Origin of the sequence: Parahoeflea halophila (assembly GCF_900220985.1) — a bacterium.
Classification (GTDB): Bacteria; Pseudomonadota; Alphaproteobacteria; order Rhizobiales; family Rhizobiaceae; genus Hoeflea; species Hoeflea halophila.
On record NZ_OCPC01000005.1, the window covers coordinates 285,223 to 400,275 of the forward strand.

Genomic DNA, 115,053 nt, shown 5'->3' on the forward strand with positions numbered 1-115,053 from the left:
CAAGGACAAACCCGCAAAACTGCGTTCGCAATTGTGGTTCGACAATCCGGAGAACCGGGAAATGACCGCGCTCTATGTAGAGCGCTACGTCAATTACGGCCTCACCCGCGACGAGTTGCAATCGGGAAAGCCCATCATTGCCATCGCCCAGACGGGCTCGGACCTGTCCCCGTGCAACCGCCATCACATCGAGCTTGCGAAGCGCATCCGCGACGGCATCATCGCCAATGGCGGCGTTCCACTCGAAGTGCCAGTGCATCCCATCCAGGAAACGGGCAAGCGCCCCACGGCGATGCTCGACAGGAACCTTGCCTATCTGAGCCTGGTGGAATCGCTTTACGGCTATCCGCTCGACGGTGTGGTGCTGACCATCGGCTGCGACAAGACCACCCCTGCCCTGCTGATGGCCGCGGCAACCGTCAACATTCCGGCAATCGCGTTTTCGGTCGGCCCGATGCTGAACGGCTATTTCCGCGGCGAGAGGACCGGTTCAGGCACGATCGTCTGGAAGGCCCGCGAGCTTCACGCCGAAGGCAAGATCGACGACGAGCAGTTTGCCGAGCTGGTGACCTCGTCGGCGCCTTCGGTCGGCTATTGCAACACCATGGGTACGGCCACGACGATGAACTCGCTGGCCGAAGCGCTGGGCATGCAGCTGCCGGGATCGGCCGCCATTCCGGCGCCCTATCGCGAACGCGGCCAGATGGCCTATGCCACGGGAAAACGCATCGTCGACATGGTGCGCGAAGATCTCAAGCCCTCCGACATCATGACCCGCGAAGCCTTCGAGAATGTCATCGTCACCAACTCGGCTCTCGGCGGCTCGACCAACGCACCCATCCACATGGTTGCCGTTGCCCGGCACATCGGCGTCGAGCTCACCAATGACGACTGGCAAAACCTTGGACACCACGTGCCGCTGCTGACCAATCTGCAGCCGGCAGGCACCTATCTGGGTGAGGATTTTCACCGCGCCGGCGGCGTCCCCGCTGTCATCGCCGAATTGCTCAAGGCCAATCTGCTGCCGCATCCCGGCGCCCTGACCGCGAACGGCCGCAGCATCGGCGAGAACTGCGCCGATCGCGAGACCGAGAATCCGGACGTGATCCGCCCGATCTCTGGGGCGCTGATGCAGGATGCAGGTTTCCTCAATCTCAAGGGCAACCTGTTCGACAGCGCCATCATGAAGACCTCGGTGATCTCGGACGCCTTCCGCAAGCGCTACCTGTCCAACCCCGATGACTTGGAGGCATTCGAAGGCACTGCCGTGGTGTTTGACGGGCCCGAGCACTACAACCGGGTGATCGATGACCCGAGCCTTGGCGTCGATGAAAACTCGATCCTGGTCATGCGTGGGGCCGGACCGCTGGGGTACCCGGGCGGCGCTGAAGTGGTCAACATGCGCCCGCCAAGCTATCTCTTAAACAAGGGCGTGTCCGCCCTGCCCTGTATCGGTGACGGCCGCCAGTCGGGAACATCGGCCTCGCCTTCCATCCTCAATGCCTCGCCGGAAGCTGCTGCCGGCGGCGGGCTCGCGCTGTTGCGCAATGGCGACCGGATCCGGATCGATCTGAGCAAAAGCCGCGTCGATGCCCTGGTGCCCAGTGAAGAATGGGCCAAGCGCGCAGAGGACCTGGCGGCTTCGGGCGGCTACCAGCTTCCGGCGAGCCAGACACCCTGGCAGAAATATTTCCGCGAACTGGCTGAACCCTTCGCGGAGGGCATGGTGTTGCGTGGCGCCGACGAATTCCAGCGCGTCGCTCAGAAATCGGTTCCGCGCGACAACCACTGATCCGGCGGCCCGCCGGCTCCTTGCAGCACCCCTGGCGCAAACGCTGCGTCCGGGGTGCGTCTGAATGAAGCCTGAGGATCTCCACCGCACCCTTGCTGTGCACGCGATTTGTTACCCTGCCGGGCTTTACCGGACCGGGGAGTTCATATACGTGCACGCACTAACATGTTAGCAACAACCAACTGGCGAATTCTCCATGACCAACCCGATCTTCGGCCTTTCTGCAGCTTTGGTGACACCCTATTCGGCGTCTGGCGAAGTTGACCTTGCAAAGCTTGCCAAACATGCGGGCAGCTTGCTGGCGCGCGGCTGCGACGGCGTCACCCTGTGTGGCACAACCGGCGAAGGCTTCGGGCTGACGCTCGACGAGCGCAAGGCGATGTTCGACGCGGTAGCCAAGACGATGCCGGCAGGTACCCCCATACACGTTGGCATCATGGCGCCTGCCATTGACGACGCCGTTGCCCAATCCATTGCGGCACTTGACGCAGGTGCCGCGGGGCTCTTGATGGCACCGCCCTTCTTCATGAAGGGCACGGATGAGGACGGTCTCTTCAACTGGTTCAACCAGGTGTTCATGCGCATTGGCGACAGGCTCCGTGGCGTCATCATGTATCATATTCCCGGCCAGACCGCGGTTGCGCTGTCGCCCGACCTGATCGCCCGGCTGCGCAAGGCCTGGCCCGGTATCATCACCGGCATCAAGGATTCATCCGGCGACTGGGCGACGGCGGAACGTTTCCTCGCCGGCCATGGCGACATCTCGGTGCTGGTGGGTGACGAACGATTGCTGCCGCGCGCCATGGCAAAGGGGGCGGAAGGTTCGATCTGCGGGCTCGCCAACATCGCACCGGAGCTGCTTGCCCCGGTGATCCATTCGAAAGACGAGGGCCGTGTGCTCATCGAACTGACAAATCTGGTTGTCTCCAATCCGATCATCCCCGCGGTCAAACTGCTTGCCGGACATCTTGCCGATGACAACGGATTTGATGCCGTGCGCCCGCCACTGACGCAACTGAGCCCGGAGCAGAAATCGGATCTGCTTCAAGCCTTCGACGCCATCATGGCAAACGCCTGAGGAACAGAAATGAGCTCGCTGCCTATATCGCACAAGGACGGTGAACCGCTCAAACTGCGCGAGCAGGCCTATGAGGGCTATACCAGAAGCCTGCTCGCGCAGGAGATCAAGCCGGGCCAGTTCATCACCCAGCGGCAGCTGGTGGAGATCACCGGCTATCCGCTCGGCGCCATTCGCGAGCTGGTGCCGCGGCTGGAAGCCGAAGGTCTGATCCGCACCGCGCCGCAGCGCGGCATGCAGGTGCCGCAGGTGGATCTCAATCTGGTACGCAACGCCTATCAGTTTCGCGAGTTCATCGAGGTCGCCGCCGTGCGGCTTTTTGCGATTAGCGCCGATCCCGATCTGGTTGCAAGCCTGCGGGCCAGTCACGAAGGTATCCTCGAGCGGTTCGAACGCGGCGACGAAGAGGGGCTGATGCAGGATGCGGAAGCAGTCGATCTGCAGCTGCACGAAGCCATCATCGATGGGCTCGGCAACGACATCATAGCCCAGGCCTACCGGGTCAACTGGATCAAGATCCGGCTGATCCGGCTTGCCGAGACCCGGCTTTACGTGCCGATGATCCCCTCGGTGATCGGCGACCACATGGCCATCATCAAGGCGCTTGAAGCCCGCGATCCCGAGGCTGCGGCGAAAGCCATGCAGACCCATATCGAGGTTGCGCGGCGGCGTGCCATCAACATGGAATAACTGGTCGGCGAACCACCGGCCGGCTTCCTCTTGGTCTTACTGATAATCCTGCTTGGGAGACGCCTGCTGCAGCCGCGTCACTTCGGCCTCGGCCCGATCGAGATCGGCTGCGGTGGTGATCTTGAAATTGGCCTCCGCGCCCTCGACGATAGTGACTTCCATACCCGCGGTACGGGCCACTGCCACATCGTCATGAGCCTCGCCTGCATGGTCGCGGTGGGCTGCGAGGATGCGGTCGAAATGAAACCCCTGCGGCGTCTGGGCCCGCCAGAGGCCTTCGCGGGAGACCGGTGCGATGGCATGATTTCCCTGAGCGCTCCAGAGAGCATCCACCACCGGCAGCGCGGCGAAGGCGCCCTCGGCCTCGTTCAGAGCTTCGAGTACGGCCTCGATAACCGATGCGGGCACGAAGGGCCGCGCCGCGTCGTGAACAAGAACCTTGCGGGTATTGGTTCCAGCAAAGGATTCCAGACCCAGGCGAACCGACTCCGCCCGCGTGCTGCCGCCATGCACTGGCGCGAGCAGCCGCCGGTCATCGAGCCCCGCAAGGGCCTGCTCACAAAGATGCTGATCATCGGGATGGATGACAACGCGCAGCAGATCAATTGCATCCAACGCCAGAAACGCCTCAACGGAGCGGCGCAGCGAGCTGACGCCGCCGATGGGAAGAAACTGCTTCGGGATCTCGCCACCCAGGCGGTGGCCGCGGCCGGCAGCGACGATCAGCACGGAATTCGACATGGCGCCTGCACTAAACCAGCAGCAACGGAACTGCAATCATAGTTGCCGGTGGGGCCGCGACAGAGGGACATGAGAGCTCTCAGTCAAGCCGATGGCCCCTGTTGCACAGAACTGCGGCAGATTTCGATCTGCCGTGTCCACCCGCACACATGAAACCGGCCCCGATCTGTTGCTTGGACAGGTGGGGCCGGCCTGATGATGAACGTGCTGCCAGGGGGTTCAGCCTAAGTCGTCCGGCAGCAGCTCGGCAGGCATGTTCTGGTAACAAACCGGGCGCAGAAAGCGGCGGATCGACAGCGTTCCGACCGAGGTGGCGCCGAAATTTGTCGAGGCGGGATAGGGGCCGCCGTGGACCATCGAGTCGGCCACTTCCACACCGGTGGGGAAGCCGTTGGCGAGAACCCGGCCGGCCTTGCGCTCGAGCACCGGCATCAGCGCACGACCCAGCTCGCTGTCACCCTTGTCGAGATGCAGGGTGCAGGTAAGCTGACCGGCGAGGCTTTTTGCAATCTTCTGCATCTCGTCAAAATCGGCAGCCCGGACGACCAGACCAAGCGGGCCGAAGACTTCCTCGCCCAGCACTTCATTGTCGAGCCATTCCTTGCCGGTGGTGGCGAACAGATACGGCGTGGCATTGCGCATGTCGCAGGTCGAGGTCAGCAGTTCCCGAACACCGGTAACACCTGCAACCCGGTCACGGCCGGCGCGGTAGGCTTCAGCGATGCCATCGGTCAGCATGGTCTGGGCGCCGATGGGAGCGAGAGCTTCGGTGGCCGCTTCGACGAAGGCATCGGCTTCCGCGCTGTCGATGATGACGGCAATGCCCGGATTGGTGCAGAACTGGCCCGCTCCCATGGTCAGCGATCCGGCCCAGCCCTTTGCAATCTCCCCGCCGCGCGCCTTGACGGCCTCGGGCAGCAGGAACATCGGGTTGACCGAGCCGAGCTCACCGAAGAACGGGATCGGCTCTGGACGCTGAGCACAGAGGTCAAACAGCGCGCGGCCACCGGCGAGCGAGCCGGTGAAACCGACAGCCTTGATCAGCGGGTGCTGGACCAGGCTCTGGCCGACATCGCGCTTGCCGCCCTGGATCAGCGAGAAGATGCCGGGGTGCATGCCGAGCTTCTTGATCGCCGCATCGACGGCCTGAGCGACGATCTCGCCGGTGCCGGGATGGGCGGAATGGCCCTTGACTACGACCGGGCAGCCTGCCGCCAATGCAGCCGCGGTGTCGCCGCCGGCGGTGGAAAAGGCGAGCGGGAAATTCGACGCGCCGAAGACGGCAACCGGGCCGATCGGGCGCTGGATCATGCGCAGATCCGGGCGCGGCAGCGGCGCGCGATCAGGCAGCGCCTCGTCATGGCGGCGATCGAGATAATCACCCTTCTCGATATGGCTGGCAAACAGCCTGAGCTGGCCGGTGGTGCGGCCACGCTCGCCCTGCAGACGGGCTTCGGGAAGACCCGATTCCGATGTGCCGATGGCGGTGATTTCTTCGCCGCGCGCCTCAATCTCGTCGGCAATGGCGTTGAGCAGGGCAGCGCGCTCGGCGCGGCTGGAATAGCCGAAGCTCCAGAAAGCCTCTTCCGCAGCCTTGGCTGCCGCATCCACGTGAGCGGGCGTGCCGACCGAGAAATCGTGCGCCTCGCCATGGGCCGGTTCGCTCTTGAAGGTGGTGTCGCCGGCAACCCAGTTTCCGGCAATCAGATGTTTTCCAGTCAGCATGTCATGTTCCAGTCAGATAAGGTTTCGCGCGGCGAGGTTCCGCATAAAAGAGGCAAGACCGAATGTCCATTCCGGGCATTGTGTCGACAGTCGCACCGTGTTGGTCAGGCTGCCAAGCCGAGGTGATGCAATTGTGACGACATCGCCGATCTTGTGGGTGAAGCCTTCACCCGGCGTGTTCCTGTCCTGCGTCGGAGCGAACAGCGTGCCCAGGAACAGCACCAACCCGTCGGGGTATTGGTGATGGCGGCCGAGCGTCTGGGCCACCAGATCGGCGGGATCACGGCTGATTTCCTTCATCGAGGAATGCCCCTCGAGGACATAACCGTCTTCGCCGGTCACGGTCAAATCGAGCTCGGCCTGGCGCACGTCGTCGAGCGTGAAAGTCTTGTCGAACAGGCGGATCATCGGGCCGATGGAACAGCTTGCATTGTTGTCCTTGGCCTTGCCCAGAAGCAACGCCGAGCGGCCTTCGACATCGCGCAGATTGACATCGTTGCCCAATGATGCGCCGACAATTGTGCCTTTCGAGGACACCGCGAGCACGATCTCCGGCTCGGGATTGTTCCATTTCGACACCGGGTGCAGGCCGACCTCGGCGCCGGGGCCGACCGACGACAGAACCTGCGCCTTGGTGAACACTTCCGCGTCCGGACCGATGCCGACTTCGAGATACTGGCTCCACAGCCCTTCAATGAGCAGTGCCGCCTTGACCTGTGCGGCCTGAGGCGAGCCGGCCTTGATGTTGCGCAGCGAGCCGCCGATGATATCGCCGACCCGGGTGCGGATCTCGAGCGCCTTTTTCGGGTCGCCTGCGGCCTTCTCCTCGATCACCCGCTCGACCATAGATGAGGCGAAGGTCACGCCGCAAGCCTTGACCGCCTGCAGGTCGCAGGGCGCCAGGAAGTGCGGCCTGCCCCTATCGCCTGCATTGCCGGCAATCTCCGCAAGCTCGCCGACCACGGTGCCTTCCGCATTGCGGACATAGCCCGCCGGATCCGCCATCTCGCAGATATCACGCACCGTCGGCGCCTGTTTCGAGGTGATGTCGAAAACCGATCCGTCACGGATGGTGACGACGGACGGTCCCCGGGCTTCCGGCGACCAGATGCGGCCCAGGAAAACACCATCCGCAGGCAGATTGAAATCGGTCATGGAACAGCTCCTCCCAGAAGCATTACGTCGCGGCTCCTGTTTCGATTACAGCGCCACGCATCTAATCGGATGCGCAAATGTCGCTGTAACACTTTGAAATGATGCATGTACGTTATCGTTCAAATGAATCCATTTGAACGCGACATGCATTAGATTGGCCTCACCCGCAACCCCGGGAACGCGACAATGACGCCGGAACCCGGCGCCACTGACACTGCCGGATCTGCCGCCGCGGCGGCGCCATGCCGCCGATCCCGGCTTAGGTCAGGCCCTGCCGACTTTCTGACGCTGCTGACCCAGGCCCTCGATTCCGAGTTCCATGGTCTCGCCGCCCTTCAAGTAGGTCGGCGGCTTCTGGCCCATGCCGACGCCGGGAGGGGTGCCGGTGGAGATCACGTCGCCTGGCTGCAGGCTCATGAACTGGCTGACATAATGGACCAGATGCTGGACGCCGAAGACCATGGTGCTGGTGGACCCATCCTGATAGCGGTGGCCATCGACTTCAAGCCACATCCTGAGGTCCTGCGGATCGGCAACCTCGTCGCGCGTTACCAGCCAGGGGCCAATCGGTCCGAAGGTGTCGCAGCCCTTGCCCTTGTCCCAGGTGCCGCAGCGTTCAATCTGGAACTCGCGCTCGGACACGTCATTGATGACGCAGTAGCCGGCGACATGATCGAGCGCGTCCGCCTCGTCGATATAGACGCCGCCCTTGCCGATGACGATGCCAAGCTCGACTTCCCAATCGGTCTTGACCGAGTTGCGCGGGATCAAGACCGTGTCGTTGGGGCCGCAGACGGCACTGGTGGCCTTCATGAAGATCACCGGCTCCTTGGGCACATCGAGGCCACTTTCGGCCGCGTGGTCGGAGTAATTGAGCCCGATACAGATGAACTTTCCGATCTGGCCGACGCAAGGGCCGATACGGCCGGCTTCGAGCTCCGGCAATGTCGCCGGATCGATTGCGGCGATCTTGCCGAGCGTTTCGGGCAGCAGGGTGTCTCCGGCAATGTCGCCGACCACGGACGAGAGATCGCGGGCCTTGCCATCGGCATCAAGAATGGCTGGTTTTTCCTGTCCGGGGGCGCCGACGCGAAGCAGTTTCATGATTGTATTCCTTGTCTCTGGTTTGGCCGGTCAGGCGACCGCAGTCTGTGACGGCGTGAAAGCATTCCGGTCTATGGAAGAGGGTTTCATCTCGATCGAGAAACCGGGGGATGCAGGCGGCATATGGGCCGCATTGCGAATTATGCAGGGTTCGACAAAGTGCTCATGCAGATGATCGACATACTCGATCACCCGCCCCTCCATTGTGCCGGATATGGCGACAAAATCAATCATCGAGAGGTGCTGCACATATTCGCACAGACCGACACCGCCGGTACGCGGCCAGACCGGCAATTGATACTTCGCCGCCATCAGAAGAACGGCCGGCACCTCGTTGAGCCCACCCAGGCGGCAGGTGTCGATCTGCACCACGTCGATGGCACCGCCCATGATCATCTGCTCGAAGATGATGCGGTACTGGCACATTTCGCCGGTCGCCACCTTGACCGGCGCGATCGCCTCGCAGATCGCCTTGGGGCCGGCGATATCATCGGGGCTGGTCGGTTCCTCGATGAAGAAGGGCTTGGCGAAGGCGAGCTGTTTCATCCAGTCGATGGCCTTGCCCACCTCCCAGACCTGGTTGGCGTCGATCATCAGGAAACGGTCGGGCCCCAGCTCCTCGGGCGCGATCCGCAGACGGCGGATGTCGTCCTGTCTGGCGTGTCAGATGGTCCAGCCGCCATCAATGGCGTAGGCCTGACCCGAGGTGTAGGTGGCGTTGGCCAGGTAGACGGCGAGATCGGCGATCTCTTCAGGCGTTCCGAGCCGGCCCATCGGCTGGCGCGCTATGAAGGCAGCACGGGCCGCCTCATAGTCGCCCTGGGCGCGCATGCGCTCCTGCAGCGACGGGCTTTCGACCGTGCCCGGACAGATGGCGTTGCAGCGGATGCCCTGGCCGACATAATCGGCGGCGACCGACTTGGTCAGGCCGATGACGGCCGCCTTGGTGGTGGAATAGGCGAAGCGGTTGGGCACCCCCTTCATCGAACTTGCCACCGAGGACATGTTGATGATCGCCCCACCACCGCGCTCGATCATCGCCGGCAGTACCGCGCGTATGGTGCGGATCATCGAGCGGACATTGAGATCCATGGCGAAGTCGAAATCCGCGTCGGACATCTCGAGAATGGAACCCGAATGAACGAAGCCTGCGCCGTTGAACAGCACGTCGACAGGGCCGGTGGCGGCAACCGCGTCGTTGATATCGGCATTGTCGAGCACGTCGAGCCGGCGGGTTTCAATGTCTAGCTTGCCATCCAGTTCCGAGAGCGTGGTTTCATTGATGTCGGTGGCGGTGACCCGGGCGCCCGCTGCTGCAAAAGCCAGTGCCGTTGCGCGGCCGATGCCCTGGCCGGCAGCAGTTACGAGTACACTCTTGTCCTTGACCCAGTCTGCCATGTTGTCTCCGTTGGTTGCCGCTCAGGCGGTTTTGCGTTCAACGATGTAAATGTGATCGGCGACCAGCACCACTTCGCCCTTCTGGTTGATGACCTCTGTGCGCTCGAACACCCTGCCCGTGTCGGCGCGTTTGGGGTCATCCTGCTTCTCCGCGATGGTGGTGCGGGTGTGGATGGTGTCGCCGATGAACACCGGCCGGACAAAGCGCAAACGGCCGGGTTGATGGTGCTTGCCGTCAGGCCGACGCCAATCGAGCACACCATTATGCCGTGAGCGATGCGCTGGCCGAAAGCTTGCGTTTTCATGAACGCGGCGTCCATGTGATGGGGGAAGAAATCACCCGTGTAGCCGGCATGGACGACAAAATCGGTCTCGGTGATGGTGCGGCCGTAGGTCACCCGCTGGCTGCCGATCTCATAGTCTTCGAAGTAGGTGGTCTGTTCCATGCTCAGGGTCTTTCCTGCGGCGGGGTCGCGGGAGAAGCAGACGACTGGTAGGCCGCCTCGACCAGAGCCATCGTGTTCCAGGCGTCCTCGACGGAACTGACGAGTTCCTCATCCTCACCGGCGGCAAAGCGCTGCAGGTTGGCCATTCGCCCGACGAAGGCATCCGGGAACCAGGCGCCCTGCAGCGGAACGCCGACCCATTCGTCACCGCCCTTGGGCCGGATTTCGAGAATGTCGGGTTCGCCGCGCGGATAATCGAGATTGACGCCCAGTTGCAGATAGGCGGCGCCCTCGGTACCGCAGATGCGAAATTCGCAGGCCTGATGCTTGCGGCCGAAATCATGGTCGTGATTGACCGACAGCGCACAACGCACGGTCTCGCCGTAGTCGAGGATGGCGCTGGTTCGGGTCTGGGCAACCTCGTGATTGGGATGTCCGACCGACTTGGCGTGCACGCCCTGCGGGTCTCCGAGCAACTCACGGATCAGGTCGAGATAATGGATCGAATGCATGGCAATCTCGATGCGCGGCAGGCCCTCGAGAAAAGGCCGCAATTGCCACGGAGTGGCCAGCGCGAGCCAGGCGTCGAAATCAACCACCTCACCGAGCCAGCCCCTGGCTATCGCGTCCTTCAGCGCCAGCATCATCGGGGCGAAGCGGAGCTGAAAGTTGACCGCGGCCTTGAAATTCTTTTCGCGGCAGATCTCCAGGATTTCGGTCGCGGCCTCGAGATCGCTGCCCATCGGTTTCTGGATCAGCACCGCCGCGCCCTCGGGCAAGAGCCGGAGCACTGCGGCATGGGTGTTGGGCGGTGTTGCCAGATCGAAAACCGCGTTCTCTACCGCTGCTGCTTCTTCCGCCGAGGCATAGGCCGTCACGCCCCATTCCGCAGCCAGTTTTTCCGCCTTCTCGCGGTCCGGGTCGAACAGGCCGGCAATCGGGAAATCCGCCTTCCGGTAGGCCGGGTAATGCGCATCCCCGACAATCGAACCGGCTCCGAAAGTAACGATCGGGCGCGGTTCGGAGGGCACGGGCCAGGATTGCTCCAGGCTGGCGGGGTCGAAACTCATGGCGCCGGATCCTCTGTTGGTCTGCAGTTCAACCGCCCCCTCACCAACTTCGGCCATGGGCTCGCACTGCTTGCCCGGCCTTCGTATCCTCTCCCACGAGGGGAGAGGTAGTCGGAAGGACGATCCCGCTGCCCCATCCCTCCCCTCGCGGGAGAGAACAGCAAGCCCGCATGAGACGCAGACGTATACCTGGGCGCGCTTGGCGAGGGCGCAAGCGTTGTGGTCGGCACCCCCTCACTCAAGATGAAACACCTCCTCCATCATCGCCCACCATTCGCCGTTCTTGCGGGTCTCGAGTGCTGTCTGGCAGGGCATGCAGATGTTCCACCATTACTGCGTCCTCGGGTCGGCTGCCATCTTCGCTGCATCGGCCTCAAAGTCGCTGCCATGATATTCCCAATAGCCGAGCAGCAGTTTCTCGGGCTCCTTCAGGAAGATCGACTGGTTGCGGATGTTGCTTCGGGAACTCATGTCGAGGATCTCCGGTGGACCATCAATAGGACAACACCGCCCGATGCACCGGTCAATAGCTTGTCCATGAGCCTCCTCCCGAAACATTTCAACTTCTGGGACTCCCCCTTCGAACCCTTACCGATGAGTGGATCATTCACACACGAACACCATCTTCACCGATGGTCAAGGCACTGCCTCTTTGTTGTTTGCAGTATCTGCGTATATGAATTTTCAAGTTCATGGAGAAACAGATGGACCCTGACGAAGACCGGTACCGCGCGCCCGCGCTGGACAAGGGGCTCGACATCCTCGAGCTTCTTGCGGAGATCGATGGCGGGCTGACACAGGCGGAGATTGCCAAGCGGCTGGGACGGAGTCCGAACGAATTCTACCGCATGCTCGACCGGCTGGTGCGGCGCGGATATGTGACGCGGCTGGAAGGTGACCGGTACTCCCTCACCCTCAAGCTGTTCGGCCTGGCGCAGTTGCATCTCCCGGTTCGGCGCCTGGTCTCCTATGCCACACCTTTCATGCGTGAACTGGCGGAACAAACCCGGCAGGCCAACCAGCTTGCCGTCTTCGACCGCGGCTCGGTTGTCGTGGTAGCGCAGCACGAGGCCCCTGGATACTGGGGCATTTCAATCCGTGTGGGATCACATATCGGCCTGTATGACACCGGTTCTGGTCATGTGCTGCTTGCCTTCCGTTCGCAAGAAGAGCGCCTGATGATGATCGACGAGTATTCTGCCAGCGGCGAGGAGACAAAGATTGAGGCCGAGTTCTTCGAACGTCTCGACCAGATCCGCGAGCGGGGCTACGAAGCCATGCCGAGCGCCCAGACCGCCGGCGTGTTCAATCTCTCGGCCCCGGTGCTGGGGCCGGATGGCCGGGCAATCGCGGCGCTCACGATACCCTACATTATCCTCGTCAACGCATCGCATGCGCCTGACATGGCGCAAACCGAGAGAATGCTGACGAGAACCTCGCGGCAATTGTCGAAGCTTGCGGGCGCCGATTTCGAGCTGCCGAAGTAATTTCTTATTTGAGTAGTCTATTTCCCTGTAGGAGTATCGGGTCGGGCGTGGTTTGGGAAGGTCAGCCCGTGAGGAGGACGTATGATCATCGATACCCATTTGCACGTCATCGATCCAGTGGCGCTGGATTACCCATGGCTTGCGGGTGTACCGGCGCTCAACCAGGCTTGGCCCTACGCGACTTACGAGCTGGAAGCGCGTCGTTCCGGAATTTCGCAGTCGCTGCACATGGAAGTCGATGTCGCAGCGGAACAGATCGAGGACGAGTGCAATTACGTCAAAACGCTTGCCGAGCGACCAGACAGCCTGATCTCGGGCGCCATTGCCTCTTGCCGACCGGAAGAGCCCGGGTTTGCGGCCTATCTCGAACGCCAGAGGCAAGACAGCTTCATTAAGGGCTTTCGGCGAGTCCTGCATGTGGTGCCGGACGAGCTGTCCGAACAGCCACTGTTTCGGGAAAACATCAAGCGGATGTCAGGCTCCGGCCTGACCTTCGATCTCTGCGTCCTGCCGCATCAGCTGCCGCAGGCGATGGCGCTTGCGGATCTTGCCCCCGATGTGACCTTCATCCTGGATCACTGCGGGGTTCCCGACATCAAGGGCGAAGCGCGGCAGCCTTGGCATGACAACGTCGCCGGGCTTGCCAAACGCCCAAATGTGATGGCCAAGATTTCCGGTGTCGTCGCCTATGCCGATCCGGAAAGCTGGATTGCCGAAACCTTGCGGCCATGGGTCGAGCACACGATTTCCAGCTTCGGCTGGGACCGGGTGGTCTGGGGCAGCGACTGGCCTGTCTGCACGCTCGGTGGCGGGCTCATGCCCTGGGTCGCGGCCACCCATGCTCTGCTCGAAGGCGTCAGCCCTGAGGAAAAGGCCAAGCTTCTGTCGGGCAATGCCCGGCGTATCTGGGATCTTTGAGGCTATCGCCGAAAGCTTGAACTCGACCCTGATCGCGGCTGTATGTTCACCAACGCGCGGCGCTGCGCGGGTGGTCTTTGGCCGCGCAGCGCCGCGGATCGGCGAGCGGGTGGTCAGGATCGAGACGCCGTCGTCGCGCTCGACCCGCTGCAGCATGTCGAGCACCTCGAAACCCTGGCTTTCTTTCAGGGCCTCCCAGTCGAGTACCCGTACGCACCAGATGTCGGCAGACTCGAGGATTGCCAGCCACTCATCGACCGTTCGTGCCCTGATCCTGCCGGTAATCAGACGCTTGATCTCGTCCCGGGCGCTGAACCAGGATTCCGGGTCGTCGCCATAGGGCGCCAGTTCTTCCAGTTGCAGCAGCTGCTGCAGCCGCGGGATCGGCCTCGTTCTTGAGATCGATGGCGAGGCTTTCCTTGCCGGGGTTGATGGCGTCAAAGATGGTCGAGTCGCCGCCGATCTCGGTGTCGCTGAGATAGAGGGTGCGGGTGAGATCCCCGGCTCCCGGACGCTCGACCTCGATCACCCGGGCGCCGAGATCCTGCAGCCGAGGGTTGCGTAGGGACCGGAAAGAAACTGGCTCATATCGAGGACGACAAGGCCGGCGAGTGGCAGATCGGTGTTGACTGCCATGGCGTCTTTTCCGTCTTGCCGGAAAGTCCCGACAGGGTTTCGTTGATTGCCGTTTCGTTGAACGCGTAGCGTCGGTCAGAGCCAGTTCAGGGTTACGGGATCGTGCGACAAACGCAATGAGGTCCTGACCCCGCCCTAGCCTGCTATATGAATACTTTATTCACATATGGATTGCGGTCATAATATCAGAAACAGTCACGCACTTTTGATGATCCGATCCTCGCGTTCGGGCGTAGAGCGGCTATCATTACGAGGCGCAAGCGGGGAATTGGCGGTGCGACTGCGCATCAGCGGCGCGTGTCAGACGACACGGCCAGACAAGCCGGTATTTGTTCCACGATGCGGGCTTGTTAACTCGTGCCAACTATGATGACTGGCAGGAAATCCATAATCCGTCGCCCTGGGGGCCCAACAGATGATTAAAACTCTCCGCTTCACCGCAGTTTCGCTCGCTGCAGCCACGCTTGCCGCCTTCGTCCCCCAGGCCAGTGCCCAGGACGCGACCGGCCCGGGAATCTCGCTTGAACTCGGTGTCGCCGGCAAGGTGTCGGCACGCTATTTCGGATCCAGCAAGCTGGTTCTCTCGCCGGTGCCCCTGATCCGGCTGAAGCGGCTGGAGCTGCCCAATGGCTTCACTATCGGCGGCGGCTCGGGCGAAGGCTTTTCGCTGAGCCCCTCCATCGATGTCATCGCCAAGCGCTCGGCGGCCAATTCGCCCGAGCTGGCCGGCCTGAACACGATCGGCACCGCCGTTGAGCTTGGTGTCGCTGCGAAGTACCAGATGGGCAATTTTCGGGTCATGGGTGCGGTCAGGCAGGGATTTGGGGGGCACAAGGGTGTTCGCGCCGAGCTTGGCGCAGATGTCATCGTCCGGCCGGACGAGCAGTGGACATTTTATGGCGGCCCGCGGCTGAACTTCGGCAACAGCAAGTTCACCAATACCTATTTCGGCGTCACTGCTGCGGAAGCCTCGGCACTTTACCCTGCGACGACCACTTCGGGCGGGTTGTACAGTGCAGGCCTTGAAGCCGGAGTTCGGTTCCAGGTCGACAACAACTGGGCCATCGAGGCAGAAGCCGGCTGGTCGCGGCTGACCGGCGACGCAGCCTCGTCCCCGATCGCCGTTCAGGGCTCCAGGAACCAGTACAGTGCTTCGCTGGGCGTGGTCCGCCGTTTCGACATCGGCTTTTAGCGTCTTACCACACCAAAACGGTATGTTTTGCGCCCGGCATCAGCGCCGGGTCGATGGGCGGCGAGTCGAAAGGATCAGATTGGTTTCGCTTGCGGTGATTCCGTCGATATTGCGGATTCGAACCAGTGTGTCGTCGAGCTGCTGCAAGGTATCGGTCGCCAGGTCAATGATAAGATCCCAGCGTCCATTGGTCGAGTGGATGGCCTGAACAGCCGGCAGGCCCTGCAATTGTGCTGTGATCCGATCGGTGCCCCTGCCCTCAATGCAGACCAGGGTCAGCCCGCGAACAGGAGCTGTGGTCACGTCGGCCCGGGTCTGCACAGAGAATCCGGCTATCTCTCCGCTCGACACCAACCTTTCAATGCGGTTGCGTACCGTTGCACGGGCAAGCTTCAACTTAGCCGCAAGGTCGGAAATCGACGCGCGGCCGTCACGCCTCAAGGCGGCGATCAGGCGGGTATCAATTTCATCAAGCTTTGACATGACTCTTACCCGTCCGTTGGACAGATTTATCGATTTGCTCACATTCCACCAATTAGACCGCGAAATCAGTAAAGTCCACGCCAGCGAAGCGGCTGGCCAGCAGTCTGAAAGCGGTTTTTGAATGCCGCAACCTTCCAAATTGATAAATCCGCCTGCCATAAACGCTGCCTCAATGCCCGAAATGGTCAATTTTCCTCTTTCAAGCGCCGCACGCCCCTGCGACCAAAGGCTCAACGAAGGGGTGAGACATGAACCAGCATTGCATTATCCTGGGGGCACCGGTCGACAGCGGGCAGTCCAATCCCGGCTGCCTGATGGGGCCAGCCTCCTACCGGGTCGCGGGGCTTGCCTCCGCACTGGAAGAGCTTGGCTGCACCGTTCAGGATCAGGGTGACGTTGCTCCGCGGCCAGCGAACGCCGCGGCTTGCAACAACCCCGCAGTGCATTCGCTGCCCGAAACAATCGCCTGGACCGAAGCGCTGTCCGCAGCGGCCCAGGATGCCGCATCACAAGGGTTTCCGATCTTTCTGGGCGGTGACCACAGCCTGTCGCTGGGAACCGTGGCCGGCGTAGCGGCCCATGCCCGCGCGATGAACAGGTCCTTGTTTGTGCTCTGGCTTGATGCGCACAGTGATTTCCACACGCCGATGACCACCGGCTCCGGCAACCTGCACGGCACGCCTGTGGCCTATATTTCCGGGCGCTCGGATTTCGACAGCTTCCCGCCTTTCCCCGACCCGGTGCCGGCAGAGCGAATCTGCCTGTTCGGTATCCGCTCGGTAGACCCGGCCGAACGCACAGCACTTGGCGAGCATGGCATAACCCCGGTTGACATGCGCGAACTCGACGAACGCGGTTTTGTTGCGCCGCTGAGGGCGTTTCTCGATCAGGTCCGTGCAGCAAACGGCATGCTGCATGTCTCCCTCGACGTCGATTTTCTCGACCCAGCAATCGCGCCGGCGGTCGGAACCACGGTGCCCGGCGGCGCCACCTTCCGCGAAGCCCATCTGGTGATGGAAATGCTGCACGAGGCACGCCTCGCGACCTCGCTCGATCTTGTCGAGCTCAATCCGTTTCTCGATGAGCGCGGGCGCACCGCCCGGCTGATGGTCGATCTGACGGCGAGCCTGATGGGCCGCAAGGTCTTCGACCGGACCAACCGAACCAGCTGACTTGCAATAGCTCTTATCCGGAGACAGCCTATGACACCTCCTTCCGACCTCGCCTATGTCCCCTTCATCAGCGTCGAAAACATGATGCGGCTTGTTCACTCGATCGGCATCGAAACCGTACTGAGAGAGCTTGCCGAGGCGATCGAGCACGACTTCACCCGCTGGCCGATGTTTGACAAGACGCCGCGGCTCGGCAGCCATTCGGACGTCGGCGTCATCGAGCTGATGCCGACCTCGGACGGTGATCTCTACGGATTCAAGTATGTCAATGGTCACCCGTCCAACACCAAGCAGGGCCTGCAGACCGTGACGGCCTTCGGGCTTTTGGCGCAGGTCTCGTCCGGCTACCCGGTGCTCCTCACAGAAATGACCGTGCTTACGGCACTCAGAACAGCCGCAACATCCGCGATGGCGGCCCGTCATCTGGCCCCGAAGGGCGCGAAAACCATGGCTGTGATCGGCAACGGCGCCCAGTCCGAATTCCAGTCCCTGGCTTTCAAGGCCGTACTTGGCATCGAACAGGTCCGGCTCTACGACATCGATCCGGCAGCGACTGCGAAGTGCGCGCGCAATCTCGCCGGGTCGGGGCTCAAGGTGACGAGTTGCTCTTCTTCCCAGGAAGCGATGGAGGGAGCACAGATCGTCACCACATGCACAGCCGACAAGCAATATGCGACCATTCTCACTGACAACATGATCGGCGACGGCATCCACATCAACGCCATCGGCGGCGACTGCCCGGGCAAGACCGAGTTGCACAAGGACATCCTGCTGCGTTCGGACATATTCGTCGAGTACCCGCCGCAGACCCGGATCGAAGGCGAAATCCAGCAGCTGCCGGAGGATTATCCCGTAACCGAACTCTGGCAGGTGATCACCGGTCAGGCAGAGGGCCGGACATCGGCTTCGCAGATCACGCTGTTTGACGGCGTCGGCTTTGCCATCGAAGATTTTTCGGCGCTGAAGTATGTGCATCAGCGGGCGCTCAACACCGGTCACGTCCAGCAGCTTGACATGATTGCCGATCCCGACGATCCGCGTGACCTGTTCGGCATGCTGTCACGCGCCGGCGAGCCTGGCTGAAGCAGCCCCGCAAACAATCGGCCAGCAACCTTGGCGAAGCCGGTGACACGGGGTATTGGACTGTCATGACCAGTCCAGCCGCTGAAACCCCGCCCATTCATCTGCTCGTGGATGCCGATGCCTGCCCGGTGCGCGAAGAGGCCGTGAAGGTGGCGCTGCGTCACGGCATCAAGGTGACCTTCGTGTCCAACAGTTTTTTTCGGATCGAGAGCGATCCGCTGGTGGAGCGGGAAATCGTGCCGGGCAATTTCGATGCCGCCGATGATCGCATCGTCGAGCTTGTCACCAGCAAGGCCGTGGTGGTGACCGCCGACATCCTGCTGGCCGAACGCTGCCTGAAGGCCGAAGCCGCCGCCGTCATGAGCCATACCGGCAAGCCGTTTACCCATGATTCCATCGGCATGGCCGTGGCGACACGCTCGATCATGGCGGACCTGAGAGCCGGCGGTGCGCAGATGGGCGGGCCGGCGCCGTTTTCCCGCCAGGACCGTTCCCGCTTTCTCTCGGCACTGGACCTGGCCATCGTGCGGCTCAAGCGGCACGGCTGAAGCCGGGATCTGCCCGCTCCATTTTCGCAACTTGCAAGATAATCTGCTTTGTTTTCCATTTCTTCTGGACAATCGATGGCGCAAGCGTTCAATAGGAGCGGTGAAAACGCCCGACCATGTCCGGATATGGTTCGCCCGAACAACGGCCCTGACCCAGTGGCCATGGGTGGCCTTCCGGTTGCACCGGGCGCAGAACACACTGAATACCAAGGATATGATTCATGGCCTATGTGGACATGCTCAAGACATTTGTGCGCGTTTATGAGCTGGGCAGCATGTCGGCTGCCGCGCGTGACCTGCGGGTTTCGGCAGCGGTCTCTTCCAGCCGGATTTCAGACCTCGAGAAGAGCCTTGGCGTGCGCCTGTTCAACCGCACCACCCGCAGTCTGCGCGCCACGGCGCATGGCGAGTTGTTCTACAAGGGCGCGATCAAGATCCTCGACACCATCCGCGAGGTCGAAGGCGGCATTGCTGAAATCACCGCCCAGCCGAAAGGGACCCTGTTCATCTCCGCCCCGCTGGCGCTCGGCAAGAAGCTGGTGGCGCCCCTGATTCCGGCATTCAAGGCAGAGTATCCCGATATCAATGTCCGGCTCAGGCTGTCGGACCGCAAGGTCGATATCGCCCAGGAAGGTCTTGATGCGGCCTTCGTGCTCGGCCCGCTTCCCGATTCGGACCTCCGGGTACGGGCGATCCACGATTTCGAGCGCGTGCTGGTCGCCTCGCCCGGATATATTGAAAAACACGGCATCCCCCGCGACGGCGACGAGATCATCTCCGACAAGCACAAGTGCCTATTGCTGCGTTATCCCGGCGCCACAGAGTTCTACTGGAACCTCGTGGTCAATGGCGAAATCCGCCAGTACCATCCGGAAGGCTCGCTGGAGAGCGACGATGGTGACGTGCTTACCGCCTGGGCACTTGCCGATTGCGGCATCGCCAGCAAGACCCGTTACGACGTGGCAGCGCACCTTGATGCAGGAAATTTGATCGAAGTGGCGACCGAAACGCCGCAGACACAACAGCCCTTCTCCTGCCTCTATCCGCACAAGCGGCTGCAGGACCCGAAGGTCAAACTGTTCATCGACCACGTCATCAAGGGGATCCGGGCGGAGATAGACCGCACGGCGGCTTCAACATCTTCAGGAAAAATTTGAAACCGGACCGCATTTTCCTTGCATACTATAGGCTTTGAAATCCGGGATGGTGATCCCGGATGTATTCGTCCAGGAGAGACATGATGAGTGAGCACGCGCCGGCGCAACTCCCAGGCTTTGCCCGCAATTCCGTCAACCTCGCATCAGCGGGACTTGGCGCCAGGGGCATTTTCGTGACCGACGAGTTCTTCGCACCGCTCGAGCGCATGCTCGCAGATCAGCCCGCGGTGTTCATCGAGGACAAGTTCGATGATCACGGCAAATGGATGGATGGCTGGGAAAGCCGCCGCAAACGGGTCCTTGGCCATGATTTCGCGGTCATCCGGCTTGCAACCGCCGGGCGCATCGACGGTTTCGACGTCGACACGTCGCATTTCACCGGCAATTATCCACCCGCGGCGCGCATTGAGGCCTGCAATGTCATAGGCGATCCCGATGGCAACACCGAATGGACCGAGGTGCTTGGCACATCGCCGCTGGGGCCGAACGCGCATCATTACCTTCCGTCTCAGTCCTCCGAAATCTTCACCCATGTGCGGCTGCATATCTATCCGGACGGCGGCGTGGCGCGGCTGCGGGTTTACGGACAACCCTTCCTCGACCGGGCCCGGGTCGGCGACGGCGACATCGAACTCTCGTCCGCACTCAATGGCGGCCGCATCATCGGCTTCTCGGATGCGCATTACGGATCCTATCACCGCCTGCTGGCACCGGGCCGCGGCGAAAACATGGGCGATGGCTGGGAAACCAGCCGGCGCCGGGTTCCGGGCAACGAATGGATCGTTGTCGCCCTGGGCGCACGTGGTGTGCTCTCCGGCGCGATCGTCGACACCGCCTATTTCAAGGGCAACTTCCCCGACATGTGTTCGATCCAGGCCGCAGACATGAGCGAATTTGGAACCGATGCCAGAGACGCCATCATCACCGCATCGATGTTCTGGCCGCAACTGATCCCGCAACAGAAGCTTCAGGCGGACCATGTGCATGATCTCTCCGCACATATCCGGGACACCGGGCCGGTGACCCATGTGCGGCTCAACATCTACCCCGATGGCGGCGTCAGCCGGCTGAAGCTGACCGGGCGGATTGCCTAGGGGGCAGTGACGGGCAGTCGCGACATAGTTCGTGTGTTTTCGACGGGAACACCCGGAAAGAGACAATCTGATACGGTCCGCCGGCCCGGCATCCTGATTAAGGCCATCGCCATGCAGATCCAGACTATACGCAACGGACCAGTGGTCTCGGCAACACGGCCAGGATCCTGATGACGTCCGGGCTTCTGTCGGCGGCCGTCGTCTCGATCGTGCTCAACCTGATTCTGCGCGAGACCCTCGAAGACCGAGAACGGCATCGACCGGAAACTCAAAAAGCCCCGGTTTGCGCCGGGGCTTTTTCTTTGGTGGACCCGGTTTGACCGGTAAAGTGCCCGCCGTGCGGCTTCAGCCTGCAGCCTCGGCTGCGCGGCGGATGGCGGAAATGTTTCTGGCCCAGGCCTCTTCGCCGTCGCCGTTGAATACGGCCGATCCGGCAACCAGCACGTCCGCACCGGCGGCCGTGACCAGCGGCGCGGTCGCCGGGGTGACGCCGCCGTCGATCTCGATGTGGATCGGGCGGTCGCCGATCATCTTCTTGACCCGCGCCACCTTGTCGACCACCGCGGGGATGAAGGCCTGGCCGCCAAAGCCGGGGTTGACGGTCATCAACAGGATCAGGTCAAGCCGGTCGAGCACATATTCGATGACGTTTTCCGGCGTCGACGGGTTGAGCGAAACCCCGGCCTTCTTGCCCAGCGCCCGGATCGCCTGCAGCGAGCGGTCGAGGTGCCTGGTTGCTTCGGCATGCACGGTGATGATGTCGCAGCCGGCATCGGCGAAGGCCTCGAGATAGGGATCGCAGGGCTCGATCATCAGATGGCAGTCGAAGACCGCCTCGGTGCGCGGGCGCACGGCCTTGATGATGCCGGGACCGAAGGTGATGTTGGGCACGAAATGGCCGTCCATCACATCGAGATGAACCCAGTCGGCGCCGGCGCGCATGACCCCTTCGATGTCATCACCGAGGCGGGAAAAATCAGCCGAGAGGATGGACGGGGCAATCAGGATGGGCTTGGTATCTGTGGGCTTTGACATGGGCGCTTGCCTTCAGTTGATAGCGGCCGTGCCCGATGGCCCCGGCCCGTTGCGCAGCGGTTTGCCCGATCCAAAGCGCCAAGGTCAAGCCGACTCTTGATCATGCCTGTGCAAAGCTCTGCTGCCTCTTGCCCGAATCATGGAGTTGCAGGCAGGCTCCGGCGCAAACTCACAGGAGCCCACAATGACCAGACCGCCGATCAGCCATTCGATTGTCTTCACCTATACCACTGACCTCGGACGCGGATCGCGGTTTCTGCGCGAGGTAATGGAACTGGACTTCGTCGTCGACCAGGGTGCCTGCCACATCTACCGGCTGACCCCGTTGAGCTATATCGGCGTGTGCAATCTGCCCGACCGCCCGCAGGGAACCGCAGGCGTTACGCTGACCATCGTTTCGCCCGACGTCGACGGATGGCGCGACTTCCTCGAAGCCAAGGGCGTGACTTACGTCAGCGGTCCGGAACACAGTGCCGAATTCGGGGTCTACTCGTCGCTGTTTCACTCGCCGGATGGTTACCGGGTGGAGATCCAGAGTTTTGACGACCCGGAGTGGGACAAGGGCACCATCGGGGGCAGTATCGGGGGCAGCATCGGCTGACACTGCCCTTCCCTTCTTGCTGATCAGAACCGGATCGGCTCGCGGGTCATTTCCAGATGCAGCATGTCGCCGCTCCAGGGATTGGCCTCGCAGACCGCCTCGTCGAGTTCGACACCCAGGCCCGGTTCGTCTGACGGGATCACGTAACCGTCCTGCCATTCGATCTTCTTCTTGAGAACCTCGGCATGGAAGCCGTCCCAGGTCTTGATCGATTCCAGCACCAGGAAATTGGGCAGCGTGGCGGCCAGCTGGATGTTGGCGGCGGCGACCAGTGGACCGCAATAGCAATGGGGCGCGATCTGGATGCCGAAGGCTTCTGCCATGCCGGCGATCTTCTTGGTTTCCAGCAACCCGCCGGAGCGGCCGAGATTGGGCTGCAGGATGGCCGCGGCCCGGGTCTCGATGACGCGGGCGAACTCGTGCTTGGTCACCAGCCGCTCGCCGGTGGCGACGGGGATCGATGTGCCACGAGCCACTTCAGCCATGGCACCCAGCTGGTCGGGCGGCACCGGCTCCTCGAACCACAGCGGATCTGCCGCCTCGATGGCGCGGGCCATCCGGATGGCGCCGGCGGCGGTAAACTGGCCGTGGGTGCCGAACAGAATGTCGGCGCGGGTACCGACCGCTTCGCGCACCGCGTGCACCATGCGGGCGCACAGGTCGATGTCGGTCAATAACGGCTGATGGCCGCCCTGAACGCGGTAGGGGCCGGCCGGGTCGAATTTGACCGCGGTGAAGCCCTGGCGCACGGCCTCGATGGCCGCGGCGGCGGCCAGATCCGGATCGTTGTAGACGTTCTTGTCGCTGTCCGTGGACAACGGATCGGCGCTGCCGGTGGCGGGATAGAGATAGGTGTAGGAGCGCAAGCCTTCATGCACCCGGCCGCCGAGCAGCTTGTGCACCGGCTGGCCGGCCTCCTTGCCGATGATGTCCCAGCAGGCCATTTCGAGCGCCGAACAGCAGGCCATCATGGTCATGTCCGGGCGCTGCGAGAAGCCCGAAGAATAGCAAAGCCGGAAGAAGTTCTCGATGTCGTGCGGATCACGGCCTACGAGATAACGCGACGCGACGTCCTCGATCAGTTTGGCGGTCAGATGCGGATCAAAGGCCGCGTCATAGGCTTCACCGTAGCCGACCACACCACCGTCGGTCACCAGCTTGACGAACAGGAAGTAGCGCCCGCCGGTCTGCGGCGGCGGGTTGGCCACCACGAAAGTCTGGACGTCCTTGATCTTCATTGCGCTCTCCGGAATTACATCTGGTGGCGGCAATCGATCAGGTCTCGGCTGTAAAATCCAGCCCGCTGAGGCAGATCAGTTTGAGCTAACCACAGGCAATCACCGCGAGCGGGTATTAACGCCTTAGATCCGGCGCAGGAAACCGTCGGATGACGCGGTGATCATCAGCTTGGCCTCGATGACGTGATCGATCTCGAATTGCAGCGCTTCGCCGTCGGCGCCCTTCCGGTTGGCGGTGTCCTGACCGGCGAGATAGGCGTGGACCGCGGTTTTCGGGTTGTCGCCCTTGCCCCATGGCCGGTCGGCGCACATGTCGGCAGGCAGGTCCTCGACACCGCTGTCCCAGACCACGCAATAGGAGCCTTGCGAAACCAGCGGCGCATAAGCGTGCAGTTCCGCCAGCACGTGATCATGGGTATGGTTGGAATCGAGGAAGATCATCACCCGGTCATAGCCCTCGGCAATGGCGTGAACCTCGTCGACAACCGCCTTGTCGATCGCCGAGCCCTCGATCATCTGGATCTTGTGGTGCATCGGATGCGCCTCGATGCCGGCGCGGTTGTGGGCGCGGATGTCGATGTCGATGCCGACCACCTTGCGGCGGCTGGCCCTGGGATCAAGCACAGTTCCGGCTTCGACGGCATCGCAGTAGTCAAGCATGGCCAGCATGGAGGCACTCATCACCAGCGATCCGCCATGGGCGATGCCGGTCTCGATGATCAGGTCGGGGCGATACTGCCAGATCAATTCCTGATAGGCATAGGTGTCCTGCGGAACCTGGATGATCGGCCGCCCGAGCCAGGTGAAATTCTGCGCGTAATTGTGGCGGATGCATTCGCGCACCCAGACCTGGGACAGGCCGCGAAATCCCGGATCGCCGGCAGCCGAAAGGATGTTGTTGTTTACGTAATTGGCGAAGTCAGCTTCCTGGCTCACGGTGTGGTTTCCTTGTTTTGGCTGTGCCGCGCGACATGAATGTCCCACCAGCGGGTGCGGGGGGCAAGACGAACGCCTTCACGGGTGCGAACGGTGGTCGCGTAGGTTTCGACAAAATCCTGATAGGGTTCCCAGGCTTGAGGAAGGTCCGGTCCGAACAGGCCGGAGGAGCCTTGCGGGAAAACGTGCCCGGTAGCCGGGTCATGTGTGCCGCCGATGCCGGACTGGTCGACCAGCTGAAAGACCTGATACCCGGCCTCCGCCATGAGACGGGCATAGTCAAACCCGAAGCGGCAATCCTCGATGCTGATGAAGTCGGGCAAGGCCGGGGCCCTGACCACCTGTTCCAGCACCATCATGTCCGCGCCTTCGACATCGATCTTCATGAAATGAGGCACTCCGTGCCGGCGATAAAGCGATGCCAGGCTGATGCAGTCGACGGTGATCGCCTCGCAGGCACTCTGGTCGCGTCCGGCCCAGTTGATGTCGGTGGAGCTCCAGTGATGATTGTCGAGATTGACGTGGAAGGTCACCTCGCCGTCGTGATCGCCAATGGCGGCCTTGATGATGGTCAGCTCGCCCGCGGCGATGGCATCTGCAAAACGCGCCTCGGCCAGCTCGCACAAAGCCGGATTTGCTTCGACGGCAACCACCCGGAATCCGCGCTTGAGATAGAAATCGCTATCATCGCCATTGTTCATGCCGAGATCGTAAATCAGTCCGGGCATTGTCGCCTGCAAGTCACTCATCAGCGGGGCTTCCGTTCATCGGGTATGGCGTAGATAACCGCGCCGGTGCCGCACCAACTGTGGGTGCGCATCAGCAGGCTATAGCCTTCAAGGTTCTCGCGCATCCACTCTGCCGTGCGCCAGATCCCATCCGCATTATGATAGACGGTCACCGCAACAAGCGGGCGACTATGGGCAAAGGTTGCAAGGCCGCCTCTGAGCGCGTCGAGTTCAGCGCCCTCCAGATGCAGCTTGACGAACCCGGGAGCGAGGTCTGCCGTATCGATGGTACCGGTTACGACACGCGAAGGCCCGTGCTCAGCGAGTTGCGACATGTATCCGAGACCATCGTGAAATTGCCGTTCGCGCGGTGTCGCATCGAGTGCGACACGCCGGAGCGCGATGCGTTCGCGCATCGTCTCCGGCAAGCTTGCGCACCAGGCCGCGAATTGATCGGCATTGGCTTCATCCGGTTCGAAGGCGACGATGCGGCCGTGCGAACCGCAGACCGCGAGAAAGGCTTCGGAAACGCTGCCGTGGTGGGCGCCACCATCGATAAAGAGATCACCCGGTTTGAGCGCATCGCGAATTTCCTGGATGAAGAAACGGTTGGAATTGTCGACCGCGACCCTGTCAAAGCGCCACTCCTGCCGGGCCAGCCGCCAGGCCAGGAACATCAGGTGATGCGCGCGGGAAAGATCGTCGTTCCAGGCGTCCAGGACTGTCCTGGCCGCCTCCAGATCTGGGCCGGAAAGCGGATCTGCAAACCAGCCGTTCGACAGCGGATGGGCCGGCCTGAAGCTCTCTGCAACATCATAGAAGGGAACACAGCGCTGCCAGCCCTGTTGCCGCAGATCTTCGAGAATGGGCAGAACCGGGCTGGTGACGACGCTCACTGCAAGCAAGGCGTCCGACTTCAGCTCACCCGGCACCTCGTCCGGCGTGCGCAGATCAATTCCTGCCCAGGCGCCGCTGCCGCGGATCCGGTCCGCCCTCGCATCAACGACCATGAGCGCTTCACTGCCCACACCGTCAAGGAAATCGAGCGCCATGCGGCCGAAATTGCCAGCGCCATAAATCACCAGGGGCGCATCCGGGGCTACCGGCGCCGCAAGGCAGGGCTGGCCTGCCAACTGATCAAGAAGCGCGCGGGCTTCGGACCGGCCGGGCACAGAATCAAAGGTGCGCTCTGCGTAGGCAGTCGCGGCACGATCGCCTGCTGCATCTCGCCCGAAAGCTGACGGGGCGTTTTTCATCATGTTTTGACCGCTTCCCTTGTGCGACACTGCTTGAGAGAATCACACCCCCGGACAGGACAAGTCTAGTGGCCGCCAGTAACACCTCAAAGCTTTTCCGGGCCTTGCCTTGAGTGTGGTGCTTGTCACCGGCGCGAGCGGCTTCGTGGGCAGGCAGATCGCGCGAAAGCTTGCGGAAAACGGCCATGCCCTTCGCCTTGTCGCGCGCCCCGAAGCCGCGAGACAGCTGGCGGCCGACCGTCCGGACGCCACCATACTGGAATGCGATGACGTCTTCGCGCAATCCGCCGACTGGTGGGCGCAGGCCTGCGCCGGGGTCGACGCCATCATTCACGCGGCCTGGTACGTCAACCCGGCCGACTATCTCGATTCGGAGCAGAATGCGCGCTGCGTGTCGGGTAGCTTCAGGATGGCGCAGGGCGCTGCCCAAGCGGGTGTCGGGCACTTTGTCGGGGTAGGAACCTGCATGGAATACGCGCTGCCATCCGATCGACTGGACATCCACGCGCCCACCGGGCCGGTCACGGTCTACGGTGCGTCCAAGCTTGCGCTCTACGACATCCTGGATGGTTTTTTCTGCTCGACACGGGTAAGGTTTTCCTGGTGCCGGCTGTTCTACCTGTTCGGCGAAGGCGAAAACGAAAAGCGCCTGTATCCCTATCTTAACCGGTGCCTTGCAGCCGGAGAAACCGTGAGACTGGGACCGGGCACGCAACTCCGGGACTACATGGATGTTGCCGAAGCAGGTGCCCGCGTTGCCGGGGTGATCGACACAGGTCAGGTTGGCGCAATCAACATTTGCTCAGGGTTCGCCGTGAGTATTCGCGAATTCGCCGAAAACATCGCCGACAGATATGGACGGCGCGATTTGCTCGAATTCGGCACCCACCAGCCTCATCCGCGCGATCCTTCTGCGGTGGTTGGTGTGCCAAACTTTATCGTTGAAGGATCAAAAAGGGACGTACGGTCATGAAAGCTCAAATCAAACCGCGGATCAATCTGGATGACAGGACCGCGCTTGAAACCGTCATTCCGCTCGAAACACCGTTCGTTGTGTTCGTGGATCCCTCGAGCGCCTGCAACTTCAAATGCACCTTCTGTCCGACCGGGCATCGCGACATGATCGCGGAGACCGGCCGGTTCCAGGGCGCGATGAAATATGACCTGTTCACCAAGATCATCGATGACCTTGGTGAGTTCTCAAAGCCGATCAAGGTGCTGCGCATGTACAAGGACGGCGAGCCGTTCCTGAACAAGCGGTTTGCCGACATGATCGCCTATGCCAAGCAGAGCGGCTATGTCGACTATATCGACACCACCACCAACGGCACCTTCCTGACGCCCGAACGCGTCGGCCCGGTCATCGAAGCCGGCCTCGACAAGATCAACATCTCCGTCGACGGCATGAGCAATGACACCTATCAGCGCTTTACCAAGTTCAACTTCAATTTCGAGAAGTTCGTCGAGAACGTGAAGTGGGTCTACGCCAACAAGGGCGACATGGAGATCTCGATCAAGATCCCCGGCGAATTGCTGCAGCCGGGCGAGCGGGAAAAGTTCTTCGATACCTTCGGCGACCATTGCGACCGGATTTTCGTCGAGAATTTCGCGCCATGCTGGCCGGTGTTCGACATCGAGAAGCACACCGGCGTGAAGATCGAGAAGGGCATATATCAGCAGGAAGTCTCCAATACCGAGACCTGCCCCTACATCTTCTATTCCATGTCGGTGAACCCGGATGGCCTGGTCAGTTCCTGCTTCCTCGACTGGTCCCGCGATCTCATTATCGGCGACGTCAAGCAGCAGTCGATCAAGGAAGTGTGGAATTCCGACAAGATGAACGCGCTCAGGCTGCAGCATCTCGAGGGCAAGCGTTGCGAAAACGGCACCTGCGGCAGCTGCGGCCAGCTCAGCCATTGCCTGCCCGACAACATCGATCCATACCGCCCGATGTTGCTTGAGCGGTTCCGCGATATGGTCAAGCTCAATCCCGATGTGGAGGCTCCAGGCGCCAAGCGCGTGCCCTCACCCGTCGCCGCGGAATGAAGATCGTTCACATCACCCCCCATCTGGGTGGCGGTGTGGGCAAGGCGCATGCCAGCCTGTGCGCGGCGGACCCGGACGCTGCCGGGCACCACTATGTGTTGCTCGAAGAACCGCGCGATCGCCGTTATCTGGAGCAAGTCCTCAAAGCCGGCGCGCAGGTCTCGCTTGCGGGTGACGACGATCGTCTGCGCGGCCTGATGGCCGCCGCCGATATCGTGCAGTTCGAATGGTGGAACCACCCGCTGATGTGCGGGCTTCTTGCCGGACCGCCGCTGCCCGCCATGCGGCCGGTGTTCTGGAGCCATGTTTCCGGTGTATCCGCGCCGTTTATTCCGCCCGGCCTGATCGAGGCAGCTGATCGTTTCGTGTTCACTTCCGCCTGCTCCCGGCTAGCCCCTAACCTCGAAGCCCGACACCTTGCGCGGACCGAGGTGATCAACAGCGGCTTTTGCCACGACGAGCCCGGCCTGCCTGGCTCGTACGGAACCAGGACCGGCATCAGCTATCTGGGCACCATCGATTTTACCAAGATGAGCCCGGCAATGATGCAGGTCATCGATCGGCTCGACAGCGACGATGTCGGCGTCGATGTCTGGGGCGGCGTGGCTTCCGACAGTCCGGTACACGCAGCGATCGCCGCGATGGCAAATCCTGGCCGGTTCCGGTTGCGCGGGCACAGCGATGACCCGGTTGCCGCGCTGTCGCAAAGTTCGATCTTTCTCTACCTGCTGCAGCCTTTCCATTTCGGCACCGCGGAGAACGCGCTCGTCGAGGCAATGTCGCTGGGCTGCGTGCCGCTGGTGTTTGCCAACCCTTGCGAGCTGGCAATCGTGCGCGACGGCGAGACCGGGCTGGTGGCCCGGTCTGTGGACCATGCCGTCGAACAGCTGAGCTGGATGCTGGAGCATCCCGATGAGGTGTCCCGGATCGGGGTCAAGGCGCGCGAAGAGGTGCGGCGGCTGAAAACCCCGGTGCGCTCGGTCGCCGCTTTCCGGTCCGTCTGGGAGGCCGAACTGCAGCAGCCAAAGAGGATCGCCGATTTCGCCGCTGCGCTGGGGCCGACGCCGCGTAACTGGCACGAGGCTCTCAACGGCGGGGCGCCAACCACCAGGGAAGCCTCCCCGCAGGTCTCGCAATCCGCGTCCAAAGGCAGCCTCGCCCATTTCAGGGCTTGGTACCCCGATCTCGATCAAGCGCACAGGAAACCAGCAGCATCAAGGGCCTAGGTTGGTCGCGCAGGACGGAGAAGCGCCATCAGGCCGGTTCTCAAACAGCTGGTCCCCGCAAGCGCGGGAATTCCGGGAACCCGGGTAAGCGTCACACAAGCTAGTTCTGCGACCTAACACTTGGCGTATAGTATCAGGCAGGAGCTTCCATTTTGGTGTATTTCACGATCTGTATCCCGACAAGGAACAGGCAGCGCTATTGCATCGAAGCCATCAAGGCCATCGCAGCATCGGACGAAACGGATCTCGAGGTTATTGTCGCCGACAATTCCGACGATGCGACAATTCTCGCCGACTTCTTTCGCACCGAGCTTGATGACAGCCGCTTCAGGCTGTTGCCTCCCGCGGATACCGTGCTGTCGATGGTCGACAACTGGGAGCGCATCATCCCCGAGACGAAGGGCCGCTGGATCAGCATCATCGGCGATGATGACCATATCGACCCAAGCGTTCTTCAACTGATCCGCCGCTACGAGCGCGAGCAGCCCGATCTCGAAGCCTTTGCATGGGCGCGGATGAACTACAACTGGCCCGACAACCGGGTAATCTCGACACTTGCTGCCGTGCCGGTCGGCCACAGTACCCATATCCCCGACCGCAAGATCCTTCATAACGAGCTCTACCGCTGGAGCAAGCGGGAAAAGCGCCCCGCCGGCGGCTTCGGGATCTATCATGGCGCTGTGCGCAGATCGTTGATGGAACGCATCAAGCGCAAGTTCAGCGATCGCTATTTCGAGCATCCGACGGTCGACTTCGACAATATCTGCAAGGTCGTCAAGGAAGCCAAGTCGATGATCTTCTGTCAACGGCCGTTTTCAGTTCTGGGCGCCTGCGCGGCATCCAACTCGGCGAGCGCGCAATCCTTCGAGGCGATGAGGAAGCTGGTGGTCGATTTCTACAATGAACTCGGCAACGGCCAGCAGATCCAGGAGGACGACTTCCCGTTCTCGCCCAAGCTTCCCGGCCTTGCCATCATCTCCTCCATCGCAGCCACGACCTGGTGGTTCTGCCGAAAATACGGCGTCGACAATTCCGGCTTTCAGGAGAACTTCGCCCATTCGGCGGTCCAGGAATGCCTGGTCTCGCGGACCGTCGAGGAGTACCAGATCAAGGTCGAGGGATTCAGGCGCGGGTTCGATGCCTTCGAGGACGGCGCCTGGAGCTCGCACTTCAATCCGCCGGAGGTGTTCACGCCCTCCAATGCGCAGAACGTGCTTTGCGGCGTGCACAGGAATTACATGTATATCCGCGAGAGCGGGCTCGAAAAGGTCATCACGCCCGCGGATTTCTATCGTTTCGCGGAGGCCTTCCTGATGCCGGTCAGACACCTGGTCTCGGCCCGTGAGGTGTTTGCGGCATGACGGTGCTTTCGATCTGTATCCCGACCCGCAACCGGCAGAACTACGCCATCTCGGCGGTGCGGCGAATGCTCGCCTCCGAAAGACAGGATTTCGAGGTGGTGCTGGCTGACAATTCCGACGACGCCGCGCCGCTGGCGGAATTCGTCAACGACGCCGCCGACCCCAGGTTGAAGCTGCTGGCGCCGGAGGACAAGGTCCTGTCGATGCGGGCCAACTGGGAGCGCATCGTGGCCCAGACGTCGGGCGAATGGGTGAGCTATATCGGGGATGATGACTATCTCGACCCGGAGCTGTGCGAAGTGATCCGGGTGACCAGGAAGATCGTGCCCAATGTGGATGCGCTGACCTGGGGGCGGCTCTATTTCATCTGGCCCGAGGCGCGCAACGCCCCGGAAGTCACAAAGATGCCCAATGGCAGCCACCTGATCGGGATCAAGAAGGATGACATGATCCGCAAGCTGTTTTTCTGGGAAGACGCCGCGGATCGCCCGAAATGCCCGTTCGGGGTCTACCACGGAGCGGTGAAGCGGACCGTGCTCGAAGACATCCGCAGCACATTCTCCGGGCAGTATTTTGGCCATCCGATCGTGGACTACGACAATATCTGCCGGACGTTGATGGTGGCCAACGGCTTGGTCTATTTCGAACGCCCGATGTCGGTGTTCGGCGCCTGCCGGGCGTCCAACACAATCGGCCTGCGCGACGAGAAGGCGGCGCAGTCGCTGTTCGAGACCTTTCGCAAGGAAATGGACGGGACCATGGAGGCGGCCAATTTTCCGTTTCCCGTGGAGCTGGGCATCACGGCGCAGATCGGCCATGTCATCGAAAAGTTCAAGCAGGAACAGGGCATCGAAATCAACGCCTGGGAAGAAAACTTCATCAAGGCCTGTGCCCGCAACTGCGAGAGTCACCACGACCGCAAACTCTTCGAAGCCAGAAAGAACGGCTATCGCAAGGCCATCCGCGAATGGCGCGGCAAGGGCGCCCTGGCGGCGTTTGATCCGAAATACAAATACCGTCCCGACATTCCGCCCTTCATGGGTTTCCACGACAATCAAATGAGCCTGCAAATGGATATCGGCGGCGCCCGGTCGGCTGCGGAATACTATGATATCCTCGACACCATGATGTTTCCGATTCATCTGCTCGAAGGGCGCTTGCAATGACGGTCATGACCGGGCGTGAAGCCTTTCCAACCGATCCAGCCCACCACCGGGAGTCTGACCAGTGAAAAAGCTGCTCTTCATCATTCCACCCTATTTCAACGCAAACGACTATCTCGACAAGCATCGCGCGGCAGTGTTGCCGGCCTTCACAATTCCCTACGGAATCCTGTCGATGCAGGCCTATCTGTCCGAGCATTGCGAGCGGCTGGGCGAAATGCGGCTGGTCGATCTCAACGTGACGCTGAAGCGGCTTGTGGAAACCAGGACGGTTGAATCGCACCAGGAGGTGTTCAACGCGGAACTGCGCGCGGTCCTGGAGGATTTCCAGCCCGATATCGTCGGCGTCTCGGCGCTGTTCAACTCGTCGTCCGGCTATATCCAAAGCCTGGTGAAGGGGGTCAAGGACTACAATCCGGATATCCTCACCATCGCGGGTGGCGGATTGCCGTCGGCGGCCTACAAGCTGATGCTGGAAACCTGCCCGGATCTCGATGCGATCTGCAAGGGCGAAGGCGAGTTGCCGCTGAAGAAGCTGATCGATTCCGACGATCCGATGGAGGTGATCGCCACTCATCGCTCCTGGATCGACCGCAACTCTGTCGCCAAGGGCAAGGTGCCGGCGCATGATTTCATCGCCAATCTCGATGACATTCCGCCGATGAATTATTCGATCATCGATCTGGACAACTACAACCAACGCGGCATCGACAAGCGTTTCACCGACCAGCCCAAGCGGGAGATGGCGATTCACACCTCGCGCGGCTGTCCGTTCCTGTGCGTGTTCTGCTCCAACCCGTCGCTGCATGGCCGGGAAGTGCGTTTCATGTCCGTGGAACGGGTCGTCGCCGACGCCAAGCGCATGCGCGACGAATTCGGCATGACGGTGCTGATGCTGGAGGACGACCACTTCTTCCACGACAAGGAACGGGCCAGGCGTTTGCTTCGGGAGTTGGCCAAGCTCGGCATCCGGTGCGAATTCCCCAATGGAGCCGCCGTCTATGCGATCGATGACGAGATGGCGTCGCTGCTTGCCGCGGCCGGAGTCTCGGCTGTGGCACTGGCAGTTGAATCCGGTTCGGACCATGTGCTCAACAACATCATCAAGAAGCCGCTGAAGAAGAAGCTGATCAAGCCCGCGGTGGAAGCATTGCGTAAGCATGGCGTCCGCTCTCACGTCTTCATCGTCACCGGTCTCCCCGGCGAGCAGGACGAGCACCGGCAGGAAACGCTCGAAATGCTGCTCGAAAATGGCTTCGACTGGATCCATGTCTATCTGGCAATCCCGATCTTCGGCAGCCGGCTTTATGATATCTGCGTCGAGAATGGCTATATCGAGAACACCGCGAACGAGAATTTCGTCGCCACCAAGTCGGTGATCCGGGCGCCGGGCATCGACCCGGTCAAGCTCGAGGCCTTCGCCTACGAGACCCAGCTGCGGGTCAATTTCGTCGAGAACTACAACATGCGCATCGAGCGCTATGACATCGCGCTGCACTACATGAGAAACGTCGTAGAGAAGTATCCCGATCACGCTTTCGGCCAGCTCTATGTCGGCCAATGCCACGCGGCCATGGGCGAGCGGGAGCTTGCGCTCGAGCATGCCGAGAAGGCGCGTGCGATCTTCGAAGCCGACGAATGGTGGAGAACGCTCGCCGACAAGCATGGTTGCGACTATGAACGCATCCTCGAGGCGATCATCAACGATACGGCCATTTCGCCAGCAACGCGCGCAGCGCCGGAACTGGCCAGGCTCGCATCGGCCTGAACGCCGAAGCAATCAAGGCCAGATCTTCATCGGAGCAGCGTCTGCGTCGGAACTGTGTCCCAGCTGGGGATAGCTGGATGCAGTTTCGCTCAGAGGCTGTTTGCGTGGTTTCGCGGCATTCACCCGGACAACCAGCCCTGGTGCGGCATTCCACAATCGTGGCGATAGCCAACTTCGTTTTCATCGGCATTCGTCAGACCCTGACGAGCTAATCGGCCGGATCGCTCCGGCCGGCCCTTCCCCTTGATAGCATTTCGATCCTCCCAGTTCCGTTTCCGCCTTAACCGGAGGAGGAACCGGAAATTTCGAAGCGGACACCTCGCTGCACACCAGATGGGGCTTCCAAAAAAAATCTGGCCATGCCAATCTCCCGCTATGATCAAACCCCCTGAGGGGTTATCAGTGCAGGTTGGGATGTAATTCTATCTTATTGAGGAGTATGAGAGTGAAAAACCTTCTAGTGACAACGGCTTTGGCCGCAACCCTTCTGTCAAGCGCGGCCTCAGCCGAAGACGTCAAGATCGGCGTGCTTCTTGGCTTCACCGGTCCCATCGAATCACTGACGCCCGGCATGGGTGCAAGCGGTGAATTGGCAATGAAGGAAGTCTCCGACAGCGGAAAGTTCCTTGATGGTTCGACGGTTACGCCCGTGCGTGGTGACTCGACCTGCGTTGATTCCGCAGCCGCGTCCGCTGCTGCTGAACGCCTGATCACATCCGACAAGGTCAGCGCGATCTTCGGTGCCGACTGCTCCGGCGTTACCGGTGCCGTGCTTCAGAACGTTGCCCGTCCGAACGGCATCGTCATGATTTCTCCGTCGGCGACATCCCCGGCCCTCTCGGACGCGGAAGATGACGGCCTGTTCTTCCGGACAGCCCCGTCCGATGCCCGCCAGGGTCAGGTGCTTGCAGAGGTCCTGACTGAGAAAGGCGTCAAGTCCGCCGCCCTGACCTATACCAACAACGATTACGGCAAGGGTCTGGCTGAAAGCATCAAGACAAACGCCGAAGCAGCCGGGATCGAGATCACGATCGACTCGTCGCATGAAGACGGCAAGGGCGACTACTCCGCTGAAGTCGGCGCACTGGCGCAGGCCGGTGGCGATGTGCTGATCGTGGCCGGTTACCTTGATCAGGGCGGCAAGGGGATCATTCAGGCAGCCCTCGATACCGGTGCCTTCGACACATTCGTTCTTCCTGACGGCATGGTCGGCGACTCACTTCCGGCATCGATCGGTGACGGCCTGAACGGGTCCTACGGCACAATCGCGGGAACCGACAGCGAGGGCGCTGCGATGTTCAACAAGATGGCAGAAGATGCCGGCATCAAGATCGACGCCTATGTCGGTGAATCCTACGATGCTGCAGCCCTGATCATGCTTGCCATGCAGGCCGCAGGCTCTTCCAACAGCGCGGATTTCAAGTCCAAGATCATGGACGTTGCCAATGCGCCGGGCGAGAAAATCATGCCGGGTGAACTTGGCAAGGCGCTCGAGCTTCTGTCTGAAGGCAAGGACATCGACTATGTCGGCGCGACCAATGTCGAGCTGATCGGTGCTGGCGAAAGCGCTGGTTCGTTCCGTGAAATTCTTGTCGACGGCGGCGCAATCACGACGGCAAAATACCGCTGAACTGCTCGCAAGCTGCAACTGCCCGGATTTAATCCGGGCAGTTTTTGTATTGTCAGCTCAAAAACTGAGAGTGATCTTTTGATCGTAGTTGAAAATCTACACAAGAATTTTGGCGGTATCCGCGCGGTTGACAATGCATCCCTGACGATCAGAACCGGTTCGATTACCGGGTTGATCGGACCGAATGGCGCCGGCAAGACAACCTTGTTCAATGTCATCGCTGGGCACTACCGTCCCACATCCGGGCGGGTTCTGCTCGATGGCAAGGACATTACCGGCCTTTCACCACACGAGTTGTTTGCGCAGGGCGTGCTTCGCACGTTCCAGATCGCGCACGAGTTTTCGACCCTGACGGTGCGGGAAAACCTGATGATGGTGCCGCCGCACCAGTCCGGCGAGACCCTCATAAAGGCCTGGACACAGCCGGGCCGGGTGCGGCGCGAAGAAGAGAAGATTCGCGCCAAGGCCGACGAGGTGATCGAATTCCTGGAAATTTCGCATGTGGCCGATGAGCTCGCAGGCAATCTGTCGGGTGGACAGAAAAAGCTGCTTGAGCTCGGCCGCACAATGATGGTCGACGCGAAGATCGTGTTTCTGGACGAAGTCGGCGCCGGCGTGAACCGGACGCTGCTTGGGACAATCGGAGATGCGATTCTGCGGCTCAACAAGGAACGCGGCTATACGTTCTGCATGATCGAGCATGACATGGACTTCATTTCGCGGCTTTGCGATCCGGTGATCTGCATGGCGGAAGGCACTGTTCTGGCGCAAGGCACCGCCGAAGAAATCAAGAACAATGAAGAGGTCATCGAAGCCTATCTGGGCACGGGCCTGAAAAACAAGCCGGAGAAAGCAGACGCGCAATGAGCTTTCTTTTGGGAAAAGACATGACTGGCGGATACGGTGCCGCCGATATCTTGCATGCCTGCACGATCGGTGTCGAGCGCGGCGAGATTGCCGTTGTTGTCGGTCCGAACGGCGCCGGGAAATCGACCGCGATGAAGGCCGTATTCGGTATGCTCGAGCTGCGCTCCGGCCAGGTGACGATGGACGGCGAGGACATCACCTCGCTCAGCCCGCAGGCGCGAGTGCAGAAGGGCATGGGGTTTGTACCGCAAACCAACAATGTCTTCCGCTCGATGTCGGTTGAGGAAAACCTGGAAATGGGGGCCTTCATCCGCACCGATGATCCCAGCGGCACCATGGCCCAGGTCTTCGACCTGTTTCCGATCCTGAAGCAGAAACGCAACCAGCCTGCGGGCGAACTGTCCGGTGGCCAGCGCCAGCAGGTGGCTGTCGGACGCGCCTTGATGACACAGCCCAAAGTACTGATGCTCGACGAGCCGACCGCGGGTGTTTCGCCGATCGTGATGGACGAACTCTTCGATCGCATTATCGAGATTGCGCGTAGCGGGATCGCAATCCTGATGGTCGAACAGAACGCCAAGCAAGCGCTCAACATCGCCGACAAGGGCTATGTTCTGGCTCAAGGGGCCAATCTCTACACGGACACGGGTGAAGCCCTGCTGAACGATCCCGATGTTCGCAAAGCGTTTCTGGGTGGTTGATTGATATGGAAATTATGAACGCGCTGGCGTTGCTCTCCAACTACCTTGTCGTTCCGGCGCTCGCCTACGGATCACAGCTTGCGCTTGGTGCGCTTGGGGTGACGCTGGTCTACGGCATCCTGCGGTTCTCCAATTTTGCCCATGGCGAACTGATGGCGTTCGGCACGATGGCCGTCATCCTGATGACCTGGTTCCTGCAGGCACAGGGCATTTCGTTTGGCGCCCTGCCGACCGAATTGCTGGCATTGCCGGTCGGCATCCTCGCCACTGTCGTGCTGGCGCTTGGCACCGACCGCGTGGTCTACCGGTTCCACCGCAGCAAGAAATCGCAACCGGTAATTTTCCTGATCGCGTCGCTGGCAGTGATGTTCTTTTACAGCGGGTTGACCCGTTTCATCATCGGGACTGCGGATCGCAACATGGGCGACGACGGCGCCCGCTTCATCTTCACGGCGCGTGAATTCAAGGAATGGTCCGGCCTGGACGAGGGTATCGCCCTGCGCACGACACAGGGCATTACCGTTGTGGTGACGCTGGTCTGCGTGGTTGCGCTGTTCTGGTTCCTCAACCGCACGCGTGCCGGAAAATCCATGCGCGCCTATTCGGACAATGAGGATCTGGCCTTGCTTTCGGGCGTCAATCCCGAGCGGGTCGTCCTGATTGCATGGATCCTGGCTGCAGCACTGGCGACTGTCGCGGGCACCATGTATGGCCTGGACAAGACCTTCAAGCCATTCATCTATTTGCAACTGCTGCTGCCGATCTTCGCGTCGGCGATCGTTGGCGGACTGGGCAGTCCCGTTGGCGCGGTTGCCGGCGGTTTCGTCATCGCGTTTTCCGAGATCACCGTGACCTTCGCCTACAAGCGGGTGCTGACCTACATCATGCCGGGCGACAATGTGCCTGACGGCCTCGTGCAGCTTTTGTCGACGGAATACAAGTTCGCGGTGTCTTTCGTCATTCTCGTGGTGGTTCTTCTGGTTCGCCCGACCGGTATCTTCAAGGGGCAGTCGGTATGAGCAACAGGGTCAGAATTTCGTCGCTCTTTGCCGTCATGGCGATCTTGCTCGTCACAGTCGGCGTGGTCCAGAGCCCGTCCCTGGCGCTCGCAATCCTGAACCTGTGCCTGATCTCGGCGGTCATGGCCCTGGGCATCAACATCCAGTGGGGCTACGCGGGGCTGCTGAATGTCGGGATCATGGGGTTTGCAGCGCTTGGCGGTGTCGCCGCCGTGCTGGTGTCCAAGGGACCGGTCGCCGAGACCATTGCTGTGGGTGCACCCGGCCTGCTCGTGGCACTGCTGGTGACAGTGGTGACCATTGCGCTGATCGTCCTGGTGTACAGATCGATGAAAGGGCGCCTGCGAAGCCTTCTCGTGACCCTCATCGTGGTGGCCGGCTATTTCACCGCGCGCAACTTCTTCGATCCCGCTGTCGTGGCAATCGAGAGCACGGACTCGGCTGCGACCGGGTATCTCGGCGGCCTCGGACTTCCCATCATTTTCTCATGGCTGGTCGGTGGTCTTTTCGCCGGCGGTGCAGCCTGGCTTATCGGCAAGGTGTCGCTGGGCTTGCGTTCGGATTATCTCGCCATTGCCACGCTCGGCATCTCAGAGATCATCATCGCGGTGCTGAAGAACGAGGACTGGCTCACCCGCGGTGTCAAGAACGTTACCGGCTTGCCGCGCCCCTACCCGGTCCCCTACGAGGTCGAAATCCAGCAGTCACCAGCCTTCCAGTCATGGGCAACATATCTCGGCGTCGACGTTGTCGAACTGTCGTCCATCGTCGTGAAGCTCGCCTACTCGGGCCTGTTTGCGATCGTTCTTCTGATCATCCTGCTTTTGTGCGAGAGCGCGCTGCGGTCTCCATGGGGCCGGATGATGCGGGCTATCCGTGACAACGAGACCGCGGCAGAAGCCATGGGCAAGGACGTCAAGGGGCGTCACCTGCAAGTGTTCATTCTGGGGTCTGCCGTTGTCGGCATCGCCGGCGCCATGCTGACGACTCTTGACGGGCAGTTCACCCCGGGAACTTACAACCCGCTGCGCTTCACCTTCCTGATCTGGGCAATGGTCATCATCGGCGGCTCCGGCAACAACTGGGGTGCCGTGCTTGGCGGCTTTCTGGTCTGGTTCTTCTGGGTCGAGGCAGAGCCGGTCGGGTTGTGGTTCATTGATCTGCTTACATCGGGAATGGACGAAACCAACCCGCTGCGCCAGCATCTGCTGAGCGGCGCGGCCTTCATGCGCCTGATGGCGATGGGCATCATCATGCTGCTGGTGCTGCGTTTCGCACCCAAGGGCCTGATACCGGAGAGCAGACGCTAGTATCTGTTCTGTTTGACAAGAGGCCCGACAGCTTGCGACGGTTTTCCGGATCTCAGGCGCCGCTCGGGATCTCGAGGTCGGCCTTGACCGAATCCCGGACGACCAGTTCGGCATTCGGAATGTCGTTGGCAAGGGCGCGCTCGCGGGCCTGTTCCCCGTTCAGACCGAATCCGAGCCAGCGGTCGGTCAGCCGGCGTGAAAGCACGTCGATGGGCGCCGTGAGCATGACCGTGAAATCGAACAGGCCGGCCATCTGGGTCCAGGGCGGGCTGCCCAGCAGCAGATAATTGCCCTCCGCAATCAGGAACCGGTCGCCCGGCGTGACAATCGCACCGCCGGCCCGGGCCAGATCGAGCTTCCGGTCGAAGACGGGCACCGCAATATCCCGCTCAGGCTCGGACCGCAGACGCTTGAGCAGTGCTGCGTACCCATCCGCGTCGAAGGTGAATGGGGCCCCCTTGCGAGCCAGGGTGCCGCGCGCCTCAAGCACTGCATTGTCGTAATGGAAACCGTCCATGGGAACGATAGCCGCCTGCAGTTGTTGTCGGCGGAATTCCGCCACAAGGGCTTCCGAAAGTGTCGACTTGCCGACACCGGGCGGACCGGCCAGCGCCATGATGACACGCTGGCTGTCTCCTGCCTTGGCAATCGCGGCTTCAACCAGACGCGACGCGGTGTCCTCCGGCGCCATCCCAGAAGCGCTCAGGCCGCAACCGCTTGCTGCGGCGGCTCCTTGGCTCCGGTCATGAAGGCAACCGCGTCGGACATGGTGTAATCCTTCGGATTGATGACGCAAAGGCGCTTGCCGAGCCGGTGGATGTGGATCCGGTCTGCCACTTCGAAGACATGCGGCATGTTGTGCGAGATCAGGATGATCGGGATACCGCGCGAACGGACGTCGAGGATGAGTTCCAGCACCCGGCGGCTTTCCTTGACACCAAGTGCTGCGGTCGGCTCATCTAGGATGATGACCTTGGAGCCGAAGGCTGCGGCACGCGCAACGGCCACGCCCTGGCGCTGGCCGCCGGAAAGCGTTTCGACGGCCTGGTTGATGTTCTGGATCGTCATCAGCCCGAGTTCGCTCAGTTTTTCCCGGGCAAACGCCTCCATCGCCTTGTGGTCGAGTTGGCGCAGCACCGATCCGCGGAAACCGGGTTTGCGCAGTTCGCGGCCCATGAACATGTTGTCGGTGATCGAAAGCGCCGGCGACATGGCGAGCGTCTGATAGACGGTCTCGATGCCGGCGTGGCGGCCGTCGAGCGGCGAGTGGAATTTGACTTCCTTGCCCTCGAGCCAGATCTTGCCTTCATCCGGGGTCACCGCGCCCGAAATGGCCTTGATCAGGGTCGACTTTCCCGCACCGTTGTCACCGATGACCGCGAGGATTTCGCCCTCGTGCAGATCGAAATCGCAATGGTCGAGAGCAACCACGCGGCCATAGCGCTTGACAAGGTTGCGTGCCTTGAGAATGGGTTCCATCAGACTGACACCTTTCTGATCCACTGGTCGACGGAAACGGCGGCGATGATGAGCACACCGATGAGCAGGTAGGTCCACTGCGCGTCGGCGCCGAGCAATCTCAAGCCGAGCGAGAACACGCCGACAATCAGCGCCCCGAACAGCATGCCCATGATCGAGCCGCGTCCGCCAAACAGCGAGATGCCGCCGATCACCACCGCGGTGATGGATTCGATGTTGCCCAGCTGCCCCGATGTCGGCGACACCGAACCGATGCGGCCGATCAGGGCCCAGCCGGCAAAGGCGCAGATCAGCCCCGACAGCATGTAGACCGAGATCAGCGTGCGCTTGACCTGGACACCCGAGAGTTCGGCGGCTTCAGGATCGTCGCCGACTGCGTAGACATGCCGTCCCCAGGCGGTCTGCTTGAGCACATAGGCCAGGAACAGCACCAGCAGCACCATGAAAATGGCGCCGAATGTAAACACTGCGCCGCCAAAGGCGATCTTGTTTCCGAAGAACTGCAACAGCGGTGCCTGTTCGGCGATGTCCTGGGCGCGGATGGTCTCGTTGGCGGAGTAGAGGAAATTGGTCGCCAACACGATCTGCCACATGCCGAGTGTGACAATGAAGGGCGGGAGCTTCATGACTGCGACCAGAAAGCCGTTGATAAAGCCACAGAATGTCCCGCAGGCGATGCCTGCCGCAACCGCCAGTTCCGTCGGCAATCCATAGCGGAACGAGAATAGCCCCATGACCACGGACGACAGCACCATGATTGCGCCGACCGACAGATCGATGCCGGCGGTGAGAATGACCAGCGACTGGGCCGCTCCAAGGATACCAACGATCTGAACCTGCTGCAGGATCAGTGTCAAAGCGAAGGGGGAAAAGAACTTCTGTCCAAGCAGCAGGCCAAAGACCAGGATGGATCCGATCAGAACGATCAGCGGCACCATCCAGGGTGACTGGTGCAAGACGTGCTGGATCTGCTTGACCGCACTTCTATCGTGGGTCGTGAATGCGGCTACAGCGGTCGGGCTAGTGGCCGCGGCTTTCTCGAATTCCTGCGTATTGGACATGGTTCCTCCCCCAAAGTCACACGGCATGGATCTGTGCCTTGGGGGTCGCGCGTCTGCGAGCCCGAAGGCAGGTCCCTGATAAGGAGGCGGCCCGAAGACCGCCCCATCAGTGTTTACGTGTTATGTCGGGTAATCAACCCCAGCACTTGTCCATGCCTTCGGCAACCGAGATCGACTCGACACCTTCTGCCGGCTTGTCGGTGACGAGTGCAACGCCGGTGTCGAAGAAGTCCTTGCCCTCGGTCGGAACCGGCTTGGTGCCGTCCTTGGCCCATGCGGCGATCGCCTCGATGCCCTTGGAGGCCATCAGCAGCGGATATTGCTGGGACGTCGCGCCGATGACGCCGTCCTTGACATTGGCCACGCCCGGGCAGCCACCATCGACGGAGACGATCAGGACATCGTTCTCGCGGCCGATCGCCTTGAGCGCCTCATAGGCGCCGGCAGCGGCCGGCTCGTTGATGGTGTAGACCACGTTGATCATCGGATCCTTGGCGAGAAGGTTCTCCATCGCCCGGCGGCCGCCTTCCTCGTTGCCGGCGGTCACGTCGTTGCCGACGATGCGGGGATCATCCTCGTCGCCCCACTTGCCGGGATCCTTGACATCGATACCGAAGCCGGTGAGGAAGCCCTGGTCGCGCAGCACGCCGACGCTCGGCTGGCTGACAGCCAGATCAAGCATGGCAATCTTGGCATTGGCAGCTTCGTCGCCGAGCGTGGCAGCAGCCCATTTGCCGATCAGCTCGCCCGCCAGAAAATTGTCGGTGGCAAAAGTGGCATCGGCGGAATCAATCGGCTCAAGCGGCGTGTCGAGCGCGATGACCAACAGACCGGCATCGCGCGCCTGCTGGACGGCAGACACGATGGAGGAGGTGTCGGACGCGGTGAGCAAAATGCCCTTGGCGCCATCGGCAATGCAGGTCTCGATGGCGGCAACCTGGGTCTCATGGTCACCATCGACCTTGCCGGCATAGGACTTGAGGCTCACACCCAGCTCGGCAGCCTTGGCTTCGGCACCTTCCTTCATCTTGACGAAGAACGGGTTGGTGTCGGTCTTGGTGATCAGGCACGCGCCAACGGAATGGCTGGCGGCATAGACCGGAGCGGACGCCATGACGCCGAGAGCGGCGGCAGCGAACAGTGCGGTCTTCAGTGTGGTAAGCGATTTCATGATATCCTCCCGGGATTGGCAGAAATTGAAGCCTTATGCTTGTGGCCCAGCGGAAATCCTCTCTCCTGAATTCCGCGCCAGAAACAGAACACCATGAACCACATGGCTTGTCAATTAATAAATCACTCTTATTTAGTTATTGACTGATCGCTGTCTTTCACCCATTCTTTTTCCAAGACACGATTGTGTCGCACCGCCTTGAGCGCGACGGGAGTGTCGGGAGGGGGAAGCTGACAAGTGCCGCAACATGACAATCCGGACGATCATCGCACTGGCCTGACGAGCCACACGATGCGAGGATCCAACCAGAGTGGGCTCAGGGCCTACAACCAGCGCCTGGTGCTGAACCTCGTCTATACCCATGGCAGCCTGGCAAAGTCCGACATCGCAAGGATGACTGGCCTTTCGGCCCAGACCGGGTCGGTAATCATGCGGGACCTGGAAGCCGAAGCCCTGATCATCAAGGGCGAGCCGGTACGTGGCAAGGTTGGCCAGCCATCGGTTCCCATGTCGATCAATCCAGACGGTGCGTTCTTCATCGGACTCAAGGTCGGCCGCCGCAGCGCCGAGCTCATCCTGGTCAACTTCCTTGGCGAGGTGAAGGCATTCCTGCGCAAGAGCTACCCCTGGCCGACGCCGCAGCTCATCATCGGCTTTGTCCGCGGCGGCCTTGAGGAAATGATCCAGTCACTGCCGGAAAACCTGCGCGCCCGCGTGGCCGGGCTCGGCATTGCCACCCCCTTCAAGCTGTGGGACTGGGCCGAACAGGCGGGGGCCCCGCGGGCGGAGATGGACCTGTGGCGTTCTTGCGACCTCAAGGCCGAACTGGCGGCATTCTGCGACATGCCAGTCTATCTGGAAAACGATGCCACGGCCGCCTGTGCCGCGGAGCTGTTGTTCGGCGACCATCCCGGACTGAGCGATTTCCTTTATCTGTATATCGGCACCTTCATTGGCGGCGGGGTCGTGCTCAATGGCGGCGTCTATTCCGGCCGGACGGGAAATGCCGGCGCGCTCGGCCCGCTGCCCGTGACCGGGGCGGAGGGCAAGCGGGTGCAACTGCTCGAGCGCGCCTCTATCATGGTGCTCGAGCGCATGCTCAGCGCCGCGGGCCAGGACCCGTCGCCGCTTTGGAGCAGCCCCGACCATTGGCAGGGCTTTGACGACCTCGCCGGGGAATGGGTGACGATCGTCGCGCAAGGGCTGGCACAGGCAATCGTCTCGTCGGCTTCGGTGATCGACTTCGAACATGTGATCATCGACGGCGGGGTGCCTGCCGGTATCCGCGACAGGATTGTCGAAGCAACACTTGCCGAGATCTCGACCTTCGACCTGCGCGGACTGCAGGTGCCGTCGCTTCTGCCGGGAACGGTCGGTCACCTGGCCAGGGCGCTGGGTGCTGCCAGCCTGCCGCTGTTCGACAAGTTCCTGATCGACCGCAACACCCGCCTTGGCACGGCCTGAAATGTCATGCGAAAGCCGGACAGACCAGCTTCTCAGTCGTAGCGCAGATCGACGGCCTTGCCGCCGAAGATCCGGTAGGCCCAGATCGAATAACCGGTGATGACCGGCAGCACGAACAGGGTTCCAACCAGAATGATGGCAAGGCTTTCGGTGGCGCTGGCGGCTTCGGCAATGGTGATACGGCCTGGCACGACATAGGGGTAGAACGACCAGGCAAGGCCTGCGAAGCCGAGCGCGAAGATCCCCGAAAGGGCGGCAAATGGCGCAAGGTTCATCCGGTCTCCCTCCAGCGGCAGCTGTGCGGACAGACGCCAGAGCCAGAGAAAAAGGACGAGCGTCAGAACCGGAAGCGGCGCCAGGAACAGGGTTTCGGGAAAGCCTAGCCAGCGATCCCAGATCCGGGCGCTTGCCAGTGGCGTCGCCAGCGAGATCGCTGCCATGCCGAGCGCCACCAGACCCAGCGAAGCGCGCAGCCAGGCAATTGCCCTGACCTGAAGCTCGCCTTCGGTCTTGTGGATCAGCCAGGCAGCCCCGATTGCAGCATAGGCTGCGGCCAGACAGACGGCAACGAGTGCCGCAAAGCCGACCGCCGGCCAGCCGGTGTCTAGACCCAGAACGTAGATTCCCAGCATGTAGCCCTGCGCCAGCGCCGACATCAGCGAGCCGACGAAGAACATCCCGTTCCATGCCGGCTTCGCGGCCACACTCACCTTGGCACGGAACTCGAAGGCCACGCCGCGCAGGATGAGACCGATGAGCAGGACTGCGACGGGGAAATAGAGCGTCGTCAGGATCACGCCATGGGCCACGGGAAACGCCACCAGCAACAGCCCCACCGCCAGCACCAGCCAGGTCTCGTTGGCGTCCCAGAACGGACCGATGGCAGAAACCATGCGGTCCTTTTGGGTATCATCGGCCAGCGGCGAGAGAATGCCGATGCCGAGATCGAAACCATCGAGAATGACATAGACCAGAATGGCAATGCCCATCAGCGCGGCAAAGATGTAGGGCAGCCACAGGGCCCAATCGACATCAGCCATCTGTTTCTCTCCCCGCTGCCAGAGCCATTGCAGGATCCGGCTCCACACCGGGATCATCGATCCCGGGCGGCGCTTCGTGCGGTGTTTTGGCAGCCTTGAGCGCCAGCGCGATGATAACCGAAAGATAGGCCAGGATCAGCGCCGCATAGACCAGCAGGTAGGCGGCAAGGGTGATGCCGACCGAGCTTGGCGGCAAGGCCGCAACCGCGTCGCTGGTCTTCAGCACGCCGCTGACCAGCCAGGGCTGACGGCCGATCTCGGTTGTGTACCAGCCGGCAAGGGTGGCCACCCAACCCGACAGCGCCATCGGCACCAGCACATAGGCCAGCGGCCGGTTGATGTCGCCGCGGCGCCAGATCATCCAGCTTCCGGCCCAGGCGATGAAGAGCATGGCAAAGCCAACGCCCACCATGATGCGGAAGGCAAAGAACAACGGCGTCACCGGGGGATGCAGCACCGTGCCGTCTTCTGCGACGAAGTCATTGAGACCAGGCACCACGCCGTCGATGTCGTGCTTTAGGATCAGGCTGGCGCCGCCGGGAATGCCGATCTCGTAGCGGTTCTCGCGCGCCTCTTCATCGGGGATGGCAAACAGGACCAGCGGCACACGCGGGCCGGTTTCCCAGTTGGCCTCCATGGCGGCGACCTTCTGGGGCTGATGTTCGAGCGTGTTGAGCCCGTGCATGTCGCCGGCGAGGATCTGCAACGGGATCAGGATCGCGCCAAGCGTCAGGCCGGTGCGCAGGGCTATGAAAGTTCCGCGCGCGCGGTCGCCGGCGAGCCAGCGCAGCGCCGACAGGCCTGCCACCAGAAACGCCACGGTCAGACCGGAGGCCAGCAGCACGTGGACCAGCCGATAGGGCATGGACGGGTTGAACACGATGGCCAGCCAGTCGGTTGCATAGGCCACCCCGTCGCGGATCTCGAAGCCCTGCGGGGTATGCATCCACGAATTCAGGACGAGAATCCAGAAGGCGGACATGGTGGTGCCGAAGGCGACGAGAAACGTTGCCAGCGTGTGAACCCGTGCGGACACCCGCCGAGAGCCGAACAGCATGATGCCCAAGAACACCGCTTCCAGAAAGAACGCCGTCAGCACCTCGTAGGCGAGAAGCGGCCCGGCGATGTTGCCGACGCTTTCCATGAAGCCCGGCCAGTTGGTGCCGAACTGGAAGCTCATGGTTATGCCCGAAACCACGCCCATCGCAAACGACAGCGCGAACACCTTCACCCAGAAGAAATAGGCATCCATGTAGGCCTGGTCGCCGGTCCGGTTGAACCGCAGCCGGAACCACAGGAGCAGCCAGCCAAGTGCGATGGTGATGGTCGGGAACAGGATGTGGAACGAGATGTTGGCTGCGAATTGAATGCGGGACAGCAGCAGGGCGTCCATGGTCGTCTCCTTTGAGTTGACCAATAGATGGCGCCGTCACGCAAGGTGTGAAGATGACATTCCGCCGCATCGCACGACGGCCCGCCGCCCCTTTGTTGCAAATGATTTGCAAAAGCGTTGACAAGTCCTGGAATGCGCATACATTGCTTTTTGCAAACCATTCGCAGGAAGCCAACATGCGTCTTTTTTCAGTCTTTGCTCTCCTCATCGCGCTCAGCTTCGGCCCGGCGTCACCGGCCCTGGCGCAGATAAAGGTCCTGACCTCTTTCACAGTTTTCGCCGACATGGCCCGCAATGTTGCGGGTGAGCATGCCGAAGTTGTCTCGATCACCCGCGAGGGCGCCGAGATCCACATGTTCCGGCCCACGCCCGGTGACATCCAGCGCGGTCTCGGCGCCGATGTCGCGCTTTGGAACGGAATGGGGCTTGAGACCTGGTTCGAGCGGTACCTGGAAAATCTCGGGGATGTGAAAGCCTATGTCCTGTCTGACGGTGTCGAACCGATCGCAATCAGCGAAGGCGCCTATGAGGGCCGCGCCAATCCGCATGGCTGGATGTCGCCGGGCAACGCCATGATCTACATCGACAACATCGTTCGCGCCCTGTCGGAAACCGATCCGGACAATGCCGAGGCCTATGCGGCCAACGGCGAGGCTTACAAGGCGGAGATCGCTGCCACTTTCGCCCCGATCCGCGCCGCCATCGAGGCGCTGCCGGAGGACAAACGCTGGCTGGTCAGCAGCGAGGCCGCATTTTCCTATCTGGCCCAGGACTTCGGCCTGAAGGAAGCCGCGATCTGGGCGATCAACGCAGACAGCCAGGGCTCACCGCAACAGGTGCGCCGGATCATCGACCTGATCCGCGACAACGACATCCCGGTGATCTTTTCCGAAAGCACCGTCTCGCCCAAGCCGGCGCAGCAGGTGGCGCGGGAAACCGGCATCGCCTATGGCGGCGTGCTCTATGTGGATTCGCTGTCGACGCCCGACGGTCCGGTGCCGACCTATCTCGACCTGCTCCGCGTCACCTCGGAAACCATCGTCGCAGGACTGACCACAAATCCATGAGCGCACCCGCTGAGCATCAGTCTGCCGGTCTGACCGGCCTGGAAGTCCGCGGTGTTTCGGTGGTCTACCGCAACGGCAACCGGGCGCTCGACGGCGCCTCGTTTTCGGTGCCGAAAGGCTCCATCACCGCGCTTGTCGGCATCAATGGCAGCGGCAAGTCGACCCTGTTCAAGTCGCTGATGGGTTTCGTGCCGCTGGCCGACGGCCAGATCAGCATCATGGGCATGAGCGTGAAGGAGGCGCTTGGCCGCAACCTCGTCGCCTATGTGCCGCAGAGCGAGGAAATCGACTGGTCGTTCCCGGTGCTGGTCGAGGACGTGGTGATGATGGGCCGCTACGGTCACATGAACTTTCTCCGGATGACCCGCCCGCAAGACCGTACCGCCGTCGATCAATCGCTTGAGCGGGTCGGCATGCAAGCGTACCGCAAACGCCAGATCGGCGAGCTCTCGGGTGGCCAGAAGAAACGCGTCTTCCTCGCCCGGGCGCTGGCACAGGAGGGCCAGGTGATCCTGCTCGACGAACCGTTCACCGGCGTCGACGTGACCACCGAGAACCAGATCATCGAGCTGCTCAAGGATCTGCGCGCTGAAGGCCGGGTGATGCTGGTTTCGACCCACAATCTGGGCAGCGTACCGGAGTTTTGCGACCGGGCGGTGCTGATCAACCGCAGCGTTCTGGCCGAAGGCCCGACGAGCGAGGTCTTTACCCAGAGAAACCTGCAAAAGGCTTTTGGCGGCGTGCTCCGGCACTTCGTTCTTGGCGGCGAGGATCTGCATGATGATGACGACGCCCGCCAGGTCACCGTGCTGACCGATGACGAGCGGCCCTTCGTGATTTACGGCGAAGCCGAGCGCAAGGCCCAGATGCAAGTCGGCACACCTAAGGGAGACAGCCGTAAATGAATGCGCTTCTGGAACCCTTCAGCTATGGCTACATGGTCAACGCCATGTGGGTGTCGGCGCTGACTGGTGCGATCTGTGCCTTCCTGTCGTGCTACCTGATGCTCAAGGGCTGGTCGCTGATCGGTGATGCGCTCTCGCATTCGATCGTACCGGGGGTTGCCGGCGCCTACATGCTTGGCCTGCCGTTCGCGGCGGGCGCGTTCTTGTCCGGGGGACTGGCAGCGGCTGCCATGCTCGCAATTCGGGCGCGCACGCGGCTGCGCGAAGATGCGATCATCGGCATGATCTTCGTCTCCTTCTTTGCGCTCGGGCTGTTCATGGTGTCGATCTCGCCGACGCCGATCAACGTGCAGACCATCGTGCTCGGCAATGTGCTGGCGATCACGCCTGCGGATTCGACACAGCTGGTGATCATCGGCGTCGTCACGCTGGTGGTTCTGTCCCTGATCTGGAAGGACCTGATGCTGGTTTTCTTTGACGAAAGCCATGCCCATACGATCGGCCTTCGTGCCGATCTGTTGAAAGGAGTTTTCTTCACTCTGCTCGCGGCCTCTACCGTGGCAGCGATGCAGACGGTCGGCGCCTTCCTCGTGATTGCGCTGGTGGTGACGCCGGGCGCGACCGCTTACCTGCTCACTGACCGGTTTCCGCGGCTCATCGTGATTGCCGTCGCCATCGGGTCGATCACCTCCTTCGTCGGCGTCTATCTCAGCTACTTCCTCGATGGGGCGACCGGCGGCGTCGTGATCATGCTGCAGACCGGGCTGTTCCTCACGGCCTTCGTGTTTGCGCCCCGGCACGGGATCCTGGCGCAGCGGGCAAAGGCGCGCGGCAGCGTGCGCCCGGAGACAGGAACGGCATGATGGAGGCCCTGCTGGACTTTTTCGTCGACCCGTTCCGCTTCGCCTATATGCAAAAGGCGTTCCTAATCACCTTCCTGATCGCGCTGCCGATGGCGGCGATGAGTTCGCTGATGGTGCTCAAGGGCTGGTCGCTGCTGGGTGACGCCATGAGCCACGCCGTGCTGCCGGGCATTGTCCTGGCCTATATTGCCGGGCTGCCTTTGGTGATCGGCGCCTTCGCTGCGGGCCTTTTCTGCGCGGTCGCCACCGGCTGGCTCAACGCCAACAGCCGGGTCAAGGAAGACACGGTGATGGGCATCGTGTTTTCCGGCATGTTCGGCTTAGGTATCGTGCTGCATGTCAGCGTCCGCTCAAGCCTGCATCTCGACCATATCCTGTTCGGCGACATGCTCGGTGTTGCCTGGTCGGATATCGGCGCGACCGCTGTGCTGACAGTACTCTGCGGCGGGTTCCTGCTCGTCAAGTGGCGCGACCTGGTGGCCCAGGCCTTCGACGGGCTGCATGCGCAGGCCATCGGGCTCAAGACCGGGTGGCTGCATTACGGTCTGCTGACGGCCATCGCGCTGATGATCGTCGCCAGTCTGAAAGCCGTCGGCATCATCCTGTCGATTGCGCTGCTGGTCGCCCCCGGCGCCATTGCCTTCCTCGTTGCGCGAACATTTGCCGGCATGCTGACCGTGGCAGTCGGATCGGTCGTGCTCTCGGCGCTCGTCGGCATCTTCGCAAGCTACCACATCGACAGCGAACCGGCACCGACCATGGTTCTGGCGATGACCGGCCTGTTCGTCGTCGCACTGGCGGTGAGCCAGGTGCGGGACATGCGGATGCGGAGAGTAGCGCAGAACTGAAGCCGGCTCTCTCGACCGCTCTCAGTTCGCCTCGATCGAGAACTCCGGCGCACCGGTCCATGCGAGCTTCCAGCTTGCGCCGGGGCGGACATTCTGGATGATGCCGGGATCGAAGGCGACAAAGCATCGGCCACCCTTGTGGCGCACCGAGGGGTAGATCAGTCCACGATGGCCTTCGCGGCGGAGATCCGCGGCCAGCGCCTGCCCCGCCGGGTAGCCCTTGTTCGGGTCAGGATCGAGCGCGGGATAAGCGCCGCCATGCAGATCGGGGAAGTCGCCGATGAAATCGGCCAGCAGCTCGACATAGCGCGCCTCGTCCTCGTAGCGGCCGATAAAGCCCAGTTCGCGGGTGCGGTGGAAGCCGACTTCCTGCGCACTGGTCAGCATGTCCCAGGCGCAATACCAGGCGCCACGGTCGCCGCTGTTGAAGCGGTTTCCGCCTGGCCTTGTGTAGGTGAAGGCCGCGTTGATGTGGCTTTCGCCGTAAAGCTTGAGGTCCTGCGCGCGCCGGGCGAAGGCCAGTTCGCGCCGGTCCAGCGCCGGATTGCCCTCGCGTTCGGCGATCAGCCGGGCGCTGGTCTCGCCCTCGAGATCCGCCAGAACAGCCGCCTCTTCATCGCTGTCGACAAGCCCGCGAAGGACCGGAGGCTTGTGATGGGTTTCGGAAATCAGGCGGACCAGGGCGCGATCATTGACCAGGGTGATCCTCACACGCCCCCCCGGAGCGCGTCGACATAGCTGCGCACGCGCATGATCTTCGGCAGGCCGCCTGCGATCATCGCATCAACAGGCCGTGCGCCGTCGAATTCCGGCCCCCGGTTGGGCAGCTTGACCCACCCACCGGCGATCGGTTCGTTGAAATAGAGTTGCAGGGACTTGTAGAGGCCGACAAGCGCGCTCAGCCGCAGCATCTGGTCATGGGTCAAATCACCGGCGAAACCGGGTTTCTTCGCCCGTTTCCAGGTGGATTCCGACATGTCGGCCAGCGCCGCTGCCTCGCGCTGCGTCAGTGCCCAGGCATCGGCAATCCGGGCAAACGCCTTCAGCCCGATTGCCTGACGGCTAGGCGTGGCTCGTTCCAGAACCAGGTTTTCCATTGCGCGGCTCCTGACCGTGATCCCGATAGATTACCATATCTAAGCTCATGTGAGACATAATTCAAGTTCATATGGTCTGATTTGGATAAGGGCGTTCACTGGTCTTGGCCTGACTATAGCATTACCAGCGGTAACGGGGCGGCAGCAGGCCCTCCCCCTTGCCTTCTCCGCCAGATTCAGCCTAGATACCACAATCCCGTTGGGAGAAGCCGGTGGATACCGGTGCCGAAGGAGCAACCGCCCCGGAAACTCTCAGGCAAAAGGACCAACGGAATACTCGGACTCTGGAGAATGGCGCTTTTTCGCGTCTGCCGAAGGGATAACAATCTCAGGCAAAAGGACAGAGGGGGCTGTTTGAAAGCGTTCGACGCTTGACGATTGGCCCGTGCGCGGTTGACCCCGGCACCTGAGATGGAGACTGCAGCGTGGACACCACAGCTGACCTTCTGAAAACGCCCCTACATTCCCTGCATCTCGAGCTTGGCGCACGCATGGCCGGGTTTGCCGGCTACGACATGCCAATCCAGTACAAGATGGGCGTGATGCAGGAGCATTTGCACACCCGCGCAAATGCCGGGCTGTTCGATGTCTCGCATATGGGGCAGATCCTGATCCGCGCGAAAAGCGGCGATGTCCGCGACGCAGCCCTGGCACTGGAAAAGATCACGCCGGTCGATGTGGCGGATCTCAAACCGGGCCGCCAGCGCTACGGGCTGTTCACCAATGAGAAGGGCGGACTTGAAGACGATTTCATGGTCGCCAACCGCGGCGACCATCTCTATCTGGTGGTCAACGCCGCCTGCAAGCACGACGACCTCAAGCGCATCAAGGCGGCGCTTTCCGAGACCTGCGAGATTGAAGCGCAATTCGGCCGCGGGCTGATCGCGCTGCAGGGCCCGGCGGCGGAAAACGTTCTTTCGTCCTATGCGCCGGAAGCCGAAGACATGTTGTTCATGGACGTGGCCGAAATCGACATAGCCGGTGTCCCCGCCGTGGTCTCGCGCTCGGGCTACACCGGTGAAGACGGCTATGAAATCTCGCTGCCCGCGGAAGAGACCGACCGCATCGCAAGGCTGCTGCTCGACGATGACCACGTCGCACCGATCGGGCTCGGGGCGCGGGACTCGCTCAGGCTCGAAGCCGGGCTCTGCCTTTACGGCAACGATATCGACGAGACCACCACGCCGGTGGAAGCCAATCTGAAATGGGCGATCCAGAAAGTCCGCCGCACCGGCGGCGCGCGCGAAGGCGGTTTTCCAGGCGCCGATACCATCCTCGGCCAGTTCGAAAACGGCGCCTCGCGGCTTCGGGTCGGCCTGCAACCCGCCGGCAAGGCGCCGGTCCGCGCGGGCGCGCAGCTGTTTGAGAGCGACAGCGGCGGCGCGGCCATCGGCACGGTGACATCCGGCGGCTTCGGCCCCAGCGCCGGCGGCCCGGTGGCCATGGGTTACGTCCCTGCAACGCTAGCCACCCCGGGCACCACGGTGTTTGCAGAAGTGCGTAGCAAGAGGCTTGAACTTGCCGTTGCCGCCCTGCCCTTCGTCCCCTCCACCTACAAACGCTAAAATCAACAGGAACAGCACCATGCTCAAATTCACCGAAGACCACGAATGGCTCAAGATCGAGGGCGATGTCGCCACGGTCGGCATTACCGAACACGCCGCCGAACAGCTCGGCGATCTGGTGTTTGTCGAACTGCCCGAGGTCGGCGCCAAGCTCGAGAAAGGCGGCGAGGCCTCGACGGTGGAATCGGTCAAGGCGGCATCGGACGTCTATTGCCCGCTCGCCGGCGAGATCACCGAGGTCAACCAGGCGATTGCCGACGACCCATCGCTGGTCAATTCCGACCCGACCGGCGCCGGCTGGTTCTTCAAGCTCAAGCTCGATGATGCAAACAGCGCCAATGAGCTGATGGACGAAGCCGCTTACAAATCCATGATCGGCTGAGACAGACCATGACCATCAAGCTGACCGACTACAATCCTTACGACTTCGCCAACCGGCGTCATATCGGCCCGTCACCGGCGGAGATCGCCGACATGCTCGAGACCGTCGGGGCGTCCTCGCTCGACGCGCTGATCGAGGAGACCGTGCCGGGCTCGATCCGGCAGAAGGCGCCGCTCGATTTCGGGGATCCGATGAGCGAGCGCGAGGTGCTCGACCACCTGCGCGCGACGGCGAAGAAGAACAAGGTGATGCTGTCACTGATCGGTCAGGGCTATCACGGCACCATCATGCCGCCGGTGATCCAGCGCACAATCCTGGAAAATCCGGCCTGGTACACCGCCTACACGCCCTACCAGCCGGAAATCAGCCAGGGCCGGCTGGAAGCGCTCTTGAACTTCCAGACCATGGTCGCCGATCTGACCGGGCTCGATATTGCCAATGCGTCGCTGCTTGACGAGGCGACGGCGGCGGCGGAAGCCATGGCGATGGCCGAGCGGGCCTCGAAATCCAAGCGCACCGCCTTCTTCGTCGACCACCACTGTCACCCGCAAACCATCGACGTAATCCGCACCCGGGCCGAGCCGCTCGGCTGGGAGGTGGTCGTCGGCGATCCGTTCACCGAGCTGGATCCGGAAACCGTATTCGGGGCGATCTTCCAGTATCCCGGCACCTTTGGCCATGTGCATGATTTCACCGACGTGATCGCCACGCTGCATGCGCACAAGGGGATTGCCGTCGTTGCCGCCGATCCGCTGTCGCTGACGCTGCTGAAGTCCCCCGGCGAAATGGGGGCCGATATCGCCGTCGGTTCGATGCAACGCTTCGGCGTGCCCGTCGGCTATGGCGGGCCGCACGCGGCCTATATGGCGGTGAAGGACGCCTACAAGCGTTCGATGCCCGGCCGTCTGGTCGGCGTCACAGTCGATACGCGTGGCAACCAGGCCTACCGGCTTGCGCTGCAAACCCGCGAGCAGCATATCCGCCGCGAGAAGGCGACCTCGAACATTTGCACCGCGCAGGTGCTGCTTGCCGTCATTGCGTCGATGTATGCCGTTTTCCACGGACCGGTTGGCCTGAGGGCAATAGCAGGCCGGGTGCACATCAAGGCGGCAAAGCTGGCGGCCGGGCTGAAGCAGCTTGATTTCATCATCGATCCGGCGATCTTCTTCGACACGGTCACCGTGTTCGCCGAAGGCCGCCAGGCCGAAATCCTCGCGGCAGCGCGGGCCGAAGGCATCAATCTGCGCAAGGTCGGCGATGATCGCATCGGCATCGCGCTCGATGAAGTCTCGCGTCCAGCCACCGTGGAGGCGGTGTGGCGTGCCTTTGGCGGCAATCTCAAGTTCAACGACATGCTGGCCGAACCGGTGATCGCCGATCCGCTGGTGCGCAAGACGGAATACCTCCAGCATCCGATCTTCCACATGAACCGCGCCGAAAGCGAGATGACCCGCTATATCCGGCGGCTGTCGGACAAGGACCTGGCGCTTGACCGGACGATGATCCCGCTCGGCTCCTGCACCATGAAGCTCAATGCGACGGCGGAAATGCTGTCGATCACCTGGCCGGAATTCGCCGACATCCATCCCTTTGCGCCGGCCGACCAGGCGCTGGGCTACAAGCAGATGATCGACGATCTGTCGGACAAGCTGTGCCAGATCACAGGCTATGACGCGATCTCGATGCAGCCCAACTCCGGGGCGCAGGGCGAATATGCCGGGCTGATGGCGATCCGCAGCTTTCACCGCGCCAATGGCGATGCGCACCGCCATGTCTGCCTGATTCCGACCTCCGCCCACGGCACCAACCCAGCTTCAGCCCAGATGGCGGGGATGACGGTGGTGGCGGTCGGCACCCGCGAGAACGGCGACATCGACCTCGACGATTTCCGCGCCAAGGCCGAACAGCACGCGGACAATCTCGCCGCCTGCATGATCACCTACCCCTCCACCCATGGCGTGTTCGAGGAGACGGCGGCGGAAGTCTGTGCGATTACGCATAAATACGGTGGTCAGGTCTATCTCGATGGCGCCAATCTCAATGCGCTGGTCGGGCTTGCGCGGCCGGGCGACATCGGCGCCGATGTCAGCCACCTGAATTTGCACAAGACCTTCTGCATCCCGCATGGCGGTGGCGGTCCGGGCATGGGGCCGATCGGGGTCAAGGCGCATCTGACCCCGCATCTGCCCGGCCATTGCGTCACCGACGGCAAGCCGGGTGCCGTGTCAGCCGCGCCTTATGGCTCAGCCTCGATCCTGCCGATTTCATGGGCCTATTGCCTGATGATGGGCGGCGAGGGCCTGACCCAGGCGACCAAGATCGCGATCCTGAATGCCAACTACATCGCCGCGCGGCTCAAGGGCGCCTATGACGTGCTCTACACCTCGGCCTCGGGGCGGGTGGCGCATGAGTGCATTCTCGACACCCGGCCGCTGGTGCAAAGTGCAGGCGTTACCGTCGACGATGTCGCCAAGAGGCTGATCGATTGCGGCTTCCATGCGCCGACGATGAGCTGGCCGGTGGCCGGAACGCTGATGATCGAACCGACGGAATCGGAGGTCAAGGCCGAGCTCGACCGGTTCTGTGCCGCGATGCTGGCCATCCGCGACGAGGCCTGGGCGATCGAGGACGGGCGGCTCGACAAGGAGAACAACCCGCTCAAGAGAGCACCGCACACGATCGAGGATCTGGTCGGCCCCTGGGACCGGCCCTATGACCGTGAGACCGCGTGCTTCCCGGCCGGTGCGATCCGCAACGCCAAGTATTTTGCCCCGGTCAACCGGGTCGACAATGTCTATGGCGACCGGCATCTCGTCTGTTCCTGCCCGCCGATGTCGGACTACGCCGAAGCGGCGGAATAAGTACTTCCCCGAGTTTGAAAGAGGCGGCTCCAGGGCCGCCTCTTCTGTATCCAGCCCCTGATGGCGGCAAAGCCGTGTCATTGCGAACTTGTCTCAACGCGGCACGACACTTTGCTTCCGCGCGTCGTGCACTTGGGCACCCGGGCGCCTTGCGCCTGGGCACCCGTCCGCCGCGCGGCTAGACGTTAAGGTAGCTTGCGTCCCGGCACTTGATGAATGAATATTCATTCACTATAGATACGGGCAAGCATTTCGGGTGATCCGGTTTGACATCGGCCTTCGCAGGAAGTTCACGGGAGCCCGTCTCGCCTCGCAGTGCATCAGCCATCCAAGGACCGTCCCATGGACACATCTGCCGCCAGCCCCGCGAGCAAACGCGCCTCGGACATTCTCGATCAGGTCAAGTCGGTGTTTGCCTCGAACGGGTTCGAGGGCGCGTCAATGCAGGACCTCGCCCAGGCCGCGCAAATGAGCGTCGGCAATTTTTACCGGTATTTCTCTTCCAAGAACGCGATCGTCACGGCGCTGGTCAAACGCGACCTCGAGGAGATCGAAACCTTTTTCGAAGCGGTTCAGTCTTCGGAAAACCCGGGCGTGACGTTCATGAGCCTGCTGCGCCACCGCATCGAGACATTGCCGTTTGAGAAGGCCGCACTGTGGAGCGAGGTTCAGGCCGCTTCCTACCGATGCCCCGAGATCACCACGCTGATGTGTGCGATGGACGAAACGGTGCGCAGAAATGTCGTCATGGCGCTGGTTCGCATTCACGGCGACGACAGCGCGGCTGCGCGGGAAATCTTCGAGACGCGCGCGCAGCTTCTGATGTTGCTGGTTCACGGTTTTGCCCAGCGAAAATACTGCACCGGCGCGGATGCAGGTTCCGAGGACTATGTCGCGCTCGGCGAACTTGTCCTCTCGACATTGCACGACACCATCTTCACCCCACCTGCCCTCCCCGCCGAATGACCGGACCAGCCATGCGCCCTCCCCTTCTTTTCGCCCTCTCCCTTTTCGCAGCCATGGCCCTGCCCGCGGGCGCCGCAGACACGGAGACGCCAGCAACCAGCGGCAGCCTGGCGCCCGCGATCATCGCCGTCAGGGCCGAGACAACCCCGATCACCGACCGTGTGCTGTCCAACGGCATGATTGCTGCCCGTGAAGAGGTGCTGGTGGCGCCGCAGGTCGAAGGGCTGGCGATCGAAAGCCTTAAGGCCGATATCGGCGATCAGGTGAAAGCTGGCTCCGTACTGGCCACTCTGTCGAAGGATCAGCTGATCCTGCAGCGCAGCCAGTTCGAGGCCAACCGTGCCAAGGCCATGGCCGCCATCGCCCAGCTTGAGGCACAGCTGGCGGAAGTTCAAACCAACACCCGCGAAACGGTGAAAGCCAGCGAGCGCGCCAGGAAGCTCGCCGCCCAGGGAACCTATTCCACCGTGCAGGCGGAACAGGCCGAAGCCCAGGCGACAGCAGCTGAGGCGCGGGTCCGCTCGGTCGAGGAATCGATCAAGGTGGCGCAGGCCGACATTGCCGTGATCGACGCACAGATGCAGGACATCGAGCTGCGTCTGGCCCGCAGCGAGGTCAAGGCGCCGGTGTCGGGCATCGTCTCGGCACGCGGGGCGCGTATCGGTGCGATCGCCAGCGCCGGCGCAGGGCCGCTTTTCACCATCATCCGGGATGGCGAGCTGGAGCTGCGCGCCGACATCGCCGAGGCCGACATGCACCGCGTGGCGGAAGGCCAGAAAGTGCTGGTCCACCTTATCGGCGCTGAGCGACCGATCGAAGCAACCATACGGCTGGTCGATCCGACGCTGAACACGACGACACGCCTGGGCATGGCCCGCATCGAGATCGCCGATGACGCCAATCTTCGTGCCGGAATGTTCGCAGACGCCGAGATCATTGTCGCAAGCCGCGATGCCGTGACCGTGCCTGTCACCTCGGTCAACATGACCCGGAGCAGCGCCAGCGTTCTCAAGATCGACGACGGTGTCGCCACCCGCACTGCGGTGACCACCGGCATTCGAGAAGGCGGGCGCGTGGAGATCATTGACGGACTGGCCGAGGGGGACCTGATCGTCGCCAAGGCCGGCGCCTTCGTGCGAGACGGAGACCGGATCACGCCGGTGGAAGAAACCGACAGCGGCACGACTGCCGCAATCACCGAGTGAGGCTCCCGAGATGAACTTTTCCGCCTGGGCCATTCGCAACCCGATCGCACCGATCCTCGGATTTGCGCTGCTGACGATCGTCGGGATCCAGTCCTTCTTCACCCTGCCGATCACACGGTTTCCCAATATCGACGTGCCGCTGGTTTCCATCACCGTGGTGCAGTCGGGCGCAGCCCCTTCCGAAATGGAAGCCCAGGTCACAAAGGAAATCGAGGATGCGGTCGCGGGCATCAACGGCGTCGACGACATCGGCTCCACCGTGTCCGACGGAATTTCGAACACGACCGTGATCTTCCGGATGGAAGTGCCGACCGACCAGGCGGTACAGGACGTCAAGGACGCCATTGACGGTGTGCGCGGCGATCTGCCGGCCTCGGTGGAAGAGCCGATCGTCACACGGGTCGATGTCGAGGGCCAGGCGATCATGACATTTGCGGTGCATGCACCCGACATGACGCTCGAGGAAGCGTCTTGGTTTGTCGACGACACCATCAAGCGGGCGCTGCAGGGCCAGCGCGGGGTCGGCAAGGTCGACCGACACGGCGGCGCGGACCGGGAAATCCGTGTTGAACTGGATCCGGCCCGTCTCGATTCCTACGGCATCACCGCAGCCGACGTGAACCGGCAGCTGCGCGCCACCAACGCCAATCTCGGCGGGGGCCGTGGCGAGGTCGGCGCCCGCGAACAGGTGATCCGGACGCTCGGCGATGCCCAGGATGCGGCGTCGCTGGAACAAACCACCATCGCCCTGCCGAACGGGCGTTTCGTCCGGCTTGGTGAACTGGGCACGGTGCAGGACACCTATGAAGAGCTGCGCTCCTTCGGACGCTACAATGGCGATCAGGTGGTGTCGTTTGCGGTGTTCCGCTCAAAAGGCGCCAGTGAAATCTCGGTCTTCGAAGTGGTGAACGAAACCCTGGACGAGATCCGGGCCGAGTACCCGAATGTGGAACTGGTTCCCGTCGATGACACCGTGTTCTTCACCTATGGCAACTACGAGTCTGCGCTGCACACGCTGGTGGAAGGCGCGTTGCTGGCGGTTCTGGTGGTGTTTCTGTTCCTGAGAAACTGGCGAGCCACGCTGATTGCGGCGGTGGCGCTTCCGCTGTCGGCGATCCCGACATTCTACGTCATGGAGCTTCTCGGCTTCTCGCTCAACCTGGTCAGCCTGCTGGCGATCACGCTGGCCACCGGCATTCTGGTCGATGATGCGATCGTGGAAGTGGAAAACATCTCTCGGCATATCCGCATGGGCAAATCCCCTTACCGGGCGTCGGTCGAAGCCGCGGATGAGATCGGGCTGGCGGTGATCGCCACCACCTTCACCATCATCGCGGTGTTCGTGCCGGTGTCGTTCATGCCCGGCATTCCGGGGCAGTACTTCATCCAGTTCGGCATGACGGTCGCCGTGGCGGTGATGTTCTCGCTGCTTGTCGCACGGCTGATCACGCCGATGATGGCTGCCTATCTGATGCGCGACAGCGATGCGCATGAGGAAGCCGAGGGCGGCGGACCGGTGATGCGCGCCTACACCTGGCTGATTTCCAAGACGTTGCGCTGGAAATACACGACCCTGCTCGCAGCCATCGGCTCGCTGGTGGTCGCCGTCTACTTCCTGATGCAGGTGCCCGGCTCGTTCCTGCCGCCCGACGATGTGTCGCGTGTCAGCATCAGCGTCGAACTGCCGCCAGGTGCAACGCTGGAAGATACCGATCGCACCACCGAAGCCATGCGTCAGATTATCGCCGGCATTGACGATGTCGAAAACGTCTTCGTTCTCGGCGGCAGCTCGCCCAAGGGCGAGGTCGATATCCGCCGTGCGTCCATCTCCGTGCTCCTGGAGAAGATCGAGCACTCGATTGTCAAGACGGTGGTCAATGGCCTGGCGGACGCGGTTCCCTTCGTCTCCGATTCCCTGCCGCGCATGGAAGTGCTGGGCCGGGTCCGGTCGCAGGCGGAGATCGAAGCCGAAATCTTCGAGAAGCTGGCGGTGGTTCCCGACATCAGGGCCTACAAGCTCAATGATCGCGGTGAACGTGACCTGACCTACAACGTGATCTCGAACGACGACGCGGCGATTGACCGGGCCGTCGCCATTCTCGAGCCCAAGCTCAAGGCCGAGAAGGTGCTGTCGAGCGTCAGCGTCTCGGGCTCCCTGCCCCGTCCGGAAGTGCAGATCCGGCCGCGGACCGAGGAAGCTGCAAGGCTCGGCGTAACCACCGCGCAAATCGCCGAAACCGTGCGCGTCGCCACCATCGGCGATGTTGATGCGGCGCTGGCCAAGATCTCGCTCGACAACCGCCAGATCCCGATCCGGGTTCAGCTCGATCCGGTCTACCGGGCCGATATCGACCGGATCGGCAATCTGCGAGTCGCCACCTCGAAGGGCGTGTCGGTGCCGCTGAAGACCGTTGCCGACATTATCATCACGCAAGGCCCCTCGACCATCAACCGCTTCAACCGCGAACGCCAGGCCACCATCGGCGCCAGCCTTCCGATCGGGGTGGCGCTGGACACGGCCAAGAACCGGTTCAACGAGATCGTCGCCACCACCGAGCTGCCGGCCGGGGTACAGGTGCTGGAGGCAGGTGATGCGGAAGTCCAGGCAGAAATGCAGGAAAGCTTCCTCAACGCCATGCTGATGGGGCTGATGCTGGTGCTCACGGTGCTGATCCTGCTGTTCAAGGACGTGATCCAGCCGTTCACCATCCTGTTCTCGCTGCCGCTGGCCATCGGCGGTGTCGCAGCCGGCCTGATCCTGACCAACAACGCCATGTCGATGCCGGTGCTGATCGGCATCCTGATGCTGATGGGGATCGTCACCAAGAACGCCATCCTGCTCGTCGATTTCGCCGTCGAACTGATCCGCTCCGGCCGCGAACGGGTCGGCGCGATGATCGAAGCCGGACAGAAACGCGCGCGGCCGATCGTGATGACCTCGATCGCGATGTCGGCCGGCATGCTGCCCAGCGCGCTCGGCGTCGGCGAAGGCGGCTCATTCCGCGCACCGATGGCGATTGCAGTGATCGGCGGGATCATCGTCTCGACGGTGCTGAGCCTCGTGGTGGTGCCGTCGTTCTTCCTGATCATGGACGACCTGTCGCGGTTGCTGAGCCGCATCTTCAGCCGCTTCGTTGGTCCCAAGGAAGAGGAGATCGAGGTGCTGGAGCCCGAGGCCATGACGGTCGCCATCGGCGAAAACAGCGAAGAGATCGCCGAACTGCGCGAGCGGCTGGCGCAGCTCGAAAGCCAGGCCGGAGGCAACCGGCCAAAGCTGGTGGTCACCCACCAGGCTGCCGAATAGAAGAAAGGTCGGGGCCAATCAGCCCCGTCCTTTTTCATTCAGGCAAGGAAACCGTCAGACTCCCAGAAACTCCGTCTCGACCTCGCGGGTCAGCCCCGCGGGCGTCCCGGTCCACACTGTCTCGCCGCGGGCCAGGATAACGCAGCGATCGGCGACTGCGCGGAGTTCGGAGAAGCCCTTGTCGATGACCAGGATCGACTGGCCGCCCTGTTTCAGCCTGGCGATGGCCGCCCAGATCTCCTGACGCACAACCGGGGCCAGACCCTCGGTCGCCTCGTCGAGAATGAGCAGACGCGGATTGGTCATCAGCGCACGGGAAATTGCCAGCATCTGCTGTTCACCGCCCGACAGCGTGGCCGCACTCTGGTCCATGCGTTCGCCGAGCCGGGGAAACAGCTCCGTGACCTTGCCGATGTCCCAGGGGCCGGGCCGCGCCGAGGCCATCAGGTTCTCGTTGACGGAGAGATTGGCGAAGCAGCGGCGGCCTTCCGGCGCCAGTCCGATGCCGAGCCGTGCCGCGCGGAACGAGGGCAGCACCGAGAGATCCCTGCCATCAAAACTGATCTCGCCGCGCGTGGTTCTGAGCATGCGGGTGATCGCGCGCACGGTGGTGGTCTTGCCCATGCCGTTGCGGCCCATCAGCGCCACCAGCTCGCCCTCGGCGATCTCAAGATCGACACCGAAGAGCGCCTGCGAAGCGCCGTAGAAGGCTTCGAGCTTGCTGACTTGCAGAAGGCTCATGCCGCGTCCTCCCCGAGATAGGCGGTGCGGACTTCCGGATGATTGCGGATTTCATCAGCAGTGCCGCGGGCGATGATCCGGCCCGAAACCAGAACCGAGATGCGGTCGGCGAGCTGGAACACCGCCTCCATATCGTGCTCGATCAGCAGGATCGGCGCTTCGGACCGCAGCTTGTCGAGAAAGCCGATCAGCCTGGCAGAGCCTTCCTGTCCGAGGCCTGCCATCGGTTCGTCCATAAGGAAGATGCGCGGCTGCATGGCCAGCGCCATGGCGATTTCCAGAAGCCGCTTTTCGCCGTGCGAGAGTTCACTGACCCGGACAGCCGCGCGGTCAGCGAGACCGACCCGGTCGAGGGCATGCATGGCATCGCCGACCAGATCCTTGTCGGAGATCACCTGGCGGAGAAAGCCAAACACCGAGCGGCGCCGCGCCTGGGCTGCGAACATGACATTGCCGCGGGCCGAGAATTCCGGGATCAGGGAGGAGACCTGGAAGGTCCGGGTCAGGCCAAAACGGGCGCGGGAGATCTGATCGAGATCGCTGATCTCGCGGCCATCGAAGTGGATCGCCCCTGCGTCGGCAGCTAGCTCGCCGGCGACAAGCTTGATCAGGCTGGATTTGCCGGCGCCATTGGGGCCGATCAGCGCGTGGATCTCGCCGGGGCGCAGATCGAGGTCGACCGCATCGGTCACTTTCAGCGCGCCGAAGGCCTTGCTCAGCCCCGAGAGTTTCAAGACCGGCTCAGTCATGACGCGCCCTCCCCGCAACAAGGCCAATGAATCCGCCTTTGGCGAACAGCACCACGGCCAGCAGTGCCGCGCCGAGGAAGAACTGCCAGTGGGTGGTGAAGCTGCCGAAGACATGCTCGAACAGCACGAACAGGCAGGCGCCGACCACCGGCCCGAAAAGCCGCGCCACGCCGCCCAGAATGATGAAGACCATGATCTCGCCCGAAAGGTGCCAGGACATCATCGTCGGGCTGACGAAGCGGTTGAGATCGGCATAGAGCGCACCGGCCAGCCCGGTGATCATGCCGGAGATGACAAAGGCCGCGAGCTTGATCCGGTAGGGCGAAAGCCCGAGGGCTGCGACGCGGCCCTCGTTCTGCCGCACCGCCTGGAGCGCGATGCCGAAACGGGCGCCGGTCAACCGCCACTGGGCAATCAGCACCAGCATCAGCACGGCATAGCTGAGCAGGAAGAAATCCAGCGGGCGAAGCGTGTTGATGCCGGGAAAGGTATTGCGGACATAGATCGACAGCCCGTCCTCACCGCCATAGGCGGGCCAGGAAATGGCGAAATAGTAGATCATCTGTGCAAAGGCCAGCGTGATCATGATGAAGTAGACGCCTGATGTGCGCAGGCTGAGCGCGCCGATGAACAGCGCCGCCAGACCACTGACGACGATTGCCACCAGCCAAAGAACCAGCATCTGGTTGGAGCCGTTGATCAGGAACGGCGCGGTCATCAGCGGCTCGTAGTTCTGATGGTGGCTGGCGAGGATGCCCACCGCATAACCGCCCAGCCCGAAGAAGGCCGCATGGCCGAAGGAGACGAGGCCGCCGAGCCCCAGCGCGATGTTGAGCCCAACGCCGGCCAGCGCCAGAATGGTCGCGCGGGTGGCGAGCGTGACAAGGAACGGCTCATCGGCGAAATGCGCGATCAGCGGTCCGCCAAGCAGGATCAGCGCCAGCAGGATGTTGAGACGATGTTCTGTAATAAGGTCACGCATTGGCTGGAAACAATCCCCTTGGCTTGAACACCAGCACAACGGCCATCAGCAGGTAGATCAGCATCGAGGCGAGTGCCGAACCGACGCCGCGGGCAGCCGAGGCTTCCATGGCGCCCGACAGCAAGGTGGGCAGCAGGAAACGGCCAAGCGTGTCGACCAGGCCGACAATCAGGGCTGCCACCAGCGCGCCGCGGATCGAGCCGATACCGCCGATGACAATGACAACGAATGCCAGGATCAGAACCGGTTCGCCCATGCCGATCTGCACCGACTGGATGGCACCGATAAGAGCGCCGGCGAACCCGGCGAGGGCTGCACCGAGCGCGAAGACCACGGTGTAGAGAAAGCGGATATCGACGCCGAGGGCGGCGATCATCTCGCGATCGGCTTCACCGGCGCGGATCTGCATGCCGAGCCGGGTCTTGCTGATCAGCAATCCGAGGCCCGCGGCGACAACAAGTCCGGCGATGATGATCGCCAGCCGGTAGGCCGGATAGGGCAGATCGCCGGGCAGCATCACCGGGCCAGCCAGAAAGACCGGCGGGTCGAGGTAGAGCGGGAAGGAGCCGAAGACGAAGCGGACCGCTTCCGAAAACATCAGCACCAGCGCGAAGGTGGCGAGCACCTGATCGAGATGGTCGCGGTCATAAAGCCTGCGGATCACCGCGATCTCGACCAGCGCGCCGGCAGCGGCGGCCGCGATCAGGCTGGCGATCAGGCCGAGCCAGAACGACCCGGTCCAGGCCGCCACCGCGGCGCAGACAAAACCGCCGATCATGAACAGCGAGCCATGGGCGAGATTGATCAATCCCATGACGCCGAAGATCAGGGTCAGGCCGGCTGCCATCAGGAACAGCATGACGCCAAGCTGAAGGCCGTTGAGGATTTGTTCGAGAAAAAGGGCGACAGTCATCGTCTACCGGCTCGCATTCTCACGCCGCACATCCGTATCGATGCCACAGGGCGCAGTGAGCATTTGGACACACCAGAAACATGGGGTCCGGGCGACGTGCCTAGCCGCGCCCGGACCCGATGAGCTGATTACATCTTGCAGTCGGCCGCGTAGGCGTCAGCATGATCTTCAAGCGCAACGCCGACCAGCTTGTTGGTGTAGACGTCGCCTTCCTTGATCACTTCGCGGACATAGATGTCCTGGATCGGGTGGTTGTTGTTGCCGAACTTGAAGTCCCCGCGGGTCGACTTGAAGTTGGCCGCCTTCAGGGCTGCACGGAAGGCATCCTTGTCGGAGATCGACGCGGTTTCCATGGCCGAGAGCAGCAGGTTGGCGGTGTCGAAACCCTGGCTCGCATAGAGCGAAGGCAGGCGGCCATATTCGGCCTGGAAGCTTTCGACGAAGGCCTTGTTGGTTTCGTTGTCGATGTCCTTGGACCACTGCGAGGTGTTCTTGACGCCAAGCGCCGCATCGCCAACGGCCTGCAGGATGGCCTGGTCAAAGGAGAAGGCCGGTCCGAGCAGCGGCACGTCAACACCGGCACCGGCATATTGCTTCATGAAGGCAATGCCCATGCCGCCGGGCAGGAAGAAGAACACGTTGTCAGCACCCGAGGCGCGGATTTCGGCGATCTCTGCGGCGTAATCGGTCTGGCCGAGCTGGGTGTAGACTTCCTTGACCACTTCACCCTTGAAGAAGCGCTTGAAGCCGGTCAGCGCATCCTTGCCAGCCGGATAGTTCGGCGCCAGGATGAAGCTCTTCTTGAAGTCTGCGGAGGTGGCGTAAGCGCCCATGGCTTCATGCAGGTTGTCGTTCTGCCAGGCCACGTTGAAGTAGTTGGCGTTGCAGCCCGCGCCGGCAAGTTGCGACGGACCGGCATTGGGCGAGAGATAGATCTTGTCCTGGGCGACCGCGCCCGGGATCACGGCCATCGCCAGGTTGGACCAGATGATGCCGGTCATGACGTCGACCTTGTCAGACTGGATCAGCTTGTCGGACAGCTGGACAGCGAGATCGGGCTTGCGGGCGTCATCTTCGATGATCAGTTCAACATCGGTGTTGCCCGACTGTTTCAGCGCCAGCTGAAAACCGTCGCGGACGTCGATGCCGAGTGATGCTCCGCCGCCCGAGAGCGTGGTGATCATGCCGACCTTGACTGGCTCTGCTGCAGCCATCGATACACCGGCCAGCAGCGACGCGGCGGCCGTCAGTCCCAGAAATGTCTTTTTCATTGTTCTTCCTCTCCGTTTTTGATGCAGCGCCGGCCTTGTCTCTGATCCGATCGCCGCAGCTTCATCCCCTTCAGGCGAATGATCCAGGCCGGCCCCACAGCAAAAAGCGAGGGAAGGCCTGCATGCATCGTCATTCGAGCACTGGAGCAAGCTGCCGTTGAATGTCAACGCGCCGGCTCCAATCATCGCCATTGCCGTGAGCTTAACAGCCGGTTCGCAGAATTCCAGCACTTTTTTTAAGCTTAAAATAAATTAGCCGCGATTGTCCCTTGCACCATTGCGTCCGGCGTGATTCCAAGGGACAACAGATTTGATGGATCAGAGGCAGAAGGAGACCGGCGATGCAGTGTTTTTTCGTGGAGTTCCAGTGCAAGCTGGGTCAGGCCTATGCCGTTGCCGATGAAATCGCCAATCGCGAAATTGCCTCCGAAATCTACTCGGTCAGCGGGCAGTTCGACCTGATGGCCAAGTTCTACATCGAGGATGAAGTCGATATCGGCCGCTTTGTCGCCGACAATATCCACACCGTACCGGGCGTGGAGCGGACCCACACCATCCTGACCTTCAAGGCGTTCTGAAGGCGCGAAGCGCAGACCGGCCGCCGCCGGGCACGCCTGCCGAGAAGTATTGCGCTCATCGCCGCATGCGGTGTCGGGTGACGGGTTCTGATTGGTGCAGGAGAGGAATGGTACGATTGGGTGGGCTCGAACCACCGACCTCCGGATCCACAATCCGGCGCTCTAACCAACTGAGCTACAATCGCACGCTCGCAGCGTCGGAGCGGTTCGCCCGGCTGCATGGCCGCTGACATACTGGCAGCAGGTTCGATTTGCAAGAGGGATCAGCCGGGTTTTAGCTTTTTCACAAGCGGCCCGATTGCCAATTCCGCCTATAGGGCGGCAATAAAAAAGGCTGGACATGGGTCCAGCCTTTTCTCACTTCGATGCATGGGAAAATCAGGCAACCTTGATTTCGCTCATGGCCTTTTCGGCAACAGCCTTGGTGGGCTTGGTTACATCTTCTGCAACCTTGCGGGCTGTTTCCTGCATGGTCTTGGCCTGGTCAGCCATCATTTCGGCCTGCTTGCGGAAGAAGCCTGTCTGAAGTTCGATCATCTGGGCGACCGACTTGACGCCAAGCAGGGCTTCCATGTGCGACAGCGAATGCTCGACATTGCCGCGGGCTGCGTCGATTGCCTTGAGGCTCAGTTCAACTGTGCCGGCCTGTGCGGTTTCGAGCGTGGTCTCCATCGCCTTGGTTGCGTCTTCTGCAACGGTCTTGGCCTTTGCATAGGCTTCCTTGGTCTGATTAACCGACTTGTCAGCCATTTCGCGGTAATTGTCGGTCATCTTGGAGACATCGAATGCCGGAAATTCAAATACATCTGCGGATGCGGTGGTTTTCTTGGTCGCCATGTCACTTCTCCTTGAAGTTTCAGAGGGACCTCTCGTGGCCCCGTTTCGGTTTCGCGCATTGTATAGCACAGCTTTTTGTGCAGTGCAACAATAATGTTGCAGCGCGATATCCGTTAACCTTTTCAAGACAAATGCCCGCGCCGTAAGCCAGGGTTGCTGGACCGGCGGCAGCGGCAAAGCTATTAATAAAACCTTAATTCCCCCTCACGAAGGGGCTATTCTGGCCAAAACTGGATAACCACCTATGCCGGCACACCATTATCCGTTCATCGAGCTTGCCGTTCATGCTGCTGTTCGCGACCATTTCGCCAAGGGCAATGCCGTGGCCGTGCTCAGCCGTGACTTGGATGAGGTGCTGTGGGCCAACGGCGCGGCCGCGCAGCTGTTGGGCTTCTCCAATATCTACGATGTGCTGGATGAAGGATTTGACAGCCAGACGGCGACACGGCGACAGATCGAAAGCGCGGTCAGCGGCCTTGGCCGAACCGGCAGGCCCCAAAACTTCATGATGCGGGCAAGCAGCGGCTTCTCGCGCACGATGACGCCGGCAACGCTGCAAGACTTCACCCTGCCCGATGGTGTCCCGGCCTTGCTGCTGACCAGCAGCCAGCCCGGCCAGGTGATGGCGCCCGGCGCGCGGGCCCGCCAGATCATCGCCGGGTTTGAAGGCACCGGCACCCATGTCGCGGTTCTCGACGCGGACGGCCGGGTGCTGGCTGCTACCAGCACGTTTGCTGACCTGGGTCTCGCAGACGCCGATATCGACCGGATGGTCGCAGATGTCACCGGCGCTGCCGACCGGCTGGTCAAACGGATGACGGCCTCGCCTATCGGCGCGATGCCGACAGCCATTGGTCGGCTGGCGGACAATCCGGCGCTGCACCTGCTGTTTGCGGTCGAGCCCGCGCCTGCAGAGACGGCTCCGAACCGGCACGACGGCGAAACCCAGGCTGCGGCAGCGGCCAGAGCAATAATCCCGGTCGGGGGCGCGGCGTCAGAGCCGGAAACCGCTTCTTCTGCACCATCAACCGGCGCTTCGGATGCGCCGGAGAGCGGGAGCGAATCAACCGGCAGCGCGAAGGGCACCGCTGATGCAGCGGCCGAGACCGCAGAGGCGGAGGACGAAGGGCCCGAAGCCACGGCTGCCGAAACCAGGTCGCCAGCAAATTCAGATGAGGCCACCGGTACACAGACACCACCCCGGCGGCCTTTCTTTGATACGCGCCGGATCCGTGACGAACTCAATGCCCGGCTGGCCAAGGCCGAACAGGAGAGCAAGCTGCCGACCGCATTCGAGGACGCCCGTGGCCTCGAGGTGCCATCCTTCGCGGATGAGCGCGCAACCGACACCCAGGCTCCAGCGGCGGACAACGAAGTGCCTCAAGAAGAGGAACGGTCCGCCGATCGGGCCGGCGACGCGGAGAACGCCGCGACAGAACAGGTCATCGACGGCGCCGAAGCCGACGGTTCCGAAAGCACTATCGCCGAGGCCGCTGACCCCTCCGACGTTACAGCCGTCGAAGCCGAGGCTGATAGCGGGCATTCTGTACCTGTCGATGATGGTGAAGCTGGCACCGGCGACGAAGAGCTGGCCGCAACCCCGGTCGACGATACCGTTGCAGCCGACGAGACCAGCGAGAAAACCGTTCCGGCCACTGCGCAAGATGCACCTGACGTTGAGGATGAATACGCCGGCATGGACGGGGCTGGCGATGAAGCATCTGCCGAAAACCCGGCATCCGCGGAACGGCAGTTCCGCTTCGATCCGAACCGCAAGCCGGCTCGCTTTGTCTGGAAGATCAACAAGGACGGCGAATTCAGCGAGGTTTCCCCGGAATTCGCAGCCGCCGTCGGTCCGCATTCGGCCGACATCATTGGCCGCAAGTTCCCGGATCTGGCGCGGGTCTTCAATCTCGACCCCGACCACATCATCTCGGATCTGCTCAACCGCCGCGACACCTGGTCCGGCAAGACCGTGTTCTGGCCGGTCCAGGGTACCGATCTTGTCACCCCGGTCGATCTCGCCGCTCTGCCGACCTATACCCGCGACCGGCGCTTCGACGGCTTCCGCGGCTTTGGCATCGTCCGCACCGGCGAAACCCGCAAGGACCCGGAAGCGCTGGGACTTGCACTTGTGCCCGGCAGCGTTTCGCGACCGGCGGCCGAAGCGCAGGAGGCCGGTCCTGCCGAGGAAACCCATGATCAGCTGGGCGGAGAAGCCGGGTTCACCCGCGATGAAGATCTGCCGGTCGAAGACCAGTCAGAGCTCGAGATGCGCGATCTCGAGCGGGACATCGATGATCTTGCAAGGATGGACGGCACTGACTCCGGCAGCACTGGCACCGACAGCACTGGCGAAGAGAGCGGCCGGGATAACACCGCCGAAACCGGAGACCCCGCAGACGAGTCCGCGAGCGATACTTCGGAAGCGGACAATGACCCCTTCATGGGCGAGCGCCCGGCGATCCGGCTTGTCGAGACCCCGATGCGGCGCGACAGCGACAAGATCATCGATCTGGAAGCCCGCCGGCCGCGCACCCCGATGGAACGTCTTTCTCCCGGCGAGCAGGCCGCGTTCCGCGAGATCGGCGCCCGACTGAGCAAGGCAAACGCGGAGGCCGAGGGCCGGAACAAGACAACCGACAAAGCGGATGCCGGAGCGGAATCGGCGCCGCCGGTCCTGCCGCAGGAGCAGCCGGCCTCCGGCAGACAGCAGGCTGCCGAAAACGACGGCCAGACCGGTGTTGCCGCAGAAGCGCAGCCCGGCGAGCCAGACAGCCAGTCCGGAAGCGCCGGCAGCGATGGCGCAGCAGGCGCGGATCAGCAGGAGAGCGCTTCCGAACCGGCAGAAACCGCTGCCCGTGCTGATGACGCCGGCAGTGACCAGGCCAGGCCGGTCCAACAAGGCGGCGCAGGGCAAGCCGGCACGGGGCAAGCCGAAACCGATCCGGCGTCGCCCGATGCGCCGCTGCCATCGGCCTTTGCACTGCCGCGCCGGCAGGGCATGTCCGCCGGCCTTGATGCCGGTCTCATCGATGCGATCCCTGCGGCTTTGCTGGTGCATTCGGGCGATGAGCTTATCCATGGCAATGCCGATTTCTTCGAGCTGACGGGCTACACCTCGCTTGAGGAGCTGAGCGATTGCGGTGGGCTCGACCACCTGCTCGAACGCCCGGACGCGGACGACGAAGCAAGCGATGGCGGCCTGTTCGTGCGCCGCGGTGACGGCAGCCGGCGCGAAATCACCGCACGGCTCCGGTCGGTCAATTGGCGGGATGGCCAGGCCCTGCTGCTGGCGCTGTCGCCCCGCGAGAGCGCCGTTGCCCCGGCCGCCGAAGCGGCCACGGTTATCCCGCTGGCTGAGGCAAAGGATGACCCGGCCCCAAAGTCCGAGACGCTGTCGCGTGAGAATGCCCTCGTGATCGAGGCGCAGGAATTGCGCTCTATTCTGGAGACCGCGACCGACGGTGTGGTGATCCTCAACAATGACGGCACCATCCGCTCGATGAACGGCTCCGCCTGTGCGCTGTTCAACTATGATGACAGCGAGACCCGCGATCAGCCCTTTGCCATGCTGTTCGCCCATGAAAGCCAGCGCGCGGTGATGGACTATGTCACCGGCCTTGCCGATCACGGGGTTTCGAGCGTGCTCAATGACGGCCGCGAAGTGATCGGTCGGGAGGCGTCAGGCGGGTTCCTGCCGCTGTTCATGACCATAGGACGGCTCACCGGCTCGAACGGCTATTGCGCGGTGTTGCGCGACATCACCAACTGGAAGCGGACGGAGGAGGAGCTGCGCAACGCCAAGCGCGCAGCGGAAACCGCCAATTCGCACAAGTCCGATTTCCTGGCCCGGGTCAGCCACGAGATCCGCACACCGCTCAACGCCATCATCGGGTTCTCCGAAATGATGGTGGAAGAACGGTTCGGTCCGATCGGCAGCCCGCGCTATCTCGAATATGCCCATGACATCGGCAACTCCGGCAAGCACGTGCTCGATATCGTCAACGACCTCCTGGACATTTCCAAGATCGAAGCCGGCCAGGTCAGCATGGAGTTTGTCTCGGTCTCGCTCAACGACCATTTGGCCGAGAGCGTGGCGCTGCTGCAGCCGATGGCCAACAGCCAGAGGGTGATCATCCGGACCAGCCTTTCGGCCAGCGTGCCCGAGGTGGTCGCCGACCAGCGCTCGATCAAGCAGATCGCGCTCAACCTGTTGTCGAATGCCATCCGCTACACGCCATCGGGCGGCCAGATCGTGGTGTCGACCTCCTATGAGCCCTCGGGCAATGTGGTGCTGCGCATCCGGGACACCGGTATCGGCATGAACCGCAAGGAGCTCGAGCAGGCGATGAAGCCATTCGGCCAGGTCGGCACCGGCCCGCGGCAGCGCGGCGACGGAACCGGCCTCGGCCTGCCGCTGACGAAAGCCATGGTCGAAGCTAACCGGGCGCAATTCGAGATCGTCTCGGCCCCGGGCGAAGGAACGCTGGTGTCCATCTCCTTCCCGCCGCAGCGGGTGCTGGCCGATTGATACCTCAACGACATCAGATGCAATGTGAGACCGTTTGCCAGTGGGTTAGAAAAAAGACGGGGACCTTCTCCGGGTCCCCGTTTGAAGTTCTGCATCAGTGCTAACCAACACCTGGAACGGCGCTATGGCCACCCAAGGTTGATTGCACTTTTGCGCATCAACCCTTGCCCGGTCCTTTCCAGCTTGATTAAGACTTTACTGAACCAGATGGCATCGCCGGACGTGGTTAAAATTCCGGGTCAGCTTCGGTTAACCGTGATGGATGAAACGGCAAAACGATGGCGGGCCGACGGAATGTACAAATTCGCCGCAAGCGCAGAGAGTTAGGTGGATTCACATAAAGCGGATATCCATCCAGCAGCGTTTCCTCCCCTGGAACGACGTCAGCGCATTCCGCTGAGCCCAAAGTGTCAATTGCTACCCTCTACATGATCGTAAACTGTTTCCAATTTGCTACTTCTGCACAGCCATCGCTACCGAGCAGGATACGGCTCCTCTGGCGGGACTTTCGTTACATTGGCTGATTACCCTGAATAATGATGCGGAACGGTTCCTGCTTCATGTCCGCGAGCTTAGCTGGTTGGCTAAGTTCCTGACCAAGTCTTCATGGCTGTGTTTCAGCGGATCGTTAACCGCTTCTGTCAGCGCGATCATTGTAATCAGGCCAAGAACTGACGCGTGTAAATTGAACGCTTCCATGCGGTTCTCTTTCGAACCGTCTCCAAACTTAGCTGCGAGCACGGTGTAAAGTCGGCTCGTAGCCTCGTGTAGTCTCATATCAGGCTTCAGCAATTCGGATGCCAATCTCGATTTTTCCAACTGCGGCAGCAAATACATCATACGAAACCGCTCTATGTCCTGCAGATGAAAAGACGCAATCGTGTGCACAAATTTCGAAATCACTTTGTTCCGGACAGATTCCGGCGCGATCGCATCCAACGCACAATCAACTTCGAGTTGAAACCATGGGAAAAGCAGCCCTGTCAGCAGGGCGCGCTTGTTTGGATACCAGTAAAGAACAGCCTGCTTTGAATGGCCGATTTTTCGGGCAATACCGTCAAAAGTAATTGCGCTCACGCCTCCTTCCGACAGCAATTGCCTCGCAACCTCCAAGATCCGTTCATGGGTATCAGTAGCTGTCATATTTTTCTCTTGCTGTCTTACCATTGGCAAGTTACCTTCACTTACCGTTGGTAAGCAATGGGGTAACCATGTCTGATTTAACCGTGTTCACATATCCACCCGCATGGAGGCTACCTTCTGCCTGCCCTTTTGCGGTCAAGCTTCTGGCCTGGCTCAACCTCAACGGTCTCTCTTACTGCCATGTCGTTCACGACACTGTGGAGGGAGCCCCTACCGGGAGCAGCCCCTGGATAGAAGTGGATGGCGTTCCGGTCGGCGAAACCGACGAAATAATCGCCTTCTTGGCGGATCTGAACAATATCCCTGCCAGCCGTAATGCCGATGTCGACCAACATGCATTCACTCCGGGGTTGAAACGGACATTTGAAGAACAGTTCCATAAAGTCATGGAGTACGAAATGCTGATCCACCCTTTAGGTATTCCCGGTTTCGAAGCCGTTATCGCCCGACAGCCTGCGGCGATTGCCGCAGTCCAAAAGGACCGGCTTCGACACAGACTCAGAAATTATCTGGACGATTGCGGGTTCACGGGATTGGGTCCGAAGAAAATTGAAGCTCTAGGGCGTACGATACTCGGCAGACTTGTTGACGTCATTGAACGACAGCAAATCATTGGTGGCGCGCACCCCTCGATTGTAGAGCTGAGCGTTTTCGGACAGCTTGCACCTTTGCGGAACTGGCCAATGCGAACCCCAATAGCCGAGCATGTAAAATCGTCCACCGTTCTGTGCCGATGGTGCGACACCATTCAAGAACGGTGCCGAATGTGACCGAACTCTTGCTCCGCTCGGCTATGCATGTCGGGCCGCCGTCCGACGCGCAAACCACCCAACGACCAGACATATAAACCGCGCTGCAAAATTCGGAATAATCGTCGGCGCATCTTACCGCTTGTAACTGCAAACAGGGAGACAACGATGAACTTGCTCAACTTGGAAAACCCGGTCTTCGAAGTCTACGTAATTGCCGCAACACTGATGGCTCTGAAAATAATGTTGCAGGGTTGGATGACCGTCTATCGCATGCTGAAAAGCAACTCCGGCCTCGCTAGCCCAGAAGACTTGCAAAAGGGATTGATCAACAAAAGCCCTGACCCTTCCCAGCTTGAGGTCAATGATTATGTTGACCGCTCGCGCCGAATGCACCGCAATGACCTTGAGAACATTCCGGCTTTCCTGATTGCGGGTTTGCTGTTTGTTATCGTGAATCCTGAGCTGTGGCTGGCGCAGACGATGATGTTCGGCTTTGTTGCCGCTCGGCTGGCTCATTTTTGGGCCTACGCGACCAAGAAGCCGCACGAAGTCCGGGCGACTTTCTACACGATTGCATCCCTGAGCGTAATCTACATGTCGATCCATGTGCTCTGGGTCGCAGTCAGGTAGCGGGAGTTACCGGTTTCGAGGAAAACCCTGCCTCCCTGCAACCATAATCGGAGATGCAAAAAATCGACCGGTTCGAAGCATTGTGAGTGTCGTTTTGAACTACGCGAATGGCTCATTCGTGTCCGCCAGCCGCTCCTGCCCTACCGCAGGTTGCTGCCGGCTTCCTCACCAGCCGACGGCTTCGCCGCGTTCACAGGTCAGAAGTGCGATGGCTGTCAGCGGGATCCGGATGAGCAGGATGTCAGCTCTATCTGGCTTTCGAAACGCGTCGTCCGCATTCTTTGCAGTCAGGTTCGAACCAGATCTCCCGGGTTGGCTTGCGCGCTACCAGTGGCGAACGACATGAAAGCTCGCAGTCGCGACCTGCCGCAGACAGTTCAGCCCGTTAGCCACGCAGCGTACGTTAAAACGCCCTGGCGTTTACTCGATTGAACAGTACAATCCCCATCTTGTTGTTGGCAGGGAGGGATTTCTGGGATTGGTCGCCGCCACTGCTCGCACAAAAGACCGCGCCGCGGCGAATGGCGGGCGGGCGGGCGGAATGCATATATTCGCGCAATTGCACGCTCCAGTTTCGCACGGGCGCTCCGACCCCCTTGGACGCCCGCCATCCCACTAACTCGCCGGTTTGCGGAAAATCACGCAACGTTCGCGAACTGGCCATAAAGCTATGCTGCCTTTGACCTGCTCCCCACGGAGTCCGCGTTTACTCGTTGGTTCTGTAGAGGTTCCGGTCTTCCCTTGACCGGCCAGCATATTCTCGTGGCGTCAGACCAGCGAGGCTGGAATGCAGGAGGTGATGGTAGAAGTCGGTTCGAGATTGTGCCCTCGACAGTTCACCGAATTGCTTCGCTTGCCGCCAGCCTTCTTTGACGGGCTGGCGGCAAGCGTTTGATACTTCGGCGGTTTAGGGGTCTAGTTGGTTAGCCGCACTGTCTGCATCTCGGCCGAGATCTTCGAGAACGCTTCCTGCAACTTGTTTTCACCAACGTTGAAATATTTGTTCGGTGACGATGCGCAATTCCGCAGATCGTCCATTTGCCAGTTGTCGGGCACATCGAAACCGATTGTGTAGACAGTGATGTCAGCTGCCTTCGCAGCATCACAGGTGCGCTTCAGATTGGCCTTGGTGGTGTTCAGGTTATGCAGCGTCTTGTTGCCATACTTCAGCGCCTTGCCGTCATCATCATCGTCGTCATCGTCACCATCATCGTCATCGTCATCGTCGTCTTTCCCTTTCAGACCGAGAGACTGGACAAGATTCAGATCGAGCGTCTTGATGCCCTTCATATAATCCTCGATTGTCAGTTGAGCCGTGATGCCGCCATCCGTCATGAGAATGAAGTATTTTCGATTGTTCTCGCCCGCAGGAAGCGGACGGTCGGCGGCCGAGGCCGGGAACTTGTTTTTCCAATCGGGCGACAGCGTCTTCAGGCCCCACAGCGCTCCGTGGTCGGTACCCGTTCCGTCGGACCGCTGGAAATTGTTGATGGTGCTTATCAGTTTTTGGCGATCACTGGTCGGCCCCTGCAGTTCATTTCCTTCCTTCGGGCACCAGGGATTGGTTTTGTTCCACCTGTAGAAGTCGGGCACATAGGCAAGCGTTTCGCCTCCGATGTAATCAGCGTTGAACTGACCCGGATCGTACTGGAAGCATCCATTCCACTTGCCCGTCGACCAATGAGACGGGTTTGCTATAATCTTGATGTTTTTGGCAATTTCTTTCGGAAGCCGTACGGTACCGCCATACGGGATCAAGCTGATTGTGACCCGCTGGTCCTTCAGGTTTTCGTCTGTGAGTACGGTGTTGATGAATTCGATCGAGGACGATTTCAGTTCCGACATCTTCTTGTCGTTCATCGAGGACGATATGTCGAGCACCAGCGCGATTTCGACATTTGACACCGCTTCATAGGCACCGCTTGTTGCGCTGACATTGATCGTTTCACTGCCCAGTATACGCATGAACGATGTCTGCATGCTCAAGACGGCGTTCGTTTTCAAGGCGACATAGTTGACGCCGACTTCGTGAGAAAAGGTCAACTGAACTTTCCCCACATCGGAACTTCTCGACCCGTAGATGCCTGCAAATTCAGCCTCGAACAGCTTCTTGCGATCCAGTGTGGTCAAATCGACCTTGGCTACGGCCAGTGTCGCAGCGTCCAGCGCATTTTGCAGATGTGTACGCTCGACCAGCGCGTTGGAGTAATCGACCGCAATGCCAGCCGCGCCTATCACAAGGGGCGCCAGCGTAGCTGCTATCAAGCCAAAGTTACCGGATCTGTCTGCCAGCATCTTAAACATGTCTGCCACTCCATTAGGTTGAGCAGCATGCGCCGAAATCTCCTAATTTTGGCTTGTTATCCGTTGCTAACAAAGTGTGAAGATGTCGTGAAATTCGGAAGCCCCCGCTTGCCGGCGCCTTCTTGCCAAATGTTGAGGCAAGAAAGCCATCGTCGGCAAATCCAGTGCCGGGAATGATTGCAGGCGAAATGCGGTAGCTCAGTTCATCGATCCTGTCGCGTGGCTGCGCTTGTAACCCTGGGTCCTGTGGACCGGTATGGCGGCGGTGCTGGTAAGGCTGCAGGTTTGGCGTTTATCGGAGAGAACAGTACAATAGGCATATTGTTGGCAGGGAGGAACTTCATGATCACCCTCAAGACAAGGCTGCTGGCGATAAATGCTTTCATCTTGCTTTCGTTCGCCGCCACAGCCCACGCGGAAGACGCGGCAATGGACTGGCTCAACATCACCAACGGAGCCGTGCTGATCAGCGCGACCAGTCAATATGATTCCGGTTCCAACAGCGGGATTGCGGCCATCTCCGGCAACAACCGGTTTACCTGGTACACGGCGGAAAACGACGGTGGCCCCCAGACGCTGATCTACGAGCTGGCGCAACGCGTGATGATCGAACGTTTCGTCATCGATACGAGTTATGAAGCAAACTCGAGAGCACCGAAATCGGGAACGTTGTGGGGGTCCGAGGTATCCGCCGCCGGGCCATGGAAAGTGATCCGGAACTTCGAAGTCGACTCCGGGGCCGGGCGCAATGTCTTTTCCGTGACCGGCGAATTGTTTGCGTCCAGGTGGCTGAAGTTCGAGATCAAGTCCAATTGGGGCAGCCCCCAATACACGGCAATTACAGAGTTCGAAGCCTATGGTGAACAGGTGGGCACAATCGAACATGACACCGACCTCTCGGGCGCATTCAATTCAAACTACGAGAAGATGTGGCTGCTTATGGATGGAACGGATGTCGTGGGATGCTACGATTGGCAGAATGGAACGCTGACCGGTGATACAGACGGCCGTCTCTTTCGCTTTCAATGGACAGAAAAACCGCCACAGATAGGGTCCGCCATCATGGCCATATCCTCCGATGGAAGCGTTTTCGGCGGAATGTTTTTTGAACAGGGGGAGGTCCAGGGCATCTGGTCCGGAAGCCGGCTGACCGGCGGGTCCAAACCCAATTGTCAACCGAAAACCAACTCCGTGGAAGATGCATTGAACGAGAACAACCGTGCGGTGCTTTATGGAATTCACTTCGATTTCGATTCAGCCAAGCTGCGTTCTTCTGCCGCCCCGACGCTGAAGCTTCTCAAGCAAGCGCTCGATTCAAATCCGGGTTGGGCGGTGGAAATTCAGGGTCATACGGATTCCGATGGAACCGATAAATACAATCTCGATCTGTCTGACCGGAGAGCCGCATCCGTGCTTGCATGGCTTGCAAGCAATGGCATTGAGCAATCTCGCCTGACCTCGAAGGGTTTTGGGGAGTCCGTCCCGGCGAGCGACAACAGCAGTTCCCAAGGCAGGGCCTTGAACCGGCGGGTCGAGATCGTCAGGGCTCAATAGCGGCGGTTGACCAATGTCGGTCAACTGCAAGGAGAGAGCCATCGTTCCACGCCTGGCTGCATGAGCATTCCGAGTGTACCGGACGCCTGACGGCAGACATCGGTGGCCTGGGCAGGGCCTCCGCTCATCCCCTGCGCCTGACAGAGGGCCTTGCACTGCCCAAGCGCAGCGACGATATCACCACTGGAACGACAGGCGTCGAAACCACCGCCGGTCGAGTTTTGCCAGACCGATATTGCCTGCGCACGCCATTCCCGGTGCGGGTCGGTGTTGGCCTTGGCCTGCTCCGCCGCCAGCGCTTCGGCAGCCGCTTCCTCGCGCTGCTTCAGCCGCTTCAGTTCCGCCACCTGGCCAGGCAAGGGGTCAGCGCCGATCTCACCGGTATGGACCAGCGGCGGCCGGGGCTCGAAATAGGGGCCGTCATGCTGGACAATAGCGCCTGTATCGGCATTGGTGTAGATCTGGATCACGCGAAATGACAGATCGAGTTCGTAGGCAACGCGTCTGGCTCTGGCGACTTCCAACTCGAACTGGAATTCCCGCAAGTCGGGTTCCGGTTTTCCAACCTTTTCAACGAACGAGATCGCAAAATCCCTCAATCCGAATGCCGCCTCGGCGAGTTCGGCCCGTGCAGCGCAGGCGGTTTCGCACTGAGCCGTCGATCCGCCCTGCCTGCCGGCAGCGCACGCGTTTCGAGCGGCCTCGACGAAGGGTGAACAGATCCCGGCCTGATTGCCGAACCGACCGCAGATCGTCTCCCGGCTCCAGCCACAGGCTCCGGCGCTCGTACGCACCGCGGGCTTCTCGGGTTTCGCCGTTTCTGTCGGTTTTTCGTCCCCTGCAGGCGGTTTGAGGGGCAAAAGCTGCTTGCGGATCTGCGCCTCGATGCCTGAGAGCGCGTTCAATATCTGCTCGGGCGTCATGTTTTCGAAACCGGGCGGCCTTGTCACGACCGGTTCTTCATCGCTGACCGGACAGCTTGCCATCCCGTCGCGTTCGGGATCAAATCCGCCATAGGGGTCAGGACCGGCTTCGACGGCTTCCGTGCTGCCGTTATCCGGCGGAGTGCACTTCATGGGAACAAAATCAATGTCCTCCTGGCGACTCCGATTCTCGGCTTCGATCGCGTTGGAAAAATCCTGGCGCGCAGTGTCCAGCCGCGCCTCCAGCTCTTCCAGACCGTGCTGCATTCCGCTTACCGACAAGCGGGGCTTCGCCTTGTCATAGGCCAAGTGTGCCCTCTCGAGGTCGCCGGCGGCAGATCTGAGATCGCTGTAGGTTTTGTTGATCGCGCGATCATCGGTATCCGGATATTGCAGCCTTTGCGGGTCGACGATGCTGCGTCCGCCCGCCGTTTGCTTGTACGTCAGGGCGCTTTCAAGACCGGCAATTGCCGTCAGCTGCCTGGCGTGGTCGACAAAGGCATCGTGAAGTTTCTTCTTGTCTGCGATGTCGCTTAGCAGCCTGTCGCGCTCTTTCGCCATCTCCTCGAGCTGTTTGCCATGGCGCTCCGCCTGGGTCTGGAAAAGCCTTGTCTGCTTCTCCAACTCGCGCCACGCCGCGTCCGACCTGCTGATCGCCTCTCTCAGCCTCAACTCGATGCCGTCGATCTTTGCCCTGTTGAAGGCCAGGCATGCCTCATAGCTGATTGCGTTTTCCAGATCTGACTGCGCCGATGCCCGCTGCCCGGGCATGAGCAAGAAGCTCACCATTGCAACCGCAATGATTGCCATCAAAAACCGGGATTTCCTCATCGACTACTCCTCCCGATACGGGTTCGCCAATCGAGTTCGGTCGCGCCTGTCTCCTGGCCCGCAACCTCATTTTTGCGACCTGCGCTTCCAGAGCACCGGTCGTCATTGCCGGGCGGAGTTCGTTATTCCCTCGCCGGGCCACCTATCGCGCCAAGGACCGCTTCTACGCTAGCACCGAAGGCACAAATTGTGAACCGAACTCTCCTGTCCTACCGCAAAGTCAGATGCTGTTTGTTATCGTTTGCTGCCACCAGAGCACCGGTTGACGGGCCCGCTGCGCTCGCCTATCAGTGGCGCTACCGGGGGCGCCTTACGGCTGAGAAGTACCCTTTGAACCTGAACCAGATAATGCTGGCGGAGGGAGGGTAAATGTCGCGGGTTTCGCGGTCATCCTTTTCTCGCTGGACGGAGAAGAGACCGTGACAACAGACCAGATCCTCGCAACCCTTCAGACCCAGAAACCGCTGGTGCATTGCATCACCAACTACGTGGCGATGAACATTGCCGCCAATGTGGTGCTCGCCGCAGGCGCCTCGCCTGCGATGGTGCATGCGGAGGACGAGGTCGCCGATTTCGTGCCGATCGCAGGTGCCTTGACCATCAACATTGGCACCCTGTCGCCTGCCTGGGTGTCGGCGATGCAAAAGGCCGCGGATGCCGCCAGGGCCGCGGGCAAGCCCTGGGTTCTGGACCCGGTGGCGCATTTCGCCACGCCCTATCGCGGCGAGGTGGTGCAGGACCTGATTGGGCGGGGACCGGCGATCATCCGCGGCAATGCGTCGGAAATCATGGCGCTACGCGGTGCGGCCACCGCCGGCAAGGGCGTCGACAGCGGCGACAGCGTGGCCGATGCCGAAGCCGCGGCAATCGCCTTGGCCAAGGCGCAGGGCTGTGTCGTGGCGGTTACCGGCGAAGTCGATTTCGTCACCGACGGGACCCGTTCGGCGCGCATCTCCGGCGGAACTGAAATCATGCCGATGATCACCGCGATGGGCTGTTCGCTGACCGCGCTGATGGGGGGCTTGGCCGCAGTTGCCCCGGCGTTTGAAGCCGCCGTAGCAGCGCTTGCGCTGTTTGCCGAGGCCGGCAACAGGGCGGCCAGGACGGCCGGCGGACCGGGCAGTTTCCAGGTCGCGTTCCTCGATGCGCTGTCGCAGATCAAGCCCGAAGATCTTGCCGATGATGCAGGCGTGCAGTGGCTTTGAGGCGCGAGGCGCTGAGGCTTTACCTGGTCACGGATCCGGTTCTGTGTGCCGATCTCGGCGTGGTCGAGACCGTGCGCCGCGCCGTTGCAGGCGGTGTGACCATGGTACAACTCAGAGACAAGCAGGCCAGCACGCAGGAACGGGTTTCGCTGGCGCGGGCGCTGATGCAGGTGCTTGACGGCACCGGCGTTCCGCTGATCGTCAATGACGATGTGGATGCCGCCGTCGCCGCAAGTGCCGACGGCGCGCATATCGGCCAGAGCGACGGCGCGCCTGAACGGGCGCGGGCGCTGCTCGGTCCGGACCGTATCCTGGGCCTGTCCTGCGAAACGACAGAACGCGTCGCCGCAACCAGAAACCTGGATGTGGACTATCTCGGCCTGGGCCCGGTGTTTGCCACCGGCACCAAGGCCGATCACGAGCAGCCAACCGGGCTTGCCGGCCTGGCCGCGCTTGTCGCTGCAACCGACCTGCCGACGGTGGCGATCGGCGGGCTGAACGCACGCCATGGCGCGGATGTGTTGGCTGCGGGGGCCGATGGGCTCTGCGTCGTCTCGGCGATCTGCGGCCAGCCAGACCCGCGGGCTGCGGCTGCCTCCTTCTTCACCGACAGACATGAGGTGTCTCGATGATCCGCAACGTGCTCTCCATTGCCGGCTCGGACCCTTCCGGCGGCGCCGGGATCCAGGCTGACATCAAGGCGATCTCGGCCAACGGCGCCTATGCGATGGCGGCCATCACCGCGCTCACAGCTCAGAACACGCAAGGTGTCAGCGCCGTGCATCTGGTCCCGCCGGCGTTTGTCGGCGAGCAGATCGAAGCCGTGTTTGCCGATATCCGGGTCGACGCGATCAAGGTCGGCATGATTGCCACGGCCGAGATCGCCGAGGCGGTGGCCGGCGCCTTGCGAAAGCACAGGGCGGTGCCGGTCGTGCTGGACCCGGTGATGATCGCCAAGGGCGGCGCGCCATTGCTGGCTGATGATGCCGTCGCCACCGTGCGCGACCAATTGCTGCCGCTCGCCACGCTGCTGACGCCGAACCTGCCGGAGGCAGCGCATCTGCTCGGTTTGCCGATGGCCGAAAACCGCGATGACATGGCCGCCCAGGCAAGGGCCTTGCGGGCGCTGGGCCCCAGGACCGTGCTTCTGAAAGGCGGCCATCTCGAGAGCACCGACAGCCCTGACATTCTGGTCACGGGCGGCGAAGATCACTGGTTCGAAGCACCGCGCACTGCGACGAAGAACACTCACGGCACCGGCTGCACGCTGTCGGCGGCGCTGGCCGCGCAGATCGCCCGGGGCCTCTCCCTGCCCGACGCAGTCACCGCTGCCAAAGCCTATGTCGCGGGCGCCATCACTCAAGCGGACGAACTCAGCGTCGGCACAGGCCACGGCCCCACCCATCACTTTGCATATCTCTACAAGTAGGAATCAGCCCATGAAACTGGCAACTGTCACGGCGGCCCTGTCGCTGCTCGCCTCCCCGGTTCTGGCCGGAGACCAGATGACGCTGATGCTGGACTGGTTCGTCAATCCCGACCACGGCCCGATCATCATCGCCGAAGAAAAGGGCTATTTCGAAGAAGCCGGGCTCGCGGTCGAGATCATCGCGCCCGCCAACCCGTCCGATCCGCCGAAGATGGTGGCTGCCGGGCAGGCCGATCTGGCGATCTCCTACCAGCCGCAACTGCATCTGCAGATCCACGAGGGCCTGCCGCTCAAGCGCGTCGGCACCCTTGTGGCGACACCGCTCAACTGCCTGCTGGTCCTGGAAGACGGCCCGGTGAAGTCGCCCGCCGACCTGGCGGGCCGCAAGGTCGGCTTCTCCGTCGGCGGGGTCGAGGAAGCCGTGCTTGGCGCAATCCTGAAGACCCATGGGCTGGCGCTTGAGGATATCGAGCTCATCAATGTCAACTGGTCGCTGTCACCGTCGCTGATGTCCGGGCAGGTCGACGCCGTGATCGGCGCGTTCCGCAATTTCGAACTCAACCAGATGGATATCGTGGGCGCTGACGGCCGCTGCTTCTATGTCGAGGAAGAAGGCCTGCCGACCTATGACGAGCTGATTTATGTCGCCAATCCGGCGCGCATGGACCGCGAGATGGTCGCCCGTTTCCTGGCCGCGACCGAGAAGGCCACCCAGTATATCGTCAACCACCCTCAGGAGAGCTGGGAGATGTTCGCAGCCAGCTCGGAGGAACTCAATGACGAGCTCAACAAGCGCGCCTGGTTCGATACGCTGCCGCGCTTTGCGCTGCGGCCGACGGCGATGGATGCCGGCCGCTACGCGACCTTCGAGACCTTCCTGCACGAGGCGGGCCTGATCCCCGGCATCAACGAGGTGTCCGCCATCACCATCGACGTGACCGCGCCATGAGCACCCCCGGTTACGGCCAGGTCTTTGCCGCGCTGCGTGACGGGTGCCCGGAGCAATGGCAGGCCTATACACGTCATGCCTTTGTCGAGGGGCTGGGGGACGGTTCGCTGCCGCGGGCCTCGTTCATGCATTACCTGATCCAGGACTATGTCTTCCTGGTGCATTTCTCCCGGGCCTGGTCGCTGGGCGTGATCAAGGCGGAGACGCGTGAGGAAATGCAGGTCTGCGCTGCGACCGTGAATGCGCTGATCAATCACGAGATGGCGCTGCATGTGAGAACCTGTGCTGGCTTGGGCATCGATGAAGCCGCGCTGTTTGCCACCAAAGAGGAGGTCGCCAATCTTGCCTATACCCGCTACGTCATGGATGCAGGGCTGCAGGGCGATTTCATCGACCTGATCGCAGTGCTTGCGCCCTGCTGCTTCGGCTATGGCGAAATCGGCCTCCGGCTCGCCGGTGTGGCTGTGGCGGACACGCCTTATGCCGACTGGATAGTAACCTATGCCGGAGACGAGTATCAGGATGTGATGGCGTCGGTGGGCGAGATGTTCGATGCGGCGGTGTTCCGAAGGCTGGGGCCGGAGTTCCGGACGAGCCCACGCTGGCAGCGGTTGCAGGGCCGCTTCACCACGGCAACCGAACTGGAAGTGGGGTTCTGGGACATGGGGCTTGACGGCAGGTGAGCGCTCCCACCTCGATCGCGCTTCGGGGCAGCTACCGGATTGCCGACGAGATGCTGTTTGACGGCGTGGCGTTGACCATGCCCGCCGGTGAGTGGTCCTGCCTGCTGGGCCGGTCCGGGGTGGGCAAGTCGACGATCCTGCGGCTGATCCTCGGGCTTGAAACCGCGGGGCAATTCGAGGGAACGATTGCAGCCGGGGATGGCAAGCCGATTGGCGGACGCGCCAGTTACATGGCGCAATCGGACCTGCTGCTGCCCTGGCTCAGCCTGCGCGAAAACGTGGTGCTCGGCGTGCGTTTGCGCGGCGAAAGACCGGATTTCGACAAGGCCGATGCGATGATCGCGCAGGTCGGGCTGACCGACGATCATGCCAAGAAACCCGGTGCGCTGTCGGGCGGCATGCGGCAACGCGCAGCGCTGGCCCGGACGCTGATGGAGGATTGCCCGATCGTGCTCCTGGACGAGCCGTTTTCGGCGCTGGATGCCGGCACCCGCGCCGACATGCAGGATCTGGCTGCCCGGGTGCTGGCCGGCAGGACCGTGCTCCTGGTGACCCATGATCCCGCCGAGGCCTGCCGTCTCGGCCATCACGTCAATGTGCTGTCGGCAACCGGCATCGCACACTGGCCCGTGCCCGAGAGCGCCCCCATTCGAGGCGTGGATGACCCCGAACTGCTCCACACCCAGGCGTCCTTGCTGTCGCATTTGCGGGGGGCGGCATGACCCGCGGCTGGTATCCGCTCGGTGCCGGACTGCTGGGTCTCGGGCTGTGGCAGGCCGTTGTGTGGATCACCGGCGCGCCGCATTTCATCCTGCCCGATCCGTGGCGGGTGGCGAAGGTGGGGTTCGAGAACCGCGCGCTTATTGCGGAGCACACGCTGATAACTGCGACCGAAGTCGCCCTCGGGCTGCTGATCGGCTCGCTGCTGGGCGCGCTGACGGCAATCCAGCTCGCCGCCTCGCCGCGGCTGGCCCGGCTGACATTGCCGATGCTGGTCTTCACCCAGGCGGTGCCGGTCTTCGCGCTGGCGCCGATCCTGACCGTGTGGCTCGGCTACGGCATGGCGTCGAAGATCGCGATGGCGGTGCTGATCATCTATTTCCCGGTCACCTCGGCGTTTCATGACGGGCTCACACGGGTCCCGCCGGCGCTTCTGGACCTGGCCGAGACAATGGGCGCCAGCCCGTCGCAGATCATGCGGCGGATCCGGATCCCGCACGCGCTGCCATCGCTTGCCTCCGGTCTCAAGCTCGCAGCCGTCTACGCGCCCATCGGAGCGGTCATCGGCGAGTGGGTCGGCTCCTCGAAGGGGCTCGGCTACCTGATGCTGCTCGCCAATGGCAGGGCCAAGGTCGACCTGATGTTCGCCAGCCTGATCGCGCTGGCGGTTCTGACCGTTGTGCTGCACAAGGCAGTTTCGCTGCTTGCGCAGCGACTCACCGAGTTCTCCCGGTTCGCTTGACTTCTCGAGCAGCCCTGCCCGCTCGGGTCAGCTTTTCAGTTCAGGCAGATCCTTGAACAGCGCAAGCGCCTCGGGGTTGGCCAGCGCCTCCTGGTTCTTGACCGGCCGGCCGTGGACGATGTCGCGCACGGCGAGTTCGACGATCTTGCCGGATTTGGTGCGCGGGATATCGCTGACCGCGATGATCCGGGCCGGCACGTGCCGCGGCGAGGCGCCGGTGCGGATCTTGGTCCGGATCCGCTTTTCCAGATCGGCGTCGAGCGTGACGCCTTCGGCCAGCCGGACGAACAGGATCACCCGGACATCGTCGTCCCAGTCCTGGCCGATGCAGATCGCCTCGACCACCTCGTCCATCTGTTCGACCTGATTGTAGATCTCGGCAGTGCCGATGCGCACGCCGCCGGGATTGAGCGTGGCGTCCGAACGGCCGTGGATGATGATGCCGTTATGCGCGGTGCGTTCGGCAAAGTCGCCGTGGGTCCAGATGTTGTCGAAGCGTGAGAAATAGGCGGCGTGGTACTTCTCGTCGCCGGGGTCGTTCCAGAAGCCGATCGGCATGGCCGGAAACGGCTTGGTGCAGACGAGCTCGCCCTTTTCGCCGGTGACGGAATTGCCGTTGTCGTCCCAGACATCGACGGCGAGGCCGAGTCCGGGGCCCTGGATCTCACCGCGATGGACCGGCAGCGCCGGAATGCCGAGCACGAAGCAGGAAACGATGTCGGTGCCGCCGGAGATCGAGGCCAGATGGACATCCGGCTTGATGCCTTCATAGACGAAGGTGAAGCCTTCAGGCGACAGCGGTGAACCGGTCGAGGTCAGCAAACGCAACGAGGCGAGATCGTGGGTCTTCGCGGGTTCGAGGCCTGCCTTGCGGACGGCGTCGATGAACTTCGCCGAGGTGCCGAGCACCGCGAATTTCTCATCCGCCGCATAGTCGAAGATCACGTTGCCGTCGGGATAGAACGGCGAGCCGTCGTAAAGGCAGAGCGTGGCACCGACAGCCAGGCCGGAGACCAGCCAGTTCCACATCATCCAGCCGCAGGTGGTGAAGTAGAACAGCCGCTCGCCGGGCTCGAGGCCGCAATGCAGCCGGTGTTCCTTGAGATGCTGCAGCAGCGTGCCGCCAGCGGAATGGACGATGCATTTGGGAATGCCGGTGGTGCCGGAGGAAAACAGGATGTAGAGCGGATGCGAAAATGGCAGCGGCTCGAATTCGACCGTCCTGGCCGGATAATCGGCGGTGAAGTCTGCGAGGGTTACTCCGCCCGGCACGGCGCTGGCGACCGCCTTGGCGTCATCGAGCATCGGCACGATGATGCTGGCCTTTGGCTTGAGCGCTGCCGCGATCTCGACCAGCTTGTCCGACACTTCCTGGCGCTTGCCATTGTACCAGTAGCCGTCGCAGGAGATGAACAGTTTCGGTTCGATCTGGCCGAAGCGGTCGAGCACGCCCTTGACGCCGAAATCCGGCGAGCAGGAGGACCAGATCGCGCCAATCGAGGCGCAGGCCAGCATGCAGGCGATGGTTTCGGGCATGTTGGGCATCATCGCGGCAATGCGGTCACCCTTTTCAACGCCTTTGGCGCGGAAGGCCTGCTGCAGCTGCGAGACCAGCGCATGCAGTTCGAGCCAGCTCATCGAACGCTGGCCCTTGTCTTCGGCCCGGAACAGGAGAGCCGGCTCGGCACCGGTGCGCGAGAGCAGGTTTTCGGCGAAATTCAGCTCGGCATCGGGGAAGAACTTTGCGCCGGGCATGGCGTCGCCGTTCTCGATGATGCGTTCGCCCTTCCTGCCGCGGACACCGCAAAAATCCCAGACCGCCGACCAGAAGCCCTCGCGATCCGTCACCGACCACTCCTGCAGCGCCGCCGGATCCGTGAGCGACCGATCTGCCCTCTCTCCGGCAAATTCGGCAAACTTCATCCACGGGCTGGTCTTCAATGCCTGCTCATCGGGGCTCCAAAGTAATGTGTCGGTCATATCCTGCTCCTGCCTTCCAATAGGATGCGGTAGTAGCATTGGATGCATTCTATGCAAACAGTATATTGCGGCGCAGCATGACATTGCGGCCGCAACTGCGGCTCGCCAATTGCATTCGGCTTCACCAAGCTTTAACCAAGGCAAGCGGCACCATTCGGAGCAGTGGTTGGGGAGTAACGGATTGGGTTTCATCATCGCACAGTGGTCCTTGCGACGTGCGGCGATCTCGGGCGCGCTCTTCGTGCTGGTCACCGTGCTGGCCGTGTTCGCAAGCCTGCCGCTGGCGGTCTCCAGCGGCGTCGTGCGCGACCGCCTGGAACGCGACATCAGCGCCTGGGCCGGACATCCGGTTTCACTGGGTGATGCGCCCTCGATCGACTACTGGCCGACGCCGACGATCCAGCTTGACAATGTCGTGATCCGGCCATCAACCTTTGCCGGCGGCGATCCGATCATGCGTGCGGACAGCATTGTCGCCAATTTCAATCTGTTTTCGGCAGTGCTCGGTGCGCCGAGCTTCTCCGAATTCCGGCTGATCCGTCCCACCTTCAATGTCGAGCTCTATCCCGATGCGACGTCGAACTGGAGCTCCCCTTCCGGCGATCTGGCGCAAGGAATTGCTGCCGCGATCGAGCGGGATCTTGCCGCGCAGGCCGGCGAAAAGCCGCCGGAGTCGGCCGTCATTCCGGCCTCGGCGGCCCTTGGCGCGGTCACAATCGAAAACGGCACGGTCAAATGGATCCGCGACCCGGGTGCGGAAGCCGAAAAGCTGACCGCCATCAACGGCACGCTCGCTTGGACAGCGCCTACAGCGGTTGCGCGAGCGGACATGACGGCGATCTTCCGCGGCGAGCAGGTGACATTTGCGGGGTCGACCTCAGCCCCCCTGCTGCTGCTTGGCCGCCGGACCGCTCCTGTGCAAGTCAAGATCAGCTCGGTGCCGCTCAATATCGATTTCAGCGGATCTGCGAGCCTGGGGCCGGACCTGTTCCTGTCGGGCGCGCTGAAGCTTGCAAGTGTCTCGGTGCGGCGTGCGCTGGAATGGTCAGGCGCCGACATCAAGCCCGGCGAAGCACTGGGCGCGCTTGAACTGTCGGCAAAGATTACTGCCGAACAAAAAAGGGCCAAGCTCGACGACCTGATCATCATGGTCGACAAGAACCGCGGCATCGGTGTTCTCGACGTCGCCCTGCGCAGCGAAGAACCTCCCCTGATCACCGGCACACTGGCGTTCAGTTCACTGGATATCGCCTCATTCCTGCAAGCCTTTACGCCGCTGCCCAAGGCCGGGGGCGACATTGCCTCGACAATCGACACTAGGTTTCTGCGCGAGCTCGGACTCGATCTGAGGCTGTCGGCACAATCGGCAAGTTTCGGTCCGGTGGTGCTGTCCAATCTCGCGGCCGCGGCCCGGGTCGAGCAAGGCCGGGCCGTTTTCGATGTCGGCGACGCCACTGCCTATGACGGCAGCCTGATCGGCCGTATTGCCCTGTCCGAAAAAGGCGTCGATGGCGGCATCAAGGTACAGATGTCGGCGCGCAAGATGAATTTCGGCGGGCTGTTCGATGCCATCGGCCTGACCGGGCCATTGCCGCGCGGCACAGGGTCTCTCGACATCGAAGTCACTTCTCCCAATCCGACCTGGGCGACCACGCTGTCGGACCTCACCGGCAAGATCGACCTGGCAGTCGAGACCGGCATCGTTCCAGGTCTCAACATTGCCAGGTTCCGCGAACTCTCGAAGGCCGAGCGGTTCTTCGATCTCGACCAGTTGGGCGAAGGCGCCGGGTTCTCGTTCAACTCCGCACGGCTCCAGGCGACGATCGCCGAGGGCGAAGCCAACCTGACCACGGCCGAGCTGATCGGGCCCGAAACCATCATCGCCCTGTCGGGCGTCATCCCCTATTCACGCTCGAGCCTGGCGATGGCCGGTGTGCTTGGCCCCGCACCCGCTGCTGACGGCACGGCGAGCGCGACCGGCGCGGTGCAGGAACCATTGCGGTTTTTCATCGGCGGTTCCTGGCCGCAACCGGTGATTTCTCCGGTCACCCCGTAACGGCACAGGCAACCCCGGCAGCGCTTGCGCAATCGCGCGTAATTGGCGAAACTTGAGTGCAGGCAACGCCTCGACGTCCCCCGCGGCTCTTGCCGGATTGAAATGGAGAATGGCCCGATCATGCTGCGGTTGCTATCGGCTCTCGTCAAAATCGGACTTGCATCGCTGGTCACCGGTGCCGCCTTGTCGGCACTCAACCTGTCTGCTGCGGAATTGCTGGCCGAGATCGGGCTGACGCCAGAATTTGTATTCGGGCTGATGCAGGAGGGGGCTGAATGGGCGATACCCAACATCGTGCTCGGCTCGATGGTGATCGTGCCGATCTGGTTCGTCACCTACCTGCTGCGGCCACCCCGGAACTGAACTGCGGAAACAAGCCGCAGCCGCGCTGACCGATCAATGATTGCCTAGCGCTGCCTGTTCGTCGCGCCGGCGGCGGACCTCGCGGCTCTTGGTGAGCAGCGAAGCGATGATCACGCCAATGGTCACCACGCCAATAAGCAGCGTGCAGACGGCATTGATCTCAGGCGTCACGCCCAGCCGCACCTGCGAGTAGATCTTCATCGGCAGCGTGGTGGCGCCGGGCCCCGAGGTGAAGCTGGCGATCACCAGATCATCGAGCGACAGGGTGAAGGCCAGCATCCAGCCGGAGATCACCGCCGGCAGGATCACCGGCAGGGTAATCAGGGTGAAAGCCCGGAACGGCGGACAGCCGAGATCCTGCGCCGCCTCCTCGAGCGAGCGGTCGAAACTGACAAGACGCGATTGCACCACCACGGCGACGAAGCACAGCGAGAAGGTGATATGGGCCAGTGTCACGGTCCAGAAGCCGCGGGCGAAATTGATCGACACGAACAGCAACAGCAGCGACAGTCCGGTGATCACTTCGGGCATGACCAGTGGCGCATAGACCATGCCGGTAAACAGGGTGCGGCCGTTGAAGCGTGTGTAGCGGACCAGCGCCACGGCGGCGAGCGTGCCGAGAACCGTGGCGATCGACGCGGAAAGAAAGGCCACGCGCACCGTCACCCAGGCGGCATCGAGCAGCCCCTGGTTCCGGAACAATTCGCCATACCATTTGGTCGAGAACCCGGCCCAGACCGTGACCAGCCGGGATTCGTTGAAGGAATAGATCACCAGAAGCACGATCGGCAGATACAGGAAGGCAAAGCCGAAGATCACCGAGGTGATGTTGAACCAGGTCCAGCGCTTCCTCATCGGCTCTGCTCCGTCGCCCGCGCCTGGGCATTCTGGAACCAGACGATCGGCACCACGAGCACGATGAGCAGAATGATGGCGAGTGCGGAGGCCACCGTCCAGTCGCTGTTGTTGAAGAACTCGATCCACAGGGTCTTGCCGATCATCAGCGTGCCGGACCCGCCAAGCAGATCGGGGATGACGAATTCCCCGACCGCCGGGATGAACACCAGCAGGCAGCCGGCAAGGATGCCCGGAACCGCCAGCCGCGCGGTCACCTTCCAGAAGGCGCCGATGCGGGTACAGCCAAGATCGCGCGCCGCCTCGACCAGGGATTCGTCCATCTTCTCAAGCGTCGAGTAGATCGGCAGCACCATGAAAGGCAGGTAGGAATAGATGATGCCGATATAGACGGCCTTGTTGGTGGACAGGATTTCCAGCGGCGTGTGGATCAGCCCAAGCCACAAAAGCAACTGGTTGAGCAACCCCTCCTGCTTCAGGATGCCGATCCAGGCGTAAACGCGGATCAGGAAGGAGGTCCAGAACGGCAGGATCACCAGCATCAGCAATATGGGGCGCAAACCGTCGGGCGCCCGCGCCATACCATAGGCCAGCGGAAAGCCAATCAGCAGCGTCAGCACCGTGGAAACAAAGGCTATCTGCAGGCTGGACAGATAGGAATTGATGTAGAGCGAATCGCCGATCAGGAAGATGAAGTTTTCCAGATCAAGGCTGGTCAGCTTGCTCCAGAATTCCCCCCAGCCGTCGGAAAAGCTGAATTGCGGGGCATAGGGTGGTTGCCCGTATTCGAGATCGGACAGCGCGATCTTGAGCACCAACAGGAACGGCAGCAGGAAGAAGAACAGCAGCCAGATATAGGGAACGATGATGACCAGGCGGGCCTTGATGGCGGAGACAATGTTCATCCGGCAGCCCTCACAGCGATTTCACGATGCCGCGGAGCAGCAGATAGGCCAGCAAGCCGGCGAGCATCAGGTAGATTGCGGTGCCGTAAAGTTCGATCACCTGTGGCGAACCGTACAGCGTGGCGAAGAAACCGGCGGTCGAGAGCGCCACATAGGCTGCGAGATTTTGCCGTTTCGCCGGCAAGGGCCTGACCAGGATTCCACGGCTTCGCGCGAAACTCATTGCCCAGACCGAGACGCCGACATAGGCGATGAAGATCAGGCCGAGCTCCGGACGCTGGAGCAGCAGGACGGCGGCTACGGCAAATGCCATTGCCGCAGCCGAGATGCGGTTGACCCGGAATGCCCGGTCGATATCCGCTTCGCGGTTGATGTCGTTGTCTCCAGCAGCCATCGGCATCACCGGTCCAGAACAATGCCGGATTCGGCACCGAAGGTGAGCCAGACGCGCTCATCATAGCCGATCGGTTCCTCGACCAGACGGAAGCGGTTGAGCATCGCCGCCTGCACGACTGCCCCGGAGCCGAGCTTGACGTTGAGCACGGTCATGTCGCCCAGATAGGCGATGTCCCAGACCTCGCCTTCGAACGCGTTGACGGCGCCCTCCGGCCTTGTCCGGCTGATCCCGATCTTTTCGGGCCTGATCGCAAACCAGGCCGTGGCGCCCTTGTTGATTGCCGCCTCGCGCAAGGCGCCGGTGATCTTTCCGTCCGGGCCATCAAGCACGACGCGATCGCCGTTACTGCTTTCGACCTTGCCTTCGAGCGTGTTCACCGAACCGATGAAATCGGCGACATAGCGTGAATTGGGCGCCTCGTAGATTTCCACCGGCGTCCCGGTCTGGACGATGATGCCCTTGTCCATGACCGCGATGCGGTCGGACATGGTCATGGCCTCCTCCTGATCGTGGGTGACGATCATGAATGTGAGGCCCAGCTCCTGCTGCAGATCCATCAATTCGAACTGGGTTTCCTCGCGCAGCTTCTTGTCGAGCGCGCCGAGCGGTTCGTCGAGAATGAGCAGCTTCGGTCGCTTGGCCACCGAGCGTGCCAGCGCCACGCGCTGCCGCTGGCCTCCTGACAGCTGGTGCGGCTTGCGGCGGGCAAACTCCTCGAGCTTGACCAGTTTGAGCATCTGCTGGACCCGCTCATCGCGGGCAGCCTTTTCCATGCCGTCCTGCTTGAGGCCGAAGGCTATGTTGTCGGCCACGCTCATATGCGGAAACAGCGCGTAGGACTGAAACATCATATTGACCGGGCGCTTGTGCGGCGGCACGCCCTTCAGCGGCTGGCCGTCAAGAAACAGTTCGCCCTCGGTGGGTTCCTCGAAACCGGCAAGCATCCTGAGCAAGGTGGTCTTGCCGCAACCCGAGGGTCCGAGCAGCGAGAAGAATTCGCGCTCATAGACATCCAGCGACAGGTTTTCGACCGCGACGAAACTGCCGAACCGCTTGGTGACGTTCTGAAAGGAAATATAGGGCTTGGCGCCCGGATCGTCCCAGGGCGTGAACGACCGGCGGATGCTTCCCAATGACGGCATGGACGCCCCCCAAGCTGCTGAGTGAAAAAGGCCCGGCGCTGATGCGCCGGTCCGGTTCGGTTACTGTCCGGACTTGACCTCTGTCCAGGCGCGGTTGAGGATCCGCTTTTCACGCGCGTTGTCGGGCGAAACCGTGTAGAGGCGCGACACGGTTTCTTCGCTCGGATAGATCGCCGGATCACCAATCACTTCCTCGTCGAGGAACTCCTTGGAAGCTTCATTGCCGTTGGCGTAGTAGACATAGTTGGACGCCTTGGCCATGACTTCCGGCTTCATGATGTAGTTGAGGAATTCATGGGCTTCCTCGACATTCTGGGCATCCGAAGGGATCGCCATGTTGTCGAACCACATCAGCGCACCTTCCTTGGGGATGATATAGTCGACATTGACCCCGGCATCGGCCTCCGCTGCGCGATCGCGCGCCTGCAGCACGTCACCCGACCAGCCGACCGCCAGGCAGATGTCGCCGTTGGCAAGCGCATTGATATACTCGGAAGAATGGTACTTGCGCACATGCGGCCGGACCTTGAGAAGCAGGTCCTTGGCCTTGTCGATCGAAGCCTGATCCTTGAGGTCCGGATCCATGCCCTGATAGTTCAGCGAAGCCGGCACCAGTTCGGTGGGTGCGTCGAGCACGAAGATGCCGCAATCGGCGAGCTTTGAGACAGTGGCCTCGTCAAACAGTAGGTCCCAGGTGTTCAGATCGGCATCCGCACCAAGGCGTTCCTTGACCTTGTCGACATTGATGCCGAGGCCGGTGGTGCCCCACATGTAGTTGATGGCGTACTCGTTGCCGGGATCATACTTTTCCAGCCGCTCGGAAATTGCCGGGTCCATGTTGGTGATGTTCGGCAGCTTGGATTTGTCGAGTTTCTGGAACACGCCGGCCTTGATCTGGTTGGCAAGAAAGGTCCCGGTCGGCACGACGATGTCGTAACCGGTGGAACCCGCCAGCAGCTTGGTTTCGAGCACTTCGTTGGAGTCGAAAACGTCGTAGACGACCTTGATGCCGGTTTCCTTCGTGAAGTCCTCGAGAATGGATTCATCTATATAGTCGGACCAGTTGTAGACGTTGACAACGCGCTCCTGGGCGGTGGCGAGCACGGTCGATGCTGCAAGCATGACGGCTGCGGAGATTAGGCGGGTTTTCAGGGTCATTCCTGTTCCTCTCTTGTTGTCTTTCTTCATCCCGGCTTTGACGATCTGGTGCCGTTTTCGAAGCTGGACGTGAATGCGTCCCGCACCGGCCGGGCCGAGTGTGCGGGCCTCCAACCCTATGAAGGAAATGCGCAACCCACAAGAGGGGATCGGCGTGAACCTGTGCAATAGCAATGTCGCCGAAAAAGCGGGCTATAGCCTGTCCAGATAGGTGCATTACTGGAAATCGAAGGCCGAGAGCCCGGTCACCATTTCGTCCAGCCCCAGAGGCCGCGTGATCGGCGGTTCGGCGCGGGCGAGACAGCCGGCGCGCTCACACAGGCGGCAGGCCGGGCCGACCGGAATTGCCACCGGCTGCGGCGTCTTCCCGCCGCTTGTCGGCAATGCACCGCCATAGATGGTTTCATCGCGAAAACCGATGTCGCACCCGAGCAGGATGGCGGTGCGGCGGGGGCGCTCGGAGAAAGCGCCCTGCGGTCCTTCCAGCGTGCGTGATATGGTGAGAAACTCGGCGCCGCCGGGCATCTCCACCGCCTCGACCAGCACCTGGGAGGGCTGCGAGAAAGCCGCATGAATCGACAGTTTCGGGCAGTTGCCACCGAAACGCTGCTGCGGGAAGCCCTGCGCGCCGGCGCGGCGGAACCGGTGACCGGCGACATCGACCTCGAGCATGAAGAACGGCACGCCCTCGAGGCTCGGGCGGCACAGCGTGGTCAGCCGGTTGGCGGCCTGTTCGAAGGACACGCTGAAACGTGATTTGAGCACATCAATGTCATAGCGCGCCCGCTGGGCCGCGGCATGGAAAGCCTGGTAGGGCATCATCAGCGCGTGGGCGGCGTAACGGGCGAGCTCGAAACGGGCGATGCGGCGGGCCTCGTCGCTCGACAGCTTGAGCCCGTTGACGCCCGCGGCAATGGCGACATTCATGCGGATCGTTGCTGCCTCCATGGCGACCTCGCGCAGCTGGTCGAACGGTGAGAGCCGCTCGGAGAGGAAAAGCCGCTGCGAATGGCGGTCATAGCGGCGGCGCCAGTTGGGCATGGTGGCCACGGGCAGCGGGCGCACGACGACACCATGCTCGGCTTTCAGCCAGGCCTTGAGCGCCCCCATCAGGTCATCGCCGGGCTTGAGCAGATGGTGGAAGGCCTCCGCTTCCTCTTCCAGTGCCGGGTGATGGTTGGGGCGCGATTCGAGCACCTCGCGGACTTCGTCCATCGGCAGCTTCGCGCCCGACAACGCCGGGCTGTGGCCTTCTCGGGCGAGCATCGCTGAGAGATCCGAAAGCCGCTCGGCCTGCTCGCGATAGGCGCGGTGCAGCTTCAGGATGGCGGCGCTGGCATTGGGTGCGGCCTCGGCGATCTCGACCACTTCCTGATCGCCCGGCAGTTCACCGGCGAGCAGCGGATCGGCGAAGACCTCCTTGAGGCTCGCCAGCGTGGTGGCGCCGCCCTCGCCCTGCAGTTCCTCGACATCGATCTTGTAAACCGCCGACAGCTTGAGAATCAGCTGCACGGTGAGCGGCCGCTGATTGCGCTCGATCAGGTTGAGATAGGAGGGCGAAATGCCGAGCCCCTCGGCCATCGCCGTCTGGGTCAGGCCCTTGGCATTGCGAATGCGCCGGATGCGGGGGCCGGCGAAGATTTTCTGTTCAGCCATCTCGTCGTTCTTTACAGGTTTTTACAGAGCTGGAGCACGTTTTGACAGAACGCGGCTTTTACATTTTTTACAAATTTACAGGCAGGACCAGTCAAAGACAATACAGATTGACCTCAATTATCCGCTGAAAATGCTGAATTTTCTCGCTTGGTGTGCGCCGCAATGTAAATTCAGTCACATCGAAGGCGATCAAACAGCTGCCAAGCTTTGCCGCCGGACCCTGACAATTGCATACTGGAGACATGACATGACTGATTTTTACAACCTGGTTCCGACAGCTCCCGAAGGCCGCTATGACGGCGTCGAGCGGCCCTACAGCCCGGCTGACGTTCAGAAGCTTCGGGGCTCCGTCAGCATCAAGCATACGCTCGCCGAAATGGGCGCCAACCGGTTGTGGAAGCTGATCCACGAGGAAGACTTCGTCAATTCGCTGGGCGCCATGACCGGCAACCAGGCGATGCAGCAGGTCCGCGCCGGCCTCAAGGCGATCTACCTCTCGGGCTGGCAGGTTGCGGCCGATTCGAACACCGCGTCGCAGATGTATCCCGACCAGTCGCTCTATCCTGCCAATGCGGCACCGGAGCTTGCCAAGCGCATCAACCGCACGCTGCAGCGCGCCGACCAGATCGAGACCGCTGAAGGCAACGGCTTGTCGGTCGACACCTGGTTCGCGCCGATCGTCGCCGACGCGGAAGCCGGCTTCGGCGGCCCACTGAACGCGTTCGAAATCATGAAGGCCTTCATCGAAGCCGGCGTTGCTGGCGTTCACTATGAAGACCAGCTGGCCTCTGAAAAGAAGTGCGGCCATCTCGGCGGCAAGGTTCTGATCCCGACCGCGGCGCATATCCGCAACCTCAACGCAGCCCGGCTTGCTGCCGACGTCATGGGCACGCCGACGCTGGTGATCGCCCGCACCGATGCGGAAGCCGCCAAGCTTTTGACCTCCGACATCGACGAGCGCGATCGCGAATTTGTCGATTACGATGCCGGCCGCACCGTCGAAGGCTTCTACAACATCAAGAACGGGCTGGAGTCGTGCATTGCACGCGCGGTTGCCTACGCGCCGCATTGCGACCTGATCTGGTGCGAAACCTCTAAGCCGGATCTCGAGCAGGCGCGCAAGTTCGCCGAGGGCGTGCACAAGCACTATCCGGGCAAGCTGCTTGCCTACAACTGCTCCCCGTCGTTCAACTGGAAGAAGCATCTCGACGATGCGACCATTGCCAAGTTCCAGCGCGAACTCGGCGCCATGGGCTACAAGTTCCAGTTCATCACGCTGGCCGGTTTTCACCAGCTCAACCACGGCATGTTCGAACTCGCCCGCGGCTACAAGGACCGCCAGATGGCTGCCTATTCCGAGCTGCAGGAAGCCGAATTCGCCTCCGAAGCCAATGGCTACACCGCGACCAAGCACCAGCGCGAGGTCGGCACCGGTTACTTCGACGCCGTATCGATGGCGATCACCGGCGGCAAGTCATCGACCACCGCAATGGGCGAATCCACCGAGACCGCGCAGTTCAAGCCGGCCGCGGAATAACGAGATCATCCCTCACCCGCATCAGGCGGGTGAGGCCCCCAGGACAAAACGATCACAAACCCCGTCAGAGGAGAAATGCACATGACACCCCAGACCCGAGTCAAGGAACGCGCGGAAGAACAGTCTTCGGCCATGGATTCAGACCAGCAGGCAGCCATCCGGATGCTGGCCAACGACCTGCACCGCCTCAACCACTCCGTCATGAAGGCGGTTGATGCCGGTGTTTCGGTGGAGCTGGTCCGCTCCGCCCGTCACCATGGCGGCGAAGGCAACTGGGGAGATCTGCTGATCCCGGTGATCGTCACCCAGGGCAAGTAATCCGGGACCGGAAACAATCCGGCCCACCACTTCCGGGAGTCCCTGGTCCCGGATTTGCCTCCAGGCAAAAAATTACCCGCCGTGGCTCGCGCCCCGGCGGGCTTTTTGTTCGGTTGCCTTGGGCCGTGGCTTCCCGCAGCGGCTTTCTGGTCTGCGCGGGGCGTGGATGCATCCCGCGCGTTCTCTGTTCCCTCTTGCGGTTCAGGCTGCCACCACCGCGCGGCGGCCGCGGGCGGTGTCGGTGATGCGCATGGCAACAAACGACAGCACCGCGGCAAGGGCGATGGCGGCGACCATCGGCAGCGGGGTGCCGTCGAAGAACGGACCGGCAAGGATGGTCATGATGCCGCCGACCATCATCTGCAGCATGCCGCCAAGCGAGGAGGCAAGGCCGGCAATGTCGCCGTGATCATCGAGCGCCATGACCATGGCTGTCGGGATCACCAGACCCAGGCAGGCATTGGCACAGATCAGCAGCGCGACCAGCAGGACGAAATGATCAACGCCGAACCAGACCAGACCCAAAAGAACCAGGGTGAAGCCGAGGAAGCCGGCAACCGCCCGGCTGACCACGCGTTCGGACCCGTATTTTTCCCCCAGCCTCGCAGCCAGCTGCGAGGCAGAGAAGAAACCGGCCGCATTGGCGGCGAAGGCGAGGCTGAAGCCTGTGGGCGTCAGGCCGTAATAACCGGTGTAGACGAAGGAGGAACTGGCCAGGAACACGAAGAAGCTCGCCATGCCGAAGGCGCCGACAAAGGTCAGCCCCATGAACACCGGATCGCGCAGCAGCGTCTTGATACCGCTTATGAGAGCGGCAAGCCGCACCGGCGCCCGCCTTTCCGGCGCAAGCGTTTCGGGCTGCAACAGCCAGGTGATGGCAATCGACATCAGCGACACCAGCGCCAGGACGCCGAAGATCGCGCGCCAGCCGGAGATGGCGACGATGCCCGAACCGATCAGCGGCGCCAGCATCGGCGAGACCGAGATGATCAGCATCACCAGCGCCATCAGCCTTGTGGCCTGCGGACCGGTGTGCATGTCGCGGATGATGGCGCGCGGGATGACCATGGCCGCTGCTCCGCCAAGCGCCTGGACGACGCGGGCGGCAACCAGGGAATTCATGTCGGGCGCCAGCGCGCAGCCGACGGAGCCCGCCAGAAACAGAACCAGACCGGCAATCAGCGGCGGCTTGCGGCCTACCACATCGGCGAGCGGGCCATAGACCATCTGGGCCAGGCCGAAGGCGATGAAATAGGCCGAGATGGTCAGCTGTGCCCCGGCGATGGTGCCACCGAGGCTGTCGGCGATGGCAGGCATGGCCGGCAGGAACATGTCGATGGCCAGCGGACCGGAAGCGCATAACAGGCCCAGCACGACGGCGGAGCGAAGAAAGGGAGACATTATATTACCTCAACAAGAAACGGCGGACGGCTGCGGCAAATACGCCGCGATGCATCGTCCTGATAAGAAACTTCGCTGACAGAAGATGGCAGCAGACGCGAACGGTCCGGTACGGCGGTCGCTTCCACCTGTCAGGAACCGCTTATAACGGGTCAGCCCGTCAACTGCCGGGCTGTCAAATCTCTGCCGGAGCGAAGGCGGAATTCAGCCATGGCCCCCGCCGGAGGACGACACCTCCGCCGGGCCGGGCGCTTGAATTCCGCCTTCGCTACCGGATCAATGGAAAACTGTTCACAACACGTACTCCCGCAATCGGGTCCATGGACCCTAGTCGGGTTCGCGCGGGTTGCAAAGCATGCGCATGCAATCCGCAGGGCGGTTTTGACGCGGCCTGTTGCCGGGGCGCTACACCGTGTCGCCGCTCGGATCATCCCGGTCCCGTTGGTAACGTGCCGAGAGCGGAAACGGCGGCAGCCAGGCTTCGCGGCGGATCGTCCAGAGTTCGTAGGTGGGCGTGAAGCGATCGGGCTGATCGAGCGCGCCGAGATTGAGCTCGACCTCGGCGCCGGAGCGGCCGAAGACGGAAGAGCCGCAGTCGGGACAGAAATGCCGGCCCTGATAGTGGCGGCTTTCGCCCTCGATGCGGACCGCAGTCCCGGGGAAGATCGCCGAGGCGTGAAACAGGGCGCCGTGGTGCTTGCGGCAATCGAGGCAATGGCAGAGGCCGACCCGGTCGGGTTCGCCCGAGGCTGTGAAGCGGAGTTTGCCGCAAAGGCAGCCGCCGGTGACTGTGTGCATGGGTTGACCTCCCCGAACATGTGATGCGCCAATTTACCCCGCGGCCGGGCCCGGCCGCAATTGTGCGGCGCCGGTGTCTTGATGACGACACGGCAAATCCCTCCGCACGCGCCGGGCGCCGGAGTGTCGGGCAGATGGGGTCCGGAGGGCCGCGCGCGGGCGTCGCCTCGGAAAGGATTTTGGTGTGCATGTCAGTGACATGCAGCGGGTGGCGCACGCGCGCGCGGGCCCGAAACTCGCCGGATGATGTCCGCATCCGACAGGCAGTGTCCTGCTTCGCTGGACCGCTTGAGGGCTTGGCCCGACGCGGCTTGGACAATTTCCTGAACCGCGGCCCCGGACACGAGCGCCGCGATGGAAGCCTTTGGGCGTGGGTTCCGGCACGAAGCGTACCCCCGCGTTGAGGTGCATGGGCGTCCCGGTGGAACCACCGGGGCACGGCACGCACACGGGGAAGCACCTCCGCCACAGGCCCGCACCGCCTCCGGGGTCGCCCGCCCTCTGGCAGGCATGGACCCGAGAGAGGTCCGGTGGCCGGCTGAACCTGATCGTCCCTATGGGAGCAATCACGCCCGCCGGCGGAGCCACGCTGGTCACCGCCTCCTTTCAGGGTCTCGCCGCACGTTACGGAAAAGCCCGGGAGGCATTCCCTCCCGCCTGGTCCGACACGTTCGCGATCCATCCGGCGGCGGGAGTGCCGGGAAGTATGGCATGAGGGTGGAAGGTGGGGAAAAATTGCGGGGGTTTTATTTGTGGGGAGTTCCCAACTGTCGTCATCCTCGGCTTCCGAGCCGAGGATCCATACCGTGATCCTTCGGCACTCAGTGTTGCTGGATAGATCGCGGAATGGATCCTAGGGTCGGGGCCCTAGGATGACGAAATGAGGGGACCGTGGCGGACGATGGAGAGACAGTGCTGCAGACTGGGTGGCGGAGAAGGCGAATTTCATTGTCTTGGCTTCAGCCAGGTGCTGGAAATTCCAAGCATGGGGGTCGAGTTCCCAGCCCGGAAATACTTCCTTACCTCAAAAATCTACGACTTGGCTGACGCCAAGGCCGTGATTTATCGATCTTACATATTAGAAGCACCTCGAACGCAGGGGTGGGGACCAACCTGACCGGAATGGCTTTGGGCCGGGGCAAGTCCCCTCCCCAACCTTGCCGGGGCGAGCCACGGGTCTCGCCCGTCCTACGGCCCCCCACAAGGGGGAGGGGCTAGAGCGGAGTGGTCATCGGAGTTCGGAAGTTATTTGGGGCACCGGTACAGACGCGCGCGCAGACCTACCCTTACGCAGCCTGGCCGTGATCGGCCCTATGGGCGTCTTCCATGTCGAGGCGGAACCGGGCGACGAGCGTGGTGAGTTCGGCGGCTTCCTGGGCGAGCGTATGGCTGGCGGCGTTGGTTTGTTCGACCATGGCAGCGTTCTGCTGGGTCATCTGGTCCATCTGGTTGACGGCGGTGTTGACCTCGGCAAGGCCGGTCGACTGTTCACGGCTGGCGGTGGCCATGGCGCCGACATGGCCCGAGATTTCCTCGATCCGGGCGATGATGCGGGTGATGGACTCACCGGTCTCGCCCACCAGCGAGACGCCGGAGCGGACTTCCTCGCCGGAGGCGGCGATCAGTTCCTTGATTTCCTTGGCAGCGCCGGCTGAACGGCCGGCCAGTTCGCGCACTTCCTGGGCGACGACGGCAAAGCCCTTGCCGGCCTCGCCGGCGCGGGCGGCCTCGACGCCGGCATTGAGCGCCAGAAGGTTGGTCTGGAAGGCAATCTCGTCGATGACGCCGATGATCTGGTTGATCTTGCCCGAGGCCTCCTCGATGCGGCTCATGGCGTCGACGGCGCGGGCAACAATCTCGCCCGACGCGCGGGCGTCTTTCGCGGTTTCGCCGGCCAGCTTGTCGGTGTCCGAGGCGCGGCTCGAGGCAGTGCGGACAGTGGCCGAAATCTGGTCGACGGCGGCGGCTGTCTGTTCCAGCGAGGCTGCCTGCTGCTCGGTGCGGCGGGCCAGATCGTCGGCGGCCGCACGCATCTGGCCGCTGTTGGAACTGATCGAACCGGCATTGTCGCGGATCTGGCCCAAGGCGTCGCGCATCTGGCCGATGGAGTCGTTGAAATCGAGGCGCAGGCTGTCGAGTTCACCGGCAAAGGGCGTATCGATGGTCGAGGCCAGATTGCCCTGAGACAGATCGCGCAGCGCCGAACCCAGTGCCTGGACGGCAAAACGGACCTGGGCGTCAGCCTCTGCCTTTTCCGAGTCGGACTGTTCGCGCGCCCGGGCCGCCAGTTCGCGTTCGCGTTCGCTTTCGCCTTCAAGGCGAACCTTGTCGATGGCGTTCGACTTGAAGACATCGAGCGCACGGGCCATCTCGCCGATCTCGTCGGCGCGGGCGTTGTCGGTGACATCGACCTCGAGATCGCCCGAAGCCACATCACGCATGGCGCGTACCAGGCGGCGGATCGGGCCCTTGAGCGCCGAGACCAGCAAGAAAGCGGCGGCAAGAGCGAAGACGCCGCCGACCAGGGCCGCAGTGAGCGTGATGCCAGACGCCCGGTCCTTGACCGCGACGGCGCCCTGCTGCTGGCTGGTCGTGAACTGGACAACGCCGTTCCAGGCCTGATTGATGCGCTCGGAAGCGTCCGCAAAAGCAAGCCTGTTGGCTGTGACCAGCTCGACAAGCGAGTCAGCCAGGCCCGGCATCGCCTTGATGCGCTCGAGCGCCTCGTCGCCGATCGCGGCGATGATCTCGTCACCGCCCTTGGCGATCGCCACCAGCTGGAGGCTCTGGACCACCTGATTGACAGAGATGCTCATATCCGCGGCGGTGGACTCATCGGGCTGGCCGATGAACTTGACTGTTCTGAGCTCGAGGTGACCGATCTTGGAGAGAACGTTGCGGGCATTGGTAATCATGCCCTGGCCGTGCTGGATCGGAATGTCGAGCTCGGCAAATTTCAGCGTCGCCTGGCGGGCGACCTGCGAGGACAGGCCCTGCAGCATGATGCCGGTGGGGCGCAGCGCGTTGGAGTATTTCTGCAACTTGATCATGCTGGCATCGATGACGACACCGGTGTCCATCACATCCAAAAGGCCCTGCATGTTGTCGGCGATCAGGTTCTTGAGCGCGGGCTTGGTGGACGGAACGGCGTCGGGCAGCGTGTTGCGCAGGCTGCGGATGTCCTGCTTCAGTTCTTCAGCGGCGGCGAAGGCCTCCTCGGGGGTGGCTGCGCCACTGATCTTGCTGGAAATCTGGACGACGATCTGGGAGCCGCTCTCGAGCTTTTCCGCGGTCTTGAGCATCGACCGCGCCTCCGATTCGGCCTTGCCGAGCGTCTCGGTCACCTTTTCGATGCTCGAGTTGAGCCGGCTGCGGGCATCGGCGATGGTCTGCAGCGTCTCGGAGAAGGTCGTGCGGATGCCCGTCTCGTCGCCATGCAGCGCCCAGAGCCGGTCGACATCTCCACGCAGGTCCTCAGCCAGGGTACGGGCACGGTTGAGCGCCTCCGATTCCGCGGCATTTTCGGCCAGCGAGATAACGTTTTCCATCCGGGCGAGCTGCGAGTCGAGGCTCTGCATCACCGCAGCGCGCTTTTCCTCGTTCTGCTCCTGCAGAAAGCTCGTCATGCCGGCATAGGCATCCTTGAAGCCCGACAGCGTCTCGATGCTGGCGCTGGTGCCGACCAGGCGGCCGCCGAGCAGAGAGCCGGTGTACAGATTGATTGCGGCGAGCCCGGCCATTGCCGCGATCAGCGGAATGATGAACACAATGACCTTGGTCTGAATGGAAAAACGGGCAAGCAACCTGTCGATGGTCATGGGGAAGTCCCTACATGATGAAGAATACATGCGGACATGGCCGCCAAGACAGGTTGCATCATGCAAAACCACCCGAGTATTCGCCGGGCGGACGTCTAACCTATACGATGGAGGATGGCAGAACAGAGTTAAGGCAACCTGAATCCACAATCTGTTGCTCCGCGCGGTACGCGGCCAGCGCCGGACGGGGTGAAAATCTGCGGCCGGATCCAGCCGATTGCTGCGCCACAGAGAGCTTCGGCAGTGGCTGGCGCAACGCCAAGAATCCTCTATGATCACGCCACTCTCAGCTAACCCATGGTGATTTATGGCCTCCCGCAAGTCCGGCAAACCGGCTTCTGCCAAACCCGCGCAGGCAGCTGCGCCGAAATATCTCGACAACAAGCGCGGCGTCGAGAACTGGACCGAGGCCACGGAGTGGCTGAGGGTACGGGGCATCGAGGATATCGAATGCATCACGCCGGATTTCGCCGGTGTCGCACGCGGCAAGATGATGCCGTCGTCGAAATTCACCTCCAACACCTCGCTGTCGCTACCCTCGGCAGTGTTCCGGCACACCATTTCGGGCGAGTACCCGGAAGAAACCGGTGACTTTCGTTATGACCCGCTCGATGGCGACCTGAAGCTGGTGCCGGATCTTTCGACACTTTCGGTGGTGCCGTGGGAGAGCGACCCGACCGCACAGGTGATCTGCGACATGGTGACCACCAAGGGTGACCCGGTCACCTACACGCCGCGCAACGTGCTCAAGCAGGTGCTGGCGCTTTACACGGAAAGGGGCTGGAAGCCGGTGGTGGCGCCGGAAATCGAATTCTATCTGGTGGCGCAGCACGAGGATCCCGATCATCCGCTGCAGCCGCCACGCGGCCGGTCGGGACGGACGATCACCGGCGGGCAATCCTATTCGATTGCCGGCGTCAACGAGTTCGACGAACTGGTCGACGACATCTACGACTTTTCCGACAAGCAGGGCCTGGAGATCGATACGCTGATCCACGAGGAAGGGCCGGCGCAGATGGAAATCAATCTGCGCCATGGCGACCCGGTGGAACTGGCCGACCAGGTGTTCATGTTCAAGCGGACGATCCGCGAAGCAGCGATCAAGCACGGCATGTTCGCCACCTTCATGGCCAAGCCGATGCAGCAATATGCCGGTTCGGCGATGCATATCCACCAGTCGATCGTCGACACCAAGACCGGCAAGAACGTGTTTTCCAAGCCCGACGGCGAGCCGAGCGAGGCCTTCTTCAACTTCATCGGCGGCATGCAGCACTATGTGCCGAAGGCGCTGGTGATGATGGCGCCCTATGTCAACTCCTACCGGCGGCTGACGCCTGACATGGCCTGCCCGGTCAACAATGCCTGGGGCTACGACAACCGGACCACGGCCTTCCGGGTGCCGCATTCCGAACCGGTGGCGCGGCGGGTGGAAAACCGCCTGCCCTCCTCGGACGCCAATTCCTACCTTGCGCTGGCGGCGTCGCTGGCCTGTGGCTATCTCGGCATGGTCAACGGGCTGGTGCCGAGCGACCCGGCCTACCAGACCGTCAATGAAGGCTCGGTGGACCTGCCACGCGGACTGCTAGAAGCGGTGTCGCTGCTTGAAAGCGAGCCTGGGTTTGCCCAGGTGTTCGGGCAGGAGTTCATCAACACCTATGCCGGCGTCAAGCGTGGCGAATTCGAGACCTTCATGCAGGTGATCAGCCCGTGGGAACGGGAATTCCTGCTGCTCAACGTCTGAGAAATGTAATAAATGACCTATCAAAGCCCCATCTCGCCCGGGATCTCGTTTTACGAGGCGACCATCGGCGACCGCCCCACCTACCCGGCTCTCTCCGGCCCGGCGAGTGCCGATGTGGTGATTGTCGGCGGCGGCTTTACCGGCCTGCAGGCAGCACACCATCTTGCCGCAGGCGGCAGGGACGTGGTGCTGATCGACGGCGCGCGGTTCGGCGACGGCGCATCGGGGCGCAATGGCGGCCAGCTGGGCACCGGTCAGCGGGCCTGGGTGGATGAGCTGGAAGCCGATTTCGGAAAGGACGGCACGCGGGCGCAATTTGCGGTGGCGGAGCGGGCGAAGGCACATCTGCTCGCCTTCGCCGAAGCGCACGGGATCGACGCCGATTACCGGCCCGGCCAGATCTCGGCGGCGCACAAGCAAGGCTACGTGAAAGACTACCGCGAGCATGTGCGGATCATGCGGGATGAATACGGCTATGACGGGCTGAGCTTCCTCGACAGGGAGGCTCTGGCCGAAAAACTGGGCTCAACCCGCTATCACGGCGGCACCTATGACGCAGCGACAGGCCACATCAATCCGCTGAAATATGCAGTCGGCCTTGCGCGCGCCGCATCCGCTGCCGGCGCGCGGCTCCATGAAAACACCCGTGCGCGGGCAATCTCGAGTGCGGGCGGCAAGGTGACGGTGAAGACCGATGCCGGCGACATCGTTGCCGGTCAGGCGCTGATTGCCTGCAACGCCTTTATTGAAGGACTGGAGCCGGTGACAAGCGCGCATGTGATGCCGATCCGCTCGTTCATCGGCGCCACGGTGCCGCTCGGCGACGACAGCCCGGTGATCCCGGGCGGGGAATCGGTCGACGATTCGCGCTTCGTGGTGCGCTATTTCCGCAAGAGCGCGGACGGGCGGCTTTTGTTCGGCGGCCGCGAGGCCTACACGTCGGACAATCCGGCCGACATTTCGAGCCATATCCGCCGGCAGATCGCCGAGATCTACCCGGCGCTGGAAAATGTCGAGATCACCCATTCCTGGGGCGGCTCGGTGGGCATCACGCTGTCGCGCCGGCCCTTCGTCCGCGAGGTGATGAAGAACGTCACTTCGATCGGCGGATTTTCCGGCCATGGGGTGATGCTGTCGAACTATTGCGGCAAGCTTTATGCCGACCATGTGCTGGGCGGCTCGGAGGATCTGGAAGTGATGCGCAACCTCAAGGTCGGCCCCTTCCCCGGCGGCGACAAGCTGCGCAAGCCGCTTTTGTTCCTGGCGCTGACCTGGTATTCGTTGAGGGACCGGTTCTGAGGCGACGCGCCCAGGTGGAGGCACCATGGCCAAGCACAGGATCTACACAACCAGTTTCTCCGACATCTACCCCCATTATGTCGCAAAGGCCGAGCGGAAGGGACGCACGAAAAAGGAGGTCGACGATATCATCTCCTGGCTCACCGGATACGATCCCAAGCAGCTGGGCGAGGTACTCGACAAGATGACGGATTTCGAGACTTTTTTCGCTGAAGCGCCGCAGATGAACCCGTCACGCGACATGATCAAGGGGGTGATTTGCGGTGTCCGGATTGAGAATATCGAGGAGCCGACGATGAAGGAAATCCGGTATCTGGACAAGCTCATCGACGAGTTGGCCAAGGGCAAATCCATGGAGAAAATTCTCCGTTCGGCCTGAATCAGGGCTTTTCCCGACTTCCCGCGCTAATCAACAGGCTGGTACGATGGGGAAATGACACCGAACCGGTTTACGCCCCTAGCATTATCTAATCGATTAGATTATGTGAAAGGCACCGTTCACGGACAGGATGCCACGCTATGAGCCAGATCATCATCCCGGTCGACCCGTTTGACTATGTCGTCTTTGGCGGCACCGGGGACCTTGCCGAGCGCAAGCTGCTGCCGGCGCTGTATCACCGGCAGATGGCGGGCCAACTGACCGATCCGACCCGGATCATCGGCGCGTCGCGCTCGGAGATGAGCCGCGAGGAATACCGCAGTTTTGCGCAAGCCGCGCTGAAGGAGCATCTCAAGCAGGACGAGTACCACGACGACGAGGTCGAGACATTTCTCAAGCGCCTGTTCTACATCGCCGTGGATGCCCGGTCCGAGAAGGGCTGGCAGGAGCTGAAAGATCTGCTTGACGAGGGCAAGGACCGGGTCCGGGCCTTCTATCTCGCCGTCGGCCCGTCGCTGTTTGGCGACATTTCCGAGAAGATCCGCTCCAACGGGCTGGTGACCGACGAGACCCGGATTGTGGTCGAAAAGCCGATCGGGCGGGATCTCGATTCCGCGCGCAAGCTCAACGAGACCATCGGCGAGGTGTTTGACGAAGACCAGATCTTCCGGATCGACCATTATCTGGGCAAGGAAACGGTGCAGAACCTGATGGCATTGAGATTTGCCAATGCGCTTTACGAGCCATTGTGGAACTCGGCGCATATCGACCATGTGCAGATCACGGTGGCGGAATCGGTGGGCCTTGAAGGCCGCGCCGGTTATTACGACAAGGCGGGCGCGCTCCGCGACATGGTGCAGAACCACCTGGTGCAGCTGCTGTGCCTGGTGGCGATGGAGCCGCCGGCCTCGATGGACGCCGAAGCGGTGCGTGACGAGAAGCTCAAGGTTCTGCGCTCACTCAAACCGATCAATCAAGACAATGCCGATGCGCTGACGGTGCGCGGCCAGTACAAAGCCGGAGCCTCGGCCGGAGGGGCCGTTAAAGGCTACCTGCAGGAGCTCGAGGGCGGAGTGTCGGACACCGAGACCTTCGTCGCGATCAAGGCCGAGATCAACAACTGGCGCTGGTCGGGCGTGCCCTTCTATCTCAGGACCGGAAAGCGGATGAGCGAGCGGATTTCGGAGATCGTGGTGGCGTTCAAGCCGATCCCGCATTCGATCTTCGGCACGAATGCCGGGCGGATCACCGCCAACAAGCTGGTGATGCGGCTGCAGCCCGACGAGGCCGTGAAGCAGTGGATCATGATCAAGGATCCGGGACCGGGCGGCATGCGGCTCAAGCACGTGTCGCTCGACATGAGCTTCGCCGACCGGTTCGAGGAGCGCAATCCGGACGCCTATGAGCGTCTGCTGCTCGATGTGATCCGCTGCAACCAGACCCTGTTCATGCGCCGCGACGAGGTGGAAGCGGCGTGGCAATGGATCGACCCGATCCTCACCGCCTGGAAAGAGACCGGCCAGACCGTGCAGCCCTACACCGCCGGCACCTGGGGCCCGAGCCAGGCGATTGCCCTTATCGAACGCGACGGCAGGACCTGGCATGAAAGCGACTGAGATGGCCCAAGCCCCGATCCACCGGCATGAATTCGGCGATGGCGGCGAACTGGCCGAAAAGCTGGCGGAGACGGTTGCCGGGACACTGTCCGCGGCGATCGCAGCGCGCGGTGCTGCAACGCTGGCGGTTTCGGGCGGCAACACGCCGAAGGCCCTCTTCGCAGCCCTGTCCAGCCACGCCATCGACTGGAGCAAGGTGACGGTGACGCTGGTCGACGAGCGCATGGTTCCGCCTGCGCATGAGCGCTCGAACCATCGCCTTGCCAGTCTGTTCCTGTTACAAAACAAGGCAGCGGAAGCGCGTTTCGTGCCGCTCTACCGGCCCGGCAGCGATGCCGCCGAAGCAGCGAAATCAGCAGCCGGGGCCATCGATGCTCTGGCTCTGCCGTTCGACGTGGTGATCCTGGGGATGGGAACCGACGGGCACACGGCTTCGTTCTTCCCTGAAGGCTCGACACTTGCGGCGGTCACCGACCCGGCCTGCGGCCAGAGCGTGATGAGCATCGAAGCACCTGGCGCCGGCGAACCGCGACTGACCCTGACGCTGCCGCGCATCGTGGAAGCCGGCCTGATCGTGCTCCATATAGAAGGAGACGAGAAACAAGCGGTGCTGACCCGGGCGCTAAGCGCAGGCGCCGAGACCGAGTTGCCGGTGCGCGCCGTGCTGAACAAGGCCACGACGCCGGTCGAGATCTACTGGGCGCCCTAACGCGCCCTGGCGGTTCGCCGTCATTCCGGCCCGAATAGCGTCACCAGACACCAGACGGGAGCCACGTGCGCCCGAAACAAGCTGACCAGAAGGATGCCAGCCATGACTGTCGATCCCCGCATTGCAGCCGTCACAGCCCGTATTGTCGAACGCTCGAAGCCGAGCCGCGAGACCTATCTCGCGCATTTGAGCGAGATGGCGACCAAGGGTCCGTTCCGCTCGACGCTTTCCTGCGGCAACCTTGCCCACGGCTTTGCCGCCTGCAGTCCGAGTGACAAGGCGGATCTGGCCGGTGACGTGGTGCCCAATCTCGGCATCATCACCTCCTACAATGACATGCTGTCGGCGCATCAGCCGTTCGAGACCTATCCGGAGCTGATCCGCAAGGCGGCGCGCGACGCCGGCGGCGTGGCCCAGGTGGCAGGTGGCGTGCCCGCCATGTGCGACGGGGTGACCCAGGGCCAGCCGGGCATGGAGCTGTCGCTGTTTTCGCGCGATGTGATCGCCATGTCGGCGGCCGTCGGGCTGTCGCACAACATGTTCGATGCGGCGGTCTATCTCGGTGTCTGCGACAAGATTGTGCCGGGCCTATTGATCGCGGCGCTGACCTTCGGCCATCTGCCAGCGGTGTTCATTCCCGCCGGGCCGATGACCACCGGGCTGTCCAACGACGAAAAGGTGCGGATCCGCCAGCTCTATGCCGAGGGCAAGGTCGGACGCGCCGAATTGCTGGAGGCCGAGTCCCAGTCCTATCACGGGCCGGGCACCTGCACATTCTACGGCACGGCGAATTCCAACCAGATGCTGATGGAGATCATGGGGCTGCACCTGCCAGGCTCGTCCTTCATCAATCCGGGCACGCCGCTGAGAGAAGCGCTGACGACGGAAGCGGTCAAGCGGGCGTTGTCGATCACAGCACTCGGCAACGAGTTCACACCGGTGGGCGAGATGATCGACGAGCGCTCGGTGGTCAATGGCGTTGTCGGGCTGCATGCCACTGGCGGCTCGACCAACCACACGCTGCATCTGGTGGCGATGGCGCGGGCGGCGGGGATCCGGCTGACCTGGGAAGACATTTCAGAGCTGTCGGACGCGGTGCCGCTCTTGGCGCGGGTCTATCCGAACGGTCCGGCGGACGTAAACCATTTCAACGCCGCGGGCGGCCTGGGCTTCATGATCGACCAGCTGCTTTCTGCCGGGCTGCTGCATGAGGATGTGCGCACGGTGTGGGGCAAGGGGCTGTCCTCCTATGCGGTCGAGGCCAAGCTTGGCGACAATGGCAGCGTGGTGCGGGAGCCGATCTCAAAGGCCAGCGGAGACCCGAAGGTGGTGACGACGGCGGACAAGCCGTTTCAGCCCAATGGCGGGTTGAAAATGCTCACCGGCAATCTCGGCAAGGGCGTGATCAAGATTTCCGCCGTCAAGCCAGAGCGCTACGTGGTGGAAGCGCCGGCGCGGGTGTTTCACACCCAGGCCGAGTTGCAGGACGCCTTCAAGGCCGGCACGCTGACCGGGGACTTTGTCGCCGTGGTGCGTTTCCAGGGTCCGAAAGCCAACGGCATGCCGGAGCTGCACAAGCTGACCCCGCCGCTGGGCGTGCTGCAGGACCGGGGCCAGAAGGTGGCGCTGGTGACCGACGGGCGCATGTCAGGCGCATCAGGCAAAGTGCCTGCCGCGATCCACGTGACGCCGGAAGCCAAGGATGGCGGACCGATCGGTCGCATCCGCGATGGCGACATGATCCGTGTCGACGCGGTGTCTGGGTCGCTCGAGGTGCTGATCGATGCGGATGAATTCGCCGAGCGCGAACCGGCGGCGGCCGATCTGAGCCACAATGAATGGGGGATCGGCCGCGAGCTGTTCGCGCGGTTCCGCGACACTGCCGGCACCGCCGACGAGGGCGCCAGCGCGCTCTACTAACAGTACCAAGTACGGCGTCTCAGCTCGCTGCTGCTACCAGGAGCGGACATCCATCACGTGGTTACGATGGGCCGGATGGGTGCTGTAGACGAAGATCCGGTGCAGCTCTCGCTCCGTGATCAGCCGCAGAAAACGCACCTCGATGGTGTTGTTGGTATAGGTGCGGGTCAGAACGCAGCCGATGCTGGAAATGCGTGCTTCCGGCACATCGAGGCAGAACTCCCGGGGAACCTTGAATTGGGTAATGATCCCCAGAACTGCGCTGCTGAGCGAGATGCCGATCAACTGGCAGCGGCGCGAGGCCATGTGCATGACGCCCTTCTCGGTAAATTCGATGCGCGCCTCGTTCATCGTCTCCTCCATCTTGAACCGCACTTCGCGGTCATACATGAAGGATTCCTCCCGCTGCAGATAATTCGTCCCCGACGCAGTCACGATCATGCCCCCTCGTTGATGTTGCTTCGTTTTCTGCGCAGGATGTTAGCCATGGAAGTTTAATGGAAGGTGTCCACCGGGGGCTATTGCCGTCTGCGCCGTGGCGGCGAAACCGAGCCCCGGCGGAGGGCCCGTACGTGTGAGAACCACTGCGCGCTGCCGAGCCAGGCAAATCGACCCAAGATTTCATTCTCATGCCCTTGTGGTGCCTTGACCAAGGCCGACTGAAGCTTGCTCGGCGCCAAAACGAGCCACATCCCCTGCACAAACTCCCCGATTTCGATCACGCGAGATAAAGGCCGATCACGAAACGCGTGATCGGTCGTGAGAACGGATCGCCGGCGATTTGAGGCGTCAAGACATCCGGCGGATTGACGGCGTTTCAGGCTTGCGCGGAAACCGCCGTTATCAGGCATCCAGCAATCGCAAGAACCTCGAATTGTGAACGCTGCATGACACGGAGGCTTGACACCGGGGATCTTTTAGCAGGTCGAGTTTTCCATTTATCCAATTGATATTTCTCACGTAAAAAAGTTTCATAGAAAGTTTTTATTGCGTTTCTGAGCGGCTCCCAGGGGCGCTGCTCACATTCATGTGTTTCGCATGTCATCCAGCCGAGACCCATTTGCATTTCATCGAAACGGCGCGGCCCAAACGGCACAGGTTCGCAGGGCCGGATCGTTCAGAACAAATCGAAACACGAACCGCAACAGACACGCAAAGGATTACCACAATGAACAAGATCATCATCGCACTCGGCCTAACTCTCGCAGCCTCCACCGGCGCATTCGCACAGTCGCCCAACGACTATGTCGAACTCAACGCTCCGGTGCACGGCCCGGCCGCTGAAGAATATGCGGCCGAACAGGGCGGCATCGATTACACCGCCACCGCCTCGTTCGACCGCTCCGCTGCGGCCGACAACGGCGACAAGGGTTACACCGAACTGCAGTTCAACCGCTAATCCCCAGCCGGCAGGATGAAGCCGGGCACCTCCAGCCGGTTTCATCCAACGCCTGCCCCCCACTCACCCGGGATGAACAGTGCGGCACCGGAACCTACCAGTTGCCTGCTCGTTCAGCACCGGAACCAGCTTCATCAAAGGACAAATACCATGAACAAGATCATCATCGCACTCGGCCTCACTCTCGCAGCTTCCACAGGCGCATTCGCACAGTCGCCCAACGACTATGTCGAACTGAACGCTCCGGTGCACGGCCCGGCCGCTGAAGAATATGCGGCTGAACAGGGCGGCATCGACTACACCGCCACCGCCTCGTTCGACCGCTCCGCTACGGCCGACAACGGCGACAAGGGCTACACCGAGCTTCAGTTCAACCGCTAAGTTCAGGACACAAGGATGAAGCCGGCTGCTCCCAGCCCCATCCTCCCCGCCGGCTTCATCCCATCCGGACTGAAATCCAAGGGCAGACGGAAATGCTGTGAAACTTTTTCTCAAGCCCGCCCGTACTCCCCTCATGACCCTCAGCCAACAGGTCATGAACTCCAACGCAGCTCCGGCGACGGATTGCACGCTTCAGACCACAACAGACAAAGGACCACGACCATGAACAA

The 115,053-nt window shown here is 61.9% G+C and carries 98 protein-coding genes, 1 tRNA gene, 4 pseudogenes and 2 riboswitches (1 of these 105 only partly in view); of the genes and pseudogenes, 58 read left to right on the forward strand and 45 right to left on the reverse strand.

Translation table 11 applies throughout. From position 1 onward, the window contains the following. The 3 genes from CRO46_RS16735 to CRO46_RS16745 form a co-directional block, all read left to right on the forward strand. Nucleotides 1-1,792, forward strand: the 3' portion of a protein-coding gene (locus CRO46_RS16735) for an IlvD/Edd family dehydratase (protein ID WP_097108940.1). The gene continues 8 nt to the left of window position 1, outside the view; the window shows 1,792 of its 1,800 coding nt (coding positions 9-1,800); the start codon falls outside the window, past its left edge; the stop codon is at nt 1,790-1,792. Between the two features lie 196 nt (nt 1,793-1,988). Beyond that, nucleotides 1,989-2,870 carry a dihydrodipicolinate synthase family protein gene (locus tag CRO46_RS16740; protein WP_097108941.1) on the forward strand — a complete coding sequence of 294 codons (882 nt, stop codon included), beginning with the start codon at nt 1,989-1,991 and terminating at the stop codon, nt 2,868-2,870. Between the two features lie 9 nt (nt 2,871-2,879). Then, a complete protein-coding gene (locus CRO46_RS16745; RefSeq protein ID WP_097108942.1) occupies nt 2,880-3,560 on the forward strand; it encodes a GntR family transcriptional regulator in 681 nt (226 codons plus the stop codon). A 36-nt stretch (nt 3,561-3,596) separates the two neighbouring features. Here the strand turns inward: CRO46_RS16745 and ispD are convergent, their stop codons facing one another. From ispD to CRO46_RS16790, 9 genes and pseudogenes are all read right to left on the reverse strand, one after another. After that, entirely contained in the window at nt 3,597-4,301 is a 705-nt protein-coding gene (ispD, locus tag CRO46_RS16750; protein ID WP_097108943.1) for a 2-C-methyl-D-erythritol 4-phosphate cytidylyltransferase, read from the reverse strand. A 219-nt stretch (nt 4,302-4,520) separates the two neighbouring features. After that, complete coding sequence (locus CRO46_RS16755; protein WP_097108944.1) at nt 4,521-6,026, reverse strand: aldehyde dehydrogenase (NADP(+)); 1,506 nt, start codon at nt 6,024-6,026, stop codon at nt 4,521-4,523. A gap of 12 nt (nt 6,027-6,038) precedes the next feature. Then, nucleotides 6,039-7,181, reverse strand: a complete 1,143-nt coding sequence (locus tag CRO46_RS16760; RefSeq protein ID WP_097108945.1) for a fumarylacetoacetate hydrolase family protein — start codon at nt 7,179-7,181, stop codon at nt 6,039-6,041. A gap of 264 nt (nt 7,182-7,445) precedes the next feature. Then, a complete protein-coding gene (locus CRO46_RS16765; protein WP_097108946.1) occupies nt 7,446-8,285 on the reverse strand; it encodes a fumarylacetoacetate hydrolase family protein in 840 nt (279 codons plus the stop codon). Between the two features lie 30 nt (nt 8,286-8,315). Then, nucleotides 8,316-8,948: pseudogene (locus tag CRO46_RS16770) on the reverse strand (enolase C-terminal domain-like protein); the annotation flags it as partial. Beyond that, nucleotides 8,949-9,683 (reverse strand): SDR family oxidoreductase, encoded by a 735-nt coding sequence (locus CRO46_RS16775; RefSeq protein ID WP_097108948.1) that lies wholly within the window; start codon nt 9,681-9,683, stop codon nt 8,949-8,951. It lies immediately after the preceding pseudogene. Nucleotides 9,684-9,704: 21 nt separating this feature from the next. Further along, nucleotides 9,705-10,129, reverse strand: a pseudogene (locus CRO46_RS16780) (MaoC/PaaZ C-terminal domain-containing protein). Nucleotides 10,130-10,131: 2 nt separating this feature from the next. Further along, nucleotides 10,132-11,199: a Gfo/Idh/MocA family protein gene (locus CRO46_RS16785; protein ID WP_097109051.1), complete on the reverse strand. Its 1,068-nt coding sequence runs from the start codon at nt 11,197-11,199 to the stop codon at nt 10,132-10,134. Nucleotides 11,200-11,433: 234 nt separating this feature from the next. Beyond that, nucleotides 11,434-11,685: pseudogene (locus tag CRO46_RS16790) on the reverse strand (L-rhamnose mutarotase); the annotation flags it as partial. A gap of 218 nt (nt 11,686-11,903) precedes the next feature. Between CRO46_RS16790 and CRO46_RS16795 the strand changes: the two are divergent. Next, a complete protein-coding gene (locus CRO46_RS16795) occupies nt 11,904-12,686 on the forward strand; it encodes an IclR family transcriptional regulator (protein ID WP_097108949.1) in 783 nt (260 codons plus the stop codon). An 81-nt stretch (nt 12,687-12,767) separates the two neighbouring features. Beyond that, a complete protein-coding gene (locus CRO46_RS16800) occupies nt 12,768-13,604 on the forward strand; it encodes an amidohydrolase family protein (RefSeq protein ID WP_097108950.1) in 837 nt (278 codons plus the stop codon). A gap of 12 nt (nt 13,605-13,616) precedes the next feature. Here CRO46_RS16800 and CRO46_RS16805 read toward each other — a convergent pair. After that, nucleotides 13,617-14,240: pseudogene (locus CRO46_RS16805) on the reverse strand (CoA transferase); the annotation flags it as partial. Between the two features lie 415 nt (nt 14,241-14,655). Between CRO46_RS16805 and CRO46_RS16810 the strand changes: the two are divergent. Continuing rightward, complete coding sequence (locus tag CRO46_RS16810; protein WP_097108951.1) at nt 14,656-15,432, forward strand: MipA/OmpV family protein; 777 nt, start codon at nt 14,656-14,658, stop codon at nt 15,430-15,432. Between the two features lie 39 nt (nt 15,433-15,471). Here CRO46_RS16810 and CRO46_RS16815 read toward each other — a convergent pair whose 3' ends face one another. Then, nucleotides 15,472-16,104, reverse strand: a complete 633-nt coding sequence (locus CRO46_RS16815) for an Lrp/AsnC family transcriptional regulator (RefSeq protein WP_342171117.1) — start codon at nt 16,102-16,104, stop codon at nt 15,472-15,474. 59 nt (nt 16,105-16,163) lie between these two features. On the opposite strand from CRO46_RS16815, the gene rocF reads away from it, so the two are divergent. The 5 genes from rocF to alc all read left to right on the forward strand — a co-directional run bounded on the left by rocF (nt 16,164) and on the right by alc (nt 20,969). Then, the gene (gene rocF, locus CRO46_RS16820) at nt 16,164-17,087 is read left to right on the forward strand and encodes an arginase (protein WP_097108953.1); all 924 of its coding nucleotides are present in this window, start codon (nt 16,164-16,166) and stop codon (nt 17,085-17,087) included. 30 nt (nt 17,088-17,117) lie between these two features. After that, nucleotides 17,118-18,170: an ornithine cyclodeaminase gene (locus CRO46_RS16825; protein ID WP_097108954.1), complete on the forward strand. Its 1,053-nt coding sequence runs from the start codon at nt 17,118-17,120 to the stop codon at nt 18,168-18,170. A 65-nt stretch (nt 18,171-18,235) separates the two neighbouring features. After that, nucleotides 18,236-18,718 (forward strand): YaiI/YqxD family protein, encoded by a 483-nt coding sequence (locus tag CRO46_RS16830; protein WP_097108955.1) that lies wholly within the window; start codon nt 18,236-18,238, stop codon nt 18,716-18,718. A gap of 221 nt (nt 18,719-18,939) precedes the next feature. Beyond that, nucleotides 18,940-19,875, forward strand: a complete 936-nt coding sequence (locus tag CRO46_RS16835; RefSeq protein WP_097108956.1) for a LysR family transcriptional regulator — start codon at nt 18,940-18,942, stop codon at nt 19,873-19,875. An 83-nt stretch (nt 19,876-19,958) separates the two neighbouring features. Then, the gene (gene alc, locus CRO46_RS16840; RefSeq protein ID WP_097108957.1) at nt 19,959-20,969 is read left to right on the forward strand and encodes an allantoicase; all 1,011 of its coding nucleotides are present in this window, start codon (nt 19,959-19,961) and stop codon (nt 20,967-20,969) included. Between the two features lie 345 nt (nt 20,970-21,314). Here the strand turns inward: alc and rpe are convergent, their stop codons facing one another. Further along, entirely contained in the window at nt 21,315-22,004 is a 690-nt protein-coding gene (gene rpe, locus CRO46_RS16845) for a ribulose-phosphate 3-epimerase (RefSeq protein ID WP_097108958.1), read from the reverse strand. 184 nt (nt 22,005-22,188) lie between these two features. On the opposite strand from rpe, the gene CRO46_RS16850 reads away from it, so the two are divergent. Next, nucleotides 22,189-22,605, forward strand: a complete 417-nt coding sequence (locus tag CRO46_RS16850; RefSeq protein ID WP_244577939.1) for a VOC family protein — start codon at nt 22,189-22,191, stop codon at nt 22,603-22,605. A 23-nt stretch (nt 22,606-22,628) separates the two neighbouring features. On the opposite strand, the gene CRO46_RS16855 is transcribed toward CRO46_RS16850, so the two are convergent. From CRO46_RS16855 to CRO46_RS16870, 4 genes are all read right to left on the reverse strand, one after another. After that, nucleotides 22,629-23,843, reverse strand: coding sequence for a mandelate racemase/muconate lactonizing enzyme family protein (locus CRO46_RS16855; protein WP_097108960.1), 1,215 nt, complete (start codon nt 23,841-23,843; stop codon nt 22,629-22,631). 123 nt (nt 23,844-23,966) lie between these two features. Then, the gene (locus tag CRO46_RS16860) at nt 23,967-24,779 is read right to left on the reverse strand and encodes a cephalosporin hydroxylase family protein (protein ID WP_097108961.1); all 813 of its coding nucleotides are present in this window, start codon (nt 24,777-24,779) and stop codon (nt 23,967-23,969) included. Next, complete coding sequence (locus tag CRO46_RS16865) at nt 24,776-25,528, reverse strand: FkbM family methyltransferase (protein WP_097108962.1); 753 nt, start codon at nt 25,526-25,528, stop codon at nt 24,776-24,778. The genes CRO46_RS16860 and CRO46_RS16865 overlap by 4 nt, the downstream gene beginning before the upstream one ends. Then, nucleotides 25,528-26,766 (reverse strand): FkbM family methyltransferase, encoded by a 1,239-nt coding sequence (locus CRO46_RS16870; protein WP_097108963.1) that lies wholly within the window; start codon nt 26,764-26,766, stop codon nt 25,528-25,530. The genes CRO46_RS16865 and CRO46_RS16870 overlap by 1 nt, the downstream gene beginning before the upstream one ends. 112 nt (nt 26,767-26,878) lie before the next feature. On the opposite strand from CRO46_RS16870, the gene CRO46_RS16875 reads away from it, so the two are divergent. The 11 genes from CRO46_RS16875 (at nt 26,879) to CRO46_RS16925 (ending at nt 39,854) form a co-directional block, all read left to right on the forward strand. Next, on the forward strand, nt 26,879-27,736 hold the full coding sequence (locus tag CRO46_RS16875) for an NAD-dependent epimerase/dehydratase family protein (RefSeq protein WP_244577948.1): 858 nt from the start codon (nt 26,879-26,881) through the stop codon (nt 27,734-27,736). Further along, nucleotides 27,733-28,809 carry a radical SAM/SPASM domain-containing protein gene (locus tag CRO46_RS16880; RefSeq protein WP_097108965.1) on the forward strand — a complete coding sequence of 359 codons (1,077 nt, stop codon included), beginning with the start codon at nt 27,733-27,735 and terminating at the stop codon, nt 28,807-28,809. The genes CRO46_RS16875 and CRO46_RS16880 overlap by 4 nt, the downstream gene beginning before the upstream one ends. After that, nucleotides 28,806-30,035: a glycosyltransferase gene (locus CRO46_RS16885; protein ID WP_097108966.1), complete on the forward strand. Its 1,230-nt coding sequence runs from the start codon at nt 28,806-28,808 to the stop codon at nt 30,033-30,035. The genes CRO46_RS16880 and CRO46_RS16885 overlap by 4 nt, the downstream gene beginning before the upstream one ends. Nucleotides 30,036-30,190: 155 nt before the next feature. Then, nucleotides 30,191-31,396, forward strand: coding sequence for a glycosyltransferase family 2 protein (locus tag CRO46_RS16890; protein WP_244577940.1), 1,206 nt, complete (start codon nt 30,191-30,193; stop codon nt 31,394-31,396). Then, nucleotides 31,393-32,562 carry a glycosyltransferase family 2 protein gene (locus tag CRO46_RS16895; RefSeq protein WP_097108968.1) on the forward strand — a complete coding sequence of 390 codons (1,170 nt, stop codon included), beginning with the start codon at nt 31,393-31,395 and terminating at the stop codon, nt 32,560-32,562. Before CRO46_RS16890 ends, CRO46_RS16895 begins: the two co-directional genes overlap by 4 nt. A 61-nt stretch (nt 32,563-32,623) precedes the next feature. After that, the gene (locus tag CRO46_RS16900; protein ID WP_244577941.1) at nt 32,624-34,327 is read left to right on the forward strand and encodes a B12-binding domain-containing radical SAM protein; all 1,704 of its coding nucleotides are present in this window, start codon (nt 32,624-32,626) and stop codon (nt 34,325-34,327) included. 439 nt (nt 34,328-34,766) lie between these two features. After that, entirely contained in the window at nt 34,767-35,957 is a 1,191-nt protein-coding gene (locus CRO46_RS16905; RefSeq protein ID WP_179759098.1) for an ABC transporter substrate-binding protein, read from the forward strand. A gap of 78 nt (nt 35,958-36,035) precedes the next feature. Next, nucleotides 36,036-36,824, forward strand: a complete 789-nt coding sequence (locus CRO46_RS16910; protein ID WP_097108970.1) for an ABC transporter ATP-binding protein — start codon at nt 36,036-36,038, stop codon at nt 36,822-36,824. Next, nucleotides 36,821-37,525, forward strand: a complete 705-nt coding sequence (locus CRO46_RS16915; RefSeq protein ID WP_097108971.1) for an ABC transporter ATP-binding protein — start codon at nt 36,821-36,823, stop codon at nt 37,523-37,525. The genes CRO46_RS16910 and CRO46_RS16915 overlap by 4 nt, the downstream gene beginning before the upstream one ends. Nucleotides 37,526-37,530: 5 nt before the next feature. After that, a complete protein-coding gene (locus CRO46_RS16920; protein ID WP_097108972.1) occupies nt 37,531-38,544 on the forward strand; it encodes a branched-chain amino acid ABC transporter permease in 1,014 nt (337 codons plus the stop codon). Further along, nucleotides 38,541-39,854 carry a branched-chain amino acid ABC transporter permease gene (locus tag CRO46_RS16925; protein WP_097108973.1) on the forward strand — a complete coding sequence of 438 codons (1,314 nt, stop codon included), beginning with the start codon at nt 38,541-38,543 and terminating at the stop codon, nt 39,852-39,854. The genes CRO46_RS16920 and CRO46_RS16925 overlap by 4 nt, the downstream gene beginning before the upstream one ends. A gap of 52 nt (nt 39,855-39,906) precedes the next feature. Here the strand turns inward: CRO46_RS16925 and CRO46_RS16930 are convergent, their stop codons facing one another. From CRO46_RS16930 to CRO46_RS16945, 4 genes are all read right to left on the reverse strand, one after another. Further along, nucleotides 39,907-40,545: a nucleoside triphosphate hydrolase gene (locus tag CRO46_RS16930; protein WP_097108974.1), complete on the reverse strand. Its 639-nt coding sequence runs from the start codon at nt 40,543-40,545 to the stop codon at nt 39,907-39,909. An 11-nt stretch (nt 40,546-40,556) separates the two neighbouring features. Continuing rightward, the gene (locus CRO46_RS16935; protein WP_097108975.1) at nt 40,557-41,333 is read right to left on the reverse strand and encodes an ATP-binding cassette domain-containing protein; all 777 of its coding nucleotides are present in this window, start codon (nt 41,331-41,333) and stop codon (nt 40,557-40,559) included. Further along, nucleotides 41,333-42,394 carry an ABC transporter permease gene (locus CRO46_RS16940; protein WP_097108976.1) on the reverse strand — a complete coding sequence of 354 codons (1,062 nt, stop codon included), beginning with the start codon at nt 42,392-42,394 and terminating at the stop codon, nt 41,333-41,335. The genes CRO46_RS16935 and CRO46_RS16940 overlap by 1 nt, the downstream gene beginning before the upstream one ends. A gap of 133 nt (nt 42,395-42,527) precedes the next feature. Continuing rightward, a complete protein-coding gene (locus tag CRO46_RS16945) occupies nt 42,528-43,565 on the reverse strand; it encodes a sugar ABC transporter substrate-binding protein (protein ID WP_097108977.1) in 1,038 nt (345 codons plus the stop codon). Nucleotides 43,566-43,856: 291 nt separating this feature from the next. Between CRO46_RS16945 and CRO46_RS16950 the strand changes: the two genes are divergently transcribed. After that, nucleotides 43,857-45,029, forward strand: coding sequence for an ROK family transcriptional regulator (locus CRO46_RS16950; RefSeq protein WP_097109052.1), 1,173 nt, complete (start codon nt 43,857-43,859; stop codon nt 45,027-45,029). A gap of 32 nt (nt 45,030-45,061) precedes the next feature. Here CRO46_RS16950 and CRO46_RS16955 read toward each other — a convergent pair whose 3' ends face one another. Together CRO46_RS16955 and CRO46_RS16960 are read right to left on the reverse strand one after the other, a co-directional pair. After that, nucleotides 45,062-46,069, reverse strand: coding sequence for a cytochrome d ubiquinol oxidase subunit II (locus CRO46_RS16955; protein WP_097108978.1), 1,008 nt, complete (start codon nt 46,067-46,069; stop codon nt 45,062-45,064). Then, nucleotides 46,062-47,462 carry a cytochrome ubiquinol oxidase subunit I gene (locus CRO46_RS16960; RefSeq protein WP_097108979.1) on the reverse strand — a complete coding sequence of 467 codons (1,401 nt, stop codon included), beginning with the start codon at nt 47,460-47,462 and terminating at the stop codon, nt 46,062-46,064. Before CRO46_RS16960 ends, CRO46_RS16955 begins: the two co-directional genes overlap by 8 nt. Before the next feature lie 176 nt (nt 47,463-47,638). Between CRO46_RS16960 and CRO46_RS16965 the strand changes: the two genes are divergently transcribed. Genes CRO46_RS16965 through CRO46_RS16980 form a run of 4 tightly spaced genes read left to right on the forward strand, consistent with a single transcriptional unit; the run spans nt 47,639 to nt 51,145 of the window. Further along, nucleotides 47,639-48,529 carry a metal ABC transporter substrate-binding protein gene (locus CRO46_RS16965; RefSeq protein WP_097109053.1) on the forward strand — a complete coding sequence of 297 codons (891 nt, stop codon included), beginning with the start codon at nt 47,639-47,641 and terminating at the stop codon, nt 48,527-48,529. Then, nucleotides 48,526-49,434: a manganese/iron ABC transporter ATP-binding protein gene (locus CRO46_RS16970; RefSeq protein WP_097108980.1), complete on the forward strand. Its 909-nt coding sequence runs from the start codon at nt 48,526-48,528 to the stop codon at nt 49,432-49,434. Before CRO46_RS16965 ends, CRO46_RS16970 begins: the two co-directional genes overlap by 4 nt. Further along, entirely contained in the window at nt 49,431-50,297 is an 867-nt protein-coding gene (locus CRO46_RS16975) for a metal ABC transporter permease (protein ID WP_097108981.1), read from the forward strand. The genes CRO46_RS16970 and CRO46_RS16975 overlap by 4 nt, the downstream gene beginning before the upstream one ends. Then, nucleotides 50,297-51,145 carry a metal ABC transporter permease gene (locus tag CRO46_RS16980; RefSeq protein ID WP_097108982.1) on the forward strand — a complete coding sequence of 283 codons (849 nt, stop codon included), beginning with the start codon at nt 50,297-50,299 and terminating at the stop codon, nt 51,143-51,145. Before CRO46_RS16975 ends, CRO46_RS16980 begins: the two co-directional genes overlap by 1 nt. A 21-nt stretch (nt 51,146-51,166) precedes the next feature. Here the strand turns inward: CRO46_RS16980 and CRO46_RS16985 are convergent, their stop codons facing one another. Together CRO46_RS16985 and CRO46_RS16990 are read right to left on the reverse strand one after the other, a co-directional pair. After that, on the reverse strand, nt 51,167-51,856 hold the full coding sequence (locus CRO46_RS16985) for an RES family NAD+ phosphorylase (protein ID WP_097108983.1): 690 nt from the start codon (nt 51,854-51,856) through the stop codon (nt 51,167-51,169). Beyond that, the gene (locus CRO46_RS16990) at nt 51,853-52,242 is read right to left on the reverse strand and encodes an antitoxin Xre-like helix-turn-helix domain-containing protein (protein ID WP_097108984.1); all 390 of its coding nucleotides are present in this window, start codon (nt 52,240-52,242) and stop codon (nt 51,853-51,855) included. Before CRO46_RS16990 ends, CRO46_RS16985 begins: the two co-directional genes overlap by 4 nt. A gap of 190 nt (nt 52,243-52,432) precedes the next feature. After that, nucleotides 52,433-52,520: riboswitch (glycine riboswitch) on the forward strand. A gap of 147 nt (nt 52,521-52,667) precedes the next feature. Between CRO46_RS16990 and gcvT the strand changes: the two genes are divergently transcribed. From gcvT to CRO46_RS17020, 6 genes are all read left to right on the forward strand, one after another. Further along, nucleotides 52,668-53,807 (forward strand): glycine cleavage system aminomethyltransferase GcvT, encoded by a 1,140-nt coding sequence (gene gcvT / locus CRO46_RS16995; protein WP_097108985.1) that lies wholly within the window; start codon nt 52,668-52,670, stop codon nt 53,805-53,807. 19 nt (nt 53,808-53,826) lie between these two features. Continuing rightward, nucleotides 53,827-54,189 (forward strand): glycine cleavage system protein GcvH, encoded by a 363-nt coding sequence (gene gcvH, locus CRO46_RS17000; RefSeq protein ID WP_097108986.1) that lies wholly within the window; start codon nt 53,827-53,829, stop codon nt 54,187-54,189. Between the two features lie 8 nt (nt 54,190-54,197). After that, entirely contained in the window at nt 54,198-57,050 is a 2,853-nt protein-coding gene (gcvP, locus tag CRO46_RS17005; protein WP_097108987.1) for an aminomethyl-transferring glycine dehydrogenase, read from the forward strand. A gap of 342 nt (nt 57,051-57,392) precedes the next feature. After that, nucleotides 57,393-58,016 carry a TetR/AcrR family transcriptional regulator gene (locus CRO46_RS17010; RefSeq protein WP_097108988.1) on the forward strand — a complete coding sequence of 208 codons (624 nt, stop codon included), beginning with the start codon at nt 57,393-57,395 and terminating at the stop codon, nt 58,014-58,016. Nucleotides 58,017-58,027: 11 nt separating this feature from the next. Next, the gene (locus CRO46_RS17015) at nt 58,028-59,221 is read left to right on the forward strand and encodes an efflux RND transporter periplasmic adaptor subunit (RefSeq protein WP_179759099.1); all 1,194 of its coding nucleotides are present in this window, start codon (nt 58,028-58,030) and stop codon (nt 59,219-59,221) included. Between the two features lie 10 nt (nt 59,222-59,231). Further along, nucleotides 59,232-62,525 (forward strand): efflux RND transporter permease subunit, encoded by a 3,294-nt coding sequence (locus tag CRO46_RS17020; RefSeq protein ID WP_097108990.1) that lies wholly within the window; start codon nt 59,232-59,234, stop codon nt 62,523-62,525. Between the two features lie 54 nt (nt 62,526-62,579). Here CRO46_RS17020 and CRO46_RS17025 read toward each other — a convergent pair whose 3' ends face one another. From CRO46_RS17025 to CRO46_RS17045, 5 genes are all read right to left on the reverse strand, one after another. Next, on the reverse strand, nt 62,580-63,266 hold the full coding sequence (locus tag CRO46_RS17025; RefSeq protein ID WP_097108991.1) for an ABC transporter ATP-binding protein: 687 nt from the start codon (nt 63,264-63,266) through the stop codon (nt 62,580-62,582). Next, entirely contained in the window at nt 63,263-64,015 is a 753-nt protein-coding gene (locus tag CRO46_RS17030) for an ABC transporter ATP-binding protein (RefSeq protein ID WP_097108992.1), read from the reverse strand. The genes CRO46_RS17025 and CRO46_RS17030 overlap by 4 nt, the downstream gene beginning before the upstream one ends. Then, complete coding sequence (locus CRO46_RS17035; protein ID WP_097108993.1) at nt 64,008-64,997, reverse strand: branched-chain amino acid ABC transporter permease; 990 nt, start codon at nt 64,995-64,997, stop codon at nt 64,008-64,010. The genes CRO46_RS17030 and CRO46_RS17035 overlap by 8 nt, the downstream gene beginning before the upstream one ends. After that, on the reverse strand, nt 64,990-65,910 hold the full coding sequence (locus CRO46_RS17040; protein WP_097108994.1) for a branched-chain amino acid ABC transporter permease: 921 nt from the start codon (nt 65,908-65,910) through the stop codon (nt 64,990-64,992). The genes CRO46_RS17035 and CRO46_RS17040 overlap by 8 nt, the downstream gene beginning before the upstream one ends. Before the next feature lie 128 nt (nt 65,911-66,038). Beyond that, complete coding sequence (locus CRO46_RS17045) at nt 66,039-67,181, reverse strand: ABC transporter substrate-binding protein (RefSeq protein WP_097108995.1); 1,143 nt, start codon at nt 67,179-67,181, stop codon at nt 66,039-66,041. A gap of 341 nt (nt 67,182-67,522) precedes the next feature. Between CRO46_RS17045 and CRO46_RS17050 the strand changes: the two genes are divergently transcribed. After that, nucleotides 67,523-67,759: an Lrp/AsnC ligand binding domain-containing protein gene (locus CRO46_RS17050; RefSeq protein ID WP_097108996.1), complete on the forward strand. Its 237-nt coding sequence runs from the start codon at nt 67,523-67,525 to the stop codon at nt 67,757-67,759. Nucleotides 67,760-67,867: 108 nt separating this feature from the next. On the opposite strand, the gene CRO46_RS17055 is transcribed toward CRO46_RS17050, so the two are convergent. Together CRO46_RS17055 and CRO46_RS17060 are read right to left on the reverse strand one after the other, a co-directional pair. Further along, nucleotides 67,868-67,944: transfer RNA gene (locus CRO46_RS17055), tRNA-His, on the reverse strand. A 193-nt stretch (nt 67,945-68,137) separates the two neighbouring features. Next, complete coding sequence (locus tag CRO46_RS17060; RefSeq protein WP_097108997.1) at nt 68,138-68,596, reverse strand: phasin family protein; 459 nt, start codon at nt 68,594-68,596, stop codon at nt 68,138-68,140. A 244-nt stretch (nt 68,597-68,840) separates the two neighbouring features. Here CRO46_RS17060 and CRO46_RS17065 point away from each other — a divergent pair, with 244 nt between their 5' ends. Next, nucleotides 68,841-73,130: an ATP-binding protein gene (locus CRO46_RS17065; RefSeq protein WP_143439061.1), complete on the forward strand. Its 4,290-nt coding sequence runs from the start codon at nt 68,841-68,843 to the stop codon at nt 73,128-73,130. A 558-nt stretch (nt 73,131-73,688) separates the two neighbouring features. Here the strand turns inward: CRO46_RS17065 and CRO46_RS17070 are convergent. Next, a complete protein-coding gene (locus CRO46_RS17070; protein ID WP_101811086.1) occupies nt 73,689-74,273 on the reverse strand; it encodes a TetR/AcrR family transcriptional regulator in 585 nt (194 codons plus the stop codon). 68 nt (nt 74,274-74,341) lie between these two features. On the opposite strand from CRO46_RS17070, the gene CRO46_RS17075 reads away from it, so the two are divergent. Further along, a complete protein-coding gene (locus tag CRO46_RS17075) occupies nt 74,342-75,043 on the forward strand; it encodes a thioredoxin domain-containing protein (protein ID WP_097108999.1) in 702 nt (233 codons plus the stop codon). A gap of 147 nt (nt 75,044-75,190) precedes the next feature. Continuing rightward, entirely contained in the window at nt 75,191-75,655 is a 465-nt protein-coding gene (locus CRO46_RS17080; protein WP_097109000.1) for an MAPEG family protein, read from the forward strand. Nucleotides 75,656-76,570: 915 nt separating this feature from the next. Here CRO46_RS17080 and CRO46_RS17085 read toward each other — a convergent pair. Beyond that, nucleotides 76,571-77,959 carry a TadE/TadG family type IV pilus assembly protein gene (locus CRO46_RS17085; protein ID WP_097109001.1) on the reverse strand — a complete coding sequence of 463 codons (1,389 nt, stop codon included), beginning with the start codon at nt 77,957-77,959 and terminating at the stop codon, nt 76,571-76,573. Between the two features lie 342 nt (nt 77,960-78,301). Here CRO46_RS17085 and CRO46_RS17090 point away from each other — a divergent pair, with 342 nt between their 5' ends. Then, nucleotides 78,302-79,513: an OmpA family protein gene (locus CRO46_RS17090; protein WP_097109002.1), complete on the forward strand. Its 1,212-nt coding sequence runs from the start codon at nt 78,302-78,304 to the stop codon at nt 79,511-79,513. Between the two features lie 20 nt (nt 79,514-79,533). On the opposite strand, the gene CRO46_RS17095 is transcribed toward CRO46_RS17090, so the two are convergent. Then, nucleotides 79,534-81,267 carry a hypothetical protein gene (locus tag CRO46_RS17095; RefSeq protein ID WP_143439062.1) on the reverse strand — a complete coding sequence of 578 codons (1,734 nt, stop codon included), beginning with the start codon at nt 81,265-81,267 and terminating at the stop codon, nt 79,534-79,536. Between the two features lie 291 nt (nt 81,268-81,558). Continuing rightward, nucleotides 81,559-81,648: riboswitch (TPP riboswitch) on the forward strand. 38 nt (nt 81,649-81,686) lie between these two features. Between CRO46_RS17095 and thiM the strand changes: the two genes are divergently transcribed. Genes thiM through CRO46_RS17130 form a run of 7 tightly spaced genes read left to right on the forward strand, consistent with a single transcriptional unit; the run spans nt 81,687 to nt 86,995 of the window. Next, nucleotides 81,687-82,472 (forward strand): hydroxyethylthiazole kinase, encoded by a 786-nt coding sequence (thiM, locus tag CRO46_RS17100; protein ID WP_244577942.1) that lies wholly within the window; start codon nt 81,687-81,689, stop codon nt 82,470-82,472. Beyond that, nucleotides 82,469-83,104: a thiamine phosphate synthase gene (thiE, locus tag CRO46_RS17105; protein WP_097109004.1), complete on the forward strand. Its 636-nt coding sequence runs from the start codon at nt 82,469-82,471 to the stop codon at nt 83,102-83,104. The genes thiM and thiE overlap by 4 nt, the downstream gene beginning before the upstream one ends. Beyond that, nucleotides 83,101-83,901 (forward strand): bifunctional hydroxymethylpyrimidine kinase/phosphomethylpyrimidine kinase, encoded by an 801-nt coding sequence (gene thiD, locus CRO46_RS17110; RefSeq protein ID WP_097109005.1) that lies wholly within the window; start codon nt 83,101-83,103, stop codon nt 83,899-83,901. The genes thiE and thiD overlap by 4 nt, the downstream gene beginning before the upstream one ends. Nucleotides 83,902-83,911: 10 nt before the next feature. Beyond that, nucleotides 83,912-84,850, forward strand: a complete 939-nt coding sequence (locus CRO46_RS17115) for an ABC transporter substrate-binding protein (RefSeq protein WP_097109006.1) — start codon at nt 83,912-83,914, stop codon at nt 84,848-84,850. Further along, nucleotides 84,847-85,533 (forward strand): thiaminase II, encoded by a 687-nt coding sequence (gene tenA, locus CRO46_RS17120; RefSeq protein WP_097109007.1) that lies wholly within the window; start codon nt 84,847-84,849, stop codon nt 85,531-85,533. Before CRO46_RS17115 ends, tenA begins: the two co-directional genes overlap by 4 nt. Further along, nucleotides 85,530-86,255: an ABC transporter ATP-binding protein gene (locus CRO46_RS17125; protein ID WP_097109008.1), complete on the forward strand. Its 726-nt coding sequence runs from the start codon at nt 85,530-85,532 to the stop codon at nt 86,253-86,255. The genes tenA and CRO46_RS17125 overlap by 4 nt, the downstream gene beginning before the upstream one ends. Next, the gene (locus CRO46_RS17130; RefSeq protein ID WP_097109009.1) at nt 86,252-86,995 is read left to right on the forward strand and encodes an ABC transporter permease; all 744 of its coding nucleotides are present in this window, start codon (nt 86,252-86,254) and stop codon (nt 86,993-86,995) included. The genes CRO46_RS17125 and CRO46_RS17130 overlap by 4 nt, the downstream gene beginning before the upstream one ends. Before the next feature lie 27 nt (nt 86,996-87,022). Here the strand turns inward: CRO46_RS17130 and CRO46_RS17135 are convergent, their stop codons facing one another. Further along, nucleotides 87,023-88,975 carry an acetoacetate--CoA ligase gene (locus CRO46_RS17135; protein WP_097109010.1) on the reverse strand — a complete coding sequence of 651 codons (1,953 nt, stop codon included), beginning with the start codon at nt 88,973-88,975 and terminating at the stop codon, nt 87,023-87,025. Between the two features lie 181 nt (nt 88,976-89,156). On the opposite strand from CRO46_RS17135, the gene CRO46_RS17140 reads away from it, so the two are divergent. Both CRO46_RS17140 and CRO46_RS17145 read left to right on the forward strand, forming a co-directional pair. Continuing rightward, nucleotides 89,157-91,031 carry an AsmA family protein gene (locus CRO46_RS17140; RefSeq protein WP_097109011.1) on the forward strand — a complete coding sequence of 625 codons (1,875 nt, stop codon included), beginning with the start codon at nt 89,157-89,159 and terminating at the stop codon, nt 91,029-91,031. Between the two features lie 120 nt (nt 91,032-91,151). Beyond that, complete coding sequence (locus tag CRO46_RS17145) at nt 91,152-91,394, forward strand: DUF6460 domain-containing protein (RefSeq protein WP_097109056.1); 243 nt, start codon at nt 91,152-91,154, stop codon at nt 91,392-91,394. 33 nt (nt 91,395-91,427) lie between these two features. Here the strand turns inward: CRO46_RS17145 and CRO46_RS17150 are convergent, their stop codons facing one another. From CRO46_RS17150 to CRO46_RS17175, 6 genes are all read right to left on the reverse strand, one after another. Continuing rightward, on the reverse strand, nt 91,428-92,249 hold the full coding sequence (locus CRO46_RS17150; RefSeq protein ID WP_097109012.1) for an ABC transporter permease: 822 nt from the start codon (nt 92,247-92,249) through the stop codon (nt 91,428-91,430). Beyond that, entirely contained in the window at nt 92,246-93,154 is a 909-nt protein-coding gene (locus tag CRO46_RS17155; protein ID WP_097109013.1) for an ABC transporter permease subunit, read from the reverse strand. The genes CRO46_RS17150 and CRO46_RS17155 overlap by 4 nt, the downstream gene beginning before the upstream one ends. 10 nt (nt 93,155-93,164) lie before the next feature. Further along, nucleotides 93,165-93,548, reverse strand: coding sequence for a hypothetical protein (locus CRO46_RS17160; protein WP_143439063.1), 384 nt, complete (start codon nt 93,546-93,548; stop codon nt 93,165-93,167). A gap of 5 nt (nt 93,549-93,553) precedes the next feature. Continuing rightward, nucleotides 93,554-94,693, reverse strand: a complete 1,140-nt coding sequence (locus tag CRO46_RS17165) for an ABC transporter ATP-binding protein (protein ID WP_097109015.1) — start codon at nt 94,691-94,693, stop codon at nt 93,554-93,556. A gap of 60 nt (nt 94,694-94,753) precedes the next feature. After that, nucleotides 94,754-95,851: a polyamine ABC transporter substrate-binding protein gene (locus tag CRO46_RS17170; protein WP_179759100.1), complete on the reverse strand. Its 1,098-nt coding sequence runs from the start codon at nt 95,849-95,851 to the stop codon at nt 94,754-94,756. A 216-nt stretch (nt 95,852-96,067) separates the two neighbouring features. Next, nucleotides 96,068-97,507, reverse strand: coding sequence for a helix-turn-helix domain-containing protein (locus CRO46_RS17175; protein ID WP_097109016.1), 1,440 nt, complete (start codon nt 97,505-97,507; stop codon nt 96,068-96,070). A gap of 247 nt (nt 97,508-97,754) precedes the next feature. Between CRO46_RS17175 and aceA the strand changes: the two genes are divergently transcribed. Both aceA and CRO46_RS17185 read left to right on the forward strand, forming a co-directional pair. Continuing rightward, nucleotides 97,755-99,044, forward strand: a complete 1,290-nt coding sequence (aceA, locus tag CRO46_RS17180) for an isocitrate lyase (protein WP_097109017.1) — start codon at nt 97,755-97,757, stop codon at nt 99,042-99,044. Between the two features lie 81 nt (nt 99,045-99,125). Beyond that, complete coding sequence (locus CRO46_RS17185; RefSeq protein ID WP_097109018.1) at nt 99,126-99,362, forward strand: SMc00767 family acetate metabolism repressor; 237 nt, start codon at nt 99,126-99,128, stop codon at nt 99,360-99,362. A gap of 201 nt (nt 99,363-99,563) precedes the next feature. Here CRO46_RS17185 and CRO46_RS17190 read toward each other — a convergent pair whose 3' ends face one another. The 3 genes from CRO46_RS17190 to CRO46_RS17200 form a co-directional block, all read right to left on the reverse strand. Next, nucleotides 99,564-100,763 (reverse strand): multidrug effflux MFS transporter, encoded by a 1,200-nt coding sequence (locus tag CRO46_RS17190; RefSeq protein ID WP_097109019.1) that lies wholly within the window; start codon nt 100,761-100,763, stop codon nt 99,564-99,566. A gap of 405 nt (nt 100,764-101,168) precedes the next feature. After that, a complete protein-coding gene (locus CRO46_RS17195) occupies nt 101,169-101,561 on the reverse strand; it encodes a GFA family protein (protein ID WP_097109020.1) in 393 nt (130 codons plus the stop codon). Between the two features lie 1,286 nt (nt 101,562-102,847). After that, nucleotides 102,848-105,379: a methyl-accepting chemotaxis protein gene (locus tag CRO46_RS17200; RefSeq protein WP_179759101.1), complete on the reverse strand. Its 2,532-nt coding sequence runs from the start codon at nt 105,377-105,379 to the stop codon at nt 102,848-102,850. 307 nt (nt 105,380-105,686) lie between these two features. Here CRO46_RS17200 and CRO46_RS17205 point away from each other — a divergent pair, with 307 nt between their 5' ends. The 6 genes from CRO46_RS17205 to edd all read left to right on the forward strand — a co-directional run bounded on the left by CRO46_RS17205 (nt 105,687) and on the right by edd (nt 113,043). Beyond that, nucleotides 105,687-107,120: a glutamine synthetase family protein gene (locus tag CRO46_RS17205; RefSeq protein ID WP_097109022.1), complete on the forward strand. Its 1,434-nt coding sequence runs from the start codon at nt 105,687-105,689 to the stop codon at nt 107,118-107,120. Between the two features lie 12 nt (nt 107,121-107,132). Further along, nucleotides 107,133-108,419: an NAD(P)/FAD-dependent oxidoreductase gene (locus CRO46_RS17210; protein WP_097109023.1), complete on the forward strand. Its 1,287-nt coding sequence runs from the start codon at nt 107,133-107,135 to the stop codon at nt 108,417-108,419. A gap of 25 nt (nt 108,420-108,444) precedes the next feature. Beyond that, a complete protein-coding gene (locus tag CRO46_RS17215; protein WP_097109024.1) occupies nt 108,445-108,798 on the forward strand; it encodes a DUF2200 domain-containing protein in 354 nt (117 codons plus the stop codon). A 140-nt stretch (nt 108,799-108,938) separates the two neighbouring features. After that, nucleotides 108,939-110,414: a glucose-6-phosphate dehydrogenase gene (gene zwf / locus CRO46_RS17220; RefSeq protein WP_097109025.1), complete on the forward strand. Its 1,476-nt coding sequence runs from the start codon at nt 108,939-108,941 to the stop codon at nt 110,412-110,414. Further along, the gene (gene pgl / locus CRO46_RS17225) at nt 110,401-111,123 is read left to right on the forward strand and encodes a 6-phosphogluconolactonase (RefSeq protein ID WP_097109026.1); all 723 of its coding nucleotides are present in this window, start codon (nt 110,401-110,403) and stop codon (nt 111,121-111,123) included. Before zwf ends, pgl begins: the two co-directional genes overlap by 14 nt. A gap of 102 nt (nt 111,124-111,225) precedes the next feature. After that, nucleotides 111,226-113,043 (forward strand): phosphogluconate dehydratase, encoded by a 1,818-nt coding sequence (gene edd, locus CRO46_RS17230; protein WP_097109027.1) that lies wholly within the window; start codon nt 111,226-111,228, stop codon nt 113,041-113,043. 33 nt (nt 113,044-113,076) lie between these two features. Here edd and CRO46_RS17235 read toward each other — a convergent pair whose 3' ends face one another. After that, nucleotides 113,077-113,433: a hypothetical protein gene (locus CRO46_RS17235; protein WP_097109058.1), complete on the reverse strand. Its 357-nt coding sequence runs from the start codon at nt 113,431-113,433 to the stop codon at nt 113,077-113,079. A gap of 778 nt (nt 113,434-114,211) precedes the next feature. On the opposite strand from CRO46_RS17235, the gene CRO46_RS17240 reads away from it, so the two are divergent. Both CRO46_RS17240 and CRO46_RS17245 read left to right on the forward strand, forming a co-directional pair. After that, complete coding sequence (locus CRO46_RS17240; protein WP_097109028.1) at nt 114,212-114,442, forward strand: hypothetical protein; 231 nt, start codon at nt 114,212-114,214, stop codon at nt 114,440-114,442. A 150-nt stretch (nt 114,443-114,592) separates the two neighbouring features. Continuing rightward, nucleotides 114,593-114,823: a hypothetical protein gene (locus CRO46_RS17245; protein ID WP_097109029.1), complete on the forward strand. Its 231-nt coding sequence runs from the start codon at nt 114,593-114,595 to the stop codon at nt 114,821-114,823. Nucleotides 114,824-115,053 lie beyond the last annotated feature (230 nt).

Coding starts and splice junctions, on each gene's coding strand:
- CRO46_RS16740 (WP_097108941.1), top strand. CDS start 1,989: ATGACCAACCCGATCTTCGGCCTTTCTGCAGCTTTGGTGACACCCTAT.
- CRO46_RS16745 (WP_097108942.1), top strand. CDS start 2,880: ATGAGCTCGCTGCCTATATCGCACAAGGACGGTGAACCGCTCAAACTG.
- ispD (WP_097108943.1), bottom strand. CDS start 4,301: ATGTCGAATTCCGTGCTGATCGTCGCTGCCGGCCGCGGCCACCGCCTG.
- CRO46_RS16755 (WP_097108944.1), bottom strand. CDS start 6,026: ATGCTGACTGGAAAACATCTGATTGCCGGAAACTGGGTTGCCGGCGAC.
- CRO46_RS16760 (WP_097108945.1), bottom strand. CDS start 7,181: ATGACCGATTTCAATCTGCCTGCGGATGGTGTTTTCCTGGGCCGCATC.
- CRO46_RS16765 (WP_097108946.1), bottom strand. CDS start 8,285: ATGAAACTGCTTCGCGTCGGCGCCCCCGGACAGGAAAAACCAGCCATT.
- CRO46_RS16775 (WP_097108948.1), bottom strand. CDS start 9,683: ATGGCAGACTGGGTCAAGGACAAGAGTGTACTCGTAACTGCTGCCGGC.
- CRO46_RS16785 (WP_097109051.1), bottom strand. CDS start 11,199: ATGAGTTTCGACCCCGCCAGCCTGGAGCAATCCTGGCCCGTGCCCTCC.
- CRO46_RS16795 (WP_097108949.1), top strand. CDS start 11,904: ATGGACCCTGACGAAGACCGGTACCGCGCGCCCGCGCTGGACAAGGGG.
- CRO46_RS16800 (WP_097108950.1), top strand. CDS start 12,768: ATGATCATCGATACCCATTTGCACGTCATCGATCCAGTGGCGCTGGAT.
- CRO46_RS16810 (WP_097108951.1), top strand. CDS start 14,656: ATGATTAAAACTCTCCGCTTCACCGCAGTTTCGCTCGCTGCAGCCACG.
- rocF (WP_097108953.1), top strand. CDS start 16,164: ATGAACCAGCATTGCATTATCCTGGGGGCACCGGTCGACAGCGGGCAG.
- CRO46_RS16825 (WP_097108954.1), top strand. CDS start 17,118: ATGACACCTCCTTCCGACCTCGCCTATGTCCCCTTCATCAGCGTCGAA.
- CRO46_RS16830 (WP_097108955.1), top strand. CDS start 18,236: ATGACCAGTCCAGCCGCTGAAACCCCGCCCATTCATCTGCTCGTGGAT.
- CRO46_RS16835 (WP_097108956.1), top strand. CDS start 18,940: ATGGCCTATGTGGACATGCTCAAGACATTTGTGCGCGTTTATGAGCTG.
- alc (WP_097108957.1), top strand. CDS start 19,959: ATGAGTGAGCACGCGCCGGCGCAACTCCCAGGCTTTGCCCGCAATTCC.
- rpe (WP_097108958.1), bottom strand. CDS start 22,004: ATGTCAAAGCCCACAGATACCAAGCCCATCCTGATTGCCCCGTCCATC.
- CRO46_RS16850 (WP_244577939.1), top strand. CDS start 22,189: ATGACCAGACCGCCGATCAGCCATTCGATTGTCTTCACCTATACCACT.
- CRO46_RS16855 (WP_097108960.1), bottom strand. CDS start 23,843: ATGAAGATCAAGGACGTCCAGACTTTCGTGGTGGCCAACCCGCCGCCG.
- CRO46_RS16865 (WP_097108962.1), bottom strand. CDS start 25,528: ATGAGTGACTTGCAGGCGACAATGCCCGGACTGATTTACGATCTCGGC.
- CRO46_RS16870 (WP_097108963.1), bottom strand. CDS start 26,766: ATGATGAAAAACGCCCCGTCAGCTTTCGGGCGAGATGCAGCAGGCGAT.
- CRO46_RS16880 (WP_097108965.1), top strand. CDS start 27,733: ATGAAAGCTCAAATCAAACCGCGGATCAATCTGGATGACAGGACCGCG.
- CRO46_RS16885 (WP_097108966.1), top strand. CDS start 28,806: ATGAAGATCGTTCACATCACCCCCCATCTGGGTGGCGGTGTGGGCAAG.
- CRO46_RS16895 (WP_097108968.1), top strand. CDS start 31,393: ATGACGGTGCTTTCGATCTGTATCCCGACCCGCAACCGGCAGAACTAC.
- CRO46_RS16905 (WP_179759098.1), top strand. CDS start 34,767: ATGAGAGTGAAAAACCTTCTAGTGACAACGGCTTTGGCCGCAACCCTT.
- CRO46_RS16915 (WP_097108971.1), top strand. CDS start 36,821: ATGAGCTTTCTTTTGGGAAAAGACATGACTGGCGGATACGGTGCCGCC.
- CRO46_RS16920 (WP_097108972.1), top strand. CDS start 37,531: ATGGAAATTATGAACGCGCTGGCGTTGCTCTCCAACTACCTTGTCGTT.
- CRO46_RS16925 (WP_097108973.1), top strand. CDS start 38,541: ATGAGCAACAGGGTCAGAATTTCGTCGCTCTTTGCCGTCATGGCGATC.
- CRO46_RS16930 (WP_097108974.1), bottom strand. CDS start 40,545: ATGGCGCCGGAGGACACCGCGTCGCGTCTGGTTGAAGCCGCGATTGCC.
- CRO46_RS16935 (WP_097108975.1), bottom strand. CDS start 41,333: ATGGAACCCATTCTCAAGGCACGCAACCTTGTCAAGCGCTATGGCCGC.
- CRO46_RS16940 (WP_097108976.1), bottom strand. CDS start 42,394: ATGTCCAATACGCAGGAATTCGAGAAAGCCGCGGCCACTAGCCCGACC.
- CRO46_RS16945 (WP_097108977.1), bottom strand. CDS start 43,565: ATGAAATCGCTTACCACACTGAAGACCGCACTGTTCGCTGCCGCCGCT.
- CRO46_RS16950 (WP_097109052.1), top strand. CDS start 43,857: ATGCGAGGATCCAACCAGAGTGGGCTCAGGGCCTACAACCAGCGCCTG.
- CRO46_RS16955 (WP_097108978.1), bottom strand. CDS start 46,069: ATGGCTGATGTCGATTGGGCCCTGTGGCTGCCCTACATCTTTGCCGCG.
- CRO46_RS16960 (WP_097108979.1), bottom strand. CDS start 47,462: ATGGACGCCCTGCTGCTGTCCCGCATTCAATTCGCAGCCAACATCTCG.
- CRO46_RS16965 (WP_097109053.1), top strand. CDS start 47,639: ATGCGTCTTTTTTCAGTCTTTGCTCTCCTCATCGCGCTCAGCTTCGGC.
- CRO46_RS16970 (WP_097108980.1), top strand. CDS start 48,526: ATGAGCGCACCCGCTGAGCATCAGTCTGCCGGTCTGACCGGCCTGGAA.
- CRO46_RS16975 (WP_097108981.1), top strand. CDS start 49,431: ATGAATGCGCTTCTGGAACCCTTCAGCTATGGCTACATGGTCAACGCC.
- CRO46_RS16980 (WP_097108982.1), top strand. CDS start 50,297: ATGGAGGCCCTGCTGGACTTTTTCGTCGACCCGTTCCGCTTCGCCTAT.
- CRO46_RS16990 (WP_097108984.1), bottom strand. CDS start 52,242: ATGGAAAACCTGGTTCTGGAACGAGCCACGCCTAGCCGTCAGGCAATC.
- gcvH (WP_097108986.1), top strand. CDS start 53,827: ATGCTCAAATTCACCGAAGACCACGAATGGCTCAAGATCGAGGGCGAT.
- gcvP (WP_097108987.1), top strand. CDS start 54,198: ATGACCATCAAGCTGACCGACTACAATCCTTACGACTTCGCCAACCGG.
- CRO46_RS17010 (WP_097108988.1), top strand. CDS start 57,393: ATGGACACATCTGCCGCCAGCCCCGCGAGCAAACGCGCCTCGGACATT.
- CRO46_RS17015 (WP_179759099.1), top strand. CDS start 58,028: ATGCGCCCTCCCCTTCTTTTCGCCCTCTCCCTTTTCGCAGCCATGGCC.
- CRO46_RS17020 (WP_097108990.1), top strand. CDS start 59,232: ATGAACTTTTCCGCCTGGGCCATTCGCAACCCGATCGCACCGATCCTC.
- CRO46_RS17025 (WP_097108991.1), bottom strand. CDS start 63,266: ATGAGCCTTCTGCAAGTCAGCAAGCTCGAAGCCTTCTACGGCGCTTCG.
- CRO46_RS17030 (WP_097108992.1), bottom strand. CDS start 64,015: ATGACTGAGCCGGTCTTGAAACTCTCGGGGCTGAGCAAGGCCTTCGGC.
- CRO46_RS17035 (WP_097108993.1), bottom strand. CDS start 64,997: ATGCGTGACCTTATTACAGAACATCGTCTCAACATCCTGCTGGCGCTG.
- CRO46_RS17040 (WP_097108994.1), bottom strand. CDS start 65,910: ATGACTGTCGCCCTTTTTCTCGAACAAATCCTCAACGGCCTTCAGCTT.
- CRO46_RS17045 (WP_097108995.1), bottom strand. CDS start 67,181: ATGAAAAAGACATTTCTGGGACTGACGGCCGCCGCGTCGCTGCTGGCC.
- CRO46_RS17050 (WP_097108996.1), top strand. CDS start 67,523: ATGCAGTGTTTTTTCGTGGAGTTCCAGTGCAAGCTGGGTCAGGCCTAT.
- CRO46_RS17060 (WP_097108997.1), bottom strand. CDS start 68,596: ATGGCGACCAAGAAAACCACCGCATCCGCAGATGTATTTGAATTTCCG.
- CRO46_RS17065 (WP_143439061.1), top strand. CDS start 68,841: ATGCCGGCACACCATTATCCGTTCATCGAGCTTGCCGTTCATGCTGCT.
- CRO46_RS17070 (WP_101811086.1), bottom strand. CDS start 74,273: ATGACAGCTACTGATACCCATGAACGGATCTTGGAGGTTGCGAGGCAA.
- CRO46_RS17075 (WP_097108999.1), top strand. CDS start 74,342: ATGTCTGATTTAACCGTGTTCACATATCCACCCGCATGGAGGCTACCT.
- CRO46_RS17080 (WP_097109000.1), top strand. CDS start 75,191: ATGAACTTGCTCAACTTGGAAAACCCGGTCTTCGAAGTCTACGTAATT.
- CRO46_RS17085 (WP_097109001.1), bottom strand. CDS start 77,959: ATGTTTAAGATGCTGGCAGACAGATCCGGTAACTTTGGCTTGATAGCA.
- CRO46_RS17090 (WP_097109002.1), top strand. CDS start 78,302: ATGATCACCCTCAAGACAAGGCTGCTGGCGATAAATGCTTTCATCTTG.
- CRO46_RS17095 (WP_143439062.1), bottom strand. CDS start 81,267: ATGAGGAAATCCCGGTTTTTGATGGCAATCATTGCGGTTGCAATGGTG.
- thiD (WP_097109005.1), top strand. CDS start 83,101: ATGATCCGCAACGTGCTCTCCATTGCCGGCTCGGACCCTTCCGGCGGC.
- CRO46_RS17115 (WP_097109006.1), top strand. CDS start 83,912: ATGAAACTGGCAACTGTCACGGCGGCCCTGTCGCTGCTCGCCTCCCCG.
- tenA (WP_097109007.1), top strand. CDS start 84,847: ATGAGCACCCCCGGTTACGGCCAGGTCTTTGCCGCGCTGCGTGACGGG.
- CRO46_RS17130 (WP_097109009.1), top strand. CDS start 86,252: ATGACCCGCGGCTGGTATCCGCTCGGTGCCGGACTGCTGGGTCTCGGG.
- CRO46_RS17135 (WP_097109010.1), bottom strand. CDS start 88,975: ATGACCGACACATTACTTTGGAGCCCCGATGAGCAGGCATTGAAGACC.
- CRO46_RS17145 (WP_097109056.1), top strand. CDS start 91,152: ATGCTGCGGTTGCTATCGGCTCTCGTCAAAATCGGACTTGCATCGCTG.
- CRO46_RS17150 (WP_097109012.1), bottom strand. CDS start 92,249: ATGAGGAAGCGCTGGACCTGGTTCAACATCACCTCGGTGATCTTCGGC.
- CRO46_RS17155 (WP_097109013.1), bottom strand. CDS start 93,154: ATGAACATTGTCTCCGCCATCAAGGCCCGCCTGGTCATCATCGTTCCC.
- CRO46_RS17160 (WP_143439063.1), bottom strand. CDS start 93,548: ATGGCTGCTGGAGACAACGACATCAACCGCGAAGCGGATATCGACCGG.
- CRO46_RS17165 (WP_097109015.1), bottom strand. CDS start 94,693: ATGCCGTCATTGGGAAGCATCCGCCGGTCGTTCACGCCCTGGGACGAT.
- CRO46_RS17170 (WP_179759100.1), bottom strand. CDS start 95,851: ATGACCCTGAAAACCCGCCTAATCTCCGCAGCCGTCATGCTTGCAGCA.
- CRO46_RS17175 (WP_097109016.1), bottom strand. CDS start 97,507: ATGGCTGAACAGAAAATCTTCGCCGGCCCCCGCATCCGGCGCATTCGC.
- aceA (WP_097109017.1), top strand. CDS start 97,755: ATGACTGATTTTTACAACCTGGTTCCGACAGCTCCCGAAGGCCGCTAT.
- CRO46_RS17185 (WP_097109018.1), top strand. CDS start 99,126: ATGACACCCCAGACCCGAGTCAAGGAACGCGCGGAAGAACAGTCTTCG.
- CRO46_RS17190 (WP_097109019.1), bottom strand. CDS start 100,763: ATGTCTCCCTTTCTTCGCTCCGCCGTCGTGCTGGGCCTGTTATGCGCT.
- CRO46_RS17195 (WP_097109020.1), bottom strand. CDS start 101,561: ATGCACACAGTCACCGGCGGCTGCCTTTGCGGCAAACTCCGCTTCACA.
- CRO46_RS17200 (WP_179759101.1), bottom strand. CDS start 105,379: ATGACCATCGACAGGTTGCTTGCCCGTTTTTCCATTCAGACCAAGGTC.
- CRO46_RS17205 (WP_097109022.1), top strand. CDS start 105,687: ATGGCCTCCCGCAAGTCCGGCAAACCGGCTTCTGCCAAACCCGCGCAG.
- CRO46_RS17210 (WP_097109023.1), top strand. CDS start 107,133: ATGACCTATCAAAGCCCCATCTCGCCCGGGATCTCGTTTTACGAGGCG.
- CRO46_RS17215 (WP_097109024.1), top strand. CDS start 108,445: ATGGCCAAGCACAGGATCTACACAACCAGTTTCTCCGACATCTACCCC.
- zwf (WP_097109025.1), top strand. CDS start 108,939: ATGAGCCAGATCATCATCCCGGTCGACCCGTTTGACTATGTCGTCTTT.
- pgl (WP_097109026.1), top strand. CDS start 110,401: ATGAAAGCGACTGAGATGGCCCAAGCCCCGATCCACCGGCATGAATTC.
- edd (WP_097109027.1), top strand. CDS start 111,226: ATGACTGTCGATCCCCGCATTGCAGCCGTCACAGCCCGTATTGTCGAA.
- CRO46_RS17235 (WP_097109058.1), bottom strand. CDS start 113,433: ATGTATGACCGCGAAGTGCGGTTCAAGATGGAGGAGACGATGAACGAG.
- CRO46_RS17240 (WP_097109028.1), top strand. CDS start 114,212: ATGAACAAGATCATCATCGCACTCGGCCTAACTCTCGCAGCCTCCACC.
- CRO46_RS17245 (WP_097109029.1), top strand. CDS start 114,593: ATGAACAAGATCATCATCGCACTCGGCCTCACTCTCGCAGCTTCCACA.